The following is a 111,940-nucleotide window of genomic DNA, read 5'->3' on the forward strand; positions in this document are numbered from 1 at the left end:
CCATCGACTACCCCATGGTCATGGACACCGTGGGCTGCGATCCCAAGTGGCTCAAGGCCAACGCCGCCGCCGCCAAGGCCCTGGCCCAGTCGTATTTCGATGCGGTGGCCATGATCGAGGCCGACAAGACCAAGTCCTTCGAGATCATGGGCACGGCCGTCAAGCAAAGCGGCGAGCAGTTCGGCAAGTCGGCCTCCTACCTCAAGTGGTCCGACAAGGAAGCCAACCAGAAATTCTTCGCCAACGAGCTGGTGCCGTTCATGAAGGAATCGGCCGTGATCCTCAAGGAGGCCGGCATCATCCGCTCCATCCCCGAGAACTATGGCGTGATGTACGACGCCAGCTTCATCCAGTAAGCCCGCCAGGGGATGACCATGCAAGCCGCATCCACTTCCGCAGTCCAGCCGGCTAACAAGCCCATGACCCACGCCACACCGCACGCTCCCGCGCCCGCCGCGGCGCCAGCCCCCGTCCGCCGCCGCCGCATGGCGCCGCTGGAGCCCGTCAGCCCCACGGCCAAGTGGGTGCTGGGTGTGGCCTTCTTCGTGCTGTTCTTTCTCGTCTGGGCGGCTGTGACGCTGGGCGGCTTCGTCTCCCCGACCTTCCTGGCCAGCCCCATGACCATGGCGCGCGAGGGCGTGCTGCTGTTCACCGAGTACGGCTTCCTGCACGACATCGGCATGACGGTCTGGCGCGTGATGGGCGGCTTCATCCTGGCCTCGGTCGTGGCCGTGCCCCTGGGCATTGCCATGGGCGCCTGGAAGCCGGTCGAGGCCTTCTTCGAGCCCTTTGTCTCGTTCTGCCGCTACCTGCCGGCCTCGGCCTTCATCCCGCTGCTGATCCTGTGGGCCGGCGTGGGCGAGACGCAGAAGCTGCTGGTCATCTTCATCGGCTCGGTGTTCCAGATCACGCTGATGGTGGCCGTGACCGTGGGCGGCGCACGCAAGGACCTGGTGGAGGCCGCCTACACGCTGGGCGCCTCCAACACCGGCGTGGTGCGCCGCGTGCTGATCCCGGGCGCCGCGCCCGGCATTGCCGAGACGCTGCGCCTGGTGCTGGGCTGGGCCTGGACCTATGTGATCGTGGCCGAGCTGATCGGCTCGTCCTCGGGCATCGGCCACATGATCACCGACAGCCAGGCGCTGCTGAACACGGGCCAGATCATCTTCGGCATCATCGTGATCGGCCTCATCGGCCTGGTGTCCGATTTCATCTTCAAATCGCTGAACCGTCGCATGTTCGAGTGGAGCACCCTGTGATGAATCTGCTGTCCATTCAAGGTGTTTCGCGCACCTTCACCAGCCACAAGGGCACGAGCACGCAGGCCTTGCTGCCTGTGGATTTCGAGGTCCGCGAGAACGACTTCGTCACCATCCTCGGCCCTTCGGGCTGCGGCAAGTCCACCATGCTGCGCATTGCGGCGGGGCTGGATTTCCCGACCACGGGCCAGGTGCTGCTGGACGGCCGCGCCGTGGACGGGCCGGGCGCCGACCGCGGCATGGTGTTCCAGAGCTACACGCTGTTCCCGTGGCTGACGGTGGCCCAGAACATCCGCTTCGGCCTGCGCGAGAAGGGCGTGAGCGAGGCGCTGCAAAAGGAGCGCAGCGACTACTTCATCGCCAAGGTGGGGCTGCGCGGCTTCGAGAACCACTTTCCCAAGCAGCTGTCGGGCGGCATGCAGCAGCGCACGGCCATTGCGCGCGCGCTGGCCAACGATCCCAAGATCCTGCTCATGGACGAGCCCTTCGGCGCACTCGACAACCAGACCCGCGTGCTCATGCAGGAGCTGCTGCTGGGAATCTGGGAGGCCGAGCGCAAGACCGTGATGTTCGTCACCCACGACATCGACGAGGCCATCTTCATGGCCAACCGCGTGGCCGTGTTCAGCGCGCGGCCGGGCCGCATCAAGGCCGACATTCCCGTGAACCTGCCGCATCCGCGCCACTACACGGTCAAGACATCGCCCGAGTTCATGGAGCTGAAAGCCCGGCTGACCGAAGAGATTCGCGCAGAGTCGCTGGCTGCTGCTGCACACTGACGCTTTTCATGACCACTGCCCACACCATGTCTTCCCGCTCCACGGCTTCTCGTCTTTCCGCAACGACGGCGGAGGTGCCCATGGCCCTGTACCAGCAGGTCAAGGACCATGTGATGCGCAAGATCGCCGATGGCTCGCTGTCGGCCGGCGAGCGCGTGCCGTCCGAGCAGGAGCTGGTGCAGGAGTTCGGCGTGGCCCGCATGACGGCCAACCGCGCGCTGCGCGAGCTGGCCGAGCAGGGCGTGATCGTGCGGGTGGCGGGCGTGGGCTCGTTCGTGGCCGAGGAAAAGCCGCAGTCCACGCTGCTGCGCATCGCCAACATCGCCGAGGAAATCCGCCAGCGCGGCCATGACCACCGCTTCGAGCTGATCAGCGTGCGCCGCGAGTCGGCCTCGCCCGAGGCGGCGGCTTCGCTGCAGCTGTCCGCCGGCAGCTCGGTGTTCCACCTGCAGGGCGTGCATTTCGAGAACGACGTGCCCGTGCAGCTGGAAGACCGCCATGTGAACCCGCGCATGGCGCCGGACTTCATGGAGCAGGACTTCTCGCTGATCCAGCCTTCGGTGTACCTGGTGCGCAACGTGCCCTTCGACCAGATCGAGCATGTGGTGGACGCCATGCTGCCCACGCCCGAGCAGGCACGCTGGCTGCAGATGGAGACCGACCAGCCCTGCCTGACGCTGACGCGCCGCACCTGGTACCTGGGCACGCCCGTGACCTGGGTGCACTGCGTGCATCCGGGCATGCGCTACCGGCTGGGCAGCCGCTTTCGCACCGACGGCGGATCGCACGACGGCTGAGGCCGGAAAGGCGGGGTTCCCGCTCTTGCGCTGTTCCGCTTCGATTGATATTGTATAGACAGGCATAGACATCCATCCTGGCACATCCTTCCAGACACCGACAGGGCATCACCATGAACACCATCACGACTCCCGGCCTCACCTCCCGTCCCGGCACCGCGCTGACGCTGCAGCCCGGCCAAGTCACCCTGGCCCAGCTGCGGGCCATACAGCAGGGCGGCGTGCGCCTGTCCATGGCGGCGCCCGCCTACGAGCGCATGCGCGCCGCCCAGGCCCATGTGCAGCACATCGTGGATGAGGACCAGGTCGTCTATGGCATCAACACCGGCTTCGGCAAGCTGGCCTCCACCAAGATCGCCCATGACCGCCTGGCCGAACTGCAGCGCAACCTGGTGCTGTCGCACAGCGTGGGCACGGGCGAGCCGCTGCCCGACGCCGTGGTGCGCCTGGTGCTGGCCACCAAGGCCGTGAGCCTGGCGCGCGGCCACTCGGGCGTGCGCCCCGAGCTGGTGGACGCGCTGCTGGCCCTGGCCAACGCCGACGTGCTGCCCGTGATCCCCGCCAAGGGCTCGGTGGGCGCCTCCGGCGACCTGGCGCCGCTGTCGCACCTGGCCTGCGTGCTGATCGGCGAAGGCCAGGCCAAGATCGACGGACAGGTGGTGTCCGGCGCCGAGGCCATGCGCCACGTGGGCCTGGAGCCCTTCGTGCTCGGCCCCAAGGAAGGGCTGGCCCTGCTCAACGGCACCCAGGTGTCCACGGCCCTGGCCCTGGTGGGCCTGTTCCAGGGCGAGAGCGTGTTCGCGGCCGGCCTGGTGGCGGGCTGCCTGACGCTGGAGGCCATCAAGGGCTCGGTCAAGCCGTTCGACGCCCGCATCCACGAGGCGCGCGGCCAGCTTGGCCAGATCGCCGTGGCCGCCGCCGTGCGCGAGCTGCTGGACGGCAGCGCTATCGACACCTCCCACCCCCACTGCGGCCGCGTGCAGGACCCGTACTCCATCCGCTGCGTGCCCCAGGTCATGGGCGCCTGCCTGGACAACCTCAGCCATGCGGCCCGCGTGCTGGTGATCGAGGCCAACGCCGCCTCGGACAACCCGCTGGTCTTCGACAACGGCGACGTGATCTCGGGCGGCAACTTCCATGCCGAGCCCGTGGCCTTCGCGGCCGACATCATCGCCCTGGCCCTGGCCGAGATCGGCGCCATCTCCGAGCGCCGCATGGCCCTGCTGCTGGACACCGGCCTGTCGGGCCTGCCGGCCTTCCTGATTGCCGACAGCGGCGTGAACTCGGGCTTCATGATCGCCCAGGTCACGGCCGCCGCCCTGGCTGCCGAGAACCAGTGCCTGGCTCATCCCAGCAGCGTCACCAGCCTGCCCACCTCGGCCAACCAGGAAGACCATGTCTCCATGGCCACCTACGGCGCGCGGCGCCTGGGCGAGATGGCGCGCAACACCGCCGTCATCGTGGGCGTGGAAGCCATGGCCGCCGCCCAGGGCATGGACTTCGACCGCAGCCTGAGCAGCTCCGAACTGATCGAGGCGCAGTACGCGCTGATCCGCAGCCAGGTTCCGCACCTGGACCGTGACCGCTACCTGGCACCCGACATCGAAACCATGCGCCAGTGGGCGCTTGCCACGGACTGGCCCCAGGCCATCGTCCGCCACCTGCCCAGCCACCAGGCTGCCTGAACCCCGCAACCGCTCACCCTACGCACCCAGGAGATCGCCATGAACGCCAACGACGCCATCCTCAACGCCAACGCTGCCACGGCTGCCACCAATCCCCGCTATGACGCCAGCCGCGTCATCCGCGCCCCGCGCGGCAGCGAACTGCACTGCAAGAACTGGCTGGCCGAGGCCGCCTACCGCATGCTGCAGAACAACCTGGACCCCGACGTGGCCGAGAACCCCAAGGCCCTGGTGGTCTACGGCGGCATCGGCCGCGCGGCGCGCAACTGGGAGTGCTATGACCAGATCCTGGAGTCGCTGAAAAAGCTGGAGGCCGACGAGTCGCTGCTGATCCAGTCGGGTAAGCCCGTGGGCGTGTTCAAGACGCACGAGAACGCACCGCGCGTGCTGCTGGCCAACTCCAACCTCGTTCCCCAGTGGGCGAATTGGGAGCACTTCAACGAGCTCGACCAGAAGGGCCTGTTCATGTACGGCCAGATGACGGCCGGCAGCTGGATCTACATCGGTGCCCAGGGCATCGTGCAGGGCACGTTCGAGACCTTCGTCGAGGCCGGTCGCCAGCACTACAACAACGACCTCACGGGCAAGTGGATCCTCACGGCGGGCCTGGGCGGCATGGGCGGTGCCCAGCCGCTGGCCGGCGTGCTGGCCGGCGCCTGCGTGCTGGCCATCGAATGCCAGCAAAGCAGCATCGACTTCCGCCTGCGCACACGCTACCTGGACAAGCAGGCGCGCGACATCGACCACGCGCTGGAGCTCATCGCCCAGCACACGGCTGCGGGCGAGGCCATCTCCATCGGCCTGCTGGGCAATGCCGCCGAAATCCTGCCCGAGCTGGTGCGCCGCGCAAAGGCCGGCGGCGCCCGCCCCGACATCGTGACCGACCAAACCTCCGCCCATGACCTGATCAACGGCTACCTGCCCGTGGGCTGGACCGTGGACGAGTGGCGTGCCGCCGCGGCCGACCCGTCGCGCCATGCCCAGCTCAAGGCCGCCGCCGCCCAGGGCTGCGCCCAGCACGTGCAGGCCATGCTGGACTTCCAGGCCATGGGTATTCCCACGGTGGACTACGGCAACAACATCCGCCAGGTGGCCCTGGACCAGGGCGTGAAGAACGCCTTCGACTTCCCCGGCTTCGTGCCCGCCTACATCCGGCCGCTGTTTTGCGAGGGCAAGGGCCCGTTCCGCTGGGTGGCCCTGTCCGGCGACCCCGAGGACATCTACAAGACCGACGCCAAGATCAAGGAACTGTTCCCCGACAACAAGCACACCCACCGCTGGCTGGACATGGCGCGCGAGCGCATCAGCTTCCAGGGCCTGCCCGCGCGCATCTGCTGGCTGGGACTGGGCGAGCGCCACAAGGCGGCCCTGGCCTTCAACGAGATGGTGAAGAACGGCGAACTCAAGGCCCCCATCGTGATCGGCCGCGACCACCTGGACTGCGGCTCGGTGGCCAGCCCCAACCGCGAGACCGAATCCATGAAGGACGGCACGGACGCCGTCAGCGACTGGCCGCTGCTCAACGCCCTGCTCAACACTGCAGGCGGCGCCACCTGGGTCAGCCTGCACCACGGCGGCGGCGTGGGCATGGGCTACTCCCAGCATGCGGGCGTGGTCATCGTGGCCGATGGCACGGACGAGGCCGCCGCCCGCCTGGGCCGCGTGCTCTGGAACGATCCGGCCACCGGCGTGATGCGCCATGCGGATGCGGGCTACGACATTGCCGTGGCGGCCGCCAAGCGCCATCAGCTGAACCTGCCCATGGTCAAGTGAGCCGCTTGCAGGACACCACGGCCATGCAGCGTTTCGACCTGAACCAGATCGCCGCCAGCCCCTGGAAGAACGGGGGCGGCAGCACGCGCGAGATCGCCTGCTGGCCGCCCGGGGCCGGCATGGAGGCCTTTGGCTGGCGCATCAGCGTGGCCACCATTGACCAGCCCGGCCCGTTCTCGGCCTTTGCGGGCGTGGACCGGCAGATCATGCTGCTCGATGGCGACGGCGTGCACCTGCGCGGCGAAGGCATCGACCATGTGCTGGACGCGCGCTGGCAGCCGTTTGCCTTCTCCGGCGATGTGGCGCTGGGCTGCTCGCTGCTGGGCGGCACTTCCACCGACTTCAACGTGATGGCGCGGCGCGGCCGGTGGCGGGCGCAGGTCCAGGTGCTGGACAGCGCTGCCGACGCCGGCCGCGCCGACGCCGGCCTGTGCATGGTGCTGCAGGGCGACTGGCAGGCGGATGGCGCTGCGCTCATCCCCGGCCAGGGCCTGTGGTGGAGCGCGCAGCAGCCCGACCCGCAGCAGCTGGTGCCGCAGACCGACGACGCGCGGCTGGTGCAGGTGCTGCTGCAAGCCTGCTGACGACCCACGACATCCAAGGAATCACCTCCATGACCGAGCCCCACGCACCCGCTTCTGCATCCGCTTCCGCACTCGCTCCATCCTCCTCGGCCGACGGCTGCTGGCAGAACCTGCGCCTGGCGCCTGACATGTTCGAGGCCGGCCAGGCCGTGGGTGATGGCGAGGATGCCTGCATCGTGGTGCAGCAGGGCCGCGTGGCCTGGGTGGGGCCGCAGCAGGCCCTGCCGCCCGCATATGCGTCCCTGCCGCGCCATGACGGCCAGGGCATGCTGGCCACGCCGGGCCTGGTCGATTGCCACACCCACCTGGTCTATGGCGGCGAGCGCGCCAACGAATTCGCCATGCGCCTGGACGGCGCCAGCTACGAGGAAGTGGCACGCGCCGGCGGCGGCATCGTCTCCAGCGTGCGTGCCACGCGCGAGGCCAGCGAGGACGAGCTGTTCGCCCAGGCCCTGCCGCGCCTGCAGCAGCTGCTGGACGAGGGCGTCTGCGCCATCGAGATCAAGTCGGGCTACGGCCTGGCGCTGGAGCACGAGCGCAAGCAGCTGCGCGTGGCCCGGCGCCTGGGCCAGGCCCTGGGCGTGACCGTGCGCACCACCTTCCTGGGCGCGCATGCGCTGCCGCCCGAGTACGCAGGGCGCAGCCAGGACTACATCGACCTCGTCGCCGGCACCATGCTGCCCGCGCTGGCGGCCGAGGGCCTGGTCGATGCGGTCGATGTGTTCTGCGAGCGCATCGCCTTCTCGCTGGCCGAGACCGAGCAGGTCTTCCAGGCCGCACGCCGCCTGGGCCTGCCCGTCAAGCTGCATGCCGAGCAGCTGTCGAACATGGAGGGGGCGGCCCTCGCGGCCCGCTATGGCGCGCTGTCCTGCGACCACATCGAGCACCTGTCGGAAGCAGGTATCGCCGCCATGCGCGGCGCGGGTTCCGTGGCCGTGCTGCTGCCCGGCGCCTACTACACGCTGCGTGACACCCACATGCCGCCCATCGCGGGCCTGCGCGCCGCGGGCGTTCCCATGGCCGTCTCTACCGATCACAATCCGGGCACCTCCCCCTGCCTGAGCCTTTTGCTCATGGCCAACATGGCCTGCACCCTGTTCCGGCTCACCGTGCCCGAGGCCCTGGCGGGCATCACCCGCCATGCCGCGCGCGCCCTGGGCCTGCAGGACGAGCATGGCCTGATCGCGGCCGGCCGTCCCGCCCACTTCGTGCTCTGGCCCGTGCGCCATGCGGCCGAGCTGGCCTACTGGTTCGGCAGCAAGCCTGACTGCACCATCGTGCGCCAGGGCCGCATCGTGCGGACCCGCGGGCAGGGGAGCCACTGAAAGCCTGCTCATGCCCCATGCACTGTTTCTCGATGAATTGATTTCCACCCTGGGCGCCGAAGTGGCGCAGCGCGGCGACGATGTGCCCGCGCGCTACCACACCGACTGGAGCGGCACGCCGCCCCAGCGCCCGCTGGCCCTGGTGCGCCCGCGCAGCACCGACGAGGTCAGCGCGCTCATGCGCCTGTGCACGGCCCACCGCGTGCCTGTCGTGCCCCAGGGCGGGCTCACGGGCCTGGCCGGTGCGGCCGTGCCCGTGCCGGGTGCGGTGGCCGTCTCCATGGAGCGCATGAATGCCATCGAGGACGTGAACGCGCGCACCGCGCTGATGACCGTGCAGGCCGGCGCCACGCTGCAGGCCGTGCAGGAGGCGGCCGTGGCCGCAGGCATGGTCTTCGGCGTGGACCTGGGCGCGCGCGGCAGCTGCCAGATCGGCGGCAACGTGGCCACCAATGCGGGCGGCAACGGCGTGCTGCAGCACGGCATGATGCGCGAGCAGGTGCTGGGCCTGGAGGTGGTGCTGGCCGACGGCACGGTGCTGCCCATGCTGCGCCCCATGCTCAAGAACAACACGGGCTACGACCTCAAGCAGTTCTTCATCGGCTCGGAGGGCACGCTGGGCATCGTCACGCGCGTGCTGCTGCGCCTGCGCCCCGCGCCCCAGGCCCGCGCCACGGCCCTGGTGGCCGTGCCGGACTTCGATGCGGCGCTGTCCGTGCTCGCGCGCATGCAATCGCGCTTTGGCAACGGCGTGGCGGCCTTCGAGCTGATGTGGGACAGCTTCATCCAGGCCTCCATCCGCTGGCAGAAGCTGCAGCCGCCCTTTGGCCAGGCGCATGCGCTGCTGGCCCTGATCGATGTGGACGGCAAGGACGAGGCCACGCTGCGCGCCGACGTGGAAGAGGCCCTGGGCGAGGCCATGGAGGCCGGCGAGGTGGCCGATGCCGTCATCGCCCAGTCCGTGGCCCAGGCGCGCCAGCTGTGGAAGCTGCGCGAGGCGCCGGCCGAGCTCAACACGAACATGCATCCGCCCGTCAACTTCGACGTCAGCCTGCCCCAGGCCGACATCGGCCGCTTTGCCGATGCCTGCCGCGCCGCGTTCGACGCGCGCTGGCCCGGCCACCACACGCTGTTCTTCGGCCATGTGGGCGACGGCAACCTGCATGTCTCGGTGGACGGTGCCACCGCCAACGGCGACTGCGAAGGCGTCGAGGCCGCGCTGTACCACCTGGTCGGCGAGTTCGGCGGCAGCGTCTCGGCCGAGCACGGCATCGGCCTGCACAAGAAGCCCTATCTCGGCGCCAGCCGCACCCCGGCCGAACTGGCCGTCATGCGCGCCATCAAGCAGGCGCTGGACCCCCTGCATCTGTTCAACCCCGGCAAGGTATTCGACCTATGAACGCTCCCGCCCTCCACGCGATCCACACCCTGGCACGCCCCGAAGTGCCGCCGCTGCCGCCCTACAACGCAGGCCTGTCCTCCGAGGCCGTGCGGGCGCGCTACGGCGTCACCGAGATCGCGCGGCTGGCGAGCAACGAGAACCCCTTTGGCGCCAGCCCCGCCGTGGCCCGCGCCCTGGCCGACCTGGCCCTGCACGTGGGCACCTATCCCGATGCGCAATGCACGCCGGTGCGCGCGGCCATCGCCGCGCGCACCGGCGTGCCGGCCGAGGCCATTGCCGTGGGCAACGGCTCCGAGGACATCCTGCAGATGCTGTGCCAGGCGTTTCTCTCGCCCGGCGACCGCGTGCTCACCCAGCGCCCGGCCTTCGGCCTGCACGAGATCTACCCGCGCATGATGGGCGCCCGCGTCGAGCTGCTGGAGCTGACGCCCGCGCTGGACTTCGACGTCGATGCCTGGTGCCAGGCGCTGGCGCGCGGTCCCAAGATCGCCATGCTGGCCAATCCCTCCAATCCCGTGGGCTGCATGTTCAGCGCCCGCGATTTCGCGCGCCTGCTGGACGCCACGCCGCCGCAGACCCTGCTGGTGGTGGACGAGGCCTACTACGAGTACGCCCTGCACGCCGACGACTACCCCGACGTGCTGGCCCTGCTGCGCGGCCGCGCCATGCCCTGGATCGTGCTGCGCACCTTCTCCAAGGCCTGGGGCCTGGCGGGCCTGCGCGTGGGCTACGGCCTGGCCAGCGACGCGGCCCTGGTGCAACTGCTGGACCGCGTGCGCACGCCCTTCAACGTCAACCAGGCCGCCCAGGCGGCGGCGCTGGCGGCCTGGGGCGACGAGGACTTCATGCAGCGCGGCGTGGCCGAGACCGTGCGCCTGCGCGATGTGCTGGCGCAGCGGCTGGCCGCCCTGCCTGCACTGCCCGCACTTCGGATAGCGCCTTCGGCCGCCAACTTCCTGTTCATCGACATCGGCCGCCCCAACGGCCCCGTGAACGAGGCGCTGCTGGCCCGGGGCCTGATCGTCAAGCCCTGGAAGGAGCCGGGCTTCGAGCACTTCATCCGCGTCTCCGTGGGCACGGAGGCCGACAACGAACGCTTCGTGCGCGCGCTGGCCGAGATCCTGGAGGCCGGGCAATGAGCGGCATCGACCCGACACCCGACAGCCGCACGCTGTTCGCCGAGCATGCGCTGCTGCCCACGGGCTGGGCGCGCAATGTGCTGCTGCGCTGGGATGGCGCAGGGCGCCTGCTGGCCGTACAGGCCGACGCCCCGCCCGGCAGCGCGCCGCGCGCGCCCGGCCCCGTGCTGCCCGGCATGCCCAACCTGCACTCGCATGCCTTCCAGCGCGCCTTTGCGGGCCTGACCGAATACCGCGCCGAGGCCCAGGACAGCTTCTGGAGCTGGCGCGACCTAATGTACCGCTTTGCCGCGCGCATCACGCCCGAGTCGCTGGAGGCCATCGCCACCTGGCTGTACGTGGAGATGCTGGAGGCCGGCTACACCTCGGTCTGCGAATTCCACTACGTGCACCACGACCGGGATGGCCGGCCTTATGCCGACGACGCCACGCTGTCCCTGGCCCTGCTGCGCGCCGCGCGCAAGGCCGGCATGGGCATCACCCTGCTGCCCGTGCTCTACCAGACCAGCGGCTTCGGCGGCAAGCCGCCGCGCGCCGACCAGGCGCGCTTCATCCGCAGCACCGACAACATGCTGGCCCTGCTGCAGCGCCTGCTGCCCGAGGCGCGCGCACAAGGCGCGGCCCTGGGCCTGGCGCCCCACTCGCTGCGCGCCGTGCCGCCCGACAGCCTGCGCGTGGCCGTGGAGGGCCTGACGGCGCTGGACGCGCGCGCGCCCCTCCACATCCACATTGCCGAGCAGACCCAGGAGGTGGACGACTGCCTGGCCTGGAGCGGCCAGCGCCCCGTGCAATGGCTGCTGGAGCATGCCCCCGTGGACGCGCGCTGGTGCCTGGTCCACGCCACCCACATGACGCCCGGTGAATACGCGGGCGCCGCGCGCAGCGGCGCCGTGGCCGGCATCTGCCCCACCACCGAGGCCAACCTGGGCGATGGCATCTTCGACATGCCGCAATGGCTGGGCCATGGCGGCGCCTGGGGCGTGGGCTCGGACAGCCATGCCTGCGTCAACGCGGCCGAGGAACTGCTGATGCTCGAATACAGCCAGCGCCTGTCGCTGCGCCAGCGCAATGTGCTGGCCGGCCCCGACCCGCAGGTGGGCACCGCGCTGTGGACCGCTGCCGTGCAGGGCGGTGCCCAGGCCGCAGGCCGCCCCGTGGCCGGGCTGGCCGTGGGCCAGCAGGCCGACTTCCTGGCGCTGGATGCAGGCCATGTGGCACTGGCCGGCCTGCCGGTGCAGGCCATGGTCTCGGCCCATGTCTTCGGCAGCCACCGCAGCAGCGCGCTGCACAGCCTGTGGGTGGGCGGCGAGCGCCGCGTGCAGGCCGGACGGCATGCTCTGCACGAGGCGGCAGCCCGCGGCTTTGTCGCGGCCCGCGCGGCCACCCTGCAATCCTGAGGCCCCCGCATGCCATGGGCCCGCGAAACCCGCCAGAAACGTTCCAGAATCACGCCATGACCGATACCGCTCCCCCTCCCTTCATCTTCCACCAGGGCACGGCGCCGCTGCTGATCTCCATGCCGCATGCGGGCACCCATGTGCCGCCCGACATCGCCGCGCGCCTGACCGAGGAAGCCCGCCACGTGCCCGACACCGACTGGCACCTGCCGCGCCTGTACGAGTTCGCCAGGGCCATGGGCGCCTCCATCCTCGTGGCCACGCATTCGCGCTATGTGGTGGACCTGAACCGTCCGCCCGATGGCGCCAGCCTCTACCCGGGCCAGAGCGTCACCGGCCTGTGCCCCGTGGACACCTTCGACGACACGCCGCTGTACGCCGACCCGGCCGATGTGCCCACGGACGCCGAAATCGCCGCGCGCCGCGAGGCCATCTGGGGCCCGTACCACGCACAGCTGCGCGCCGAGCTGGACCGCCTCAAGGCCGTGCACGGCACCGTGGCGCTGTGGGACGCGCACTCCATCCGCTCGGTGCTGCCGCGTTTCTTCGAAGGCAAGCTGCCCGACCTGAACCTGGGCACCGGCAAGGGCACGAGCTGCGCGCTGGAACTGGCCGAGCATCTGCTGGCCATTGCGCAGACCGCGCCGGGCCACACCGCCATACTCAACGGCCGCTTCACGGGCGGCTACATCACGCGCCACTACGGCCAGCCCGAGGCCGGCATCCACGCCGTGCAGCTGGAGATGACGCAGTGCAGCTACATGCAGGAAGCGCTGCCCTTCGACTACCTTCCCGAGCGCGCCGAACAGATCCAGCCCACGCTGCAGCGCATGCTGCAGGCCGTGCTGGACTTCGTCACGACACGGCGCGTGTCCTGATCAGCCTTCGTCGTGGCAGTGGCCCGGGCAGGGCCCGCCCATGGCCACGGGCGGCGGGTCGCCCAGCCAGCGGCGCGGCCCGGGGCCGTTCTGTGCGCACAGGTCGCCGGGGTTGTGCAGCACGCAGTGGCGCAGCGAGAGGCAGCCGCAGCCAATGCACTGGTCCAGGCTCTCGCTGAGCCGCTGCAGCTCGCCTATGCGGTCGTCCAGCCGCTGCTTCCAGACCCGCGACATCTTCTGCCAGTCCCCGCCCGTGGGGACATGGCGGCTGGGCAGCTTGGCCAGCTGCTCGGCGATCTCCTCCAGCGTGAAGCCGATGCGCTGGGCGAACACCACGAAGGCGATGCGCCGCAGCGACGAGCGGTGGTAGCGCCGGTGGCCGCTGGCGCTGCGCACGGACTCGATCAGGTTCAGCGACTCGTAAAAGCGCAGCGCCGAGGCCTTGACCCCGCTGCGCTGCGCCACGTCGCCGATGCTGAGCAGCGGATCATCCTCGGTTTTCATGGTGGCTTTCCTTCGTGGCTTGACTTCAAGTTCACTTGAACTCGAAGAATGCGGCCATTCTGAGCGAAAGCGCAGGAACAGGGCAACCGGGGCTTGTACCGCCCCTGCAGGCGTCCTGGCCGGACTGCGAAATTCTTTGGCCGAGTGCTGCAATGACGCAGCTGCCGTTCATTCATACAGTAATGGGTCTCATTTGTATTGAATGGCATCGGCCGGAGGTTTCCATGTACATCGACAGCAGCAGCTTTCCCCTGGTCCGCATGGGCTACGAGCGCGACAAGGCCGTGCCCGTGGACCGCTTGCTGGAGGACTTCTCGGCCCTGCTGGCCCGCGGCCAGGCCTTTGTCTTCTTCAGCGACGGCGACATGTCCCAGGAGGAGCGCTCGCCCGAGGAGCGCAAGCAGGTCGTGCTGTGGATGAAGGCCCGCCGCCCCGAGCTCAAAAGCCTGGTGCGCGCCCTTGTCCACGCCGAGCCCGATGCGCACAAGCGCGCCGAGGCCGAGGCCTTCGCACAGATGTTCGGCAAGGCCTGGGGCTATCCCATGCTGCTGGTGGCCTCCCCCGAGGAGGCGCAGCAGCGTGCACGGGAGCTGCTCGGGTCCGATTGATGACCGATTGACATGAACTGAGAGAAACACCATGAATGCCGTGGATTCCGCCCTGCTCAAAGTCCTGCCCGAGAGGTGGGATCCCGACCATGTGGACCGTCCCGTGATCGTCCTGCCGATGCGCTCGGGCCCGGGTGACTGGGCAATGGACTTCCATGCCCACCGCAAGAGCCAGCTCATGGTCACCAATGCGGGCCTGATCACGCTGGAGACCGAGGCCGGCGTCTGCGTGGTGCCGCCGCGCAGCGCCGCCTGGATTCCGGGCGGCACGCTGCACCGCGTCAGCTGCAGCGGTGCGGCCAGCGGCCATATCGTCTTTGTGGAATCCGGCGCGGCGCGCCCCGCGCCCGGCCCCTGCCATGCGCTGGCCGTCTCGCCCTTTCTGCATGCCCTGCTGGAGCGCGTGCAGGGCCTGCCGCAGGACTACGAGCCCGACAGCGGCGATGGCCGGCTCATGCAGGTCCTGCTCGATGAAATCCAGAACGCGCAGCCCGAGGGCCTGCACCTGCCCCTGCCGCGCGACCGCCGCCTGCGCCGCATGACCGGCGCCCTGTGCGAGCAGCCCCAGCTGCAGGCGCGGCTGGCCGACTGGGCCCAGCGCATCGGCATGAGCGAGCGCAGCATGACGCGGCTGTTCCTGGCCGAGACCGGCCTCACCGTCAACCAGTGGCGCCGCCAGCTGCATGTGCTCACCGCGCTGCAGCAGCTGTCCCAGGGGCTGCGCATCCAGACCGTGGCCGATGCCCTGGGATACGAAAGCGCACCGGCCTTCGTGACCATGTTCCGCAAGGCCGTGGGCACCTCGCCGCGCCGCTTTCTGGCACTGCGCAGCGCGGTGCGCTGATCGCTACGAAAGCCGCAATCCCAGGCCGACCAGCACGGCCACCACCATCGCCGCCCCGAAGACATCCCAGCGCTGGATGCGCCGGTACCTGAGGATGACGACCAGGACGATGCCGATCAGCGTGATCAGCCGGGCCTGGAACACGGTGCCCAGCAGGAAGCAGATCACGATCTGCGCCCAGTAGGTGAGCAGGCCGGCCATCGGCGGCCTTTTCGATGCGGGCGGATTCGGGTCCGGTGCGGCCGGTGATGGCGATGGCGCGGGCAGGGCGCTTGCGGCGCCGGGGGCAGGGCCAGCCGCCTGCCGGGCGGCCTGCCGTTCCTCCTGGCGCTGCTCGCGCCGCTGCTGGTCGGTCTTCTCCAGCACGGGCGCTGCAGGTGCGGCCGGCTGCCACCATGGCTTGCCGCTGGCCAGCGCAGGTGCCTGCCCGCCGGCTGCCAGGCGCCGGAACGTGGCGTTTGCGGGGGGCTTGGCGCGCGCGGCGGCGCGGTCCTGCCGGCTGGCCTCGAGCAGGGCGTCGTTCGCCCGGTCCACAGGGCTGCGCGTGAGCTGCCGGGCCTGTGCCAGCAGCGGCCCGCCCTGCACGGGATCGACCTGGTGGACGAACTGCGCCATTCCCAGCAACTGCGAGGCATGGGCCGGCTGGCCTTGCCAGTGGGGCGCCTGGGCAGGCTGGACAGATTGGCCTGGCAGGCCTGTCCCGGCCTGCGTGGCGCGGTGCAGGGCGGCGCGCAGGCGCCTGCGCGTCTGGCGCGATACGCCGGGCTTGTCCGCGTTCACCACCAGCCCCGTGACCTCCTGGCGGCGGCCCTTGCGCATCACGCGCTCCTTGTCGGGGTGGGGCGTGAAGCCTTCGTCGCGCAGTATCCAGCGCACGCGGCCCAGCAGCCGCCCCACGTTGTCGCGCGCGGCCTCGCCCGAGGCCGAGAAGGTCAGGTCGTCCGCATAGCGCGTGTACACAAAGCCCAGCTGCCTGGCCAGGCCCAGCAGGCGGCGGTCCAGGCGGCGGCACAGCAGGTTGGTGAGCATGGGGCTGGTGGGTGCGCCCTGGGGCAGCACGCGCTCGCGCGCCTTGCCGCCGACGAAGAGCTTTTCGCCATCCACCTGCCAGGCCTGGGCGCGGTTTTCGCTGCACAGCAGGGCCAGGAGGGTGGCCATGGCCTCGCCATAGCCCAGATGCCGGAACACGCCCTTGATGCGGCCGAAGGCAATGCTGGGAAAGAAGTCCTTCACGTCCAGGTTGATGACCACGTCGTGGCCCGCATGCGGCGCGGCATTGCTCACGATGGAGCGGCCGGCCAGGAAGCCGTGCGCGGCATCGTGCGCGGGCACCTTGGCGAGGATGTTGTCCAGCACCCAGTACTGCGCGCGCTTGAGGCGCGGCATGGGCGCGGAGATCAGCCGCTCGCCGCCGGTCTTCTTGGGCAGGGTGAACGAGTGGTAGTGGTGGGTGCGGGCCACCTCGCGGTGAAAGCCCAGGAAGCGCAGCTCGGCCACGGTGATGCCCATGGCCTGGGCGAGCTGGGCGGCATCGGCCAGCTGCGGCAGGCCGTGCCGGGCGAGCCGCTGCGGATCGGCCTGCCGGCGCTCCGTGCCATCCCGGGCGGCATCCTGCAGGGCCGCGGAGACGCCGGGACCCAGATAGCCCACGTGCGTGGACCGCCTGGCATGCCAGGCCAGCGCCTTGTCATGGCGTTCCTGGGCCTGGCGGCGTTTGGTTTCCTCGCGCTGGGCCAGCGCCTTTTGCATGCGCTCCTTGCGCATCTGGCGCAGTGCGCGCTCGGGGTTCTGGCGCACGGCGATCTGCTGGCGCAGCTCGGCCAGCTCGCGCTGCAGCTCGCCTTCGCGCTGGATGTGGGCGGCGGCCAGCTGCGGCTGTCCCTCGCCCTTGGGCCAGAAGCCCAGGCGCTGCATTTCCTCGAGGATGACTTCCTGTTTGCTGGAGGCCTTGATGCGCTCGTAGATCTCGGCGCGCGTGGGTTGCGGCTGGCTCATGCGGCAACCCCTGCAAGGCGGGCCCGGCCGGTGCGAGGCGGGCAAGAAGGTGGAGCGACGCGCTTCTCGTCGAAGAGCCCGCAGGGCTCACGGGACGGGAGCTGTTCGCTCGACGCCACCCCGCGACGGTATGCGTGTTTCGCTTGTAGCAAGCCACTCAGGAAAACGCATACCGTCGCTGGGGTGGCACAGTGAAAACGGCGCCCGTGGTGCATGAAACGGCAGTTCACAAGGGTGGCGAAACACCACCCGGGTTGCAAGAGCCTGCGCGTCGCTCCGCGTGGCAGTGTAGAGCAATTGAGGCGGTTCACGCGATTTCTCCTTGTCCTGCTGCGGCCGCCTGCTGCGGGCCTGCCGGCTGGCGTGCGGCATCGAGCTGGGCCTGCGCCACCAGGCGCAGCGCAATCATGTGCTCGCAGGGCCCCTGGCGCAGCCGGTGCTGCTGGTAGTGGTTGCAGCTGCAGCGCGCATCGGTCAGGCGCTCGTCCGCGTTGAGTTCGAGCTGGGTGTCGAACAGGCGCTTGCCGTCGGCGCGCGGTATCTGGCCGGTGATGCGGCTGAAGCCGTCCTTGCGGTCAATGCGCGGCGGGGCAATGGCCTTGCCGCGCACCAGGGCCAGCGCCTTGTCCTCCTCGGGGTTGGCGGGCTGCAATTGCTGCGCCGTCAGCGGCTCGCGCAGCAGCTCGCGCCAGGCGTAGCGCCCGGCGTCCAGGTCGTAGACGGCACGCCCGGCCTGCATCCAGCGCGTCATGGCCGTGTGCACCTGGGCCGGGGCCAGGCCCGTGGCCTGGGCCAGTTCCTGCGCGCCGGCCTGCCAGCACGACTGCAGTTGCCGGCCCACGGCCTCGACCTGGGCGGGCGTGACCTCGGCCTGCGGCGCCATCAGGTGAAAGCGCGCGCTGGCGGCCCAGTCGTTGGCGCTCCAGCCCGACAGGCCCAGCGTGACCGTGACCTGGCCCAGCTCCACCACCCAGAAGCTGGGCATGCCGCTGCCCAGCAGGTGCACGCGCACGCGCGTGGCCTGCGGGATCAGCCGCTCCAGCGTGAGCAGGCGCCGGCGCCCCCACAGGCGGATGGTGCCGCCGCCCGTGCCCAAGGCATCGCTGACGACGTGCGAGCGCCGGGTGGCCAGGCGTTCCTCCCAGGGCTCGAACACCACGGCGGGCGGCTGCCCCGGCGTCAGCTCGAAGCGCAGCGCGCGCGGGCCATGGCGCTCGCGCCGGGCACGTAGCTGCGCGCAGATGTTGAACAGGTCCATGGGGTGCAGTTCCACCACGGTGGCGGGCAGGGCCATGGCGCTGGAGACCTGCACGAAGCCGCGCAGCCAGCTGTCGGGCAGGTCGATCTTTTCCTCGCGCAGTGCCGGATCGGCGCCCACCTGCACGGCAAAGCCCGCCGGGTCCAGCGTCAGCCGCGTGTCCCGGTAGTTGCGGATCTTCTGGAATTCTTCGTAGAGGCTGGCCGAGTAATCGATGTTGGTGGTGCCGCAGATGCGCTCGCCCGCATGCTCGAAGGCCTCGTGCCGGATGCTGACCGCGCAGTAGCTGGACTCGTCCTGGCTGAAGGCCTCGAACAGCAGCCGGTCCGGGTGCACGGTGATCACGGGGTCCAGCACATACCAGGCATCGCGGTTGGCCACGAACAGCCAGTCGAAGTACTTGCGCTGGGCCTTGTAGAAGGGGGAGAGCACCTGGTTGCGGGTCTCGCGCAGGTCCTTGAGTTCGGCGCTGATTTCCCTGGCGCGCGCCTGGGCGCCGCCGGTGTCGGCCATGAAGCCGGCCAGCAGCTGGGACTCATGCTCCTGCAGCCATTCGCGGTAGGCCGTCTTGTCGCGGCCGCGCGTACGCATGTCGCTGACCACCACGCTGTGCAGCGCGCTGAGGCCTTCGCGCACCTGCAGGAAGGCCGGGCCGTCGCGCCGGAGCAGGCCGTCGAAGCGCGTGGGAGGCCGCAGCAGGTCGGGCGCGAAGGAAAACGCCTGTTGCGTGGCCGTGTCGCTGACCTGCGTGCTGCCGTAGTACTGATAGCGAAATTCCATGTCCGTTCGACTCCGTGCTGTGAACAGGCGCTCAGGTGGAAGACGGGGCCTGGCCGCGCCGCTCCGCCGCCAGGGGCTGCATGAAGCTTTGCGCCAGATGGGGATGGCGCTGCACGATGTCGCGCAGCCCGGCCACATAGTCGGGCTGGTCGGCCTGGCTGGCGCTGACCACCTGCCGCGCGAAGATGGCCGCGACCACGGCCGCAGTCTCGGGCGCATCGACCTGGCCGCGCAGGAAATGCAGCACGCGCGTCTTGCTGGCGCGCGCGCGGTGCACCTGGCTGAGCACGGCCAGGAAGTAGGGCTGCAGCTCCTGCAGGCGCGCCGCGCGCTGCGGTGCGGGCTCGTCGGGCAGGGCCAGCAGCCATTGCGTGACGAACAGCTGCACGCCGGGGGCCGGGTGCTGGGCCAGGCGCGCGAGGTAGAGGCTGGCCTCGGGCGCGCTCATGTGCTGCTCGAGCCGCTGGCGGCCCAGGGCCTGTACCCAGGACTGGGGATGGTCCACCCAGCCGATCAGCAGCTCGGGCGTGAGCGCATTGGCCGGCAGCCGCTGGCCGAACATCTCGCGTGCGTACTGCTGGGTGTCGGCGAACAGGGCGTCGGCCAGCGGCAGCAGCTGTTCCGCCTGCTCGGGCCGGGTCTGTTCCATGGGCGTGAGGCGCGTGTCGATGCTCTGGCGGCTCAGGGCGCGCACATCGGCATCGGCATGCCGCGCCAGCGTGGACCACTGGCGCATGGTGTAGGCCTGGATGTCCAGCGCCTTCAGGCCCCAGGCGCCGTAGCGTTGCGCACCCGTGGCCTGGGCCTGCAGGGCGCGCCAGATGCCTGAGGCATCGCGGGCCGGGGCCACGGCGGCCAGCGGGCCGGTGAGCAGGCGCAGCGCCGCGTCGTGGACGCCTTCGGCCTTTTCCGCACGGAACAGCACCTCGTGCAGGCGTTCGGCGATCTGGGCGTTGCAGCGCGCGTTGTACAGAGGGGTGCCGGCCAGGCGCTCGACCAGGGGCGCGGCCGCTGCGCGCAAGGCGGCATGGGGCGATACCGCGAACCCGGCCAGCATGTCGGCCTGCTCGCACAGCAGATCGTCGGCCAGGCTGCCCATGAGCCGTATGCCGCAGGCCATGCGCGCAGGTTCCTCGGATTCCAGCAGCCCGCGCAGCGCCGCCGCAGGCAGGGTGCGCAGGCCTTGCGGATGGACCAGCAGCCAGGCGGTCGCCATCTCCACCAGTGCCGTCACCGAATGCGCCAGCAGGTGGTGCAGCGGCGGGGCCGGAACGCCGGGCGCGTGCGCGACCAGCGGTGCCTTGTCCGCGAAGAGGGCCTGCACCGCATCGCGGATGTCGGCCAGCGCAGCGCCGTCCGCATCCAGCGTGGGCAGCGCCGCCAGCAGGGCCAGGGCCACGGCGGCGCCATCGGCATAGAGCAGCAGGGCCAGTGCCTGCGTGCGCGAGCTGGCGGCGGGCGACAGCAGCAGGGCCGCCACCAGCTCGGCATCGCGCGCGGCGGCTGCGCGGTCGCGCGACAGCCAGGCGCCCAGGTAGCGGGCGGCCGGCCCCTCGCCGCATTGCGCAAGCGCCAGCAGCCAGGGGCGGCGCGCCGCATCGTCGGTCAGAGCGACCATGCGCTGCTGGGCAATCTCCAGGCCCAAGGCGGCGGCGGGCGCATAGGTTTGGTGCAGCAGCGGCGCGGCGGCCGCCGCATCCAGGCTGTCCAGAAAGGCCTTCTGGTCCTGCAGAGCGCGCGTGAGCGACCACAGCAGCAGCGTGGACTGCGAGCGGCCCACCAGCTGCAGCAGCCGCTCGGGGTGGGCGTCCCACAGGGGCGACAGCCCTTCCACGCGCTGCGCGGGCAGCTGCTGCAGGTCCAGCGGCTCGTCGGTGTACCAGCCATGGGCGCGTGCCGAGGCATGCAGCTGTGGCCAGCGCGGCAGCAGCAGCCGGGCGGCAAGCAGCCAGCGCGATTCGGGCAGGCGGCCGGAGCGCGAGGCAGCCTGGCCCGCGCAGCGGCGGTCCATGGCCTGGAGCAGGGCCGTGGCCTGCGCGGCGCCTTCGCTGTGCCCGGCCGAGACCATGCGCCGCAGCTGGCGCCAGCCGCGCAGGCGCAGGTACAGGGAGGTGTCGCGGCTGAAGACGGCACCCTCGTCGCGCGGGCCATCGAAGCGGGCATGCAGCACGGCCAGCAGGGCGTGGTCGCGCCGCCACTCGGCACGCTTGTGGATGCGCCGTATGGCAGGCCACCAGGGGCGTGTGAAAGGGATGCGCTCCATCCAGGCCAGCAGCTGCCGGTGGACGGCGCCATCGTGCGCTCCCAGCGTATCGGCCGCCAGCAGCGCCTGGGGCGTGAGGGCGTTGAACACGGCCTGCTGCGCCTGCGGGCCGTCCTCCGGCGGGGCGGTGCGTGTCTCTTGTTCCCCCTGTGCCCCTTGCTCCCCTTGTACCCACTGCTCCCACTGCTCCCACTGATCCCGGTGCTCCTGCAGCGCCGCCTGGCGCTCCTGCGGCGCGAGCAGCGCCAGCCAGGCCTGGTGCGCCAGGTCGCGCGTGGCCTCGCTGGCGCCGCGCTGCGACAGCGCCTGCATGGCCACCGCCGCGCCGCCATCGCCCAGGCGGCCCACCAGATAGGCCAGGCAGTAGTCGAGCAGGTCGTCGCCCGTGCCCAGCAGGGCCACCAGGCGCGGCACCTGCGCATGCAGCAGGCGCTGGGCGCCGCCGCCGCGCGCGGCATCCGCATATTCCGCCAGGCGCCACACCAGGCGCGCCTGCTGGCCTGCGGGCATCAGCCGCCAGGCATTGCCGTCCAGGCGCCGGCACAGGGCCGGTATGGCGGCGGCCTGCACGGGCGACTCCGGCAGCTGTGGCGGCTGCGGTGCCGGTTCCTGGGCGTGGCCAGCCAAGGGCAAGGCTTGCACGCCATCCAGCTCGGCAAAACCTTGCTGGGACTGCAGCACATCGCCGGCCGCCAGGCGCTGGCGCAGATAGGCCAGTGCGCGCTGGCGTGCAGGCTCCAGTGCCAGCGGCAACGGGGTCAGCGTGCTGTCATCGACCTGCGCGACGACGCCGGCCTTCCATTGCGTGACCTGCAAGGTCACGACATGGCGCGCCGCCGCGTCGCGCCCCTGCGGGTCCAGGGCCACCAACGTCACGGTGCTGATGCGTTCATTGCGTCCCTGCGGGCGGGACAGTACGGCTTGAGCAAGCAGGTTCATGCGGCAGGCATCCAGTGCTTTTCCATATGGGGTTGGCTGGCGGGAACAACCGGGGCCGCAAAGTGTTCGCGGCCGTCGTTTCCCGCTGGCCAACGCAGGGTCAGATGGCATCGCAGTGTAGTGCCTCGATGCCCTGCGGGCGCCGCCCGCCGCGTGCCCGCCGCAGTGCCGATGGCCGCTGCGCTTGTCCGATCCGGCCATTGATTCCCCTGGCAAACCGTCCTCAATTTTCGTGGTGTCTTTGTGGCTGGATCTTGACTTCAAGTTCACTTGAACTTGAAGAATGCAACCCATTGTGAGCAGCCGCCGGCAAGGCCTTCAGAGCCTGCGGTACAGCCCCCTTTTTCCGGCCCTGCACCGCCCCCGGCAGCAGGGCCTTGCCCATCCCCCTCAAGGAGAGTCGATCCATGCCAGTTCTTCCCCCGCCGCCGTTGCGGCGTGCCCTGTTCGGAGGCGCCCTGGCGGCGCTGGCCCTGCTTGCCGGCTGCCGCCCGCAGGCCGTGGGCGATGCCCATGCCAGCGACGGCCCGCCGCCTGCGCCCGAGGTGCTGGTGAGCGAGGTCGTGCCGGCCAGCGTGCGTGTCTGGGACGAGTTCAACGGCCGCATCGATGCCGTGGACTCCGTGCAGCTGCGCCCGCGCGTGTCGGGCTATATCGAGCGCATTGCCTTCAGCGAGGGGCAGGAGGTCAGGAAGGGCCAGTTGCTGTTCGTGATCGACCAGCGGCCCTACCGCGCGGCCCTGGTCAGCGCCGAGGCCGAGCTGGAGCGCACGCGTGCCGGCGCCGCCCTGGCGCGCACCCAGGACCAGCGTGCCCGCCAGCTGGTGGCCGAGCATGCCGTCTCGCGCGAGGAAGCCGACACGCGTGCCGGCGCCATGGCCCAGAGCGCCGCCCAGGTGCGTGCCGCCGAGGCCGCGCTGGCGGCCGCGCGGCTCAACCTGGACTTCACCGAGGTGCGCGCGCCGGTCTCCGGCCGCGCGGGCCGCGCCCTGCTCACCGTGGGCAACCTGGCCCAGGCCGACCAGAGCGTGCTGACCACCGTGGTCTCGCAGGACCCGGTGTATGTGTATTTCGATGCGGACGAGCACAGCTTCCTGCGCCACCAGCAGGCCGCCAACGCCGCCAACGGCGGCAAGGGCCGGCCCGTGCGCATGGGCCTGGCCAGCGATGAGGGCTTCCCGCACAAGGGCACGCTGGATTTCACCGACAACCAGCTCAACGCCGGCACGGGCACGGTGCGCATGCGCGCCCGCATGCCCAATCCCGACCGCCTGCTGACGCCGGGCCTGTTCGCGCGCGTGCAGTTGCAGTCAGGGCAGTCCGAGCAGGGCGGCGGCGGGCAGCAGGCGCTGCTGATCGACGACAAGGCCGTGCTCACCGACCAGGACCGCAAGTACGTGTATGTGGTGGGCGAGGGCAACAAGGCCGAGCGCCGCGACCTGGAGCTGGGCCGCATGGTCGATGGCCGGCGCGTGGTGCAAAAGGGCCTGGCGGCGGGCGACCGCCTCGTGGTCGGCGGCCTGCAGCGCATCTACTACCCCGGCATGCCGGTCAGCCCCAAGCCTGCGCCCGGCGATGGGCAGGCGGCGGTGGCCCAGGCGTCGGCCGTGGCCGCGCAGTGAACCGGGACGCACCATGGATTTCTCCAAATTCTTCATAGACCGCCCGATCTTCGCGGTCGTGCTCTCCATCATCCTGTTCGCCGTGGGCCTGGTTGCGATTCCGCAGCTGCCCGTGGGCGAGTATCCCGAGGTCGTGCCGCCCAGCGTGGTGGTGCGCGCCACCTATCCGGGCGCCAATCCCAAGGAGATCGCCGAGTCGGTGGCCGTGCCGCTGGAGGAGGCGATCAATGGCGTCGAAGGCCTGATCTACCTGAAGTCGGTCGCGGCCTCGGACGGCAGCCTGCAGGTGGTGGCGACCTTCCGCGCCGACGTGGACCCCGACACGGCAGCCGTGCGCGTGCAAAACCGCGTGAGCCAGGCGCAGAGCCGCCTTCCCGAGGAAGTGCGCCAGTACGGCGTGACCACGCAAAAGCGCTCGTCCACGCCGCTGATGTATGCGGGCCTGACCTCCAGCGACGGCAACCATGATGCGCTGTACCTGCGCAACCATGCCACGCTCAAGATCAAGGACGAGCTGGCGCGCATCCCCGGCATCGGCGAGGTGGCGCTGTACGGCGCAGGCGACTATGCGATGCGCGTCTGGCTGGACCCCAGCAAGGTGGCCGCACGACAGCTCACCGCCGCCGAGGTGATCGCCGCCATCCGCGAGCAGAACGTGCAGGTATCGGCCGGCCAGCTGGGCGCCGAGCCCAGCCCCAAGGGCTCGGACAAGCTGCTGTCCATCAATGTGCGCGGCCGCCTGAAGACGGCCGAGGAGTTCGGCTCCATCGTGCTCAAGGGTGGTGCCGACGGCCAGGTCGTGCGCCTGTCCGACGTGGCGCGCATCGAACTGGGCGCCAGCGACTACAGCATGCGCTCGCTCAGCGACACGCGGCAGATGGCGGCCGTGGGCATCTTCCTGTCGCCGGGCGCCAATGCGCTGGGCGTGGCGCGGGAGGTCTACGCCACCATGGAGCGCCTGTCCAGGGATCTGCCCGAAGGCGTGAACTTCGAGACCGTCTGGGACCCCACGGTCTTCGTGCGCGACTCCATCAAGGCGGTGCAGAGCACGCTGATCGAGGCGGTGATCCTCGTGGTGCTGGTGGTCATCGTCTTCCTGCAGACCTGGCGTGCTTCCATCATTCCGCTGCTGGCCGTGCCCGTGTCCATCGTCGGAACCTTCGCGGGGCTGTACCTGCTGGGCTACTCCATCAACACGCTGACCCTGTTCGGACTGGTGCTGGCCATCGGCATCGTGGTGGACGATGCCATCGTCGTGGTGGAGAACGTGGAGCGCTACATCGAGGAGGGCCACACGCCCCTGGAGGCGGCGCACCTGGCGATGAAGGAGGTCTCGGGCCCCATCATCGCTATCGCCCTGGTGCTGTGCGCGGTCTTCGTGCCCATGGCCTTCCTCAGCGGCGTGACGGGCCAGTTCTACAAGCAGTTCGCCGTGACGATCGCCATCTCCACGGTGATCTCGGCCATCAACTCGCTGACGCTGTCGCCTGCACTGGCGGCCAAGCTGCTGCAGCCGCGCGGCGCGCCGCGCGATCTGCTGTCGCGCGGGCTGGACCGCAGCCTGGGCTGGTTCTTCCGGCCCTTCAACCGCTTCTTCGACCGCAGCGCGCACGGCTACCAGAACTCCGTGGGGCAGTCGCTGCGCCGCCGCGGCCTGGTGTTTGCGGTCTACGCGGCGCTGCTGGCGGGCACGGCCGTGCTGTTCCAGGCCGTGCCGGGCGGCTTCATCCCGCTGCAGGACAAGCTTTACCTGTTCGGCGGCGCCAAGCTGCCCGAGGGCGCCTCGCTGGGCCGCACCTCCGAGGTGACGCGCCAGATCGTGGAGCTGGCCCACAGCGTGGAGGGCGTGGACAAAGTCGCTGCCTTCGCGGGCTTCAATGCGCTGCAGACCACGACCACGCCCAACCTGACCAGCTCCTACATCATGCTCAAGCCCTTCGGCGAGCGCACGCGCAGCGCCGAGGAGATCAATGCCGAGCTGGGCGCCAAGTTCGCGCAGATCGAGGGCGGCTTCGCCTACGCGCTGATGCCGCCGCCCATCCAGGGCCTGGGCAACGGCTCGGGCTACTCGCTGTTCCTGCAGGATCGCGCGGGCCTGGGCTACGCGGCGCTGCAGCAGGCGCTGCAGGCCTTCCAGGCCGAGATCGCCAAAACGCCGGGCATGACCTATCCGGTCAGCAGCTACCAGTCCAACATCCCGCAGCTCGAAGTCAAGGTGGACCGCACCAAAGCCAAGGCGCAGGGCGTGGCGCTGACCGACCTGTTCCAGACGCTGCAGGCCTACCTGGGCTCGGTCTACGTCAACGACTTCAACGCCTTCGGCCGCGTCTGGCGCGTGATGCTGCAGGCCGATGCCGACCACCGCCAGGCCGTGGAGGACATCGCGCGGCTGCGCACGCGCAATGCGCGCGGCGAGATGGTGCCCATAGGCTCCATGGTCACCGTGGTGCCCAGCTTCGGGCCCGACCCGGTGCTGCGCTACAACGGCTTCCCGGCGGCCGACCTGATCGGCGACTCCGACCCGCGCGTGCTGTCCTCGGGCGAGGTGCTGACCAAGCTCCAGGAGATCGCGCAGCGCACGCTGCCGCGCGGCATCGAGCTGGCCTGGACCGACCTCAGCTACCAGCAGGTGGAGCAGAGCAACGCCGCGGCCGTGGTCTTCGCCATCGCCGTGATGCTGGTCTTCCTGGTGCTGGCCGCGCTCTACGAGAGCTGGACGCTGCCGCTGGCCGTCATCCTCATCGTGCCCGTGTGCATCTGCGCGGCGCTGTTCGGCGTCTGGCTGGCCGGCGGCGACAACAACGTCTTCGTGCAGGTGGGGCTGGTGGTGCTGATGGGGCTGGCCTGCAAGAACGCCATCCTGATCGTGGAGTTCGCGCGCGAGCTGGAGCTGCGCGGCGTGGGCATCGTCGATGCCGCGCTGCAGGCCTGCCGCCTGCGGCTGCGGCCCATCGTCATGACCTCGATCGCCTTCATCGCCGGTGCCGTGCCCCTGCTCATCGGCGGCGGCGCGGGCAGCGAGGTGCGCGCGGCCACGGGGGTGACGGTGTTCTCCGGAATGCTGGGCGTGACCCTGTTCGGCCTGTTCCTCACGCCGGTGTTCTACGTCACGCTGCGCCGGCTCTCGGGCCGGGCGCTGACGGGGCATGCGCCTGCACATGCCGCGCCTGCCTCCCCACCCTCCGACAAAGCCGCACCCCTGGAGCCCCACCATGTCTGAAATCCGCAAATCCCTGAGCCGACACGCGCTGGCGCTGGCGTCTGCCGGGCTTGTGGCCGGCTGCGCGGTCGGCCCCGACTTCAAGGCGCCTGCGGCGCCGCAGGCCGGAGCACAGTTCGCGCGGGCCGAGCCTGCACCGGCCACCCCGCAGGCCGAGCCCGATGCCGCCTTCTGGCGCCAGTTCCAGGACCCGCAGCTGACGCGGCTGGTGGAGCAGGCGCTGGGCGGCAACCAGGACCTGCAGGTGGCGCTGGCACGGCTGGACGGCGCCCAGGCGCTGCTGAGCGAAAGCCGCTTCGACCAGTTCCCCACGGTCACGATGTCGGGCCAGGCCACGCAGCAAAAGCGCAGCGAGAGCGAGGCCTTCTACGGGCCGCGCAGCCAGCGCAGCTACACGGCCGGGCTGTCGGCCAGCTGGGAGATCGACGTGTTCGGCCGCGTGCGGCGCAACATCGAGGCGCGGCGTGCCGACCTGCGCGCCGACGCGGCCGATCTCGCGGCGCTGCAGGTGGCCATCGCGGCCCAGGTCGCGGGCAGCTATGCCGACCTGCGCGGCTGGCAGCAGCGCCTGGCCCTGGCCCAGGCCAATGCGGCCAACCAGCAGGACACGCTGCGCCTGGTGCAGCTGCGCCTCACACACGGCAGCGGCACCGATTTCGACCTGGCGCGCGCCCAGGCCCAGCTGGAGGCCACGCGCTCGCGCATCCCGGCACTGCAGGCGCAGATCGCCATGGCCCAGCACCGGCTGGCCGTGCTCACGGGCCAGGTGCCCGAGGCGCTGATCGCCGCGCTGGATGTGCCTGCCGCCCTGCCGCAGCTGCCGCCGGCCATCGACCCCGGCACGCCGGCCGGCCTGCTGCGCCGCCGTCCGGACGTGGCCGTGGCCGAGGCACGGCTGCATGCGGCCACGGCGCGCATCGGCGTGGCCACGGCCGACCTGTTCCCGCGCCTGTCGCTGGGCGGGCTGCTGGGCAGCACGGCGCTGCATGGCGGCGCGCTGTTCGAGGGCGGCAGCGCCACCAGCAGCGTGTTCCTGGGCGTGGACTGGTCCTTCCTCGACGTGGGCCGCGTGCGGGCGCGCATCGCGGCCAGCGAGGCCGGCGCCCAGGCCGCGCTGGCCCAGTACCAGCAGACCGTGCTGCTGGCGCTGGAGGACGCCGAGAACGCCCTGGTGCGCCTGCAGCGCACGCGCACCGAGGATGCCCACCTGGCCCAGGCCGCCGAGCAGCGCCAGCGCGCAGAACAGCTGGCGCTGCGCCGCTACCACCTGGGCAGCGTGGGCCTGTACGAAGTGCTGGATGCGCAGCGCGACCTCTACGCGGCCCAGGACGCCGCCGCCGACAGCCGCGCACGCGGCCTGCGCGCCGCCGTGGCGCTGTACCAGGCCCTGGCCGGTGGCTGGGACGGGAAGCTGCCGCCAGCCTGAGCACAAGGCGTGCGTTGCAAAAAGGGACGGCCAGGCGCCGTCCCTTTTTTTCTTGTCCGGCGCACCCGGTGAAAACCACGAGGACCAGGGGCTTGCCTCATTTTTTTCTTATCAGATAATTTTCTTATTGGAAAAAAATGGAGCGATGGATGATGGAAAGCCAGGTTCTGGATTTCGCCGTGATCGGTGCCGGCATGGCCGGCGCCTCTGTGGCCTGGCGGCTGGCCGGTGCGGGCGCCTCGGTGCTGGTGCTCGAGCGCGAGCCGCAGCCCGGATACCACGCCACGGGCCGCTCGGCCGCCATGTTCATGGAAAGCTACGGCACCGCGCAGATACGCGCGCTGACACGCGCCAGCCGCGCCTTCTACAGCGCGCCGCCCGAAGGTTTTTGCGAGCACGCGCTGCTGCAGCCGCGCAGCGTGCTCTACATAGGCACGGCCGGCCAGGAGCCCCAGCTGGACGAGGCCCTGGCCATGTACCGCCGCGACGGGCTGCGCGCCGAGCGCATCGACGCGCGCCAGGCCTGCACCCTGGTGCCCTGCCTGGACGAGAGTCAGCTGGTGGGTGCCGTGCATGACCTGGACGCCATGGACATCGACGTGGCCGAACTGCACCAGGGCTTTCTGCGCGGCATGGCGCGTGCCGGTGCGCGGCTGCGCTGCGGCGCCGAACTGTCCGGCGCCGAGCGCGAGGTGGATGGTGATGGCCAGGGCCTGTGGACCCTGGTGCTGCAGGACGGGTCGCAGGTCCGTGCCCGCGCCGTGGTCAATGCCGCAGGCGCCTGGGCCGATGCCGTGGCCCGGCTGTGCGGCGCGCAGCCGCTGGGCATCGAGCCGCGCCGCCGCTCGGCCTTCACCTTTGCCGCACCCGAGGGCGAGGACATCCACGGCTGGCCTGCCGTGATCGGCGTGGACGAGAGCTTCTACTTCAAGCCCGATGCCGGCCAGCTGCTGGGCTCGCCCGCCAATGCCGATCCCGTGCCGCCGCATGACGTGGTGGCCGAGGAACTGGACGTGGCCATGGGCATAGACCGCATCGAGACACTGACCCGCCTGCGCATACGCCGGCCGCGCCATGTCTGGGCCGGGCTGCGCAGCTTTGCGCCCGATGACGACTTCGTGATCGGCTGGGACGCGCGCCGTGAAGGATTCTTCTGGCTGGCAGGGCAGGGCGGCTACGGCATACAGACGGCCGCCGGCGCCTCGGCCGCTGCGGCCGCGCTGCTGATGCGCGAGCCGCTGCCCGCCGAGCTGCTGGCCCAGGGCGTCGATGCCCTGCGGCTGAGTCCGGAGCGCTTCGCGGCCTGAGACGCCTGCCTTTTCGCTTTTTCAGCCCCCGCAACACACAACAATCCAAGGAGACAGGCATGGGTGCATTCAAGGAAGTGAGCAGGATTGCCGGCGCCTTCGTCGGCGTCATCGTCGGGGCGGGCTTCGCCTCGGGGCAGGAGATACTGCAGTTCTTCGCGGGCTTTGGCGCCATCGGCCTGGCGGGCTGCCTGGTGGCGGCCCTGGCCTTCGTCTTCCTGTCCATGGCGTTCTCCACCATGGGCCAGCGCCTGCAGGCCGGCTCGCACAAGGAGGTGGTGCAGGCCCTGCTGGGCCGGCATGTGGGCATGGTGTTCGATGTGCTGATCACCTTCTTCCTCTTCGCCATCACGGTGGTCATGCTGGCGGGCGCAGGCTCGCTGCTGCACCAGTGGCTGGGCCTGCCCGAGGTCTGGGGCAGCGTGCTGGCCACCGTGGCCACGGTGCTCATCGTCTGCCTGGACGTGGGCCGGGTGATCGCCTTCATCGGCGCGGTCACGCCGCTGCTGGTGTTCATGACCGTGGTGGTCGCAGGCTACGTGCTGGTGACGCCCCAGGGCGAGCCGGCCGCGCTGGAGGCCGCCACCGCCGCCCAGCCCCGGGGTGCGGGGCACTGGCTGGTGGCGGCGCTGCTCTATGTCTCCTACAACGTGGTGGCGGGCATGCCCTTCCTGGTGATCATGGGCGGCCAGGCCAGCTCGCGCCGCGTGGCGCTGTGGGGCGGCGTGGCCGGCGGGCTGCTGCTGGGCCTGCTGATGCTGCTGATCGCGGCCGCCATGGTCTGGCGCATGGACACGCTGGGCGGTCTGTCCATGCCCATGCTGGCGCTGGCCACGCAGATCTCGCCCTGGCTGGGGCACCTGATGTCGCTGGTCATCTTCGGCATGATCCTCAACACCGCCGTGGGCATGCTCTATGCCTTCGTGGCCCGCATCCTGCCGGCCGGCACGCCGCGTTTTCGCTGGGGCACGGGCGTGGCGGGCGTGGTGGCACTGGGCGGCAGCTTCGCGGGTTTCATCACGCTGGTGGGCATGGTGTACCCGGTCTATGGCTACATCGGCTTCGCGCTCATGGCCTGCGCGCTGGCAGGCTGGCTGCGCATGGGCCGCAGGCCGGCGCCCCAGGCCGATCTGCGCGGCACCTGAGGGGCCGGGCCTGACCCTAGAATCGGGCGGTCGCCAGCCCCGATCGCCCGCTTCATGCCCAGCCCCCGTCCTCGCACCAGTCCCGCCCCTGGTCCCGGCCCCAGCCCTCGTTCCAGTCCGCTTCCCACGGCAGACCAGGTCCTTGCCGCCGTGCTGCCGGGCGCCCGCACGGCCGCCGCCCTGCCCGCAGGCAAGCACGAAGTGGGGGCCAAGCTGCGCAAGGCCCGCAAGGAGCGCGGCCTGACGCTGCAGCAGGTGGCCGAAAGCAGCGGCCTGGCCGTGTCCACCATCTCCAAGGCCGAGCGCGGCCAGATCGCGCTGAGCTACGAGAAGGTGCTCATGCTGGGCAATGCGCTGGACATCGACATGACACGGCTGTTCATGGTCGGGGACGCCCAGCAGGCGGCCGGCGACACGCCCACCGTGGTCAAGGACCGTTTCGAGGACGTGCAGCGCTACGAAACCGACCAGTACCTCTACAGCGTGCTGTGCGGCGCCTTCCCGGGCAAGAAGATGCAGCCCCTGGTGGCCGTGATCAATGCGCGCGAGGCCGGGGAATTCTCGGAGACCATCCGCCATGCGGGCCAGGAGTTCGTGATGGTGCTCTCGGGCCGGGTGCGCATCCTGTTCGAGAACGGCGAATCGGTGGAGCTGGGCCGCCATGAGGCCGCGTATTTCGACAGCGGCGTGGGCCATGTGTATGTGAGCCTGAGCCGCCAGCCGGCTCAAGTCGTCTCTGTCTGCAGCTGAAATGGTTAGCACCCCCTGAGCGGCTGCGCCGCTTCCCCCGTGTGCACGGCGCCCTCTCTCGCTACGCGGGAGGGGGACGACACCCTCGGTGCGGGGCGGCGCGGCCGGCATAGGCCCTTCCTCGGTGTCTCTGGCGTGGGGGTGCGCTAGTTTCATAGGTCGCGCCTTTTGTTTGGGGCGCAGGCCGTTTTTCTGGGGGAATCCTCGTGCCCGGCACGGCCGCCCCGGAATTCCTACAATCGCTGCCCATGAGCCTGCCCCAGTACACCCGCGCCAAAGAGCTTCCCGCCATCCTTGCCAAGCGCCTCGTCATTCTTGACGGCGCCATGGGCACCATGATCCAGCGCTTCAAGCTGGGAGAGGCCCAGTACCGGGGCCAGGGCTACACGGGCCCGGGCAGCGTGGGCGACCGCTTCAAGGACTTCCCGCATGACGTCAAGGGCAACAACGAGCTGCTGTCGCTCACCCGCCCCGACGTGATCCGCGACATCCATGAGAAGTACCTGGCCGCCGGCGCCGACCTGATCGAGACCAACACCTTCGGCGCGACCACGATTGCGCAGGACGACTACCACATGGCCGATCTGGCGCGCGAGATGAATCTCGAGAGCGCCCGGCTGGCCCGCGCGGCCTGCGACAAGTACAGCACGCCGGGCCATCCGCGCTACGTGGCCGGCGCCCTGGGTCCCACGCCCAAGACGGCCAGCATCAGCCCCGACGTGAACGATCCGGGCGCGCGCAACGTGAATTTCGAGCAGCTGCGCCAGGCCTACCTGGAGCAGACGCTGGCGCTGATCGAGGGCGGCGCCGACGTCATCCTGGTCGAGACCATCTTCGACACGCTCAACGCCAAGGCCGCGCTGTTCGCGGTGGACGAGGCCTTCGAGCAAAGCGGCGAATGCCTGCCCATCATGATCAGCGGCACGGTGACCGATGCCTCGGGCCGCATCCTGTCCGGGCAGACGGTGACGGCCTTCTGGCACAGCGTGCGCCATGCCAACCCGCTGTCCATCGGCCTGAACTGCGCGCTGGGCGCGGCGCTGATGCGCCCCTACGTCCAGGAACTGAACAAGGCCGCGCCCGAGACCTTCATCAGCTGCTACCCCAACGCCGGCCTGCCCAATCCCATGAGCGACACGGGCTTTGACGAAACGCCCGAAGTCACCAGCCGCCTGGTGCATGAGTTCGCGGCCGAAGGCCTGGTCAACATTGTGGGCGGCTGCTGCGGCACCACGCCGGACCACATCGGCGCCATCGCCAAGGCCGTGGGCAGCACGCCCACGCGCCGCCTGTTCTACCCGGAATCGGCCTGATCGCGCGGGCGGAGCCTCTGACATGAGTTCGCCGCTGCCGCCCGTCCCGTCCCCAGCCGCAGGGCTGCCGCAGCCCGTGGCGGCGCCTGTGCCCGGCCCGGCCGCTGGTGCGCCGGTGGCGCCGGCTTCACCCGCGTCATCCGCCTCGCCATCCGTTCCCGTCACGCCGCCGGCGGCCACGGCCGTGCGCTGGTCGCCCGAGATGCTGCAAAGCCTGCGCCTGCAGGCCTTCGAGCAATTGGTGGCCCAGCTGGCGCGCCAGGTGCAGGCCAGCCCGGGCGCGCCTGCGCCGCAGTGGCCGGCCAGCGGCGTGTCCGAGGCGCTGGGCCGGCTGCTGCAGGCCCTGCTGGCCCAGGTGGGCACCCAGCAGGGCCAGGCCCTGCAATTGCTGGCGGCCCAGCCGGGCTCGGCGGCATTGCTCCAGGCGCTGGCGGCAGGCACGACGGCGCCTGGCGGGCAGGATCCCCGGAGCGCTCCATCAGCCCAGGCCGGACCGCCCATCCCGTCTGCATCGACAACGCCTGCGGCCTCCATGCCGCCCGCCGCTGCCGCAGTGACGCTGGCCGTGGCGGCTGCCAAGGGCAAGGTGATGGATGCGCTGCTGGCCGGATCCGGGCTGGCGCCGCAGGCCGGGGCGCGCCCAGCAGGGGGCATTGCAGGCGGCGCTGCCGGGGGGGGCACACAGACCCTGCCCGCCCTGCAAAGCTGGTGGGTGCAGCAGGGCACGTTGCTGACGCCGCAGGGCGAGCGCGGCTTCACGCTGAGCCTGCAGGTGCCCCAGGCCTGGGCCCAGGCGCAGGGCGCGGCCATGGCGCTGGCGGCCGCATCGGCTTGCGCGCCGGGTGCGGCCCCTTTCACGGCGGCGGCCCTGCCTGCGGGCGCTGCGCTGCCCTTGGCGGGCGCGCAGGCCACGGAGCCGGGCCTGCGCCTGCCGCTGGATGCATCGCTGCAGTCCCTGGCCTCGGGGCCGGTGGCCGTGGTGGTGCAGCCGCGTGGCGCCGATGCGCTGCGCACCAGCGCCCTGCTGCTGCTGGAGCTGCAGCCGCTGCGCCAGCCCGGTGGCGCCATGGCATCGCCGGCCGGGCTGGCCTCGGTGGCGTCGCTGTCGCCCGCGTTCGCGCAGGAGGTGCAGCAGATGCTGCAGCAGCGCAACGATCCCTGGCTGCACATGGCGGCGGCCCAGGCTTCGGGCGCTCTGCCGCGCGAGCGCCGGGCCTTCGAGCACCAGTCGCATTTCTGTACCACCGAAGGCTGCCAGTACGAGGGCCGCGCTCCCTGTGCCCAGCCCTTTTGCAGCGAGATGAACCGGCTCTGGGACGTGTCGCGCACCGAGCGCAGCCGCTGAGACCGGCCTTGCGAAACTGACCGGGCCTGACGGTGGCGTGGTCATCGCCGGCCCCTGCTTTCATAATGCCGCCTGTTGCCCGCCACCTGCGCGGTTGACGTCTTTGGCCGGGATGTTTGACGAATGTGCAGCGATCATGCTGCGATCTGCATCCTGGCTGCCTTCAAGTCGCGGCTGGCCACCAGCCCGCCGCGCACCTTTCCAGCCACCCCCGTTGTGGCAGCCCCCGTCGCCGTTCGCGCATGCCCCCGGGCCGCGCCGGTGTTGTGCCATCTTTCATTTCAGGAACCCGTTCAGGATGCGTTGTACCTCCCGCTTGACCCTTGCCTCTCTCGCCATCGCTGCCGCCCTGCCGGTGGCCGCCCAGTCATCTGGCGCCGGCTCCAACGTCACCATCAGTGGCTATCTGGACGCGGGTGTGTTCCGGGATTTCGACAAGACCAGCAAGCTGGGAACGATTCAGCGCAGCAACCTGGCCATTGCCGGCTTCGAGGACCTGGGCGGCGGCCTGAAGGCCACCTTCCGCCTGAGCACGCGCTTCGACCTGGACACGGGCCTGACCGAGGACTATCCGAAGAAGCCCTTCTGGCATGACGAGTCCACCGTGGGCCTGCAGGGCAACTGGGGCCACCTGCGCCTGGGCCGCGCGCTCAGCGCCATGTGGAGCCAGGAATGGCAGTTCGATCCCTGGGGCAACTTCAACCGCATCGCCTCGCCGGCCTGGCACATGGCCCACTACCTGACGCCCACCGACCGCGCCAGCAACAACGGCTCGCCCGAATACGGCCGCATGTCCAACGGCGTGTTCTACGACTCGCCCAAGTTCGGCGGCTTTTCCCTGCACCTGAGCGCCTCGCCCGAACGCACCCAGGCGCCCGGCCGCCAGGGCCGTGCGCGCTCGGTATCGGTCAACTACGACCAGGGCGCGGTGGCGGCCATGGTGGCGCACGAGCGCAACGGCAGCGGCGACACCGACCTGTACATGGGCGGCAAATACCGCATCGGCACGGCAGCGGTGATGCTGGCCTATGACCGCAGCAAGTCGGGCACGCCCGGCACCGGCCCCGACAAATCGCGCATGGTGTCGCTGGGCGCCACCTACGGCATGGGCGCGACCACGCTCAAGGCCAGCTATGCGCGCCAGCGCCTGGACCGAGACACCAACAACATGCTGTCGCTGGGCGCCGAGTACGCGCTGTCCAAGCGCACCATGCTCTACACCAGCCTGGGACACCAGCGCTACGAGAACCAGAGCTCGCGCACGGCCTTCGGCGTGGGCATGGCCCATTCGTTCTGATCAATGCGCTTCCCAGCGGCCTGACTGGGCTGCGCTGGTGATCCTGGCCAGGTCTGGAGCCGGCATGGGCTGAGGGGTGGCGGGCAGGGCGGTGAGTTCCATGCCGCGCTCCAGCTTGAAGACGCTCACGGCCTGCTGCAGGCCGTAGGCCTGTTCCTGCAGGGACTGTGCTGCTGCGGCGGCTTGCTCGACCAGGGCCGCGTTCTGCTGGGTGACCTGGTCCATCTGGGAGATGGCCTGGTTGATCTGCTCCAGGCCCGCCGTCTGCTCCACGCTGGCAGCGGTGATCTCTCCCATGATGTCGGTCACGTTGCGCACGCTGCTGACGATGTTCTGCATGGTCTGGCCGGCCTGCGCCACCAGGGCCGATCCGGTGCTGACCTTGCCGTTGGAGTCCTCTATGAGGAGCTTGATCTCCTTGGCCGCATCGGCGCAGCGCCGCGCCAGTGCGCGCACCTCGGCCGCCACCACGGCAAAGCCCCGGCCCTGCTCGCCCGCGCGCGCCGCCTCGACGGCGGCGTTGAGCGCGAGGATGTTGGTCTGGAAGGCGATGGCGTCGATCACGCCGATGATGTCGGCGATCTTGCGCGAGGAGGCATGGATGGCGTCCATGGTGTCCACCACCTGGGACACCACCTCGCCGCCTTGCTGGGCGACGGTCGAGGCCGAGGCTGCCAGCTGGTTGGCCTGGCGCGCGTTGTCGGTGTTCTGGCGCACGGTGACGGTGAGCTGCTCCATGGAGGCAGCCGTCTCCTGCAAAGAGCTGGCCTGGTGCTCGGTGCGCAGCGACAGGTCGTTGTTGCCCGAGGCGATCTGGCTGGAGGCCGTGGCGATCGAGTCCGTGCCGTTGCGCACCTGCCTGACGATGTGGATGAGGCTCTGGTCCATGCGGTGCAGCGCGTGCAGCAGCTGGCCTGTTTCGTCGGTGGTGGTGGCCTGGATGCGGCGCGTCAGGTCGCCTTCGGCCACGGCCTGGGCCACGCCCACGGCCTCGATCAGCGGCCGCGCCACGATGCGCGCCAGCGCCAGCGCCAGCGCCAGTCCCAGCGCGATGCTGGCGGCCAGCAGCCCCACCACCCAGGCGCGCGCGCTGCGGTACAGATCATTGGCGTGCCTGTTGGCCTCCTGGCCGGCATCGTGGTCGATCTGCACCATGCGGTCGATCTGGTCGTACAGGCGCCGGCTCAGCTCCAGCGATTCACCCTGCGCCAGCACCAAGGCTTCGTCCTTTCGGCCGTTGCGTGCCAGGGTCATGATCATGGCGTGCTCCCTGGCATATGCGCTGCGCAGCCGGCCCAGCTCGTCGTAGGACGCCCTTTCCTGCTCGGTTTGGATGAAGCTGGCGTAGTTGTCGTAGTTCGTCTGGATCTTGCTCCACAGGTCGCTCATGATGGCGTCGAAGGCCTTGATATCCTGGTCGCTGGTGGAGATCAGGTACTGAAGCTCGTTGGCGCGGTAGCGCGCCGTGGTGGCGCGGATGGTGAGCAGCATGCGCGACGAGGGCATCCAGCGTGTGGCGATGTCGACGGACGCCTGGTTGATCTGGCTGAGCCGCATCACGGCATACAGGCCCACGAAGGTGGTCAGCGCCAGCACGGCCAGGAAGGCCAGCAGCAGCTTGGAGGAGATCTTGAGGTTGCGAAAGGCTTGCATGGCGAAGTTCTGAAGTCGTATCCCTTGAACGGCAAGGGAGCAAAAAAAGGCGTGCAGCAGGGCACACCTGGCCTGCGGTGCAGAGCAAGGTGGAAAGGGATCAACGAAGGCAATGACGAGGGCCGGCGCGTGCGCTCAGGGGGGGAACCAGCCCGAGGTCCGGCAGATGCGGCCCTTGATGCGGGGTCTCATGGCGCAGGCCTTTCCAGGGCGGCAGGACTGCGGCTGGCCATGCGCGGGCCTGATGCAGGGCAGGGGCGGTGGATGCGGAAGATGCCGAGCCGTCCGCCTACACCTTTTGGCGCCCGGACGCCAGCTGCGGCCCGGTGCTTGGCGGCGGCTGCCGCCTTCTGCGCCCAGGTGCTGCGGATGGGTGTCCTAGGGATTTCGGACAGGAAAGAATTGGCTATGTGCATCTGTGGTGGGGATTATTTCCGCACCGCCAGATGATGAGAATGCTTCCTATCTGATTTTCGATAGGACGTGTCCTAAAAGCGGTTTGCGGGCGCGCGACACGGCCGTCCGCACCGTCTTCGCACCGTCTTCGCACCGGCTTTCGCTCCGTCATTTGTGCCGTCATGTGTGCCGTCATGTGCGCCGGTGCGACGGGCCGGCCCCCAGCCTTCAGGACGTCAGGACAGCCGCGCGACAGCGTGTGCCAGGTGCCTGCCTGTGCCGGTCCTTCAGACCACGCCCTGGTCGCGCAAGGCCTGCAGCTGCTGTGCATCCAGGCCCAGGCGCTGGCGCAGCACTTCGTCCGTGTGCTGGCCCAGGGCCGGCGGCGCATGGCGCAGCGTGGTGGGCGTGTCCGACAGGCGCAGCGGGCTGGCCGTGGTCACCACGCGGTTGATGGTCTCGCCCGCAGGCGGCGTGGCGCCCGGGTAGCGTTCCTGCTCCACGCGCAGGCCGCGCGCACGCACCTGGGCATCGTCGAAGGCCTGGCCGATGTGGTTGATGGGGCCGCAGGGCACGGCCTTGTCCTCCAGCAGCGCGATCCATTCGGCCGTGGGCCGGCCGCGCGTGAGATCGGACATCAGCGGGATCAGCGCGTCGCGGTGGGTGACGCGGCCGGCATTGGTGGCAAAGCGCTCGTCGCTCGCCCAGTCCGTGCCGGCCGCCTCGCAAAAGCGCGCGAACTGGCCGTCGTTGCCGATGGCCAGCAGCATGCGGCCGTCGGCCGTGGGGAAGTCCTGGTAGGGCACGACGCTGGGATGGGTGTTGCCCTGGCGGCCCGGCACATGGCCGGTGTTCAGGAAGCCCGCGCCCTGGTTGGCCAGCACGGCCATGGCCACGTCCAGCAGGGCCATGTCGATGTGCTGGCCGCGTCCCGTGCGGTGGCGGGCCTCCAGTGCGCCCAGGATGGCCGTGGTGGCATACATGCCCGTGAACAGGTCGATCACGGCCACGCCTACGCGCAGCGGCCCGCCGCCGGGCTCGCTGTCGGCGCGGCCCGTGATGCTCATGAGGCCGCTCATGGCCTGCACCAGCAGGTCGTAGCCGGCGCGCGGCGCATAGGGCCCGGTCTGGCCGAAGCCCGTGACCGAGCAATAGATCAGGCGCGGGTTCAGCGCGCTCAGCGAGGCGTAGTCCAGGCCGTAGCGCTTGAGGCCCCCGGTCTTGAAGTTCTCCACCACCACATCGCTTTGCATGGCCAGCTCGCGGATCAGCCGCTGGCCCTCGGCCGTGGCCATGTCCACGGTGACCGATCGCTTGTTGCGGTTGCAGGCCGCGAAGTACACGGCGTTGTCCGAGGGGTTGCCTTGCGCATCGGGAAAGAAGGGCGGGCCCCAGTGGCGCGTGTCGTCGCCCTCGCCGGGTTTTTCGATCTTGATCACGTCGGCCCCCATGTCGGCCAGGTTCTGGGTGCACCAGGGGCCGGCCAGCACGCGCGAGAGGTCGAGCACGCGCAGATGGCCCAGCGCTCCTGCGGTCTGGGTGGCCGCGTTGTTGATGGGGCTGGGGGAGGGGGTTGCTGTGTGGTTCATGGGCTGAGGCGCCTATCCCGGGCAGATGGGCCATGCTACGGCGCGGCGGCCCGCCGTGGCTTCGCATTTGTGAAAGCGCGCGTTCGCGCCCGGCCGGCACTGCGGTTTGTACTGACGCGCAGGGCTCAGCCGGGGCCGCTGCGGCTTTCTACAATGCCGGATGGCCATGCATTTCGATCTTGTGGATCTGCGCCTCATGGTGCACATCGCCGACGCCAACAGCATGACGCGTGGCGCGGAACTTTCCTTCATCTCCCTGCCGGCGGCCAGCACCCGCATCAAGAACCTGGAAGAGAGCATCGGCACCAAGCTGCTGTACCGCACCAGCCAGGGCGTGACGCTGACGCCGCCGGGCCAGGCCTTCGTCACCCATGCGCGCATGGTGCTGGGCCAGATCGAGCACCTGCGCGGCGACATGCAGGAGTACGTGCGCGGCATCAAGGGGCATGTGCGGGTGTTTGCCAACACCACCTCGCTGGGCGAGTTCCTGCCGCCCGTACTGCGCCACTACCTGCGCCGCAATCCCGACGTGAACATCGACCTGCGCGAGCGCCTGTCGCACGACATCGTGCGTGCCGTGACCGAGGGGCAGACCGATATCGGCATCGTCGCCGGCCTGGTGCGCACCGAGAACCTGGAGACCCTGCCCTACCGCCGCGACCGCCTGGTACTGGTGGTGCCGCGCGGCCATGCGCTCGATGGCGAGATGCAGATGGCCTTTGCCGACACGCTGGACCTGGACCATGTGGGCCTGCACGAATCCAGCGCCATCCACGCCTTCCTGCGCCAGGCCAGCGACCAACTGCACCGGCCCATCAAGCAGCGCATCCAGGTGGGCAACTTCGAGACGGCCTGCCGCATGATCGAGTCCGGCGTGGGCGTGGGCGTGCTGCCCGAATCGGCCGCCAGCCGCCATGCGCATTCCATGGACATCGCCATCGTGCCGCTGTCCGATGCCTGGTCGGTGCGCGAGATGCAGATCTGCGTGCGCAGCCTGGAGGCCCTGCCGTCCTTCGCCCAGGAGCTGGTGGAGCTGCTGGTGGCCGACGCACAGGGCCGGCTCACGCTGGAGTAGGGGCCCACCGACGGCTGCCCGCCGACCGCCGACCGTTCAGTCGGCCTGGGCCGTGCCCCGGTCCAGCGTGGTCGGTGCCAGCCAGTATTTGAAGGTGCCGGTGGCCGTGGCCACGAGCTTTCCGTCTTCATCGAGCAACTGCGCCGCGCAGCTGCACAGGCTGCGGCTGGAGTGCACCACCCAGCCTTCGGCCAGCAGCGCGCCCTTGCCCGGGCGGTGGAAGCGGCTGCTCATCTCCACCGTCACGGCGGTCTGCGATGGCGCACCGGGCAGCTCGCCGGCGGCGCGCGACATCACGGAGTCCAGCAGCGTCATGAGCACGCCGCCGTGCGCGGCGGGCAGCTGGTTGAGCAGTTCCTCGCGCATGTGGGGCAGGCGAACATGGACCTTGCCGGGCGGTGCGGGCACCTGAGAGGCGCCGATCAGCCGCATGAAGGCATTGCGGTCGGGGGCCGGTGCACTCATGTGGCTCATGCGGCGCGCGCCTCGCGCACCATGTTGCGCGCGATGATGACCTGCTGGATCTGGGTCGTGCCTTCGTACAGGCGAAACAGCCGCACGTCGCGGTAGAAGCGCTCGATGCCGAACTCGGCCAGGTAGCCCGAGCCGCCCAGGATCTGCACGGCGCGGTCGGCCACGCGGCCCACCATCTCGGTGGCGAACATCTTGCAGCACGAGGCCTCGGTGGAGACGTTGCGGCCCTCGTCGCGGCGGCGCGCTGCGTCGATCACCATGCACTCGGCCGCATACAGCTCGGCCTGGCTGTCGGCCAGCATGGCCTGCACCAGCTGGAACTCGCAGATGGGCTGGCCGAACTGCTTGCGCTCGAGCGCATAGTTCAGCGCGTCGCGCAGGATGCGCTGCGCCACGCCCACGCTCACGGCCGCGATGTGGATGCGGCCCTTGTCCAGCACCTTCATGGCGGTCTTGAAGCCCTGGCCTTCCTTCAGGCCGATGAGGTTGGCCGCCGGCACGCGCACGTTGTCGAAGAACACGTCGCAGGTGTGCGCGCCCTTCTGGCCCATCTTCACGTCGTTCTTGCCGAAGCTGATGCCCGGCGACTTCGCATCCACGATGAAGGCCGAGACGCCGCCCGCGCCCTTGTTGGCCGGGTCGGTGCGCGCCATCAGCGTGAACATGCCCGCATGCGGCGCATTGGTGATGAAGCGCTTGTTGCCGTTGACCACATAGTGGTCCCCGTCCCTGATGGCGGTGGTGCGCAGCGAGGCCGCGTCCGATCCCGCCTCGGGCTCGGTCAGCGCGAACGAGGCCATGATCTCGCCCGTGGCCAGCTTGGGCAGCCAGGCCGCCTGCTGCTCGGGCGTGCCGTCGATGAGGATGCCCTGCGAGCCTATGCCCACGGTCGTGCCGATCACCGAGCGGAAGGCCGGCGCGGTCTGGCACAGCTCGAAGAGCACGCGCACCTCTTCCTCCATGGTCAGCTCCAGCCCGCCGAACTGCTCGGGGATGGTCATGCCGAACAGGCCCAGGTTGCGCATCTCCTGCACGATGGACTCGGGGATCTCGTCGGTCTCGGCCACTTCGTTCTCGGCGGGCACCAGGCGCTCGCGCACAAAGCGGCGCACGCTGTCCAGCAGGGCTTCGAGGGTTTCTTGGTCGCGGATCATTGCGGTGTTCTTTCTTCTCTCTACGGAATCAAAGCGCCTCGGCCGTACCCAGCACAGCCGTGGACTGGCTGGAAAGGGTGCCGCCATTGCCATGGACCACGGCCGTGCGGTGGCGTCCCAGCTGGCGCTGGCCGGCCTCGCCGCGCAGCTGGCGCACGGCCTCGATCAGCGCAAAGATGCCGTACATGCCCGGGTGCACGCAGGACAGGCCGCCGCCGTTGGTGTTGACGGCCAGCCGCCCGCCGGGCGCGATACCGCCCTTGGACACGAAGGCGCCGCCCTCGCCCTTGGCGCAAAAGCCCAGGTCCTCCAGGAACAGCAGGGTGTTGATGGTGAAGGCGTCGTAGACCTGGGCCATGTCCATGTCGGCCGCGGTGAGCCCGGCCATGGCAAAGGCCTGGGCGCCCGACTGCGCGGCAGCCGTGGTGGTCAGGTCGGGCATGCAGGAGATCTGGCGGTTCCAGATGGCCGTGGCATTGCCCAGCACGTAGACGGGGGGGCGCGGCAGGTCGCGGGCGCGCTCGCCGCGCACCAGCACGATGGCGCCCGCGCCGTCCGTCACCAGGCAGCAGTCGCGCACGCTCAAGGGGCTGGCGATGGGACGTGCCGAGAGCACGTCCTCGATGGTCAGCGGGTCGCGCATGAAGGCTTCGGGGTTGAGCTGGGCCCAGGCACGCGCGGCCACGGCCACCTCGGCCAGTTGCTCGCGCGTGGTGCCGAACTCGTGCATGTGGCGCGCGGCCGCCAGCGCATAGGCGGTCACGGGCAGCACGGGCTCGTAGGGGAACTCATAGGGCTGCGGGTCCAGGAATCGGCGCGCCGCCTGGCCTTCCTTGCGGCCGAAGGTGGCCGAGCGCTGGGCGCTGCCGTAGCACACCAGCACGGCCTTGCACTGGCCGGCCTCCAGCGCGCGGATGGCGGGCAGCAGGTGGGCGATGAAGCTGCTGCCGCCGATCATCGTGCCGTCCACATAGGTCGGGTTGATGCCCAGGTGCTCGATCACCGGCATGGTCCACATGCTGGCGTTGACGCTGCAGGTGGCCAGGCCGTCGATGTCCTGCATGGTCAGGCCCGCATCGGCCACGGCCGCATGGGCGGCGCGCACCAGCAGGGTCATGTCGTCCATGCCGGGGGCCTCGCCACAGCCATAGGTGGCGGCGCCGGCAATGGCCACGCGCCCGCGCAGCGGGCGGTTCACGGCGGCGGCGTCCAGGGTGGATTGGGGGATGCGGGTGTTCATGCTGCACCTCCACGGGAAACCTGTGGAGCCGGTTGCAGCGCGGGCTGGAACAGCACCAGGCCGCGTCCGTCCTTGCTCGCCACATGGGCGCTCACGCGCTGGCCTATGCGCACGTCGGCCGGCGCAATGCCTTCGACGCGGCCCATCATGCGCACGCCTTCGTCCAGGTCGATCAGGGCCACGTTGTAGTCGCCGCCGGCATCGCTCTTGCGTGCGACGGTGCTGGTGGAGTAGACCGTGCCCTGGCCGCTGGCGCGCACCCAGCGCAGCGGGCTGGCGCCGCAGTGCGGGCACAGCTCGCGCGGGGTGAAGACATGGCGCGTGCATTGCGGGCACTGCTGTATGCAGAAACGGCCGGCATCGAGTTCGGCCTGGTAGTGGGTCTGTGCGCTCAGGTGCATGGGCGGTGTTTCCATTCTTTGTGTTCTTGGCGCTGCGCCCGGCGGCATGCAGGGCAGCGGCTGTCCGCCAGCATGCCCGCATCGCGGGGACGCTTCAATTCGCCAATCTGGAAGGGTGGCTTCACCAGTGCCGGCGCCCGGCTGTCAACCCAGGGTTGCTGCCTAGGCGGGCCGGCGGGCACGGCTGCTATGGTGTTTATGCATTCCCGGCCTTTTCTTCATACCCGCCCTGCGCCGCCTGCCGGTGCACCGAGGGCGCGCCGCTGCTTTGGCACAGCGTGGCGCCACAGGAAGGCCGGCAATGGCGTGCCGCACCCCGGCCCGTTCTCCGCTGTCGATCCCCACCCACCCAGGAGGTTTTTGCACATGACGGATACGCTGATCAAGGTGGACCTGAACCGCCCGCCCACCGACAACGAAAGGGTCCACAACCGCTGGCACCCGGACATTCCCATGGCCTGCTGGGTCCAGCCCGGCGACGACTTCATCCTGGAGACCTACGACTGGACCGGCGGCTTCATCAAGAACAACGACAGCGCCGACGATGTGCGCGACATCGACCTGACCACGGTGCACTACCTGTCCGGACCCGTGGGCGTGAAGGGCGCCCAGCCCGGCGACCTGCTGGTGGTGGACCTGCTGGACATCGGCGCGCGCGACGACAGCCTCTGGGGCTTCAACGGCTTTTTCTCCAAGAACAATGGCGGCGGCTTCCTGACCGACCATTTCCCCTCGGCCCAGAAATCGATCTGGGACTTCAAGGGCATGTTCACCAGCTCGCGCCACATACCAGGCGTGAACTTCCCCGGCCTCATCCATCCCGGCCTCATCGGCTGCCTGCCTGACCGGCCCATGCTGGAGATGTGGAACGAGCGCGAGCGCGCCCTGATCGCCACCGACCCCGAACGCGTGCCCGGCCTGGCCAACCCGCCGTCGGCCGGCACGGCCCACATGGGCCAGATGCGCGGCGAAGCGCGCGACAAGGCCGCCGCCGAAGGCGCACGCACCGTGCCGCCGCGCGAGCATGGCGGCAACTGCGACATCAAGGACCTCTCGCGCGGCGCCAAGGTGTTCTTCCCCGTCTATGTGGACGGCGCCGGCCTGAGCGTGGGCGACCTGCACTTCAGCCAGGGCGATGGCGAGATCACCTTCTGCGGCGCCATCGAGATGGCCGGCTGGGTGCACATGAAGGTCGGACTCATCAAGGGCGGCATGGCCAAGTACGGCATCAAGAACCCCATCTTCAAGCCCAGCCCCATTACGCCGCGCTATGACGACTACCTGATCTTCGAGGGCATCTCGGTGGACGAGAGCGGCAGGCAGCACTACCTGGATGTCAACGTGGCCTACCGCCAGGCCTGCCTGAACGCCATCGAATACCTGAAGAAGTTCGGCTACAGCGGCGCCCAGGCGTATTCCATCCTGGGCACGGCGCCCGTGCAGGGCCATATCAGCGGCGTGGTGGACGTGCCCAACTCCTGCGCCACGCTGTGGCTGCCCACGGGCATCTTCGACTTCGACATCAACCCCAACGCCGCAGGGCCGGTCGTCCAGTTCGACGGCAGCGTGGACATGCCCCTGTCCCCCGACCTGCGCTGACGCCAAGGAGCCCGCCCATGCCCACCTACGACTACGACTGCGCGCAATGCGGCGGCTTCGAGGCCCTGCGGCCGCTGCGCCTGCGCGACGAGCCTGCGGCCTGCCCCGGCTGCGGCACGGCGGCTGCGCGCGTGCTGGCCGCCGCGCCCCGGCTGGCGCTGATGGCCGACGGCACGCGCCGCGCCATGGCCACCAACGAGCGCGCGCGCCACGAGCCCGCCAGCTCGCGCGACTATGACTATGCGCGGCTCAGGCACCCGGCAGGCTGCGGCTGCTGCGGATCGGGGCGGCGCAGCGCCACGGTGACGGCGCCCAACGGCGCAAAGTCCGCGCCCTCGCGGCGGCCCTGGATGATCAGCCACTAGGCTGCATCGAAGTGGACCGCTTCCCAGGGTTTCCACCGCTTGGGAGCCCTGGAAGCGCGCCTTCCACATTCGCGAAACACGGCGCAGGTCGGCTTGCCCAGAATGGGCCGCGCGGCAAGCCGCCGCCCGTTGCCCGGAGTTTCGCCATGCCCCCGTCTTCCTTCCCATCCTCTTGCCCGTCTTCCTTTTCGTTGCAGCGCCGCCGCCTGCTGTCCGCCGGCGGCGCGCTGGCTGCCAGCAGCCTGTTTCCCGCAGCCCGGGTGGCCCATGCGGCCGATGCCTGGCCCACGCGGCCCGTGCGCTTCATCGTGCCCTTTCCGCCCGGCGGTCCCGTGGACACCACGGCGCGCGCCTTCACCCAGAAGCTGGGCGAGATCTGGCAGCAGCCCAACCTGGTGGACAACCGCGCGGGCGCCGGCGGCATGGTGGGCGCGGCCCTCGCAGCCAAGGAGCCTGCCGACGGCTACACGCTGTTCGTGGGCTCCATCCACCATGCGGTGAACCCGGCGCTGCAGCCGAAGATGACCTACGACATAGAGCGTGACTTCGCGCCCGTGAGCTTTGCGGCCATGTTCCCGGTCTTTCTGGTGGCCCATCCCTCGGTGCCCGCCCGCAACGTGCGCGAGCTGATCGCGCTGGCCAAGTCCGGCAACGGCCTGAGCTTCGGCTCCTCGGGCAATGGCGGCGGCACGCACCTGGCCGGTGAGCTGTTCAACATGCATGCGGGCATCAAGCTGCAGCACATTCCCTACAAGGGCAGCGCGCCGGCCATGAACGACCTGCTGGGCGGCCAGGTGCAGCTGATGTTTGCCGATGCGCCCAGTGCGCTGCAGCACATCAAGTCGGGCCGCATCAAGGTGCTGGGCGTGGCCAGCCGCCAGCGCTCGGCCATGCTGCCCGAGGTGCCCACCATCGCCGAGTCGGGCCTGCCCGAGTACGAGGCCTATTCCTGGGCCGCGCTGTTCGCGCCGGCCCGCACGCCGCCCGCCGTGCTGGCGCGCATCAATGCCGACTTCAACACCGCGCTGCGCGATGCCGCCGTGCGCGAGCGCCTGCTGACGGCCGGCGCCGAGGCCGACCCCGGCACCCAGCAGCAGATGCGCGAGCGCCTGAGCAGCGAGCTGCGCAAATGGGCCCAGGTGGTCAAGGTGGCCGGCATCCAGGCGGACTGAGCACGGCGGCGTGCCCGTACCCGGGACAAACCCGGCTTCGCAGCGCTGCAACCCGGTCTTTCGCAATCGCGCATAGGCGGGCCGAGCCTGCCTGCTTAGGCTTGCCTCCGGTATCCAGAAAAACAACCCCGAGACAAGGAGACGGATATGCGGAAAGGCTTGATGCGAGGCGGCTTGACCAAGGCGCGCGCTGCCGGCTGCGCGCTGGGCGCCGGCCTGCTGTGGACGGCGGCGGCGCAGGCGCAGCAGATATCGGACGACGTGGTGCGCATCGGCGTGCTCAGCGACATGTCGGGCCTGTACGCGGACACGGCGGGGCGCGGCTCCGTCGAGGCCGCGAAGATGGCCGTGGCCGACTTCGGCGGCCAGGTGCTGGGCAGGAAGATCGAGGTGGTCTGGGCCGACCACCAGAACAAGGCCGACGTGGGCGCCACCCATGCGCGCACCTGGTTCGACCGCGACGGCGTGGACCTGATCGTGGACATCAACAACACGGCCGTCGCCATCGCCGTCAACAACCTGGCGCGCGAGCGCGGCAAGATGGTGATCAACACCGGCGGCGCCTCCGACATCCTCACCAACGAGCACTGCGCGCCCACGGCCATCCACTACACCTACGACAGCTATGCGCTGGCCAACGGCGCGGTGCGCGGCATCCTGGCCCAGGGCAAGAAGGAATGGTTCATCCTGGGCGTGGACTACGCCTTCGGCAAGGCCATGACGGCCAACGTGACCGACTTCCTGAAGGACGGCGGCGGCAAGCTGGTGGGCACCACCTTCCATCCGCTCAATGCCAGCGATTTCTCGTCCTTCCTGCTGCAGGCCCAGGCCTCCAAGGCCTCGGTGATCAACCTGGCCAATGCCACCAGCGACACGGTCAACGCCATCAAGGCCGCGCACGAGTTCGGCATCGCGCCCAGGCAGACCCTGGTGCCCAACCTGCTGTTCATCAACGACGTGCATGCGCTGGGCCTGCGCTACGGCCAGGGCATGGTGCTGACCACGGGCTTTTACTGGGACCGCACCGAGGCCACGCGCGCCTGGTCGCGGCGCTTCTTCGAGAAGATGAAGAAGATGCCCTCCATGATCCATGCGGGCGCCTACTCGGCCGTCACCAACTACCTCAAGGCCGTGCAGGCCACCAGGGGAGACGACGGCAACGCGGTGGCGCGCCAGCTCAAGCAGATGCCCATCGAGGACTTCTTCGCCCAGAACGGCAAGGTGCGCGAGGACGGCCGCATGGTGCACGACATGTACCTGGTGCAGATCAAGAAGCCCGAGGAATCCAGATACCCCTGGGACTACTACAAGGTGCTCTCCACCATCCCCGGTGACGAGGCCTTCCGCCCGCTGTCCAGGAGCAGCTGCAAGCTGGTGAAGACATCATGAAGACACGCGCCGCCGTACTCACGAGAACGGGCGCAGCCGCGCCCTATGCCGACAGCCGCCCGCTGGAGATCTGGGAGGTGGACCTGGCGCCGCCCGGCCCCGGCGAGGTGCTGGTCAAGGTGGCCGCCGCAGGCGTGTGCCACTCCGACCTGTCCATCATCAACGGCGACCGTCCGCGCGACACGCCCATCGTGCTCGGCCATGAGGCCGCAGGCGTGATCCAGGCGCTGGGCGAGGGCGTGACCGACCTGGAGGTGGGCGACCACGTGGTCATGCTCTTCGTGCCCGGCTGCGGCAACTGCCAGCCCTGCGCCGAGGGCCGGCCCGTGCTGTGCGAGCCCGCAGGCCAGGCCGGCGTGGCGGGCACCCTGCTGTCGGGTGCCAGGCGGCTGTCGCGCAATGGCCAGCCCATCTCGCACTTCGTCGGCGTCTCGGCCTTTGCCGAGCATGCCGTGCTCTCGCGCCGCGGCGTGCACCGCATCGACAAGTCGGTGCCGCTGGAGCTGGCCGCGCTGTTCGGCTGCGCCGTGATGACCGGCGTGGGCGCGGTGGCCAATACCGCCAGGGTGAGCCCCGGCCAGAGCGTGGCCGTGGTGGGGCTGGGCGGCGTGGGCCTGTCCTCGGTGATGGGCGCGGCGGCGGCGGGTGCGGCCCGCGTGGTGGCCGTGGATCTCAATGCCGACAAGCTGGCCATGGCGCGCGATTTCGGCGCCACCGACACCGTCAACGCCGGAGACGAGGATGCCGTCAAGCAGGTGCGGGCGCTGACGGGCGGCGGCGTGGACCATGCCTTCGAGATGGTGGGCTCGGCCAAGGCACTGGAGATGGCCTACCGCATCACGCGGCGCGGCGGCCAGACCGTGACGGCGGGCCTGCCCTCCAGCGCCCAGGCCATCAGCCTGCCGGTCTGGCACCTGGTGGCCGAGGAGCGCACGCTCAAGGGCTGCTACATGGGCAGCTGCGTGCCGCGCCGCGACATCGACCGGTACCTGGCCCTGCATGCGGCCGGCAGGCTGCCCGTGGACCGCCTGGTCACCGGCCACCTGACGCTGGACCAGATCAACGAGGGCTTCGACCGCCTGGCGCGTGGCGAGGCCATACGCCAGATCATCCGCATGGAGGCCTGATAGGAGGTCAGGCTGATCAGCGAGGACCGGGGCTGCTGCTGCGGCTGTGTCCAAGCCAAGCACGGCGGTCAGGTGCCGTCGGGCAGCAGCTGGTTTTCCCAGCCGGTCAGCCGCTCGATGGCCCGGGCGACCTGCAGGATGCGGGCCTCGTCGAAGTAGCGTCCCACCACCTGCACGGCCAGCGGCAGGCCCTGGGGTGACAGGCCCACCGGCACGCTGACGGCCGGGTGCCCGGTCACGTTGAAGGCATGGGTCTGCACCGGCCAGTGGCGGAAATGCGGCATGGGGTCGAAGCGCGGCGCCGTATCCAGGGTGATGGCGGTCAGCAGCACGTCGCAGCGGTCCAGCGCAGCGTCCACGCGGGCCGCCAGCATACGGCGCACGCGCAGGGCGTTCAGGTAGTCCTCCGAGGACACGGTGGCGCCCAGCAGCAGCCGCGCCGCCGTGAGCTCGCCATAGTCCAGCGGGCGCGAGCGCAGGTCCTGCGCATGGATGGTGAACATCTCGGCACTGAGGATGACGCGGCCGGCCGCCAGGAACTGCTGGCTGTGGGGCAGGCTCACGTGGATGGGACGGGCGCCGGCCTCGGCCAGCAGCGCGGCCGTGCGGTCGAAGGCCGACAGGAACGTGGGCGACGCCTGGGGCGACGACTGGAAGTGGTCCTGCGGCACGCCGATGGTCAGGCCCTTCACGCCCTGCTCCAGCCCCGTGCAGTAGTCGTCCACGGGTTCGGTGGAGCTGGCCGGGTCCAGCGGGTCGTGACCGGCCAGCACCTGCAGCGCGATGGCCGCATCCTCCACGCTGCGCGACAGCGGGCCGCAGTGGTCCAGCGTCCAGGCCAGGGGGAACACGCCGTGCTTGGAGACGCGGCCGTAGGTAGGTTTCAGCCCCACGGCGCCGCACCAGGCGGCCGGTATGAGGATGGAGCCGCCCGTGCAGGTGCCCAGGGCCAGCCGCGTGAAGCCTGCCGCAATGGCGGCGCCCGAGCCCGACGACGATCCGCCCGGGATATGGGCCAGGTCCCAGGGGTTGCGGGCTGCGGGAAACGGCAGGTCGGGGCTGGGCGCGCCGATGGCGAACTCATGCGTGGCCAGCTTGCCCAGGATGACGGCGCCCGCATCGCGCAGGCGCCGCACCGGCGTGGAATCGTCTTCGGGCACATAGTCCAGGCTCAGCCAGGACTGGCAGGTGGTCGGCAGGCCGGCCACGTCGTAGACGTCCTTGATGGCCACGGCAATGCCGTGGAGCAGCGGCAGATCGGCGCTTTCTCCGCGCGCCATGTCTGCGTTGCGCGCAGCCTCCATGGCACCGCTGGCATCGAGATTGGTGAAGGCATGGATGTCGATGTCCATGGCGCGGATGCGTCCCAGCGCCGCCCGGGTCAGCATCTCCGAAGTGGTCTTGCCGGCGCGCAGCGCGCTGGCCATCTGTCGTATCGAAAGTTCAGGACTGCCGCTCATGCTTGCTCTGACGGGAGATGGTGGTGTGGATCTGCGAGGGTCCCGCCTCATGCGCCAGTTCGTTGACGAGGTCGCGGTGCTCCATCAGCAACTGGTGCTCCGCCAGGATGGGTCCCAGCCGCTCGAAGGGGATGTCGATGCCGTGCTTTTTCAGCGCATTGAGCAATTCGTGCAGCGCATTGACATCGGGCCCTGCCAGTTTCTGCGGCGAAGGGGGTATTTCAGATTTTCGCGATGCCGGCATCACTGACCACCTTTCTCCATTTTCTGGCGTCGTCGGATACGAATGCCTTGGTGCTGTCCACGGATTTCCAAAGGGGAATGCTGCCAAGCTCCATGAATTTCTTCTGCACCTTTTCGTCGGTCAGGATATTTTTCATCTGTGCATTGATGGCGTTCACTATCGCGGCCGGCGTGCCCTTGGGTGCCATGAGCACATTCCATGAGGTCTCGTTGAAATTGCCGAGCCGGGCCGGGCTTTGCTCGCTGAGCGTCTGCCAGTCGGGCATGAGGGGCGAGCGCTCGCGCGTGGCCACGCCCACGCGATTGACCTTGCCCTGGTGCACATACTGCTTGGCCGTGATCAGCAGGTCGAAGGCGATATCGACCTGGCCGCTCACCAGGTCGCTCATCATGGGCGCGGCGCCCTGGTAGGGGATGTGCAGCATGCGTATGTCGGCGGCCAGGCTCAGGGCCTCGGCCGCCATGTGGCCCGCGCTGCCGTAGCCCGGCGTGGCGTAGGTCAGCTTGCCGGGGCTGCGCCGCGCCAGCTCGATCAGGTCCTGCACCGACGCCAGCTTCAGGCCCGGGCGTGTGATGAGCACCAGAGGACCGTCGTTGATGGTGGAGATGGCTTCGAGGTCGTTGACCACGTCATAGCCGGCCTGCGTGTACAGCGCGCCCGAGATGGTCTGGGCCGTGGAGCAGATCAGCAGCGTATATCCATCGGGACGGGCCTTGGAGACCTGGCGCGCACCGATGTTGCCCGAGGCGCCAGGGCGGTTTTCCACCACCACGTTGACGCGCAGGCGTTGTGCAAGCTCCTTGGCGATGATGCGCCCCACGATATCGGTGCCACCGCCTGCCGGGAAAGGTACAACCAGCGTGATCTGCCGGTCTGGCCAGGCCGCATGAACCAAGCTGGCAGCGATCAGGAAAATACCTCCGAAAATCAGATTGAGGATTTTTTTCATTCGCTTGATTCAAATGGTTGCGGAAATGGGGCTTGTCTTTTTGCAGACGTGAGCAGGCACATGGGATGTGCACCACTGCGGCTGCCTGCAGCCCGGGCCTGGCAAGCGTTCAGTTAATGAATCTTTTTAAACTATCGAGATATTAAGTTCCATAGTTTTACATCATGAAAGAAGGGGTGCAAGGCCTGCGCCACGCTTGGCGTAGGGGTGTTGCATCGATGCCGCAGATAAGGGTTTCCGACGGCGATGGCCTTGGCGCGCGTCGGGATTCAGGGCAGGGAGGGTGAAAGGTTGCACCGGCAGTGGCACCGGCGCAACGATTCAGCGGGCGTGGTGGCTCAAACGCGCAGCGCCTGTTCCTGCAGCAGGCGCTTGAGCACCTTGCCGTTGGGGCTGGTGGGCAGCTCGGACAGGGGCACGATGCGGGCGGGCAGCTTGTAGGGCGCCAGCCGTTCGCGCAGGTGGGCACGCGCGGCAGCGTTGTCCAGCGTGGCGCCGGGCTGCAGCTCGACGAAGGCGATGACCTCCTCGTTGCCATCGTTTTCGGGGCGGCCGACCACGGCGCTGCGCTGCACGCCGGGCAGCTCGTTGAGCGCCAGTTCCACCTCGGCCGGATACACGTTGAAGCCCGAGCGGATGATCATTTCCTTGAGCCGCCCCACCACGAAGAGCGCGCCGTCGGCATGCAGCTCGCCCAGGTCGCCGCTGGCGTACCAGCCGCCCTCGCGCATCACGGCGGCCGTGGCCTGGTCATCGCGGAAGTAGCCGTGCATCAGGCCGCGCCCGCGTATCCACAGCTCGCCGCGCTCGCCCACCGGCAGGGGCCGGCCCGTGGCCGGGTCCACGGCGCGCACCTCGGCGCCTTCCACCACGTAGCCGGCGCTGGTGTCGGGCCGCTGCTCGCCCTGTCGCGTGAGGTGGACCGACCCTGCGTATTCCGACAGGCCGTAGCCATGGTGCAGCGCCTGGCCGAAGGCGGCCTCCACGCGTTTCTTGAGCGTCAGGTCCAGCGGGCCTGCGCCTGTGTAGACATAGCGCAGCGCCGGCGCCTGAGGGTGTGCAATGCCCTGCTCCTGCAGATGGGCCAGCAGGCGCGCGTACAGCGCAGGCGGCCCCTGCAACTGCGAGATGCCGTGGCGCGCCAGCGCATCCAGCAGGTCGGCCGGGTCGAACTGCGGGCGCATCACCATCTGCGCGCCCGCATGCAGCGAGGCCAGCAGCACCGTGCCCAGCCCGAAGATGTGGGTCATGGGCACGAAGGCGTAGCTGCGGTCCTGCGGACCCAGCCCGCGCGATGCGGCCGAGACGCGCGCGAACAGCGTCAGCGCCTCATGCCCCACCATCACGCCCTTGGGCGTGCCCGTGGTGCCCGAGGTGAAGATCAGCGCCGCCACCTCGTCCTGCAGCGCACCGGATTCGGCCACGGCCTCAGCGCGCACGGGGCTGTGCTGCATGCCGGCCAGGGCCGAGTCGCCTGCGCCAAAGCGCCGCGCGTGGCCGCTGGCGCTGTCCGATGCGGCCGAGGTGAAATACACCACGCGGGCATCGGCCTTGGCCGCAAAGGCATCGATCTCGCCGGGCGCCATGCGTGCGTTCACACCGCAGGACCAGGCGCCCACGCGGCTGCAGGCCAGGATCAGCGCCGCATGCTCGGGGCAGTTCTCGGCCACGACCAGCACGCGGTCGCCGGGCCGCACCTGCAGCGCGCGCAGCTCGGTCTCGGCCGTGTCCGCCAGCGCGCCCAGATCGGCAAAGCTCAGACTGCTGCCGTCGGGCAGGTGGATGAAGGGACGCTGCGGCGCTTCGGCCAGCCAGCGGTCCAGCAGATGGTGTATTCGTTGATTCATGCTCCGCGTATCCCTCAGTCCACCACAATGCCTTGCGTGACGGTGGCCCACATCGCGCGCTCCTTGGCACCGCGCTCGGCCAGTTTCTGGGGTGCGCCGGTCCACTCTTCGTAGCCCAGTTCCTTGAGGCGCTTGCGCAGCTCCGGCTGGGCCAGGGCGGCGTTGATGGACTTGTTCAGGCGGGCCACGAGTTCGGGCGACATGCCCTTGGGCCCATAGACGCCATACCAGCCGCCCACGTCGAAGCCCTTGAGGCCTTCGATGCCGGACTCGGCAAAGGTGGGCACATCGGGCAGGGACGCATTGCGCTGCGGCGAGGTGACGGCGATGGCCCGCACCTTGCCGCCCTGGATGTAGCTGCTGGCGGTGCTGATGATGTCCAGCATCATGCTCAGCTGGCCGCCGATCACGTCGGTCATGGCCGGTGCGTTGCCCTTGTAGGGGATGTGGTTCATCTCGATGCCGCTGCGCCGCGCGAACAGCAGCGCGCCCAGGTGGTTGGAGCCGCCCACGCCGGCCGAGCCGTAGTTGAGCTTTTGCGGATGGGCCTTGGCATAGGCCACGAGCTCGGCCGTGGTCCTGTAGGGCTCGTTGTTGTTGACCACCAGCACGTTGTAGTAACTGAGCACGGGCGCCACGGGCGTGAGGTCACGGGCCGGGTCGAAGGACATCTTGCTCATCACGTTGGGGCTGATGGTGATGGTAGGGCTGGCCGCGAACCACAGCGTGAGGCCGTCGGGCCTGGCGCGCACGACCTCGCTGCCGGCCATGGTGGCGTTGGCGCCGGGCTTGTTCTCCACCACCACCGAGGCACCCAGCTCCTTGGTCAGCGCCACGCTGAGCAGGCGGGCGCCCTGGTCCACGGGGCCGCCGGCCGAGTAGCCCACGATGAGGCGCACGGGCTGCGCGTCCTGCGCGGCGGCGGGGAGGGCGCTCAGGGTGGCCAGGGCGGTCACCAGGGACGCCAGAAGCGGGGCATGGGCCAGGGTGGCCAGGGCCTTGCGGCGGTGTTGGGCGGGCATGTGCATGTCTCCTGCAAAAGATGAATGAAGCGCTGCCGTGGCCTGCACGGCGGCGCGCCCGGTCTGCGCCGGACATGCAGGCAATGGTGCGCAGGCAGGCGCGTCTTGGGAATCTGCTTTTGCCAAAGCCAGGGTTTGCCGGCTGTTAGGGCAATCCTAGGAAGAGCGGTGCGTGCAGCCCCCTCCGCCGCCTTCTTCACCACCCTCTTCAGCCCCCGCCTGCCAGCTGGGTGCGGCGGTGACGATGGCCTCGCGCAGGAACTGCTGGAAGGCGCGCGCGGCCATGGTGGGCTGGCGGTCGGGCATGCGCACCAGGTACATGGCATTGCCCAGGCCGGAGAACACCACCTGGTCCAGCACGGCCACCAGCGTGCCGCCGGCCAGCGCGGCCGAGGTCACGTAGTCCGGGAGCAGGGCCAGGCCCAGGCCGTCCAGCACGGCGTCGTACAGCAGGCGGTAGTCGCCCGATTGCAGCGAGGGCAGCACATCGAGGGCAGCGGCCACGCCATCGTCGCCGCTGCCGGCCAGCCAGGCCAGCCTGCCGCCCATGGCCAGCGGCAGGATGAGGCGGGCCTGCAGCAGGTCGGCAGGCGCGCGCAGGGGCCGGCCCAGCGACTGCTCCAGCGCCTGCAGGCAGGCGGGCGTGGCCACGAAGTTCCAGCGCACATCGCACAGCCGCGTGGCCACCAGATCGTCCAGCGGCGCGGAGGTGATCTGCACCGCCAGATCGACCTTGGAGGCCACGAGGTCGGCCATCTGGTCGTTGATCAGCAGGCGCAGGCGGATGTCGGGATGCTCGCGGCAAAAGCCCAGGATCAGGGGCTTGAGATAGAAATGCCCGAAGCCGGTGGGCACGCGCACGCCCACCTCGCCGCTCACGGTGGAGCGCAACTGGTGGATGGCATCGCGGGCGCGCTGCAGCTCCTCCATCATGGCCAGGCAGCGCCGGTACAGCAGCTGGCCGGCCTGGGTGAGCTCCACATTGCGCGTGGTGCGGCGCAGCAGCTGCGCGCCCATCTCGGTCTCCAGCGCACGCAGCCGACGCGAGACGTTGGAGCGCGTCATGCCGCCGCGCTCGGCCGCCCGCGTGAGGCTCTTGGCCTCGGCGATGTCGATGAAGACGCGGCACAGGTTCAGGTCCATCTCGGCATTCTTTGCAGGGCCGGGGCCGGCCATTGTTGATCGGGAGTCACCAGGCATGGCCTGCTGGCGAGGATTGTGGCGCCAGCCCTGCCTCCCTAGCATGGAGGAAACCATGGCGAAAGGCCGCTGACCGTGAACCAAGAAGCTTTGCAAACCGCGCCGCCGGCGCCCCTGGCGCACTACCGTGTGCTCGATCTGAGCCAGGGCGTGGCCGGCCCCTACTGCACCCACCTGCTGTCGCGCCAGGGCGCCGAGGTGATCAAGGTCGATCCGCCCGAAGGCGACTGGGCGCGCCACGTGGGCATCTCGCGCAACGGGCACAGCAGCCTGTCGGCCACCTACAACGCGGGCAAGCGCAGCATTGCCGTCGATGCGCGCCAGGCCCAGGGGCGCGCGCTGCTGCTGCGGCTGGCGCGCGAGGCCGACATCGTGGTGCAGAACTTCCGCCCCCAGGTCGTGCAGCGCATGGGCGTGGACTACGACAGCCTGCGCGCGGCCGGCCTGGACCCGGTGTACGTCTCCATCAGCGGCTACGGACCCACGGGGCCGTATGCCGACCGGCCCGCCACCGACTCCGTCATGCAGGCGGACACGGGGCTGATGACCAGCAACCGCGACGTGCAGGGCCAGCCCCAGCGCGTGGGCCTGCTGCTGGCCGACATCGCGGCCGGTGTCTACGCCGCACAGGCCTGCACGGCGGCCCTGCTGGGCAAGGCGCGCAGCGGGCGCGGGCGCCATGTGGAGCTGAACCTGTTCGAGGTCTGCTGCGCCCTGCAATCCACGGTGCTGGCCGAAGACACGCTGCGCGGCGGCCAGCCTGCCGAAGGGGTTAGCGCTCCCAACGGCGTGTTCGCCACGGCCGATGGCTTCATCACCGTGCTGGCCCTGAACAACGACCAGTTCGAACGGCTGTGCCGCGCGCTGGACCTGCCGCACTGGCTGCAGGACGCGCGCTTTGCCTCCAATGCGGGCCGCATGGCCCACCGCCATGTGCTGCATGCCGGGCTGCAGGCCTTGCTGGCGCAGCAGCCGCGCGCCCACTGGGAGCAGCGCCTGGCGGCGCAGGGCGCCCTGCATGCGGGCGTGCGCACGCTGGCCGATGTGGTGGCGCATCCCCAGGCCGTGCACCGCGCATCGTTCGCCACGCTGGCGCAGCCCGGGTTCGGGCAGCTGCTGTATGCGGCATCACCCTGGCCGGCAGACGCAGCAGCCTGCGGTGCATCCCTTGGCGCCGCGCCGCGCACGGGCGAGCACACGCGCCAGATCCTGGCCGAGGCCGGCTGCACGCCGCAGGAGATGGAGCAATGGATGGCCAGCGGCGTGGTGCACCAGTGCGCGCAGGAGGTCATGGCATGAGCGCTTCCACATCCACGTTCACACCTACCTTCCCGGACACCTCCCCGGACACCTCCCCGGACACCTCCCCGGACACCTCCATGCAGGCCCTGGTCTGCCATCAATTCGGCGCGCCGCACGAGGTGGTCAGCCTGCAGTCCATGGAACGGCCCGGCCAGCCCCTGGGCGCGCACCAGGCGCGGATTGCCGTGGCCTACGCCAACGTCAGCCACGCCACGGGCCTGCTGATCGAGGGCCGCTACCAGCGGCGCCCGCCGCTGCCCTTCGTGCCCGGCACCGAAGGCGTGGGGCGCGTGCTGGAATGCGGCAGCGCGGTGCAGCACCTGCAGCCCGGCGATGCCGTGGCCTTCATTGCCGACTGGGGCGCCTTTGCGCAGGAAACGGTGGTGCATGCGTCCACCGTCTACCGCCTGCCCGCGGGCATGCCCTGGCTGCAGGCCCTGCCCATTCCCCTGTCCTACGGCACGGCCTACACGGCCCTGCACTGGCGCGCGCGCCTGCAGGAAGGCGACGTGGTGCTGGTGCTGGGCGCCGGTTCGGGCGTGGGCGCCGCGGCGGTGGAAGTGGCCCGGCAGACGCTCGGCGTGCAGGTCATCGCCTGCGCCAGCACGGAGGCCAAGCGCGCCGATGCGCTGCGCCGTGGGGCCCACCAGGCAGTCACCCCGCAGGACCTGGCCACCCAGGTCAAGCAGGCCACGCAGGGCCGGGGCGCATCCGTCGTCTTCGACCCCGTGGGCGGCGATCTGCTGCTGCAGGCGCTGCGCGCCGCTGCGCAGAACGCGCAACTGCTGAGCGTGGGCTTCGCCAGCGGCGCCATTCCCGCCGTGCCCATGAACCTGGCCCTGGTCAAGAACCTCACGCTGCACGGCTTCTTCTACGGCCGCTACATCGGCTGGACGCCGGCCGATGAACGCCAGGCCTTCGCGGCGCAGCTGCAGCCCGTCATTGCCACGCTGCTCGACTGGGCGGCCCGGGGATGCATCCATCCCCAGGTCAGCCAGGTCTTCGCCATGCATGAACTGCCGGAGGCGCTGCACGCGCTGCACGGCCGCAACGTGACCGGCAAGCTCGCACTCGCCATTCAAGGAGACAAGGTATGACAACGCAACGCACAGGCCCCGCGCTTTCCCGCCGCACCCTGCTGGGCGCCGCTGCGGCGCTGGCCGCATGGAGAACGGCAGGCGCGCAGCCATCCGCCGGGGCCCAGGGCTATCCCAAGGCGCCCATCCGCGTCGTCGTGCCCTATCCACCGGGCGGGCCTACCGATGTGGTCGGGCGCGTGGTCACCACGCGGCTGGGCGAGGCGCTGGGCCAGCCGCTGGTCGTGGACAACAAGGCCGGCGCCAGCGGCATGGTCGGCGCGGCCCTGGTGGCCAAGGCGCCGGCCGACGGCTACACGCTGCTGGTCAACGCCTCCATCCACGTCATCAACCCCTACGTCTATGCCAGCGCGCCCTATGACGCCTTCCGCGATTTCGAGCCGGTCACGCAGCTGGTCGATGTCCCGCTGGTGCTGGTCGTGGGCAGCCAGCTTCCGGTGCGCAATGTGCAGGAGCTGATCGCCTGGGCCAAGGCCCATCCCGGGCAGGTGAACTTCGGCTCGGCCGGCAATGCGTCGTCACAGCACCTGTCGGGCGAGCTGTTCCGCTTGAAGACCGGCGCGCAGATGCAGCATGTGCCCTACAAGGGCAGCTCGCCGGCCCTGACCGACCTGATGGGCGGGCAGATCCAGCTCATGTTCGACTCCATGCCCTCGGCCATGCCCTTCATCGCCTCGGGCCGGCTGCGCGCGCTGGCCGTCACCTCGGCCAGTCGCTCGCCCTCCCTGCCCGATGTGCCCACCATGGAAGAGGCCGGCATGCCCGGCTTTCGCACCAGCACCTGGTACGGACTGTGGGCGCCGAAGAACACGCCCCAGGACGTGGTGCAGAAACTGTGGACCGAGTCCCGCCGCGTGCTTGCCGAACCCCAGATCGCCGCGCAATACCGCCGCCTGGGCGCCGAGCCCGTGGGCTCCACGCCCGCCGAGTTCGCGCGCTACATCCAGGCCGAGGCCCGCAAGTGGGAAGAGATCGTGAAGGCGTCGGGGGCGCGGGCGGATTGAGGAGGCCGCCGTCAGGCACCAGCCTTGATTCGGCTGGCTGCCTGCCTTCCCAGATCCGCGATAAAGAGGTCAAAGTCTTCATCCGGCACGTCAATGTAGTGACCCGAGGCGACATCCGCCCACCCCCGCATAGCCGCTTGCCGTAGCGTTTCCAGCTTGGTCGCTTGGGTCTGAGCTTCAACGATTCGATGTTGTTGCTGGCTCAGATTCACTGGACGTGTCGACATGACGGGTTCCTCACACCCGCTCGAACACCGCCGCAATCCCCTGGCCGCCGCCTATGCACATGGTCTCCAGCCCATAGCGGCCCTTGCGGCGCTCCAGCTCGTGCAGCAGGGTGGCCAGGATGCGCACGCCGGTGGCGCCTATGGGGTGGCCCAGGGAGATGCCGGAGCCGTTGACGTTGAGCTTGTGGTCTATGGCGCCCTGGTCGTTCCACTCCCAGCCCTTGAGCACGGACAGCACCTGGCAGGCAAAGGCTTCGTTGAGTTCGACCAGGTCCATCTGGTCCAGCGTGAGGTTCAGGCGCGCCAGCAGTTTCTTGACGGCGGGCACGGGGCCTATGCCCATGTGCGAGGGCTCGCAGCCTGCGGCGGCCCAGCCCACCAGGGTGGCCATGGGGGTGAGGCCCAGTTCGGCCAGCCGGTCCTCGGCCACGATCAGGCAGGCGGCGCTGGCGTCATTCTGCTGGCTGGCGTTGCCGGCCGTGACCGTTCCATTGGGCATGAGCACGCGCAGCTTGCCCATGCTGTCGGTGGTGGCGTCGGCGCGAAAGCCTTCGTCGCGCGTGAACAGCACGGGGTCGCCCTTGCGCTGGGGCACCTTGACGGGGACGATCTCGTCGGCGAAGCGGCCCGCCTCCCAGGCGGCGGCGGCGCGCTGGTGGCTGCGCACGGCATAGGCGTCGGCTGCCTCGCGGCTGATGCCGTAGTCGCGCGCCAGGTTCTCGGCGGTCTCGATCATTCCCGAGATCTTTCCGAAGCGCTCCACGGGCTGGGAGCGCTCGCGGCCGCGGTCCAGCCGGTCGTAGAAGCGCACATTGCCCGAGCGCGCGCCCCAGCGCATGTCGGTGCTGTAGTACTCGATGTTGCTCATGCTCTCCACGCCGCCTGCGATCACCACGTCGGCGGCGCCGCTTTGCACCATCATGGCCGCCGTGGCCACGGCCTGCAGGCCGCCGCCGCAGCGCCGGTCCAGCTGCATGCCCGGCACCGTCACCGGCAGGCCGGCCTGCAGCGCTGCCCAGCGGCCCACGCAGGGCGTCTCGCTGCTGGCGTAGGACTGGGCGAAGACCACGTCGTCGATGCGTGCGGGGTCGATGCCGCTTTTCTCGACCACGGCGCGCACCGTGGTGGCGGCCAGCTCCTCGACCGATACCGGCCGCAGGCTGCCGCCGAAGGTGCCCACGGGCGTGCGAAGGGGGGTGACGATGGCGGCTCTGCGCATGGTGTTGTCTCCTTGGGAATCAGTGGATCAGTGGATCAGGAAAAGGCTGCGCCGCATTGGCGCAGCAGGGTATGTGCCTGTTGTTCCAGGTCGGCGCGGTGCTCCGGCGCCGCGATGTCGATCAGCCGTTTCACGCGGCGCGACAGCGTCTGGCCGCGCAGGTCGGCCACGCCGTGTTCGGTGACGATGAGCCCGGCGTCGCTGCGCGGCGTGCTGACGGGGCCGGACAGCCGCGCAACGATGCGCGTGGCCCCCCTGGCCGTGGCGGGCAGGGCGATGATGGGCAGGCCCCCGCGGCTGCGTGCCGCGCCGCGCAGAAAGTCCACGGCGCCCCCCACGGCGCCCACGTAGACGCCGCCCGCCACCTCGGAGTTGATCTGGCCCGTGAGGTCCACCTCCACCGCCGAATTGATGGCAGCCAGCCGGTGGCTGGCGGCCAGCACCTCGGGGTCGTGCGTGTAGCGCGTCTCGCGCAGTTGCAGGGCGGGGTTGCGGTGGGCCCAGCGCCTGAGCGATTCGCCGCCCATGAGGATGCCGCCGATGCCCACGCCGCGGTCCTGGCTCTTGCGCGCGTGGGTCAGCACGCCGGCTTCGGCCAGGGCTGCAATGCCGTCGCCCACGGCGCCGCTGTGCAGGCCCAGGTCGCGGTGGCCGTGCAGGGCGGCGAGCACGGCCTCGGGCAGGTTGCCCACGCCCACCTGCAGCGTGGCGCCGTCTTCGATGAGGGCGGCCACATGGCCGGCAATGGCCTGCTCGGCAGAGCCGGGCGCGCTGCGCGCCTGGTCCAGCGGAGGGTGTTCGGCATCGACCAGCAGGGCGAAGTCGCCGGCCTGCAGGTGCAGGCTGCCGTGCGTCCACGGAATGGCGGGGTTGACCTCGCCGATCAGCACGCGCGCCTTGCGTATGGCGGCCGGCAGGTACTCATGGACCAGGCCCAGGCTGTAGCGGCCTTGTGCATCGGGTGGCGAGACCTGGAGCAGCACCACGTCGGCAGGCAGCAGGCCCTCGTCGATCAGGCCGGGCAGGTGGGAGTAGTGGCTGGGCAGGATGTCCAGCACGCCCGCCTGGGCCAGCGCGCGGTGGGGGCCGCCGGCCGCGTAGCCGAAGAAGTCGATGGCGTCGGCATGCGCCGGCTGCAGCGTGTCCGATGCGCCCATGCCCACGAAGACGCGCAGCCGGCCCTGGCCACCGTGCCGGGCCAGTGCATGGCGCTGCGCGACCACGGCGCGCGTGAGCGTCAGCGGCTCGGCCGTGGCCTGGCCCCACCACAGGGTGTCGCCGGGGCGGATCAGGGCCTGCAGCCTTTCTTGCAGGGCGTCCGGCGACAGCACGCTCATGGCGCGCGGTCCCAGTCGAAGCGCGTGGGCTGCTTGTCCTTGAAGCGCTGCACCGCCTCCTGGTGGTAGTCGGAGCCGCGGCACATCGTCTGGGCATAGGCTTCCAGCTCGGCCATGGCGCGTGCGTCCAGCTCGAAGGCCTGGTTCATGGCCGTCTTGGCCATGCCGATGGCGGCCGTGGATGCCTCGCCGAAGCGCCGCGCCAGCGCCACGGCGGCGGCCTGCAGGGCCTCGCCGTCTTCCACGATCTCGTAGACCATGCCCAGCGACCTGGCTTCCTCGGCCTGCACGGTGCGCGCGGTGAAGACCAGCTCCTTGGCCTTTTGCAGGCCCACGATGCGCGGCAGCATGTGCATGGCGCCCAGGTCGGGCACCAGGCCGATGCGGCCGAACACGGCGCAGAACTTCGCGCGCCGCGTGCACAGCACGAAGTCGGCGGCCAGCGCCAGGCTCAGGCCCGCGCCGAAGGCCGGGCCGTCCACGGCGGCGATCACGGGTTTTTCGAGGTTGACCAGCTCGGGAAACCACTGGTGCAGGCTGCGCATGCGCTGGCGCCAGGGCAGGCCGGCCTGGCTGGCATCCATCATCTGGCTGATGTCGCCGCCCGAGCAGAATGCGCCGCCCGCGCCCGTGAGGATGACGGTGTGCACCTGCGCGTCATCGCGCATCTGCGCCACGGCGGCGGCCAGGGCCGGGCGCATGGCCTGGTTGAGCGCGTTGCGGGCCTCGGGCCGGTTCAGCGTGATCGTGCCTATGCCGTCCTGGACGGAGGTCAATACGGGGGAGGTGTTCATGGGAACTCCAGGGCAGGGGGAAGGAGCGGCCTCTTGCGAGGCCGCCGTGCATCAGGCGAGTTCGGCGTAGCCGTGGCTGAGCACGATCTTGTCGCGTTCCAGCACGCGGGCGCGCAGTTGCAGCTGGCAGGGCTGGTCGGGCGTGCGCCAGATCTCGGTGACCAGGGTTTCGCCGGGATAGACGGGCGAGGTGAAGCGCACATCCAGCGCCTTCAGGCGCGCGGGATTGCGGTCGCCGCATTGGCGCAGCACGGCATGGGCCACCAGGCCGTAGCTGGCCAGGCCATGCAGGATGGGCCGCTCGAAGCCGGCCTTGCGCGCCACGGCCGGGTCGGCATGCAGCGGGTTGTAGTCGCCCATCAGGCGGTACAGCAGCGCGGCCTCGGGGCGTATGGCCTGGGTGTCGGTGAAGTCGGGCGCGCGGTCCTCCGGCGTGGGGCGCAGCGGCGCCAGGGGCGCGTCGCTGGGCTGGCCGCCGTCCAGCAGGCTGTAGCCGCCATCGCCGCGCAGAAAGCTGACCTGCTGCACGGTGGCCAGCAGCTCGCCGCCGGCGGTCTCCAGGCGCCGCTCGGTGACCATGATGGCGCCCTTGCCCTCACCCTTGTCCGTCAGGTGCGTGATGCGGTTGTGGCCCACCACGTCGGCGCTGGCCGGCAGCGGGCGGTGCAGCCGCATGCGCTGCTCGCCATGCAGCAGCTTCACCCAGTCGATGCCCGTATCGGCCTCGCGCGCCCAGAAGCCCGGGTAGCCCAGCACCACGGCCTGCGAGGGCAGGGCGCGCAGCCCGCCCGGCGCCCCTTCGTAGAAAAAGGGCAGGGCCGCATCCGACAGCGGATCGCTGCCCAGGCCCAGGCTCAATGCATAGAGCATGGTGTCGCGTTCGCCATAGTGCTGGCGCACGGGCTCGAAGGGGCGCTGTTTCAGGTGCTGATAGCTGATGGCCATCACGGTTCCTCTCAGTGTTTGATGGCGCTGGCGCGCTTCAACCCTCGCAACTGGCGCGGCCCGACTCAGGGACACCGAGGAAGGGCCGCCCCGCACCGAGGGTGTCGTCCCCCTCCCTCGCGAAGCGAGTAGAGAGGGGGAAGGCGCGTAGCGCCTCAGGGGGTGTCGTTCAAACAGGGTCCCAGCTGAAGACATCTGCCGAGCGGTCCAGCGGCACGAACGACGCCTTGAGCGCAGGCATGCCGTGCTCGGCAATGAACTGGGGCGACCAGCCTTCGCTGCGGTGCACCGAGCGCAGCGGGCGCGGCTGGCTCATGACGAAGATCTCGTTGTTGCGCACGGCGAAGACCTGGGCGTTCACGTCGCGGGCCGCGTCGGACAGCAGGTAGACGGCCAGCGGGGCGATCTTGTTGGGCGTCATCTGCTGGATCTTGGCCACGCGCGCCTGCTGCTCGGGCGTGTCGGTGGGGATGGAGCCGATCATGCGGCTCCAGGCGAACGGCGCGATGCAGTTGGAGCGCACGTTGAACTTCTGCATGTCCAGTGCGATGGACTTGGACAGGGCCGTCAGCCCCAGCTTGGCCGCGCTGTAGTTGGCCTGGCCCAGGTTGCCGATCAGGCCCGAGGTCGAGGTCATGTGCACGAAGGCGCCGCTTTCCTGCTCCTTGAAATGGTTGGCGGCCGCGCGGCTCATGTAGTAGCTGCCGTACAGGTGGACCTTGATGACGGCATCCCACTCGTCCAGGCTCATCTTGTGGAAGAACCGGTCGCGCAGGATGCCGGCGTTGTTGACCACGCCGTCGATGCGGCCGAAGCTGTCCACGGCGCACTGCACGATGCGGCCCGCGCTGGCGGCCTCGGCCACGCTGTCGGTGTTGGCCACGGCCTGGCCGCCTGCGGCCTTGATCTCATCGACCACCTTCTGCGCCGGGCCGGCGTCCGTGCCCTCGCCCGTGGTGGAGGTGCCGATGTCGTTGACCACCACCTTGGCGCCCTCGGCCGCCATGGCCAGCGCCATGTCGCGCCCGATGCCGCCGCCGGCACCCGTCACCACCACTACCTTGTCCTGCATCATTTTCTGCGCCATGGCCTGTCGTCCCCGTTCAGTGTTCGTTGGAAAGAAGTCGGAACCAAGGATGCCGGCAAACGCCGCACCGCGCCATTCGCCAATCACAAGGGCGGACTTCGCGGGAATGAAAGCAGGGGCGGGCAGGCCGCGCCGGCCCAGCCTTCAGCGCGGCCAAAGGCTTGCTTAAGAAAACGCGGATTGCGGGCCGCCGCGCTTGCACCGACCATGGCGGCCATGACAGACAAGCAAGCTACCGACACCCTCGACGCCGCCGCGCTGGCGCACCTTCAGTCCTGGCAGGGCCGCAGCGAAACCCTGGCAGACAGCATCACGGCCGCGCCCGTGGCCGCGCTGTCGGCCACGCTGGACCGGGAAGACCCTGAGCCCGCCGACGGCACGGCGCTGCCGCCGCTGTGGCACTGGATGTACTTCCTGCCCCATGCACGCCAAAGCGAGCTCGGCCCCGACGGCCACCCGCGCCGTGGCGGCTTTCTGCCGCCCGTGCCGCTGCCGCGCCGCATGTGGGCCGGCGGGCGCCTGCGCTGGGAGGCAGGCAACGCGCTGCAGGTGGGCCAGAAGGTGCAGCGCCGCTCCACCATCGGCTCGGTCAGCCACAAGAGCGGCCGCTCGGGCGAGCTGCTGTTCGTGCTGGTCGAGCATGCCTACAGCAACGACCAGGGCCTGGCGCTGACCGAGGAGCACGACATCGTCTACCGCGCCGCTGCCCAGCCCGGCGATCCCGCGCCCACGCCCCAGAAGCCGCCGCTGGACGGCCAGCAAACCTGGTCGCGCACCATCGTTCCCGACGACGTGCTGCTGTTCCGCTACTCGGCCCTGACCTTCAACGGCCACCGCATCCACTACGACCGCCGCTATGTGACGGGTGTCGAAGGCTATCCGGGCCTGATCGTGCACGGCCCGCTGATCGCCACGCTGCTGCTGGACCTGCTGCGCCGCGAGCTGCCCCAGGCGCGCGTGCTGTCCTTCGAGTTCAAGGCCGTGCGCCCCACCTTCGACCTGCATGCCTTCAGCGTGCACGGCAAGCCTTCTGCGGACGGCAAGACCATTGAACTCTGGGCCCAGGACCACGAAGGCTGGCTGACCATGACCGGAAAAGCCACCCTGGCCTGAGACCCCTGAACACCGAGCCTTGAGACCACCATGATCGAACAAACGCTTTCCAACAATTTCCCCGAAATCCGCGACGCCATCCGTGCGCTGTGCGCCGAGTTCCCTGACGAGTATTTCCGCAAGATCGACGAGCAGCGCGCCTATCCCGAGACCTTCGTGGACGCGCTGACCAAGGCCGGCTGGCTGGCCGCGCTGATCCCGCAGGAGTACGGCGGCTCGGGCCTGGGCCTGACCGAGGCCAGCGTGATCATGGAAGAGATCAACCGCTGCGGCGGCAACTCGGGCGCCTGCCATGGCCAGATGTACAACATGGGCACGCTGCTGCGCCACGGCTCGCAGGCGCAAAAGGAGAAATACCTGCCGCGCATCGCCTCGGGCGAATGGCGCCTGCAGTCCATGGGCGTGACCGAGCCCACCACGGGCACGGACACCACCAAGATCAAGACCAGCGCCGTCAAGAAGGATGGCCGCTACGTGGTCAACGGCCAGAAGGTCTGGATCAGCCGCGTGCAGCACAGCGACTGGATGATCCTGCTGGCGCGTACCACGCCGCTGGCCGAGGTGAAGAAAAAGAGCGAGGGCATGTCCATCTTCATGGTGGACCTGGCCGAGGCCCAGAAGAGCGGCCTGACCGTGCGCCCCATCCCCAACATGGTCAACCACGAGACCAACGAGCTGTTCTTCGAGAACCTGGAAATCCCCGAGGAGAACCTGATCGGCGAGGAAGGCAAGGGCTTCAAGTACATCCTGGACGGTCTCAATGCCGAGCGCACGCTGATTGCGGCCGAATGCATAGGCGACGGCTACTGGTTCCTGGACCGCGTGACCAACTATGTGCGCGACCGCAACGTGTTCGGCCGCCCCATCGGCCAGAACCAGGGCGTGCAGTTCCCGATTGCCGATGCCTTCATCGAGGTCGAGGCCGCCAACCTCATGCGCTGGAAGGCCTGCGAGATGTTCGACGCCAACCAGGCCATGGGCGCCCAGGCCAACATGGCCAAGTACCTGGCGGCCAAGGCCAGCTGGGAGGCGGCCAACGCCTGCATCCAGTTCCACGGCGGCTTCGGCTTTGCCTGCGAATACGACGTGGAGCGCAAGTTCCGCGAGACGCGCCTGTACCAGGTGGCGCCGATCTCGACCAATCTCATTTACTCCTACGTGGCCGAGCACATCCTCGGTCTCCCGCGTTCTTTCTGAAATGAAGTACCCCCTGAGTCGCTACGCGCCTTCCCCCAAAGGGGGACGACACCCTCGGGGCGGGGCGGCCCTTCCTCGGTGTCCCTGGCCTTGGGCCGTGCCAGTTGCACAGGCGGCGCCAAAGTGCAATGGATTTCCAATATGAAAAAGCAAAGTCTTCGGCCGCTTGACGGCACCACCGTCGTCTCGCTGGAACATGCGGTGGCCGCACCGTTTTGCACGCGCCAGCTGGCCGACCTGGGCGCGCGCGTGATCAAGGTCGAGCGGCCGGGCAGCGGCGACTTTGCGCGCGGCTATGACCAGCGCGTGCAGGGCCAGTCCTCGCACTTCACCTGGATCAACCGCAGCAAGCAGAGCCTGGCGCTGGACCTCAAGCAGGACGAGGCCATGCAGGCGCTGCTGCAGCTGCTGGAGGGTGCCGACGTGCTGGTGCAGAACCTGGCGCCCGGCGCGGCCGCGCGCATGGGCCTGTCCTATGCGGCGCTGCGCGAGCGCTTTCCGCGCCTCATCGTCTGCGACATCAGCGGCTACGGCGCAGACGGCCCCTACCGCGACAAGAAGGCCTACGACCTGCTGATCCAGAGCGAGGCGGGCTTTCTCTCGGTCACGGGCACGCCCGAGGTGCCGTCCAAGGCCGGTATCTCGGTGGCCGACATCGCGGCCGGCATGTATGCGTACACCAATATCCTGTCGGCCCTGCTGCTGCGCGGGCGCACGGGCGAGGGCAGCCACATCGATGTGTCCATGCTGGAGGCGCTGGGCGAGTGGATGGGTTACCCCATGTACTACGCCTTCGACGGCGCGCCGCCGCCGCCGCGCACCGGCGCCTCGCACGCCAGCATCTATCCCTACGGGCCTTTCGAGGCCGGCAAGGACGTGGGTGACGGGGGCACGGTGATGCTGGGCCTGCAAAACGAACGCGAGTGGAAGCTCTTTTGCGAACAGGTGCTGCTGCAGCCCGCGCTGGCCACGGATGCGCGCTTTGACAGCAATGCGCGCCGCAACGCCAACCGCGAGGAGCTGCGCGCGCTGATCCTGGGCGTGTTCAACGCGCTCGATGCCGCACAGGTGGTGCAGCGGCTGGATGCGGCCGGCATCGCCAATGCGCGCGTCAACGACATGGCCGGCCTGTGGGCCCATCCCCAGCTGGCCGCACGCCAGCGCTGGTGCAGCGTGGACACGCCGGCCGGTCCGGTGCAGGCCCTGCTGCCGCCCGGCGCCAACAGCGCCTTCGACTACCGCATGGAGGCCGTGCCCGCCGTGGGCGAGCACAGCGCCGCCATCCTGGCCGAGCTGGGCTGGAGCGCAGAGCGCATCCAGGCTTTGTGCCCGCAGTCTGGAAAACCCACTCCCTGAAACCTGGGCGCATGCGCAGAATGCGCCGGAGACCCCCTCATGAAACATGATCCGCAAGTGAGCATCCATCCGCTGGCCCAGTTCGCCGCCACGCTGCGCTGGGACGACGTTCCCGCCGCCGTTCAGCAGCGCGCCGAAGACCTCTGGGTGGACTGGTTCGGCTCCGTGCTCGCAGGCCAGGGCGCGCGCCCCGTGCAGAGCATCACGCGCTTCGCGCTGTCCCAGGGACCGGCGCAGGGGCCTAGCGAGATCCTGGGCAGTGCCGACACCACCTCGCCCATGATGGCGGCCCTGGCCAATGCCGCGGCCTCGCATGTGGCCGAGCAGGACGATGTGCACAACGGCTCGGTCTTCCACCCCGCCGCCGTTGTCTTCCCGCCCGCGCTGGCGGTGGCGCAGAGCATCGGCGCCAGCGGCGCCGAGCTCATGGCCGCCTGCGTGGCCGGCTACGAAGTCGGCATCCGCGTGGGTGAGTTCCTGGGCCGCAGCCACTACCGCATCTTCCACACCACGGCCACGGCCGGCACCCTGGCCGCCGCGGCCGCCGTGGGCCGGCTGCTGGGCCTCACGCCCGCGCAGATGCAGCATGCCTTCGGCTCGGCCGGCACGCAGTCGGCAGGGCTGTGGGAGTTCCTGCGCACGGGCGCCGACAGCAAGCAGCTGCACACGGCGCATGCGGCCGCTGCGGGCCTGATGTCGGCCTATCTGGCCCGGGACGGATTCACCGGTGCGCAGGACATCTTCACCGGGCCGCAGGGCCTGGCGGCAGGCATGTCCACGGACGCCGATCCCACGCGCCTCACGGACGGCCTGGGCACGCGCTGGGCCACGGCCGAGACCTCGTTCAAATGGCATGCCTCCTGCCGCCACACGCACCCGGCCGCCGACGCGCTGCTGCAGGTCATGCAGGACCACGGCCTGGCCCCCGCCGACCTGGCGCAGGTTACCTGCCACGTGCACCAGGGCGCCATCGACGTGCTGGGCCCCGTGGTCGATCCGGCCAGCGTGCACCAGAGCAAGTTCTCCATGGGCACGGTGCTGGCGCTGGCCGCACGCCACGGCCATGCGGGCCTGGACGAGTTCGACAACGAATACCTGGCAGCCACCACGGTGGCCCTGCGCGAGAAGGTGGGCATGGTGCTGGACCCCGAGGTCGATGCCGCCTACCCGCAGCGCTGGATCGGCAAGGTCACCGTGCTCACCACCGATGGCCGCACGCTGCATGGCCGTGTCGAGGAGCCCAAGGGCGATCCGGGCAACACGCTGTCGCGCGAGGAGATCACGGCCAAGGCGCTGCGACTGATCGCCTATGGCGGTGCCCTGCAGGACGACCCCGCCCAGGCCGCCGTAGCGCGGCTGTGGCAGGTCGCGCACTGGCCGCGCGTGCAGCGCCTGCTTGACTGAGTTCTTGACTGAGTTTTCGCGCCGGCCCCGGCCGGCGAATCCATGGGAAAGGCGCCACCACAGAGCGCCTCCCGCTTCCACCCAAGTGCACAGGAGACAAACCATGCAACGCACCACTTCTTTCCGCCGCCGCCTCGTTTACGCAGCGGCCGCCGCCTGCGCCCTTGCCGCCGGCGGGACGACCACCGGCGCCCTGGCCGCGGCCTGGCCCGACAAGCCCGTCGTCCTCGTCGTGCCCTACAGCGCTGGCGGCCCCACCGATGTGGTGGCGCGCCTGCTGGCCGTGCCCATGGGCCAGGTGCTGGGCCAGAGCGTGCTGGTCGAGAACACCGTGGGAGCGGGCGGCACCATTGCGCCCAACCGCGTGGCCAAGGCCAAGGCCGACGGCTACACCATCCTCATCCACCACATGGGCATGGCCACGGCGCCTGCGCTGTACAAGAAGCTGCCCTATGACCCGCTCAAGGACTTCGAGTACATCGGCCAGGTGCTGGACGTGCCCATGACCCTGCTGTCGCGCAAGGACTTCCCGGCCAACAACTTTGCCGAGCTGCTGGACTACGTGAAGAAGAACCAGGAGAAGGTCTCGCTGGCCAATGCCGGCATCGGCGCCGTCTCCCAGCTGTGCGGCATGCTGTTCATGCACCAGGCGGGCGTCAAGCTCACCACCGTGCCCTACAAGGGCGCAGGCCCGGCCATGAACGACCTCATGGGCGGCCAGGTGGACCTGCTGTGCGACCAGACCACGCAGACCGTGCCTGTGATCAAGGACGGCCAGCGCGCCAAGGTCTTCGGCGTGACCACGCCCAAGCGCCTGTCCTCGCTGCCCGACATCCCCACGCTGGACGAGCAGGGCCTCAAGGGCTTCGACGTCAAGGTCTGGCACGGCATGTACGCGCCCAAGGGCACGCCCAAGGAGGTGGTCATGGCCATCAACAAGGCGCTGAACGTGGCCATCAAGGACGAGAACGTCAAAAAGCGCATCGCCGAACTCAGCTCCGACCTGGTCACGCCCGACAAGGCGACGCCGGAAGGCCTGCGCACCCACCTGCAGGCCGAGGTGGCGCGCTGGGACAAGGTCATCAAGGCCGCAGGCGTCTCGGCCGAATAAACCGCTCTCCCAAGGACATCCGCATGCACGATCTGGCGCGACAGGCCACTTCCTTTCTCTTCGTCCCCGCCACGCGGCCCGAGCGCCTGGGCAAGGCCCTGGACAGCGGCGCCGACATGGTCATCGCCGACTGGGAGGATGCCGTGGCCCCGGCCGACAAGGACGGCGCCCGCCAGGCGCTGGCCCAGGCCGTGGGTGCGCTGGAAGGCCCGGCCCGTGCCCGCCTGCTGGTGCGCATCAACGCCGAAGGCACGCCCTGGCATGCGGATGACCTGCGCGCGCTGGCGCAGCTGGTGGAGCAGGGCGTGGCCGGCGCCATGGTCTCCAAGGCCGAGCGCGCCCAGACCCTGCATGCGGTGGCCCAGGCTGCGGGCGCACGGGCGGCCGTGCTGCCCCTCATCGAAAGCGTGGCCGGCCTGGACGCGGCCGACGCCCTGGCTGCCGCGCCCCAGGTGGTGCGCCTGGCCTTCGGCCACCTGGACTTCCAGGTCGATGCGGGCATGGCCTGCGAGCAGGGCGAGGAAGAGCTGCTGCCCATGCGCATGGCCCTGGTCCTGGCCTCGCGCCGCGCCGGCATCGGCGCGGCCGTGGACGGCGTGACGGTGGACACGCGCAACCCCGAGCGGCTGGCCCAGGACGCGGCACGCGCGCGGCGCATGGGCTTTGGCGGCAAGCTGTGCATCCACCCGGCCCAGGTCCAGCCCCTGCACGCCGTCTTCGACCCCGATGCAGCGGCCGTGGCCCACGCGCAGCGCCTGCGCCAGGCCCTGGCCGAGGCCGGAGGCGGCGTCTGCGTGCTGGACGGCCGCATGGTCGATGCGCCCGTGCTCAAGCAGGCCGAACAGGTGCTGCTGCGCCATGCCTGGGCGCAACAGAGATCTGCAGCACGATCTTGATGAAAATGAGACTGAAAGGCCGTTTTGCACTCAGAGTTTTCTGATTCTGGTGCAAGCAGTCCAATGATTTCCCTGATGGTGAATCCATCTGCCTCGAATACGCTTGGCCAACTCGATTGATTTCGAGACGTCGGTTTCTTGATCCGGTATCTCCACCCATGGAGGCACCCAGGCAAAGGAGCGTGTGATGGCAGTGATCTCGGGGACGACATCGAACAGCGGATTCAACGGCCAATTGAATGACCGACTTGAAGACCGAATGGATGACCGACTGGATAACCGATTGAATCGGCGCCAGGCGCTGGCCCTGGCGGCCGGCGCCGTGGCGGCAGGGCCCGCCAGCGTGCTGGCGCAGGCCGGCTTTGCCACGCGGCCCGTGCGCATCGTCGTGCCCTTTGCGGCGGGCGGCGCCACCGACGTGATTGCGCGCATCCTGGGCGAGCGCATGGCCCAGCAGCTGGGCCAGACCGTGGTGGTGGACAACAAGCCCGGCGCGGCCGGACTGATCGGCGGCGAGATGGTGGTCCGCTCCGCGCCCGACGGGCTCACCCTGTTGCTGGGCACCACCTCCACCATGCTCACCAACAAATACCTCTACAAGAAGACCGCCTACGACCCGTTGACCGACCTCACGCCCCTGTCGCGCGTGTGCATGGCGCCCATCGCCCTGGTGGTCACGGCCGACGTGCCCGCCTCCAACCTGCGCGAATTCATGGCCTGGGCCCAGGCCAACGCGGGCAAGCTCTCGTATGGCTCCTACGGCATAGGCTCGCACGGCCACCTGGCCTGCGCCGTGCTCAGCGACATGGCCGGTGCCGGCATGGCGCATGCCGCCTACCGGGGCGAGGCGCTGATGGTGCAGGACATGCTGGGCGGGCGCATCCCCATCGGCATGGGCAGCCTGCTCACGCTCAAGCCCCACATCGATGCAGGCAAGCTGCGCGCCCTGGCCGTCACCGGCACGCGCCGCGTGCCCCTGCTGCCCGAGGTGCCCACCTTTGCCGAGGCCGGCTACCGCCACGAGGCCATGGAACTGTCCGGCTGGCTGGCCATCGCCGGCCCCAGGGGCCTGCCGGCCGACCTCACGCGGCAATGGGGCGAGATCTCCAACCGCGCAGTGGCCAGCCGCGAAGGCACGGCCCGCATCATCGCGGCCGGTTTCGTCCCTGTCGATGACGACAGCCCTCAGCGCTTCGGCAAGGCCTGGGCGCAGGAGGCTCCGGTCTGGGGGCGGCTGCTGCAGTCGGCGGGGGTGCAACCCGGTTGATGGCGCACAGCGGCCCTGGTTGCCCAAGGCTGCACTCATGCCCTGTGCTGTAATCGCCCCTCCTCAGGCGCCCCCGGTGGTGCAATGCCATGGCGGGACAGCCCGTGGTTTCTCAAACATTCAAGAGAGGGTATTACCGTGAGTGCATTGGTCATCAAGGCCTGGAAAGCCAGCGAGCAACCCATAGACGACAAGGGCAACCACATTGCCATCACAGGCCGCGAAGGCGGCCTGGTCGCCTGGATCCTGTCCAAGGTCAACATCGATCCCACCACCACCATCCGCGTGGGCAGCGAGCGCCTGGAGTTCAGCAGCGCCTCGCTGTCGGGCACCCAGTCGCGCCTGATCCCGCTGCAGGGCATCTGCTCCACCTACTACGGCTATCACAAGCCCTGGAAGACGGCGCTGGGCATCGGTGCCCTGTCCCTGTTCATGGGCGGGTCGATGATGGCCCAGAGCTTCTTTGCAGGCCTGGTGGTCATGCTGATCGGCTGGGGCATCGCCGCCGTCATCTACTTCCTGAACCGCACCCTGACGCTGGGCTTCATCGAGAACAGCGGCGCAGTCAACGGCATCCAGTTCAAGCGCTCGGTGATCGAGAACATCGACATCACCCAGGAGCAGGCCAGGCAGGTCTGCGAACTGATGCAAAAGCTGATCGAGGCCAAGGAAAAGCGGCTCTGACCGCTTGAGTGAAAAGGAAAGCGCGGCATGCGCTTTCCTTGTGCGCGCCGTGATCTGGGGGCAAGGCACGGCGGGCTATCGGGCAGCCCCTGCGCCAGTGCTGCGCCTGTCAGGCCGATGGTCAGCACCAAGCGCCGGATTTTCGGCCTCATGCGAGAGGGTTTCATTGAGGCCCAGCTTGGCAGGGAAACTGTTTGGCGAGAATGTCGGTGATGACGTGGGCAGCCCGAGTTGCGCGCTGTCTGGCATCCATGCTTCGCAAACTGCTGTGCAGCACCTCTGCCAGAGTGATGGTCTTGAGGTGCCGGTAGTCACACCAGGCCCGGCCTTCCGTTGCGTCGAGAACGCCGAGCAGGTACATCTCTGCATACCTTCTTTCCAGCACTTCCTTGCTCATGTAAGCCGAAAAGAATGCCTGCGCCGTCAGGTTGTTGTTCTCGATGATCAACCGCTGAGAGTCTGCCGTCGGGCGTGTCAACCGGGTGTCGGCGTGCGCACAGACCGATGTGCCGAGACCCCATGCCAAACAAAGCACGGAAATTGGCCGCAAGACCATGGCACGGATGCAGGTCATGGCCAAAACGCTCTGGTCAGGGACTGACACCTTGCGCCTCAGGCCTGAGCCCCGCCACGCGCCATCAGCTTGAAGGTGCCGGTGGCCAGGGCCACCAGGGTGCCGTCCTCGGAGCGCACTTCGCCGCGCGCGAAGCTGATGGAGCGGCCGCGCCGCTCGCAGTGGGCGGTGGCGATGAGATCGCCGCTGCCGGCCGAGACGTAGTGCAGCGTGAGATCGATGGTGGCCACGCCGAAGGCCGTGGGGTCATGCGAGCGGCAGGCTGAGGCCAGGGCGCAGTCCAGCAGCGAGGCGATGGCGCCGCCGTGCACGTCGCCGCGGCTGTTGGCCTGGTCCGGTTGAAAGCCCATGCGGATCTGGGCGCGGTCATCGCCGATGCGTTCACCGCTGAGCTTCATGGCGCGGGCCATGGGCATGGGCAGGCCGAAGAGGATGCCGGGCGCCTCGCCTTCGAAGGGGTTGGCCGGGTGTTCTTTGATGGGTGTGTTCATGCGGGCAATCATCGCATCGGCATGACTCAATCCACCCGTGCACCTGTCGATTTGACGACAGTGGCCCAGCGCGTGATTTCCTTGTCGATATGCGCCTGCAGCGCCTCGGGCGTGGAGCCCACGGGCTCGTAGCCGCCGGCGGCCAGCTGGGCCTGCAGCGCGGGCTGGCGCAGGGCGGAGGCGATCTCGCGGCTCAGGCGCTGGGTGGCTTCGGCGGGCGTGCCGGCCGGCGCGATGACGGCGTACCAGCCGGTCACGTCGAAGCCTGCGATGCCCTGCTCCTGGATGGTGGCCACCTCGGGCGCCAGCGCCGAGCGCTGCGGGCTGGTGACGGCCAGCGCGTGCATGCGCCCGCTGCGGATGTGGGGCATGGAGGTGGAGATGCTGTCGAAGGTCAGGTCGATGTCGCCGGCCAGCATGGCGTTGACCACGCCCGCGCTGCCCTTGTAGGGCACATGGGTCATGCGCACGCCTGCCATGGAACCGAAGTACTCGGCCGCAAGATGCCCCGTGTTGCCGTTGCCCGCCGAGCCGAAGGTGAGCTTGCCGGGGTTGGCCTTGGCGGCCTGGATGAGTTCCTGGATGTTCCTGGCCGGCAGCTTGCTGCTGGCCGCAACCACCATGGGCAGGTTGGCCACCAAAGACACGGGCGCGAAGTCGCGGCGGGTGTCGTAGGGCAGCTTGGGATAGAGGCTGTCGTTGATGGCATGGGCGGCCAGCACCATGAGCACGGTGTAGCCATCGGGCCTGGCGCGCGCCACGTATTGCGAGGCCAGCGTGCCGCCTGCGCCGGGCTTGTACTCCAGCACCACGGGCTGGCCCAGCTGCTGCTGCAGTTGCACGGCCAGCGGGCGGCCCAGCAGGTCGGCACTGCCGCCGGGTGGATAGGGAATGACCAGCTGTATGGGCTTGGCAGGCCAGGCCTCGGCGGCATGGGCGAGAGGGGCGGCCGGGGCCAGCAGGGCGCAGGTCGCCAGGGCCAGGCAGGACAGCAGGCGGCGGCGCGGGAGTGGGTGCATGGGCATGGGGGGACTCCGTTTCATGAAGAGGACAGGGCGCCGGCCTGGTACTGCTCGCGCAGCGCGCGCTTGAGCACTTTGCCGATCTCGCTGCGCGGCAGGCTGGCGGCCAGCCGCAGCTCGGCCACGCGCTGGGTCTTGCCCACGCGGGCGTTGAGCCATTCGCGCAGCTCGGCGGCCGAGGGCGTGGCATCGGGGCGCGCCACGGCGTAGGCCACGGGGGTCTCGCCCCAAGCATCGGAGGGCACGCCGATCACCGCGCATTCGGCCACCTGCGGGTGCTGCAGCAGCACGGACTCGATGTCGCTCGGGTAGACGTTGAAGCCGCCCGTGATGATCATGTCCTTCTTGCGGTCGCCCAGCACGATGAAGCCGTCCTCGTCCAGACGGCCCACGTCGCCGCTGCGGATGAAGCGCAGGCCCTGGGCATCGAACCATTCGGCCTCCTGCGTCTTGTCGGGCAGGCGGTGGTAGCCGCTCATCATCCCGGCCGAGCGGCCCACGATCTCGCCCTGCTCGCCGGGCGGAAGTTCGCGGCCCTGCTCATCGATGAAGCGGATGTCGGCGCCCGGTCCCGGCCTGCCCACGGTGTGAAGCTTGTCTGGGAAGTCATGGCAGTGCAGCTCGCAGCGCACGCCGCCTTCGGTCATGCCGTAGTACTCGATGAGCCGTCCGGGCCAGCGGCGCAGCACCTCGGCCTTGAGCGCGGGATGGAAGGGTGCGCTGGTGCAGAACTTGTGCCGCAGGCGGCTCAGGTCGGCGCCGTCGAACCCCGGGCACTGCATCAGCCGCTGGTACTGCACGGGCACGAGCATGGTGTGGGTGGCACGGTGGCGCTCGGCCAGTTCCAGGTAGTGCGCCGCGTCGAACTTGCGCATCAGCACCAGGGTGCCGCCCAGCCCCAGGGTGGGCAGGGCCGCGACCAGGGTGGTGTTGGAGTACAGCGGCGTGGCGCACAGCGAGACGGCATCGGGCCCGTAGCCGTTGTGGATGGCGCGCTGCACGTGGGCCCAGCGCATGGCCCAGGACTGGACGATGCCCTTGGGCACGCCCGTGGTGCCCGAGGAGTAGATGACGTTGAAGGGCCAGTCGGGCTGGGGGTGGATGGGCGTGGGTGCGGTGCCATGGTCCGCTTCGTCCGCAGCCAGCCATTGCGACCACGGCATGCCGGCTTCGACAGCGCCGTCCAGGGCCACGCATTGCAGATCCTGTCCGGCCTGCAGCGGCCATTGCGCGGCGGTGTCCGCGTCGCGCAGCACCAGCCGGGCGCCGCAGTTGTCCAGCATGGCGCTCAGGTGGCCGGCCGTGGCCGACGGGGCCAGCGGCGCCACGGCCACGCCCGCGCGCAACGCGCCCAGGAAGGCCAGCACGTACTCGGGCGAGCTGCCCGCGCAGATGGCCACCACGTCGCCGGGGCCCAGGCCCTGGCGTTGCAGGCGCAGGGCCACGCGGTCCATGCCCAGGCGCAGCGCGGCGTAGTCGAGGCTGCGGCCGTCCATGGCCAGGGCGGTGTGGCGGGGGCGCTGGCTGGCCTGCAGCGCGACGAGTTCGGGCAGCGAGCCAAAGGGCTGGCGCAGCAGGGAGGCGATGTCTTCTTGCATGGGAGGGGCGAGTGGGGAGAACTATTCCAGCGACAGGCCTGCGGCCTTGACGATCTGGGCCCAGCTCTTGCGTTCCTGGGCGATGAAGGCGTCGTACTCGGCCGGAGTCTCGCCACCGGGCACACCGCCCAGGTCGGCAAAGCGCTGGCGCACCTCGGCCGTCTGCATGGCGCGCCGGGCCGACTGCTGGATGCGCTCGACCACGGCATCGGGCGTGCCGGCAGGGGCCAGCAGCCCGAACCAGGCCGTGACCTGCATGGGCACGCCGGCCTCGGTCATGGTGGGCACCTCGGGCAACTGGGCCGAGCGCGTGGCGCTGGTGATGGCCAGCGCGCGGAACTTGCCGCTCCTGATGTGCGGCATGGAGCTGGGCAGGTTGTCGATCATGTAGTCCACCTGCTGGCCCAGCAGCGCCGTGACCGCAGGCGCGGCCCCGGGAAAGGGCACGAGCGTGACCTCGATGCCGGCCTTCTGGCGGAACATCTCCGAGGACATGTGCGGCGACTGGCCCACGCCCGAGGTGGACACGTTCAGGCGCCGGGTCCTGGCCAGCTCCACCAGCTCGCGAACGCTGCGCACGGGCGAATCGGCATGGACCACGAGGATGTTGGGCACGGAGATCACATTGGTGATGCCGCGCAGATCGCTTTCCTTGTAGCTGAGCTGCTTGTACAGGCTGAAATTGATGGCCACCGGGCCGATGTTGCCCATGAGCAGCGTGTAGCCATCGGGCCTGGCGCGCGCCACCTGGGCCGTGCCGATGCTGCCGCCGCCCCCGCCCTTGTTCTCCACCACCACCGAGGTGCCCAGGTCCTTGCCCATCTTCTCGGCCAGCACGCGCGCGGCAATGTCCGTGGTGCCGCCAGCGGCGGCCGGCACCACGATGGTGATGGGGCGTTCAGGCCAGGCCGCCGCCAGCGCGGCGGCAGGAGCCAGGAAGAAAAAAGGCAAAGAGGCCAGCAGGGCCAGCAGGCTGCGGCGGACGGTCATGGGCAGTCTCCAGTTCACTGCCCGCAACGATAGAAAACCCTGGGCCACAGGGCACCAGGGTTTGACTGGAGATCCGCTTCGCCATTCGGAAACCCGCGCTTAGGCCCACTGGAACGCGTGCTAACCCCTTGCCGAAAAGGCGGCCACAAGAAAAAAGGCGCCGAAGCGCCTTTCATTGACCGTGTGGTGCACAGCGCCAAAAACTGGCGCGGCCCAAGTCAGGGACACCGAGCAAGGGCCGCCCTGCCGCGAGGGTGTCGTCCCCCTCCCTTGCGAAGCAAGCAGAGAGGGGGAAGGCGCGTCAGCGCCTCAGGGGGTGATCAGGGATACAGTCCCCGCATTTCGCGCGCATGCAGGATGCGCTGGCAGGCCACGATGAAGGTGGCGGTGCGCAGCGTCACGCCGTGCTGCTGGGCCACCTGCCAGATGGCCGCGAAGGCGTCCTGCATGATGCGCACCAGGCGGGCGTTGATCTCGTCCTCGCTCCAGAAGAAGCTGGAGAAGTCCTGCACCCATTCGAAGTAGCTCACCGTCACGCCGCCGGCATTGGCCAGCACGTCGGGCAGCACCAGCACGCCCTTTTCGGTCAGGATGTCGTCGGCCTCGGTGGTGGTGGGGCCATTGGCGCCCTCGATCACCATCTTGGCCTTGATCTTGCCGGCGTTGTCCTTGGTGATCTGGCCTTCCAGTGCGGCGGGGATCAGGATGTCGCAGTCCACGCCCCAGAAATCGGCAGCGTCCATGGCCTCGGCGCCGTCAAAGCCGCCCACGCCGCCCTTGGCGGCCACGTGGGCCAGCAGGGCCGTCACATCCAGGCCGTTGGCGTTGCGGATGGTGCCGGTGTGGTCCTGCACGGCCACGACCTTGGCGCCCGCGTCGGCGAACAGCTTGCCGGCCGTGCCGCCCACGTTGCCGAAGCCCTGCACGGCAATGCGCGCGCCCTGGACCGACAGGCCGGTCAGCTTGGCCGCTTCCACGCCCACGGTGAACACGCCGCGGCCGGTGGCCTCGACGCGGCCCAGCGAGCCGCCCAGGTCCACGGGCTTGCCCGTGACCACGCCGGTGGCGGTGGCGCCGGTGTTCATGGAGTAGGTGTCCATCATCCAGGACATGATCTGGCCGTTCGTGTTGACGTCAGGCGCTGGAATGTCCTTGGAGGGGCCGATCAGCAGGCCGATCTCGCTGGTGTAGCGGCGCGTCAGGCGCTCCAGCTCACCGCGCGACAGCGTCTTGGGATCGACACGGATGCCGCCCTTGGCGCCGCCGTAGGGCACGTTGACGGCCGCGTTCTTGACCGACATCCAGGCCGACAGGGCCATGACTTCGGACAGGGTCACGTCCTGGTGGAAGCGCACGCCGCCCTTGCCGGGGCCGCGGCTCAGGTTGTGCTGCACGCGGTAGCCTTCGTAGTGGGCGATGGTGCCGTTGTCCAGCTCGATCGGCACATCGACGATCAGGATGCGCTTGGGGCGCTTGAGGGTTTCGACCCAGCGGGCGAGATGGCCCAGGTAGGGGGTGACGCGATCGACCTGCTGCAGGTAATTGCCCCAGGGGCCGAGGTGATCGGCCTGCAGGTAGGAAGGGATGGCGTGGTTGGTAACGCCGGCCGAAGCGGGTTGCTGCATGGTGGTTCCACACAAGAGTTGTCTGAGGGTTTTGAGCTTATTCCCGGGGCTATGCGCTGTCCAACGCCTTATGCGCGAGAGCCTTATGCATTTAATGCATAACCATGGGATCGCCTTGTCCAGCGGACAATCGGGGCCGCTTGCGACCCTCCGATGCACTCCAAGAAAGCCGCTCCATGACGAACACGCCCCGCACTCCCACATCCTTGGCCCATGCGCTGCTCCAGGCGCGCCACAGCGGCGAATTGCTGGATGCCGACGACTGGGCCGACGTGGTGCGCGCGTCCGCAGATGCGCAGGCCGTGCAGGCCGCCATGGCGCCCGCCCTGGGCTGGCGCGTGGCCGGCAGCCAGCAGGGACCGGGCCGCGTTCCGGGCTACTGGAAGTCTGGCGCGCCGCGCCGCGATGCCCCGCTGACCCATGCGCCGCTGCCCGAAGAAGGCGTCTGGGCCAGCCCTTCGGTGGCCGGTGGCGCGCCGCTGCACCTGCGCGGCATCGAAGCCGAGATCGCCCTGCGCCTGGGCCGCGAGGTGACGGCCGAGATGGCTGCCGCGCTGCAGCCCGGCGATGGGCTGGAGCTGATCGACGGCATCACCGCCGCCATCGAGGTGGTGGATACGCGCTGGCGCCAGCACCTGAAGGCGCCGCCGCTGCTGCTGGCCGCCGACGGCCTGTGCCATGGCGCCCTGGTGCTGGGGCCGTGGCAGGACGCTTCGCGGCTGCTGCCGCGCGAGTCGCCGCGGGACTGGTCTGCCCAGGTCTGCCGGTTGCGCGTGGGTGCGGCGCCGCTGCAGGCGTTCACCGGAACGCATCCGCTGGGCGATCCGCTGTGGCTGCTGGCCGGCTGGTTGCAGGAGCTGGTGCGCCGCTATGGCAACGTGCCCGCAGGCACGGTGGTGACCACGGGCACATGGAATGGCCTGGCCTTTGCCCAGGCCGGCGACCTGGTGGTGGCCGAGCTGGACGGCATCGCCGAGGCCCGCCTGCAGCTGTGAGGCTTCAGGCAGGCCATCGAGTGATCAGGTGATCTTGTAGTCCTTGAGGGCCGGATCGCCGGGCGGAAAGCGCAGTTCCAGGTTGCGCAGCACCTCGCGCAGCAAGGTGGCGATCATGAGGTTGCGGTGCGTCTTGGAGTCGGCCGGCACGATGGTCCAGGGCGCCCAGGGCGTATGCGTGGCGCCCAGCAGCTGGCCGTAGGCCTGCTGGTAGTCCTTCCACTGCGTGCGCACCTTCATGTCGTTCTCGTCGAACTTCCAGTGCTTGGCCGGGTCGTCCAGGCGCTCCTGCAGGCGCATGCGCTGTTCGTCGGCGCTGATGTGCAGCAGGAACTTGACGACCACGGTGCCCGTCTCGCTGAGCATGCGCTCGAAGTCGTTGATGTGGGCAAAGCGCTGGCGCTGCTGCTCGGGTGTGATCCAGCCGTTGACCACGGGCACCAGCACGTCCTCGTAATGGCTGCGGTTGAAGACCGTGATTTCGCCAGCGGCAGGCACCTGCAGGTGGATGCGCCACAGGTAGTCATGGGCGCGCTCGGCCTCGGTGGGGGCCTTCCAGCCCACGGCGTGCACGCCCAGCGCACTCATGCGGCCGAAGACGCCACGGATGGTGCCGTCCTTGCCCGCCGTGTCCGTGCCCTGCAGCACGACCAGCAGCTTGTAGCGGCGGTCGGCGTACAGCAGGTTCTGCAGCGCATCCAGCTCCTCGGCCAGGGCCTCGACGGCGGCCTTGTCCTCGGTCTTGCCGTTGCCGTTGGAAAAGGGCTTGGCGCCCGGGTCGAAGTCGGCCAGGGCAATGGGTTTGTCCTTGTCGGACCTGGCGGAGCGCGGCTGCCATTGTTCCCAGAGCTTTTGCACGGCCGCATCGCGGCTGGAGAAAGGGTTGGAGGCGTCCATGGATAGAGCGGTGGGTGAGGTGGAATGTCAGGGCCGGGCGCGAATGGATTGCACCTGCAGTTGCGGCTGCGCCATCGAAGGCGCGGCGCCAGCGGCGGGCCTGGGGCCGGGCTGGCCCCGGACTTCCACGTTCTGCCGCTGCCACTGCGTGATCTGCTCGGCGCTCAGGCCCTGGAGCTGCCAGGTCTCGCCGGAGGTGGTCTGCAGCACGGGCTGCTCATGGGGCGCATTGCCGCGCAGCACCAGACGGCCTTGCAGGGTCAGGGGCTGGCTTGGTTCAGCCGCCGCACCCGAGGCCGGCGCAGCCGCGCTGGCGGCGGGCGAAGCCGGGGCCGAGCAGGCGCTCAGCAGGGCCAGGCCGCTGGCCAGCAGCAGCGGCAGACTGCGGCGCAGGCCGCGGGCGGAAGCAGTCGGGTGTGCGTGGTTCATGGCGTTCAGCGTACGACGGCTGTCAGCGTGCTGCCTGCCGGAACACGCAGCTGTTCCTGGTAGGTGCCTTGCGCGTCAGGCTGACGCAGGAAGGGGAAATGGCCGCGCGCATTGAGGTTCACCGGTGCCGTGGTGGGCAGGACCCGGGAAGACGCCAGGCTGCTGCCGTTGATCGCGGCCAGGGTGAAGCCCTGGTCCGTGCGTGCGGGCCAGCCGTAGCCGCTGGGCACATCGCCGGGCAGCAGTGCGATGTTGGCGCCCCAGCGCTGGATGGCGACCGGCAGCGTGGGGCCGCCCGCTTGCTGTATGGCATTGCCCAGGACCTGCAGCGAATCGGTGGACGTGGTGTTGCTCAGCAGCTGCTTGTAGAAGCCCACGCCGTACTGGCGCACCAGATAGGCGCCCAGGCTGCCGTTGACGTCGTAGCCGAAGCAGGGCGCGGCGGTGTCGGCGCTCCAGGCGGCGGGGTCGCAGTTGAAGCCCGAGCGGGACAGCCAGGAAGGGACGCGTCCATTGGCGATGGAGTTGAAGCCGGGCGTGACGCGCTGGGCCACGATGTCTTCGCCCATCATGGCGCTCATTTCCTCCAGGAAGGTGTCGAACGCGTAGTCGGTTCCCGGCTTGGACAGCTGGACGCTGCGGCGGTAGAAGTTCGTCATGTGGACGAACTCATGGGACAGCGTGCTGATCTGGTTGGTCATGCCTTCGGCAGGATCCAGGTACAGCGTTTCCGTATCCATGTAGAACGACAGCGATTGATTGCTGTACTTGAGGTCGGGGTTCGCCGGGTCCTGCTTGAAGTTGTTCAGAGACCAGAAATAGCCCAGCAGCCCGTACGGAGTGCGGTCCGGAACGAAATTCACGAACACGATGTCCAGGGGCTGTTCGGGGTCGATGAGGTCGCTGTAGGAGTGAGCGCCCCAGGGTTCGCCCGACAGCCCCGTGATCAGGGGATAGACCGCGTCGGAGCCGCTGGTGAATCGCTGGAGCAGCGTGTCGAGCATGGCATCGCTGACCTTGGCAGCGTCGTACTCGCTGTCTTCCAGCCAGACGTTGATGGTGCGGGTGCCGGTGGGCGTGGGCACGCTGGCCTGGCGTCTGAGCGTGGCCTGGCGGGCTTCGATGCGGGAGTCGCCGGGTTGGACGAACCAGCTGCGCTGGCTGCCCACGGGCAGGATCGCCGCTGCCTGCGGCTTGATGGATTGCCGCGCCTGCATGTCCGCTGCCGTCAGGCGGGGCTTGAAGTTGCGGATGCGCTCGGGAATCCGGTTGACCGTTGCGGGTGCGGCGCTGAGGCTTTTCTGGGCCGTGGCGGTGGTCGCCGCAGGCGGAGTCAGCGTCAGGGCGGGCATGGGCACGCTGGCGTCGCCGTTGTTGGTGTAGATCAGCGTGACCTGCTTGCTGCCCAGGTTGGTCAGACCCACAGGGATCTGCTGCTCGGCCTGCGTGGTGTTGGTGTAGCTCCAGACGCCCACGCCCTGGCCCGAATAGGTGGTGGCATTGGCCGCGCCGCAGGCCGTGCCCGAGCAGGCGGCGGTCAACTGCGAAGACGGGCCGGACGGGCCGCCGCCTCCACCTCCGCCGCAACCGGCCAGAACGGCGCCCAGGGCCAGTGCGATGGCGGTCTTGCTGTGATGATGATCAAAGAACATGTTTTCCCTTCCTCTTGTGTGACCTGCTGCTGGAGATGTGGATTTTTGGTCCGATATGGCGAGAGATGCTACCCGATGCGATCCGCATCGCTGTCCGGCTCCAGCCGCACCGGCACCTGCAACTGCTCCACGAACCGCCGCGCCGCCAGCCCCAGCGGGCGCTCCTTGGACCACACCCAATCGACGAACAGCTGGGTGCCGTTGCTGATGTTGCACAGCGGGATGCGCAGCAGCGCGCCCGTTTGCAGCAGGGGCTCGGCGACGCTGAAGGGCAGCCACCCCCAGCCCAGGCCGGCCGAGACCAGAGACAGGGCCGCCAGATGGCTGTCCGTGCGCCACAGCTGGTGCGAGAACACGAAGCGCGGATCGGTGTGGGCCAGGTCGCGGCTGGCCAGCAGGATCTGGCGTGCGCCGGCCAGCTGGCCCACGTCCAGGCGCTGCTGCCCGTCCACGCCCAGTTGCCGGGCCAGCGGATGCCTGGCCGCCATCACGGCGACCATGGTTTCCTGGCCCATCTCCTGGAAATCCTCGCGCCCGTCGATGGCCGGGCGCTCGAAGACCAGGGCCAGATGTGCGCGGCCCGAGTGCAGTTCCTTGAGCGCATCGACCTGGGCGGCCACCAGCACTTCCACCTCCAGACCCGGGAATTCCTCGACCAGCGGCTGCAGCGGCGCGGCCCAGGCCGTGGACAGCAGTTCGGGCGCGATTACCAGGGTCAGCCGCTCCTCCAGTCCCTGGTGCAGGGCCAGCGCCTGGTGGTTGAGCTGCTGCAGCTGGGCGGCCAGCAGCCGGGCCTGGGGTTCGAGTGCGCGTGCCGCCGCCGTGGGCCGGGGCTCGCGGCCGCTGCGGTCGAACAGCTGCAGGTCCAGCTCGGCCTCCAGCTGGGCGATGGCCATGCTCACGGCCGAGGGCACGCGGCCCAGCTGGCGCGCGGCGGCGGAAAACGAGCCGTGGTCCAGCACGGCAATGAACAGCGGCACCTGGTCGGCTGGAAAGGACATGGTGGGGACCTGTCAGATTTATTGAAAGAATCTGACTTTAACGTTCAATTGTCGGCATATAGACTGCGCCCCCTATGACCTTGCAGACACACAAAAAGGGCCTCCAGGGGCCCAAGCGCAAAGTGGTCTTCGTGACCCTGTATGAATTGATCGCCATCCTCGCCTCCAGCCTGCTGTTCATGGCCATCGGCCAGAGCGCCGGGCATTCGGGCGGCATGGCGATTGCCGCCTCCACGCTGGCCATCGTCTGGAACCTGACCTTCAACCACCTGTTCGAGCAGTGGGAGTCGCGCCAGAGCGTCAAGGGCCGCTCGGTGCTGCGCCGCGTGGTGCACGCCCTGGGCTTCGAGGGCGGGCTGGCCATGGTGCTGATCCCGCTGATGGCCTGGTGGTTCGGCGTCACGCTGTGGGAGGCCACGGTGATGGAGGCCGGCCTGCTGGTCTTCTTCCTGGTCTACACCTATGTCTTCAACTGGTGCTTCGACCATGTGTTCGGCCTGCCGGCCTCGGCCTCGGCATCCGCTGCGGTGGCACCCCGCGCTCAGGGCGAGCCGGCTTGCAGCAGCTGACCGGCCACGGCGGCGGCGGCCGTGCGGGTCTCCACGCCGAGTTTCTCGAAGATGTGCTCCAGGTGCTTGTTGACCGTGCGCGGGCTCATGCCCAGGATGTCGGCGATGTCGCGGTTGGTCTTGCCCTTGCTCAGCCATGACAGCACCTCGGTCTCGCGCGGGGTGAGCGCCACCTGCTGCAGCCGGCGCGCGGCGGGCGCCTGCGGCGCCTCGTGGCTGAGCAGCACCATCGACTCCCCCAGGCCGCTGGCGCCCATGTGGCGCGCCAGCAACTGGCGGCCATCGGCCAGGGCCAGCGCCAGATCCTGGTGACCGGCCTGGTCCGGCTGGTGGGCACCGGCCAGCCAGTCCCCGGCCGCCTCCATGGGGAAGGGCTGGTCCGCAAAGGCCTCCTCCAGCCAGCGCGCTGCCTGGGGAGAGCGCCAGGCCACGCGGCCCTGGCCATCGAGCACCACCACGCCCAGCCCCGCCACGTCCACGGCTTCCTGCGCCTGGCGCGTGGCGCGGGCATTGCGCACATGGGTGGCCAGGCGCACCAGCACCTCGGGGATGCGCAGCGGCTTGACCACGTAGTCCACGCCGCCGCTGGCAAAGCCGCGGATGATCTGGTCCGTGTCCGACAGGCCGGTCATGAAGACCACGGGCACGTGGGCCCAGGCCGGCGTGTCCTTGAGCCGGCGGCACAGCGTGAAGCCGTCCATGCCGGGCATGACGGCGTCCAGCAGCACGCCATCGGGCACGGTCAGGGCAAAGCGCTGCAGCGCCTCGTCGGCATCGCGCGCGGCGAGCACCACGTAGCCTTCGGCGGCCAGGGCATCGCACAGCATGCGAAGGCTGTCCAGCGCGTCGTCCACCACGAGGATCACATGGGCGCCGTTGCCATGGCTGCTGCGGCTGGTGGCGGTGGTGGTGGCGGTCATTTCCTGCCCTCCTGGATGTTCATTCATCTGTCTCCTCCTGTTCCTGTTCGTCTTCTTCCCGGGGCTGCGGCAGCAGGCGCGCCAGCGCATCGAAGTCGAAGCGGTTCGCGCAGGCCTGCAGCGCATCGAGCAGCGCGGCATGCGCGGGCGCCTGCTGGCGCGCCTGGCGCAGGCGCTCGCGCAGGGCCGTGGCCTGGCCCGAGCGCGCCAGCCGGGCCAGGTCTTCGCGCAGGTCGGGCGGGAAGGGGGCGGCTGCCGGCGCCTGCGCTGCCTTTGCCTCTGCCTGCTCCGCGCGCGGCGCCGGCAGCAGCAACGGGCGGTTGTCATGCACCCATTCGATCCGCAGCACGCGCTCGAGCACCTGCAGCAGCTCGGACTCGATCACCGGCTTGGCGACAAAGCCCTGGCAATGCGCATCGGCCAGGCGCGGCGGGTCGTTGTCGAACAGGTTGGCCGAGACGAAGACCACGGGAAGCTGCTGCGCATCCCGGCGCGCGCGCAGCAGGGCGGCGGTCTGCCAGCCGTCCAGGTCGTCCATGCTGATGTCCAGCAGCACCAGGTCAGGCAGGCTTTGCTCCACGATCTCCAGGCACTCGCGGCCGCTGGCGGCCTCGCGGATCTCGAAGCCCAGCGGCAGCAGCAGGCCGGCCAGCAGCTGGCGCTGCAGCGGCTGGTCGTCCACCACCAGCAGGGTGCGCCGGGGCGGCAGATAGCCGATGACGGTGTGCAGCGTGGCGGCTGCGCCGGGGGGCACCCAGGACGCGTCGGGCGCCATCTCGGGCAGGTACAGGCGCACGGTGAAGCAGCTGCCCTCGCCGGGCGTGCTGCTCAGGGTGAGCTGCCCGCCCATCAGCTCGGTCAGCAGGTGGGTGATGGTCAGCCCCAGGCCCGTGCCCGCCTCGCTGACGCGCCGGCCCGCGCTGCCGCGCTCGAAGGGCACGAAGATACGCTCCATGTCCTGCGGTTCGATCCCGATGCCGGTATCGATGACCTCGATGCGCGAGACATGGGGCCGGAAATCCATGCGCAGCCGCACCTCGCCGTGCTGGGTGAAGCGCACGGCGTTGGACAGCAGGTTGATCAGGATCTGGCGCAGCCGCTTGGCGTCGGCCCGCACCCAGCGCGGCATGGTGCCCAGCGTCTCGACCGAGAACTGCAGCCCCCTGGCCTGGGCCTGGGGCCGCATCATGGCCTCGATGCCGTCGATCAGCGCGGGCAGGGGCAGGGGGGCGAGGTCCAGGCGCAGGCGGCCGGCCTCGATGCTGGCCAGCTCCAGCGATTCGTCGATCAGCGCGCGCAGGTGCTGGCCGCTGTGCTGCATGGTGGACAGGGTCTCGCGCACCCAGCCATCGACCTGCGGGCTCTTGAGCAGGATCTGCGTATAGCCCAGCAGGCTGTTGAGCGGCGAGCGCAGCTCGTGCGTCATGCCCGCCACATAGCGGGTCTTGGCCTGGCTGGCCTGCTCGGCATGGTCCTTGGCGGCCTGCAGCTCGGCATCGGTGCGCTTGTGGGCGGCGATCTCCTGCAGCAGCAGCTGGTTCTGGCGCTCGGACTCGTCCTGGGCCATGCGCCGGCTGTCCGTGCTCAGCACCACCCACCAGGCGGCCACGGCGCACAGCAGGGCCAGCAGCGCGAAGACCTTGAGGAAGGGGATGCGCAGCGCGCCGCCATCGACGCTGCCTGCCTGCAGGCTTTCCTGCATGTAGACCACGCCCACCATGAAGGCCGTCACCGCGCACAGCGACAGCATCACTACCAGGTACTGGCCCGCGCGGAAGTTCACCTTGGTGGCCCAGCGCGGCGGCAGCATGGCCGAGGCCAGCGCGCGCAGCTGCTCGCCCGCGCGCGAGCCGGTCTTGCAGCGGTCATGGCAGCGCGACTCCAGCGAGCAGCACAGCGAGCAGATGGGCGCGCCGTAGGCCGGGCAGCGCGCCATGTCCTCGGACTCGAACTGGTTCTGGCAGACGGCGCAGCGCACCGTCTCGCCGGGCTTCCACAGATTGCCTGCGGGCCGCGCCAGGTAGTAGCGCCCGCCCGTCAGCCAGGCCAGCAGCGGCGACAGCAGCATGGACAGCGCCAGCGCGATGAAGGGCGAGAACGCGGCCGCCGTCTCGCCCAGCAGGCCCGCATAGGCGCAGCAGGCCACGGCGGCGGCCAGCAGCATGGCGACGGGTCCCACGGGATTGAAGTCGTACAGATGGGCGCGGCGGAATTCGATGCCCGGCGGGCTCAGCCCCAGCGGCTTGTTGATGACCAGGTCGGCCACCAGCGCGCCCACCCAGGCGATGGCCACGTTGCTGTAGATGGTCAGTACCTTCTCCAGCGCGCCGAACACGCCCAGCGTCATCAGCAAGGTGGCGATGACCACGTTGAACACCATCCAGACCACGCGCCCCGGATGGCTGCGCGTGATGCGCGCGAAGAAGTTGGACCAGGCAAGCGACCCCGCGTAGGCATTGGTCACGTTGATCTTGACCTGCGAGATGACCACGAAGACCACGGTCACCGCCACGGCCAGCCCCGGCAGGCCCAGGGCCTGCAGCACCTGCTGGAAGCCTGCCAGGAACATCTGCGTGGGCTCGGCCGCGCGCGAGGCGTCCACCCCCTGCAGCTGCATGGCCGCGAAGGCGAGAAAGGCGCCGCCCGCCATCTTGAGCATGCCCATCACGGCCCAGCCCGGGCCGGCCACCAGCACCGCGCCCCACCAGCGCAGCCGGTTGGCCTGGGTGCGCGGCGGCAGAAAGCGCAGGAAGTCCACCTGCTCGCCGATCTGCACCACCAGCGCGAAGATCACGGCTGCCGCCGCGCCGAACATCAGCGGATCGAACTGGCTGCTGCCCGAGCGCAGGCCGGTGAGGCTGGCGAAGTCGCGGTACAGCTGCGGCTGGGCCAGCGCCATCCACACGAAGGGCAGCACCAGCAGGAACAGCCACAGCGGCTGCGTCCAGGCCTGCAGGCGCGAGATCAGCGTGATGCCGCGCATGGCCAGCGGCAGCACCACCAGGGCCGACAGCGCATAGCACCACTGCAGCGGCCAGTCCACCACCAGCTGCAGGGCCAGCGCCATGATGGCCGCCTCCAGCGCGAAGAAGATGAAGGTGAAGACGGCGTAGATCAGCGAGGTGATGGTCGAGCCCAGGTAGCCGAAGCCCGCGCCGCGCGTCAGCAGGTCCATGTCCAGCCCGTAGCGTGCGGCGCAGACGGCGATGGGCAGCCCCGTCAGGAAGATCACCAGCCCCACGGTGACGATGGCCCACATGGCGTTGGCGAAGCCGTAGTTCAGCGCAATGGCGCCGCCGATGGCCTCCAGCGCCAGGAAGGACAGCGAGCCGAAGGCCGTGTTGGCCACACGGAACTCGCTCCAGCGCCGGAAGCTGCGCGGCGTGTAGCGCAGCGCGTAGTCCTCCATGGTCTCGTCGGCCACCCAGGCGTTGTACTCGCGCCGGAACCGGAAGATGGTCTGCGGCGCGGCTGCGGTGCCGGTGGGGCTGTCGGGCGGGGGGGCGGAGTGCATTCCCAGGTCTAGCAAGAAACGTGCGGGGCCAATGCTGGCGCGGCTTGCAAGAGGGGTAGCCGGGGTGCGTACGCAGGTGGCTACGTCAATTGACGTATGGGCGGCGGCAAGGGTTCTTCCTAATCTTGGACCCAGCGCGGAAACAAGCCGTAACCGCAACGCCAGTTTTCAGCCACTTGCAGATCACCCAACCGATCCTTACAGGAGAGTCACCATGAGCCACCCCTCCGACCCCCGCACACCTGGTTCCCCCGGCACGGAAATGGGCCGCCGCCGCGTCCTGCAGGCGCTTGGCGCCGCCTCGGTGGCCGGGTTGCCGGCCTGGTCCTTCGCCCAGCCCACGGCCCAGGTCAACACCACCAAGCTGGCCGTGACCGACACCGAGGTCGTCGTGGGCCAGCTGCACTCGGCCACGGGCACCATGGCGATCTCCGAGACCGGCTCCATCCAGGCCGAGCAACTGGCCATCGACCAGATCAACGCCATGGGCGGCATCCTGGGCCGCAAGATCCGCGTGATCAAGGAAGACGGTGCCTCCGACTGGCCCACCTTCGCCGAGAAGTCCAAGAAACTGCTCATCAACGACCGCTGCGCCGCCGTCTTCGGATGCTGGACCAGCGCCTCGCGCAAGGCCGTGCTGCCCGTGTTCGAGAAGGAAAACGGCCTGCTGTACTACCCCACCTTCTACGAAGGCCTGGAGCAGTCCAAGAACGTGATCTACACGGGCCAGGAAGCCACGCAGCAGATCCTGTACAGCCTGGACTGGGCCAAGGCCGAGAAAAAGGCCAAGACCTTCTTCCTGATCGGCTCGGACTACATCTGGCCGCGCACCTCGATGAAGATCGCGCGCAAGCACATCGAGAACTTCCAGAAGGGCAAGGTCGTCGGCGAGGAGTACTACCCGCTGGGCAGCACCAACTTCGGCTCGCTGGTCAACAAGATCAAGCTGCAAAAGCCGGACTGCATCTTCGTGGCCGTGGTGGGCGGCTCCAACGTGGCCTTCTACAAGGCGCTCAAGGCCGCAGGCATCACGGGTGACAAGCAATTGCTGGTCACGCTGTCGGTGACCGAGGACGAGATGACCGGCGTGGGCGGCGAGAACTTCACGGGCTTCTACTCCTCGATGAAGTACTTCCAGACGCTGGACAACGAGAACAACAAGAAGTTCGTGGCCGCCTTCAAGGCCAAGTACGGCCCCAACGCCGTCATCGGCGACGTCACCCAGGCCGGCTACCTGGGCCCCTGGCTGTGGAAGGCCGCCGTGGAAAAGGCCAAGAGCTTCGACGTGGACAAGGTGGTGGCCGCATCGCCGGGGCTGGAACTCAAGACCGCGCCCGAAGGCTACGTGAAGGTGGACGCCAACCACCACCTGTGGAGCAAGTCGCGCATTGCCGTGGGGCAGCCGGACGGCACGTTCAAGGTGGTCTCGGAGTCGCCTGAACTCATCAAACCCGATCCCTTCCCCAAGGGTTACCAGTAAGCCCTGATCCGTTCAGGCAGGTGATGCGCGGCGGCCTGCGGCCTGGTGGGCGGGCTGCCGCGTGAATCGTTTCCCCCTCTCCCGATTGGCTTGCGCGCAGGAGCAGCACCATGAGTTTTTCCGACATGATGAACATCGGCCTGATGCAGGGCTTCGCGGGGCTGAGCCTGTTCGCCGTGCTGCTGCTGATGGGCCTGGGCCTGGCCATCATCTTTGGCCAGATGGGCGTGATCAACATGGCGCATGGCGAGTTCATGACCATTGGCGCCTACACCATCTACCTGGGCTCCACGCTCACGGCGCAGCACGCGCCCGAGTTCATGCCCTACTACTTCCCGCTGGCCATCGTGGCCGCCTTCCTGTTCGCCTTCGTGGCCGGCTGGCTGGTGGAATGGGGGCTGATCCGCCACCTCTACAAGCGGCCGCTGGACACGCTGCTGGCCACCTGGGGCGTGAGCCTGGCGCTGCAGCAGTGCTTTCGCACCTTCATCGGCCCCAAGGAAGTCAGCCCCACCCTGCCTGACTGGCTGATGGGCTCGTGGGCGCCGGCCGAGGGGCTGGACATTCCCATCAACGGCCTGTTCGTGCTGGCGCTGACCATGGCCGTCACAGCCGGCGTGCTGATCGCGCTGCACAAGAGCCGCTGGGGCCTGCGCGTGCGCGCCACGGTCAGCAACCGCGTGATGGCCAACGCCATCGGCATCGACACCAAGAAGACCGACCGCCTGACCTTTGCCATCGGCTGCGGCATCGCGGGCGTGGCGGGCGCGGCCTTCACCACCATCGGCTCCACCGGCCCCACCTCGGGCTCGCTGTACATCGTGGACGCCTTCCTGGTGGTCACCTTCGGCGGCGCGGCCAGCCTGCTGGGCACCGTGGTCTCGGCCTTCGGCATTGCGCAGACGCAGTCCATCACCGAGTTCTTCCTCGCGGGCTCCATGGCCAAGGTGATCACGCTGTCGCTGATCGTCTTCATCCTGATGCTGCGTCCCCAGGGCCTGTTCGCCTCCAAGGTGCGGCGCTGATCCCGGCGCCGGCCCTGTCCACGAATTCCCCCGCGTTCCCCCGATTTCCCCTGAGTTCACCGGAGTCATTCCATGCAAGCCCTCAAAGCCTGGATACAGCGCTACCAGCTCGCCAGCCTGGTGCTGCTCACCGTCCTGCTGGCGGTGGTGCTGCCCCTGGCGCTGGACATCTTCCGCCTCAACCTGGTCGGCAAGTACCTGACCTATGCCTTCGTCGCCATCGGCCTGGTCATGGTCTGGGGCTATGGCGGCGTGCTCAGCCTGGGCCAGGGCGTGTTCTTCGGCCTGGGCGGCTACGCCATGGCCATGTTCCTGAAGCTGGAGGCGTCCGACCCCATCAGCACCAAGATCCAGTCCACGCCCGGCATCCCCGACTTCATGGACTGGAACCAGCTGACCGAGCTGCCCTCGTTCTGGCTGCCCTTCAAGAGCCTGCCGTTCTCGCTGGCCGCCGTCATCGCCGTGCCCACGCTGCTGGCCTGGCTCATCAGCTTCGCCATGTTCAAGCGCCGCGTGGGCGGGGTGTACTTCGCCATCATCACGCAGGCCGTGGCGCTGATCGTCACCGTGCTCATCATCGGCCAGCAGGGCTACACGGGCGGCGTCAACGGCATGACCGACCTCAAGACCCTGTGGGGCTGGGACACGCGCACGGACAGCGCCAAGTACATCCTCTACTACGTCTGCGTGGCCCTGCTGATCGGCGCCATCGTGCTGTGCCGCTGGATTCAGACGGGCAAGGTGGGCACCCTGCTGCTGGCCATGCGCGACAAGGAAGACCGCGTGCGCTTTTCCGGCTACGACGTGGCCAATTTCAAGGTCTTCGTGTTCTGCCTGGCCGCTGCGCTGTCGGGCGTGGGCGGCGCGCTGTTCACGCTGCAGGTGGGCTTCATGTCGCCCAGCTTCGTGGGCATCGTGCCCTCCATCGAGATGGTCATCTACGCCGCCGTGGGCGGGCGCATGAGCCTGGTGGGCGCCGTGTACGGCACGCTGCTGGTCAACGCGGGCAAGACCTATTTCTCGGAGAGCTTCCCGGACCTGTGGCTGTTCCTCATGGCGGGCCTGTTCATCGGCGTGACCATGGCCTTCCCGATGGGGCTGGCCGGCCTGTGGGAAAGCCGCATCGTTCCCTGGTGGAACAGCCGCCGCAAGGGCGCGGCACCGGCCGCAGCGCCTGCCGCAGCGCAGGTAGGCCAGGCAGCACCTGCCCCGGCCGCCACCAAGCCCACGTCCGCCCTGTCCGAAGGCATGGGCCGCCAGGGCGCCTGAACCACAGCGGGAGCACACCATGAGCAATACCGACTTCACGCTGGCCGTGGAAGACCTGACGGTCTCCTTCGACGGCTTCAAGGCCATCGACGCGCTGAACCTGTACATCGACAGGAACGAGCTGCGCGTCATCATCGGCCCCAACGGCGCGGGCAAGACCACGCTGCTGGACCTGATCTGCGGCAAGACCCGCGCCACGGCCGGCAGCATCAAGTTCAAGAACGAGGAACTCACGCGCATGGCCGAGCACAAGCGCGTGCGCCTGGGGATCGGGCGCAAGTTCCAGACGCCGTCCATCTACGAGAACCTGTCGGTCTTCCAGAACCTGGAGGTCTCCTACCCCGAAGGCCGCTCGGTCTTCGGCGCGCTGGCCTTCAAGTGCACGGAGGCGGTGCGCGATCGCGTGCAGGCCGTGGCCGCCGACATCGGCCTGGACGAGCGCCTGGACACCGAGGCCGGCCTGCTCAGCCACGGCCAGAAGCAGTGGCTGGAGATCGGCATGCTGCTCATGCAGGAGCCCGAGCTGCTGATGCTGGACGAGCCCATCGCCGGCATGAGCGCCCGCGAGCGCGAACTGACGGCCGAGCTGCTGCAGCGCATCTGCAAGAACCGCTCCGTCATCGTCATCGAGCACGACATGGAGTTCGTGGCGCGCATCGCGCACAAGGTCACCGTCATGCACCAGGGAAAGATCCTCGCCGAGGGTCCCATGGACAAGGTGCAGGCCGACCCCAAGGTCATCGACGTCTACCTCGGCCACTGAGGCACGCACAAGGAATTCACATGCTGCAAGTCAAGGATCTGTACGTGGCCTATGGCCAGAGCGAGGCGCTGCACGGCATCAGCTTCGAGGGCCGCGAGAACGAAACCGTGGCCATCATGGGCCGCAACGGCATGGGCAAGACCACGCTGTTCAAAAGCCTGATGGGCGTCATGCCCGCCAAGAGCGGCCAGATCACCGTGGCCGGCCAGGACGTCACGAAGGACGAGAGCTTCCGGCGCGTGGCCAAGGGCATTGCCTACGTGCCCCAGGGCCGCATGATCTTCCCCACGCTGACCGTGGAGGAGAACATACAGACGGGCCTGGAGAACGCGAAGTCGCGCCAGGTGCCCGACGACATCTACGCCCTGTTCCCCGTGCTCTGGGACATGCGCCGGCGCAAGGGCGGCAACCTCTCGGGCGGGCAGCAGCAGCAGCTGGCCATTGCGCGCGCCCTGGTCACCGACCCCAAGGTGCTGCTGCTGGACGAGCCCACCGAGGGCATACAGCCTTCCATCATCAAGGACATCGCCAAGGCGCTCAACGAGATCCGCAAGCTGCGCCGCATCACCATCGTGGTCAGCGAGCAGGTGCTTTCCTTCGCCATGGATGTGGCCGACCGGCTGTTCGTCATCGAGGGCGGGCGCCTGGTCCATGAGACGGCCAGAGCAGATACCGACGAGCAGCGCATCAAGTCCTACCTCTCCGTCTGATCCGTTTTTTCCCACTGCCATCGCAAGGAGCACACCATGGCCGAAACCCTGATCAAGGTCGATCTCAACCAGTCCCCCTACGACAACCCGCAGGTGCACAACCGCTGGCATCCCGACATCCCCATGGCGGTCTGGGTGGAGCCGGGCGCGGAGTTCAAGCTGGAGACCTATGACTGGACCGGCGGCGCCATCAAGAACGACGACAGCGCCGAAGACGTGCGCGACGTGGACCTGTCCACCGTCCACTTCCTGTCCGGCCCCGTGGGCGTCAAGGGCGCCGAGCCCGGCGACCTGCTGGTGGTGGACCTGCTGGACATCGGCGCGCGCGACGACAGCCTCTGGGGCTTCAACGGCTTTTTCTCCAAGCAAAACGGCGGCGGCTTCCTGGACGAGCATTTCCCGCTGGCCCAGAAGTCCATCTGGGACTTCCACGGCATGTTCACCAAGAGCCGCCACATCCCCGGCGTCAACTTCGCAGGCCTCATCCACCCGGGACTGATCGGCTGCCTGCCCGACCCCAAGATGCTGGCCAGCTGGAATGAGCGCGAGACCGGCCTCATCGCCACCGACCCCGACCGCATCCCCGGCCTGGCCAACCCGCCCAACGCCACCACCGCCCACATGGGCCAGATGCAGGGCGAGGCGCGCGACAAGGCCGCCGCCGAAGGCGCGCGCACCGTGCCGCCGCGCGAGCATGGCGGCAACTGCGACATCAAGGACCTCTCGCGCGGCTCGCGCGTGTTCTTCCCCGTCTACGTGGACGGCGCGGGCCTGAGCGTGGGCGACCTGCACTTCAGCCAGGGCGATGGCGAAATCACCTTCTGCGGCGCCATCGAGATGGCCGGATGGGTGCACATGAAGGTTTCGCTGATCAAGGGCGGCATGGCCAAGTACGGCATCAAGAACCCCATCTTCAAGCCCAGCCCCATGACGCCCAACTACAAGGACTACCTGATCTTCGAAGGCATCTCGGTGGACGAAAAGGGCAAGCAGCACTACCTGGACGTGACCGTGGCCTACCGCCAGGCCTGCCTGAACGCCATCGAGTACCTGAAGAAATTCGGCTACAGCGGTGCCCAGGCCTACTCGCTGCTGGGCACGGCGCCCGTGCAGGGCCACATCAGCGGCGTGGTGGACGTGCCCAATGCCTGCGCCACGCTGTGGCTGCCCACGGAGATCTTCGACTTCGACATCAATCCCACGGCCGAGGGACCACAGAAGATCATCACGGGCGGGGTGGACCTGCCCATCGCCCAGGACAAGTAAGCCCGGCATACGACACCCGCCATCCACCATCCGCCAGAGGCCGCCCATGCCCACCTATGACTACCACTGCGCCGCATGCGGCGGCTTCGACGCGCTGCGCAGCCTCTCGCAGCGCAACGAGCCCGCGCCCTGCCCCATCTGCGAGGCGGCCTCGCCCCGCGTCTTCGTCAGCGCGCCGCGCCTGGCCTGCACCAGCCCCGAGCAGCGCCGCGCCCACGACACCAACGAGCGCGCCCGGCACGAGCCCAGGCGCTCACGCGATGTGGCCGAGGGCAGCTACGCGCGCATGCGCCACCCTTCGGGCTGCGGCTGCTGCAGCGGCGCCAGCAAGCGCGGCTCCACGGTCACGGCGCCCAACGGCGCCAAGACCTTCCCGACCAAGCGGCCCTGGATGATCAGCCACTGACCGCGGCCCCTGCGCCGCACCGATGCAAAAAAGGCCCGCGACGCGGGCCTTTGTCCTGCCTGGCCGTACCGCTCAGTGCACGGCGCCGATGAAGCCGGCCAGCTCCGGCGTCTGCGGGCTGGCGAACAGCTGCTTGGCCGGGCCGCTTTCGTGGATCAGGCCCTGGTGCATGAACACCAGCTGGTCGCCCACGTCGCGGGCAAAGCGCATCTCGTGCGTGACCATGATCAGCGTCATGCCCTCGGCGGCGAGCTGCTTGACCACGGCCAGCACCTCGTTGACCAGCTCCGGGTCCAGGGCCGAGGTGATCTCGTCGCACAGCAGCACCTTGGGCTGCATGGCCAGCGCGCGTGCGATGGCCACGCGCTGCTGCTGGCCGCCGCTGAGCTGGTCGGGGTAGCTGTCGTACTTGTCGCCCAGGCCGACCTTGGCCAGCATCTGGCGCGCCAGCGCCGCCGCCTCGGGCTTTTTCACGCCCTTGACCACGGTGGGCGACAGGGCCACGTTCTCGCCCGCCGTCAGGTGGGGGAACAGGTTGAACTGCTGGAACACCATGCCCACGTTCAGGCGCAGCGCGCGCAGCTGGGCGGGCGAGGGCGCGCTGCCCTCCGAGCCCTTGAGCACGGCGTCGTCCACCACGATCTGGCCGGACTGGATGGCCTCCAGCCCGTTGATGGAGCGCAGCAGCGTGCTCTTGCCCGAGCCGCTGCGGCCGATGATGGCGACCACCTGGCCGCTGTCCACGCTCAGGTCCACGCCCTTGAGCACATGGTTGTTGCCGTAATGCTTGTGAACGGCGCGCACATCAACGAGCGGCATAGAGTTTCTTCTCCAGATGGGATGCGTAGAGGGACAGGGGCCAGCACAGCAGGAAGTAGCCTGCGGCGACCAGGCCGTAGATGAGGAAGGGCTGGAAGGTGGCGTTGGCCAGCATGGAGCCGAGCTTGGTCAGCTCGCTGAAGCCGATGATCGAGGCCACGGCCGTGCCCTTGATGATCTGCACCGAGAAGCCGACCGTGGGCGCTATCGACAGGCGCAGCGCCTGCGGCAGCACCACATGGCGCATCTGCTGCAGGTAGCCCATGGCCAGGCTGGACGAGGCTTCCCACTGGCCGCGGGGGATAGCCTCCACGCAGCCGCGCCAGACCTCGGCCAGGTAGGCGCTGGTGTACAGCGTCAGGCCGATGGCGGCCGCCGTCCAGGGCGAGATGTCCAGGCCGGCCATGGACGAGCCGAAGAACACGATGAACATCTGCATCAGCAGCGGCGTGTTCTGGAAGGCCTGGATATAGGCCTTGGCCAGGCGGCGCAGGTTCAGGCTGCGGCCCACGCGGGCGAACAGCACCAGCAATCCGGTGGCGCCGCCCAGCACGAAGGCCAGCAGCGACAGCGCCAGCGTGGCCAGCAGGCCCTCGGCCAGCTTGGCCAGGATGGGCAGCAGGGGAATGTCGGCAATCATGCGGCGTCTCCGGCAGTGGTTGCAGGTGCAGCAGGTGCAGCGGGCCTGGCTGCACGCGGCGTGCGGCGGCCCACCACGAAGCGCTGGCCTATCCAGGCCAGCAACTGGCGCAGTGCCAGGGCCAGCACGAAGTACGCCGCCGTCACCACCAGGTAGGTCTCGAACGCGCGGAAGTTGCGCGACTGGATGAAGTTGGCCGCAAACGTCAGGTCCTGGGCGGCGATCTGCGAGACCACCGAGGTGCCCAGCATCACGATCACGATCTGGCTGCTCAGCGAGGGCCAGACCCGCTGCAGCGCAGGGCGCAGCACCACATGGCGGAAGACCGCCCAGCGGCCCATGCCCAGCGCGCCAGCGGCTTCCAGCTGGCCGCGCGGCGTCTCCTGGATGCCGGCGCGCACGATCTCGGTGATGTAGGCGCCCAGGTTGATCACCGTGGTCAGCAGGCAGGCCTGCCATTCGTTGATCTGCACACCCAGCGAAGGCAGGCCGAAGAACACGAACATCAGCTGCACCAGGAAGGGCGTGTTGCGTATGCCCTCCACGTACACCTTGAACAGCCAGTGCAGCGGCGCAATGCGCCAGGCGCGGCTGACGCCGCCGGCCACGCCGATGGCGCCGCCCAGCACGGCGCCCGCCGCCGTCAGCGCCAGCGTGAAGCCCGCGCCCTGTGCCAGCAGGCCGCTGTAGTCGAACACGGCGCCGAAGTCGAATTGATAGGCCATGGAAGGATTTCCGGGAGCAGGGGCGCAGCGGTTACAGGGTGGCGGGCAGCGGCATCTTCATCCAGCGCTGGGACAGGCTGGTCAGGCGGCCGTCGGCCTTGAGCTTGGTGATGATGGCGTCCACCTTCTGCAGCAGCGCCGGCTCGCCCTTGGCCACGCCGATGTAGCAGGGCGTGTCCTCGACCGCGAACTTCACGTCCAGCTGGCGCAGCCTGGTGCGCTCGTTGACGGCGTTGGCCACGATGTTGCCCAGCGTCACCAGCTGCACCTGGCCCGTCAGGTAGCTTTGCGCGGTGGCGTTGTTGTCCTCGTAGCGCTTGATGGTGGCCGAGGCCGGCGCCACCTGCGTGAGGGCCAGGTCCTCGGTGGAGCCGCGCGTCACGCCCACGGTCTTGCCGGCCAGGTCGGCAGGGGCCTTGATGCTCATGTCCTTGGGGCCGTAGACGCTCTTGGGGAAGGGCGCATAGGCCTGGGTGAAGTCGATCACCTTGGCGCGCTCGGCGTTCTTGCCCAGGCTGGAGATGACGATGTCGGCCTTGCCCGTGGTCAGGAAGGGGATGCGGTTGGTGCTGGTCACGGGCACCAGCTCCACCTTCACGCCCAGCTCCTGGGCCACCAGGGCCGCCATGTCGATGTCATAGCCCTGCAGCTTCAGGTCGGTGCCCAGCGAGCCGAAGGGCGGGAAGTCCTGCGGAATCGCCACGCGCAGCACGCCGGCCTTCTGGATGTTGGCCAGCATGTCGGCATGAGCGGCGCCGCCCAGGCCGGCAGCGGCCAGGGTGGCGGCCGCCAGGGCGGTGCGGATGAATGCGCGGCGGGGTGTCAGGGGGGAAGTCATGCGAAAGCTCCTTCGGAAGGTGGGATGAGGCGAAAGGAAAGCGGGTCAGGGTCGGGCGCAGATGTATCGGGCGCAGATGTATCGGGCGCTGTTGCGTCGGGCGCCGCCGCGTCGTCCGGTGTGTCGAGATCGATGCCGCTGCGCCTGGCAGCCGACAGCAGGTGGGCGCGCATGGCGCCCGCAGCGCCCGGCGCATCGCCTGCGCAGACGGCCTGCACGATGGCGTCGTGCTCGCGCACCGGCTGGTCGTCGGCGCCGCTCCAGGCAAAGGGCAGGCGCAGGCTGTGGCTGATGGCCAGCTCCAGCTGGCGCGCCATGGCCACCAGGCCCGGGTTGCCCGACAGCTGGGCCAGCAGCAGGTGGAACTGCAGATCGGCGTCGGCGGCGGCCAGCAGGTCGCTGCGGTCCAGGGCGTGGGCCAGCTGGGACTGGGTCCATTGCAGCTGGCGCAGGCCGCTGTCGTCGGCGCGCACGGCCGCCAGCGCGGCCCAGCCGGGCTCCAGCACCAGGCGCAGCTCGATCAGCTGGCGCGGCGACAGCGTGCCCAGCGCCGGGGTGGCATAGGCGCGGTGCATGCGTGCACGGCCGCTGTGCGGGCCGTTGATGCGCACGCCCTTGCCCGGCTGGATCTCGACCAGGCCCAGGGCCTCCAGCATGGACAGCGCCTCGCGCAGCGAAGCGCGGCTGATGCCCAGCTGCCGGGCCAGCTCGCGCTGCGGCGGCAGCTGGCTGCCGCCGGGGTAGTGGCCGCTCAGGATGTGCTGCTGCAGCGTCTGGGCCATCGAGATCGGAATGCTTTGCATGGGCTGGCGCGGGTGGAGGGTTTTGGCCTGACTGGTCAGACCACGTACCCAGCAGATAGCGAATTGCGTGCCAGATGCAAAAAAAGGAGCGTTGTCCTCAGGCGCTGCAAAGAATCCGGGGCGATGGGGCATAGACAATCCGTCCCGAAGGCGCCGCCAGCGGCCCGCGCTGCCGCGCTTTGGTGCAGTGCCGCATGGCTTTGTGCAGGCCTGCCCCGAATGCGGGCGTAAAACCCGCACTGCAGGCCGCCGCCAGCCGCCGTAGAATCCCGGGCTTTGGCCCGAGGAGCGTTGCAGCGCGGCACCCGCCCATCCGTACACCGGATCGCGTGCCGCGTCAGGCTTGGGCCAGGTGCAGGTTCCCGGCCGGACCGCGCCCACGGTGCCAACGACGCTCACCTGTTGCCATGCCGTTTTTGCAGGTGAGCTTGATGTCGTCCTCTTTCACTCCCCCTCCCATGAAGCTGTCCGGCCTGGAGCCGGTGACCATCGGCGAGGGCACGCTGTTCGTCAACGTGGGCGAGCGCACCAACGTCACGGGTTCCAAGGCCTTTGCGCGCATGATCCTCAACGAGCAGTACGAGGAAGCGCTGTCCGTGGCGCGCCAGCAGGTGGAAAACGGCGCCCAGGTCATCGACGTGAACATGGACGAGGCCATGCTGGACAGCAAGGCCGCCATGGTGCGCTTCCTGAACCTCATCGCCTCCGAGCCCGACATCGCCAAGGTGCCGGTCATGGTGGACAGCTCCAAGTGGGAGGTCATCGAGGCCGGCCTGCGCTGCCTGCAGGGCAAGGGCATCGTCAACTCCATCTCCATGAAGGAAGGCCTGGATGAATTCAAGCGCCAGGCCCGGCTGATCAAGCGCTACGGCGCGGCCGCCGTGGTCATGGCCTTCGACGAGAAGGGCCAGGCCGACACCTACCAGCGCAAGATCGAGATCTGCGAGCGCGCCTACCGCATCCTGGTGGACGAGGTGGGCTTCCCGCCCGAGGACATCGTCTTCGACCCCAACATCTTCGCCGTGGCCACCGGCATCGAGGAACACGACAACTACGCCGTGGACTTCATCGAGGCCGTGCGCTGGATCAAGCAGAACCTGCCCGGCGCCAAGGTCTCGGGCGGCGTCTCCAACGTGAGCTTCAGCTTCCGCGGCAACGATCCCGTGCGCGAGGCCATCCACACCGTGTTCCTCTACCACGCCATCTCGGCGGGCATGGACATGGGCATCGTCAACGCCGGCATGGTCGGCGTCTATGACGACCTGGAGCCCGAGCTGCGCGAGCGCGTGGAAGACGTGGTGCTCAACCGCCGCCCTGACGCTGCGGAACGCCTGCTGGAGATTGCCGACGCCGCCAAGGGCGCCGCCAAGGACGACAGCAAGAAGCTCGAATGGCGCGGCACGCCCGAGAACCCGAAGACCGTGGGCGAGCGCCTGTCGCACGCCCTGGTGCACGGCATCACCGACTTCATCGTCGTCGACACCGAAGAGGCCTACCAGCAGATCGTGGTGCAGGGCGGCGGCCGCCCGCTGCACGTGATCGAAGGCCCGCTCATGGACGGCATGAACATCGTGGGCGACCTGTTCGGCGCCGGCAAGATGTTCCTGCCCCAGGTGGTCAAGTCGGCGCGCGTGATGAAGCAGGCCGTGGCCCACCTCGTGCCCTACATCGAAGAGGAAAAGCGCCAGCAGGAAGCGGCGGGCCTGGACGTGTCCAGCAAGGGCAAGATCGTCATCGCCACCGTCAAGGGCGACGTGCACGACATCGGCAAGAACATCGTCACCGTGGTCCTGCAGTGCAACAACTTCGAGGTCATCAACATGGGCGTGATGGTGCCCTGCCACGAGATCCTGGCCAAGGCCAAGGCCGAGGGCGCGGACATCATCGGCCTGTCGGGCCTGATCACGCCCAGCCTCGAAGAGATGCAATACGTCGCCGGCGAGATGCACAAGGACGACTACTTCCGCATCAAGAAGATTCCGCTGCTGATTGGCGGCGCCACCTGCTCGCGCGTGCACACCGCCGTCAAGATCGCGCCCAAGTACGAAGGCCCCGTGGTCTACGTGCCCGATGCCTCGCGCAGCGTCAGCGTGGCCCAGAGCCTGCTGGGCGAGAACAAGGGCAACTACCTGGCCGAGATCCAGGCCGACTACGACAAGGTCCGCACCCAGCACGCCAACAAGAAGAAGACGCCGCTGTGGCCGCTGGACAAGGCCCGCGCCAACGCCACGCCCGTGGACTTTTCCCAGGCCCCCGTGGCGCCGCGCGCCCTGGGCCGGCGCGTGTTCCGCAACTTCGACCTGGCCGAGATCGCCGAATACATCGACTGGGGCCCGTTCTTCCAGACCTGGGACCTGGCCGGCCCCTATCCGGCCATCCTCGACGACGAGATCGTGGGCGTGCAGGCCCGCCAGGTGCTGGCCGACGGCCAGGCCATGCTCAGGAAGATCATCGAAGGCCGCTGGCTGCAGGCCAACGGCGCCATCGGCCTGTTCCCTGCCAACCGCGTGGGCGATGACATCGAGTTCTACGCCGACGAGTCCCGCAGCCAGGTGCTGATGACCTGGTACGGCATGCGCCAGCAGACCGAAAAGCAGATGGTGGAAGGCCCGGATGGCCAGCCCGTGATGCGCCCCAGCCGCTGCCTGTCCGACTTCGTGGCCACCAAGGAATCGGGCATCCAGGACTACGCGGGCCTGTTCGCCGTCACGGCCGGCATCGGCGCCGAGAAGAAGGACAAGGAGTTCCAGGACGCGCTGGACGACTACTCCGGCATCATGTTCAAGGCCCTGGCCGACCGCCTGGCCGAGGCCTTCGCCGAATGCCTGCACCAGCGCGTGCGCAAGGACCTGTGGGGCTATGCGCCCGACGAGGACCTCAGCAACGAAGCGCTGATCAAGGAACAGTACAAGGGCGTGCGCCCCGCGCCCGGCTACCCGGCCTGCCCCGACCACAGCGCCAAGACCGACCTGTTCGCCGTGCTCAAGGCCGACGAGATCGGCATGACGCTGACCGAAAGCCTGGCCATGAACCCGGCCTCCAGCGTCAGCGGCTTCTACATCGGCCACCCCGACTCCGTCTACTTCAACGTCGGCGAGATCGGCGAGGACCAACTGGCCGACATGGCCGCGCGCCGGGGCATGGACATCGAGGAACTGCGCCGGTTGCTGGCGCCGAATCTGGGGTGAGAACGTTTGTCCGCGCGGACTGGTGCCGCGCGTTGCAAGTAAAAAGCCAGGGCATGCCCTGGCTTTTTTATGGACGCTGCCGCAGCGGCATTCAGCGCTCGATCAGAGCCCGATTTCCTTGTTGTACGCCTTGCGCGCCGTCACGGCCGTGTCCGTGAAGTCGGTGAACACGCCGTCGATGCCCAGGCGGTAGTAGGCCAGGTATTCCTGCACGGGGTCGCCCTTGTACAGGCCGGCCAGGCGGCCCGGCTCGTTGCGGAAGGTGAAGCTGTGCACGATCAGGCCGGCCTTGTGGGCGTCGCGGATCAGGCCCGTGTCCTTGACGGTGTTCACGTCCTTGAGGCCGGCGCCGTCCTTGTAGGGCACGACGGAGTGGCCCAGGACCTGGGGCTTCCAGGGGCCGATGCCGTCGGCATAGGTCTTGATCTCGGCCAGGCCTGCGGGCGTGAGCATGGTGGCGAAGGTGCGCGCGTCGCCGGCCAGGGTCCAGCTGTAGGGGCGGCCGCTGATGAAGGTCCACTCATCGTTGGTGATGTAGACCATGGAGCCGTCGCGCAGATTGAAGTCGTTGCCGTCGATCAGCTGCACGCCCTTGGCCTTCATGCCGGCCTGGCGCAGGTACTTGAGGCTGGCCGGGTCGAAGCTCTGGATGTAGATGGGCGAATCCTTGGCGTTGAGCTTGTTCTGGTCCAGCAGCTTGATCACCGCGTCTTCAAACGGGCGCGAGCCGGGCGCGCCGCAGCCGTTGGCGATCGCCTGCTGGTTGTTCCAGTACGGGTTCTTGGTCTCGGCGTAGACGGGGATGGTGCGGCCCAGGGCCTTGCCCTTGGCGGCGGCGATGTCCAGCACGTCCTGGGCGCTGATCAGGGGCAGCTTGCCGTTCCACTCGGTGGGGCGCTCGCTGCGGTTGTCCAGGATGGTGCCGGTCAGCCAGCTGCGCAGCTCCTGCATCGTGAAGTCGCTGATGGACCAGTCGTTGCGGTGGTCCTCGCCATCGACCACCAGGGCCTTGAGCACGGACTTGGGATCGTTGGCATCGAGCTGGTCGCTCAGGTATTGCGAGGGGCCGTTGGCAGGCACGGCGGGGTACTTCACGTTGACCAGCACGCCGGCCGCAGTGCGCTGGCGGCGCGCCACTTCGGCATTGGTCTTGGCCACGTCGGCCACGTTGGTGCTGTCGCTGAGCCAGGCGTTGTGGCGGGCGACCAGCTGGCAGTCCTTCGTCAGGTGCATGTCGAGTTCGAGCATGTCCGCGCCCGCGTCGGCGGCGGCCTCGTAGGCCATGCGCGTCTGCTCCGGGAACTTGCCCGAGAAGCCGCGGTGGGCGATCACCTGGGGCTGCTTTCCGTCGAGCGTGAGGTAGAACGAGCCGCCGTCGCCGCCGCAGGCCGTGAGGACTGCAGCCGCGCACAGGGACGCGAGCAGGGGAGTGCGGGAAAAGGACATAGGACGTTGGGTCATATCCGAAGCAGTGGTGGGTTGATGAACGGCGCGCAATGCGCCAGCTCAGCAGCGTATGCAGTCAGCCGTGTCGGCACCATGACAGTGCGCCCCGTAGGGCCCGGATTGGCGTTTTAGCGACGGTCGGTGGAAATTTGCCGACCCACCGACACAGGGTTATCCCCCGAACAGGGGCGCCAGCGTGGCACGCAGGCGGTCGCCGGCGTCGGGCGCCTCGCTCGGGCGGATCTCCAGCGAACGCTCCACCGTGCCGATGTGCTCCAGCAGCAGGGCCTTGGCGCCCTCGGTATCGCCGCGCTCCAGCGCCTCGACGATGCGTTCGTGCTCGGCGCAGGACTGGCTGGCGCTGTGCGTGGACTGGAACAAGGTGGCCGCCAGCGTGGTGCGGGCCGTGAGGTCGCGCAGGGTGAGCGCCAGCAGGCGGTGGCCCATCTGCTCGGCCAGGCAGACGTGGAAGTCGGCCAGCAGGAAGGCGCGCGTGGCGGCGTCGGCGCCCGCAATGGCCTCCTGCTCCTGGGCGATGTGGCGGCGCAGCTGGCCGATCACGCTTTGCAGGGGGCGCCCGGCCTCGCCCAGGATGCCGGTCTCGATGATGCGGCGCGCCGCGAAGGCGTCCTGCGCCTCCTCGGCCGAGGGCTGGACCACGTACCAGCCGCGCCGGGGCTGCACCTGCACGAAGCCGCGCGCCTGCAGCTGCATCAGCGCCTCGCGCACCATGGTGCGGCTGACCTCGAAGTTGTCGGCCAGCTCCTGCTCCCCCAGCCGTTCACCGGGCGCCAGTTTCTGGGCCAGGATGGCTTCGACGACGCGCTCGGCGATGTGCTGGGGGCTTACAGGTGTCATTGCGTTGCAGGGTGGGCAGGGGTCACGGTTGCGGGGACGGCGGCGGCGCCGGAGGGCTCGGCGTCGGGCCCCTGATTGTCGGCCAGGCCGTTGAGCACGGCATGGGCGCGCTCGCGGTCGATGTCACCTTCCCAGGCCGCGATGGCCACGGTGGCCACGCAGTTGCCGATCAGGTTGCCCAGCGCGCGGGCAATGCCCATGAACCAGTCCACCGACAGCACCAGCACCAGGCCGATGGCGGGGATGGCCGGAATCGCATGCAGCGTGGCCGCCAGCACCACGATGGCCGAGCCCGGCACGCCGTGGGCGCCCTTGGAGGTCACCAGCGCAATCGCCAGGATGGTCAGCAGGTCGGCCATGCCGATGGGCGTGTTCGTGGCCTGGGCGATGAACACGGCCGCCAGCGTGATGTAGATGGAGAAGGCGTCCAGGTTGAACGAGTAGCCCGTGGGAATCACCAGGCCCACGGTGGAGTCGCGCACGCCCAGGTTGCGCAGCTTGGCCATGATCTGGGGCAGCACGCTGTCCGAGGAGGTGGTGGCGAAGACCACCATCAGCTCCTCGCGCAGGTAGCGCAGCAGCTTGATCAGGCTGAAGCCCGAAAAGCGCATCACCAGGCCCAGCACCACGAAGACGAAGAAGATCACGGCCACGTAGAACAGCAGCACCAGCATGCCCAGCTGCTTGAGCGAGCCTATGCCGTACTGGCCCACGGTGAAGGCGATGGCGCCCAGCACGCCCAGCGGCGCCAGCTTGATGAGGATGCCCATGATCTTGAACAGCACGTTCGACAGCGTGTCGATCAGCGCATGCACGGGCGCGCCGCGCTCGCCCAGCATGGTCAGTGCGCAGCCGAACAGCACGGCGAACAGCAGCACCTGCAGCACGTCGCCCGTGGCAAAGGCCTGCACCACGGTGGTGGGGATGAGCTTCATCAGGAAGTCCACCGTGCCGCCGCTGGTCAGCTTGTCGGCGTTGCTGGCATAGGCGCTCATGGCCGAGGCGTCGAGCTTGCTCGGGTCCACGTTCATGCCCGCGCCGGGCTGGAACACGAAGGCCAGCACCAGGCCCAGCACCAGGGCGATGGTGGTCAGCACCTCGAAGTAGATCAGCGACTTGACGCCGACCCGGCCCACGCGCTTGAGGTCGCCCGCGCCCGCGATGCCGTGCACCACCACGCAGAACACCAGCACGGGAATGATCATCTTGATGAGCTTGATGAAGCCATCGCCCAGGGGCTTGAGTTTCACGGCCCATTCAGGGGCCAATATTCCGGCGAGCACACCCAGGATGAGTGCGATCACCACCTGTCCGAACAGTGATCTGGCAAAGCGGCGCATAGTCGTCTTTCGCAAGTTGTGGAATCTTGTATGCAAGTGGCTCTGCAACTTGCATGCAAGAATGTAGACAAGCGAAACGCGTGCCAGCAGAGGGTATTCCCTGCGGATTTGCGGCACTCCAGAGAAGTTCAGCCCTGACTTTTTCTGCATGAAATCGGCAGATGCGGGCGGGCCTCCCCGCCGTGGTGCAGGGCGGGGGCCGGCATGCCCGCGCATGGTGCGCGCGGCGTGCGGCAAGGCTGTGCAGGCCCCGTGCCGGGGCATGCGCGAGGGCGGCGCAGGGCGCGCCGCCCGGGGGGGATCAGCGCAGGTTGCGCTCCATCGCGCGGTCCTTGATGAAGAAGGCCGCCAGCAGGCCCAGCGTCACGCCGAACATCACATAGAAGGCCGGCGCCATGGGCGAGCCCGTGGAGCGGATCAGCCAGGTCACGATGAACTGCGCGAAGCCGCCGAAGATCATCACCGCCACGTTGTAGGCCATGGACATGCCGGCCGAACGCACCTGGGGCGGGAACAGCTCGGCCATCACCGTGCTGAACACGCCGAAGAACACGGCCACGAACACGCAGACCACCAACTGGGTGATCAGCAGCTTCTGCACCGTGGGGCCGTCGGTCAGCCAGGCATACAGCGGGTAGAGCACCACCAGGTAGCCGATCAGCGAGCCGATGGTCAGCATGCGGCGGCCCACGCGGTCCGACAGGGCGCCGAAGAACGGCATGATCACCACCATCAGCGCGGCGCCGGCCATCTGCACCATGAAGGCATCGCGCATGGGCAGCTTCAGCGTCACCGTGGCATAGGTCACCAGATAGGTGAAGGTGATGTAGATGGACACCGTGGCCGTGACCACCAGGCCCATGCCCACCAGCGTCTCGCGCGCATGCGTGCGCAGCATCTCCATGATGCCGATCTGGCGCGCCTTGCCGCTGGCCTGCGCGGCCTGCATTTCCTTGAAGACCTCGGGCTCCTCCACATGGCGGCGGATGTACAGCGCCACGGGAACGATCAGCAGGCCCACGGCGAAGGGCACGCGCCAGGCCCAGGCCATCAGTTCCTCCTCGGTGAAGATCTCGGTGATCAGCGTGCCCGTGGCCGCGCCGATCAGCAGGGCCAGCATCTGGCCGGCCATCTGCCAGGAACCATAGAAGCCGCGCTTGCCGGGCGGTGCCAGCTCGATCAGCAGTGCCGTGGACGTGCCGAACTCGCCGCCGGCCGCAAAGCCCTGCAGCAGCCGTGCCAGCACGATGAACAGCGGCGCCAGGATGCCCACCGCCGCATACGTGGGCGCCAGCGTGATCAGCGCGATGGCCACGGCCATCAGGCCGGTCACCATCACCATGGCCGCCTTGCGGCCCTTGCGGTCCCCGTACAGGCCCAGCAGGATGCCGCCCACGGGCCGCATGAAAAAGCCCACGCCGAACACGGCCGTGGTCATCAGGATGCGGTTGATGTTGTCGTCCGGATTGTCGGGATTGCTGGGGAAGAACAGCTTGGCGACGATGGGTGTCATGAAGGCGAACACCAGGAAGTCATACCACTCCAGCGCGTTGCCGATGACGGCAGCCACGATGTTGCGGGTCGAGACGGTTTGCTTGGTCAAAGCAGGGTCCATTTCCGAAAAGGGATTGAAAAGACGGCAGTCACGCCCGGGGCATGGGGCGGCGTGCCTGCCCGGGCCGCAACCCGGGCGTACACTGCTTCGCCATATGCAATGCCTATGCCATGGCCTGCGTCGTCCACGAAGGGCGGCGCAGGCCATGGCGCAGATGGAACCACATGACTACCTGGAAAAACACCCGCGACTGGCTGGAAACACTGGTCGCATTCGACACCACCAGCCGCAACTCCAACCTGGCGCTGATCGAGTGTGTACGCGATGAGTTGGCCACGCTGGGCGTGAGTGCCCGATTGTTCCACTCTCCGGACGGCGCCAAGGCCAATCTCTTCGCCACTTTGCCGGCCAGCAATGGCGAAACGCAGGGTGGCATCGTGCTGTCCGGCCATACCGACGTGGTGCCGGTCGATGGCCAGCAGTGGAGCACCAACCCCTTTGCGCTCACCGAAAAGGGCGGGCGCCTCTATGGTCGCGGCAGCTGCGACATGAAGGGCTTCATCGCCGCCTCGCTGGCGCTGGTGCCTGAATTCCTGGCCACGCAGCGCGCCAGGCCCGTGCACCTGGCCTTCTCGTACGACGAGGAAATCGGCTGCGCGGGCGCGCCCGTGATGATCAACCAGCTCAAGGCCGAGGGCGCGCGCTTCGACGGCTGCGTGGTCGGCGAGCCCACCAGCATGCAGGTCGTGGTGGCGCACAAGGGCATCAACCTCTACCGCTGCCGCGTGCACGGCAAGGCCGCGCATTCGTCGCTCACGCCGCGCGGCAGCAATGCCATCGAATACGCGGCGCGGCTGATCTGTCGCATCCGGGACATCGCCGACCACTTCAAGGCGCACGGCCCCTACGACGAATTCTTCGACGTGCCCTTCACCACCATGACCACCAACCAGATCCAGGGCGGCATCGCGGTCAACACCATCCCCGAGCTGTGCGAATTCGCCTATGAATTCCGCAACCTGCCCGGCATGTCGGTGGACGGCATCCAGGCCCAGGTCGAGTCCTATGTGCGCGACGAACTGCTGCCGCGCATGCGCGCCGAGTTCGCCGACGCGCGCATCGAGATCGAGACCGGCGCCAGCGCGCCCGCGCTGGAAGCCTCGGAAGAAGCCGCCATCACCCAGCTGGTGCGCGCGCTGACCGCCGACCAGGAAAAGCGCAAGGTGGCCTACGGCACCGAGGCCGGCCTGTTCCACAACGCCGGCATTCCCACCGTGGTCTGCGGCCCCGGCTCCATCGAGCAGGCGCACAAGCCCGACGAGTTCGTCGAGCTGGCCCAGCTCGACGCCTGCGAGCGCTTCCTCAGCAAAATGGGCACGAGTCTGTGATCACCCCCTGAGTCGCTTCGCGCCTTCCCCCTCTCTTCGGAGGGGGACGACACCCTTGCTGCGGGGCGGCCCTTGCTCGGTGTCCCTCGCCTTGGGGGCGCGGGAGTTTCGAGGTCAAGCTCAAGAAATCTCGTCTTGCCCCGCTCAGCGCACCGGAATGGCGATGGGCCGCAGCGGCGCGGCGTCGCCGCCGCGGATCTTGAGCGGGCCGCCGATGAAGGCGAACTCGTAGACCTTGTCGCGCGACAGGTCGTCCAGCGCCACCAGCTCCATGATGGGCACGCCCTTTTGCGCCAGCAGGTAGCTGTGCAGCGGTACGTAGTCGTCGTCCACCTCGGACGGGAACGTCTCCAGGCTCAGGTTGTCGGCGCCCACGATCATGGCGCCGCCTTCCTCCACCAGGAAGCGCGCGGCATCCAGGCCCAGGCCCGGCGGCTTGGCCATGTAGGCCTGGGGCTGGCCGTACAGCTTCATGCGGCCCGTGCGCACCAGCACGATGTCGCCCTCCTGCAGCGTCACCTTCTGGCGTGCCAGCGCATCCTTGAGGTCCTGGCGCGTGATGCGGTACTGGTCGGGCAGCATCTCCAGGCCCTTGGCGGCCGCCACGTCGATCAGCACGCCGCGCGCCACCAGCGGCGGGAATTTCTCTATGCCCGTGCGCTGCCAGCCCCGGTCGCCCAGGTGCTGGTCTGCGCTGAAGCCGTTCCAGATCCTGCCGCGGATGCCGAAGTGGTTGAGCGCATCGATGTGCGTGCCCGTGTGGCTGTACATGGAAAACGCCGTGCCCGTGTAGCTGCGCGTGGCGTTCATGTCCTTGCCCACGTTCATCGGGTCGTCCACCACGGTGCCGCGCGGCGTGTGCGTCATCCAGAACTGGTAGTGCGGATCGCCCGCGTCCTGCCAGCTGGGCATGCCCACGTAGTACTCGGTGGCCAGGTCATAGACCTGCCCGCCCGTGATGCGCTGCAGGATGGCCGCGCGCGAGGCCGGCGTGATCAGGTTCAGGCGGCCGATCTCGTCGGCCGGCCCCCAGGGGCTGGTGCCCACGTCCTGGCGTGCGCCGGCCGGGGGCTCGTGGCCGCCATGGGCCTGGGCCGCGGTGCCCGCGAAGGCG

At 69.1% G+C, this 111,940-nt stretch carries 96 protein-coding genes and 1 riboswitch (2 of these 97 only partly in view); of the genes, 51 read left to right on the top strand and 45 right to left on the bottom strand.

Annotated elements, in window-relative coordinates; genetic code table 11:
* The 12 genes from AAN986_RS00740 to hutG all read left to right on the top strand — a co-directional run.
* Nucleotides 1–356: the 3' end of an ABC transporter substrate-binding protein gene (locus AAN986_RS00740; protein WP_013800043.1), read on the top strand. The gene continues 619 nt to the left of window position 1, outside the view; 356 of the gene's 975 nt are visible here — the last part of the coding sequence; its start codon lies beyond the left edge, outside the window; the stop codon is at nt 354–356.
* 63 nt (nt 357–419) lie between these two features.
* The gene (locus AAN986_RS00745; protein WP_047217588.1) at nt 420–1,259 is read left to right on the top strand and encodes an ABC transporter permease; all 840 of its coding nucleotides are present in this window, start codon (nt 420–422) and stop codon (nt 1,257–1,259) included.
* The gene (locus AAN986_RS00750; protein WP_012202086.1) at nt 1,259–2,038 is read left to right on the top strand and encodes an ABC transporter ATP-binding protein; all 780 of its coding nucleotides are present in this window, start codon (nt 1,259–1,261) and stop codon (nt 2,036–2,038) included. Before AAN986_RS00745 ends, AAN986_RS00750 begins: the two co-directional genes overlap by 1 nt.
* 80 nt (nt 2,039–2,118) lie before the next feature.
* Entirely contained in the window at nt 2,119–2,835 is a 717-nt protein-coding gene (gene hutC, locus AAN986_RS00755; RefSeq protein WP_016447379.1) for a histidine utilization repressor, read from the top strand.
* A 113-nt stretch (nt 2,836–2,948) separates the two neighbouring features.
* Entirely contained in the window at nt 2,949–4,520 is a 1,572-nt protein-coding gene (gene hutH / locus AAN986_RS00760; RefSeq protein ID WP_046240484.1) for a histidine ammonia-lyase, read from the top strand.
* Between the two features lie 39 nt (nt 4,521–4,559).
* Complete coding sequence (gene hutU, locus AAN986_RS00765; protein WP_016447381.1) at nt 4,560–6,293, top strand: urocanate hydratase; 1,734 nt, start codon at nt 4,560–4,562, stop codon at nt 6,291–6,293.
* A 23-nt stretch (nt 6,294–6,316) separates the two neighbouring features.
* The gene (locus AAN986_RS00770; RefSeq protein ID WP_016452222.1) at nt 6,317–6,877 is read left to right on the top strand and encodes a HutD family protein; all 561 of its coding nucleotides are present in this window, start codon (nt 6,317–6,319) and stop codon (nt 6,875–6,877) included.
* A gap of 29 nt (nt 6,878–6,906) precedes the next feature.
* Nucleotides 6,907–8,202 carry an imidazolonepropionase gene (gene hutI, locus AAN986_RS00775; protein ID WP_047217589.1) on the top strand — a complete coding sequence of 432 codons (1,296 nt, stop codon included), beginning with the start codon at nt 6,907–6,909 and terminating at the stop codon, nt 8,200–8,202.
* A gap of 10 nt (nt 8,203–8,212) precedes the next feature.
* Nucleotides 8,213–9,601: an FAD-binding oxidoreductase gene (locus AAN986_RS00780; RefSeq protein ID WP_017407628.1), complete on the top strand. Its 1,389-nt coding sequence runs from the start codon at nt 8,213–8,215 to the stop codon at nt 9,599–9,601.
* Entirely contained in the window at nt 9,598–10,743 is a 1,146-nt protein-coding gene (locus AAN986_RS00785; protein WP_349335548.1) for a histidinol-phosphate transaminase, read from the top strand. The genes AAN986_RS00780 and AAN986_RS00785 overlap by 4 nt, the downstream gene beginning before the upstream one ends.
* On the top strand, nt 10,740–12,140 hold the full coding sequence (locus tag AAN986_RS00790) for a formimidoylglutamate deiminase (protein WP_047217591.1): 1,401 nt from the start codon (nt 10,740–10,742) through the stop codon (nt 12,138–12,140). The genes AAN986_RS00785 and AAN986_RS00790 overlap by 4 nt, the downstream gene beginning before the upstream one ends.
* Before the next feature lie 56 nt (nt 12,141–12,196).
* Nucleotides 12,197–13,018 (top strand): N-formylglutamate deformylase, encoded by an 822-nt coding sequence (hutG, locus tag AAN986_RS00795; RefSeq protein ID WP_241150329.1) that lies wholly within the window; start codon nt 12,197–12,199, stop codon nt 13,016–13,018.
* On the opposite strand, the gene soxR is transcribed toward hutG, so the two are convergent.
* Entirely contained in the window at nt 13,019–13,522 is a 504-nt protein-coding gene (soxR, locus tag AAN986_RS00800; RefSeq protein WP_012202096.1) for a redox-sensitive transcriptional activator SoxR, read from the bottom strand. It lies immediately after the preceding gene.
* Between the two features lie 224 nt (nt 13,523–13,746).
* Between soxR and AAN986_RS00805 the strand changes: the two genes are divergently transcribed.
* On the top strand, nt 13,747–14,130 hold the full coding sequence (locus AAN986_RS00805) for a hypothetical protein (protein ID WP_016447388.1): 384 nt from the start codon (nt 13,747–13,749) through the stop codon (nt 14,128–14,130).
* A gap of 31 nt (nt 14,131–14,161) precedes the next feature.
* On the top strand, nt 14,162–14,974 hold the full coding sequence (locus AAN986_RS00810) for a helix-turn-helix transcriptional regulator (protein ID WP_016447389.1): 813 nt from the start codon (nt 14,162–14,164) through the stop codon (nt 14,972–14,974).
* A 3-nt stretch (nt 14,975–14,977) separates the two neighbouring features.
* Here the strand turns inward: AAN986_RS00810 and AAN986_RS00815 are convergent, their stop codons facing one another.
* The 4 genes from AAN986_RS00815 to AAN986_RS00830 all read right to left on the bottom strand — a co-directional run bounded on the left by AAN986_RS00815 (nt 14,978) and on the right by AAN986_RS00830 (nt 22,618).
* The gene (locus AAN986_RS00815) at nt 14,978–16,969 is read right to left on the bottom strand and encodes a reverse transcriptase family protein (protein WP_047217593.1); all 1,992 of its coding nucleotides are present in this window, start codon (nt 16,967–16,969) and stop codon (nt 14,978–14,980) included.
* Nucleotides 16,970–17,276: 307 nt separating this feature from the next.
* Nucleotides 17,277–19,007 carry an SWIM zinc finger family protein gene (locus tag AAN986_RS00820; protein WP_047217594.1) on the bottom strand — a complete coding sequence of 577 codons (1,731 nt, stop codon included), beginning with the start codon at nt 19,005–19,007 and terminating at the stop codon, nt 17,277–17,279.
* Between the two features lie 31 nt (nt 19,008–19,038).
* On the bottom strand, nt 19,039–22,209 hold the full coding sequence (locus AAN986_RS00825; protein WP_047217595.1) for a hypothetical protein: 3,171 nt from the start codon (nt 22,207–22,209) through the stop codon (nt 19,039–19,041).
* A gap of 223 nt (nt 22,210–22,432) precedes the next feature.
* Nucleotides 22,433–22,618, bottom strand: a complete 186-nt coding sequence (locus AAN986_RS00830) for a hypothetical protein (RefSeq protein WP_156179775.1) — start codon at nt 22,616–22,618, stop codon at nt 22,433–22,435.
* Here AAN986_RS00830 and AAN986_RS00835 point away from each other — a divergent pair.
* The 9 genes from AAN986_RS00835 to AAN986_RS00875 all read left to right on the top strand — a co-directional run bounded on the left by AAN986_RS00835 (nt 22,617) and on the right by AAN986_RS00875 (nt 35,634).
* Entirely contained in the window at nt 22,617–23,831 is a 1,215-nt protein-coding gene (locus tag AAN986_RS00835; protein ID WP_047217596.1) for an efflux RND transporter periplasmic adaptor subunit, read from the top strand. The two genes, AAN986_RS00830 and AAN986_RS00835, sit on opposite strands and share 2 nt — an antisense overlap.
* Nucleotides 23,832–23,844: 13 nt before the next feature.
* A complete protein-coding gene (locus tag AAN986_RS00840; protein WP_047217597.1) occupies nt 23,845–27,051 on the top strand; it encodes a multidrug efflux RND transporter permease subunit in 3,207 nt (1,068 codons plus the stop codon).
* Complete coding sequence (locus AAN986_RS00845) at nt 27,044–28,477, top strand: efflux transporter outer membrane subunit (RefSeq protein ID WP_047217598.1); 1,434 nt, start codon at nt 27,044–27,046, stop codon at nt 28,475–28,477. The genes AAN986_RS00840 and AAN986_RS00845 overlap by 8 nt, the downstream gene beginning before the upstream one ends.
* Nucleotides 28,478–28,629: 152 nt before the next feature.
* The gene (locus tag AAN986_RS00850; RefSeq protein ID WP_277422828.1) at nt 28,630–29,784 is read left to right on the top strand and encodes an FAD-dependent oxidoreductase; all 1,155 of its coding nucleotides are present in this window, start codon (nt 28,630–28,632) and stop codon (nt 29,782–29,784) included.
* Nucleotides 29,785–29,843: 59 nt separating this feature from the next.
* The gene (locus tag AAN986_RS00855) at nt 29,844–30,929 is read left to right on the top strand and encodes a hypothetical protein (RefSeq protein ID WP_016452210.1); all 1,086 of its coding nucleotides are present in this window, start codon (nt 29,844–29,846) and stop codon (nt 30,927–30,929) included.
* A gap of 54 nt (nt 30,930–30,983) precedes the next feature.
* Nucleotides 30,984–31,679, top strand: a complete 696-nt coding sequence (locus tag AAN986_RS00860) for an XRE family transcriptional regulator (protein WP_016447398.1) — start codon at nt 30,984–30,986, stop codon at nt 31,677–31,679.
* Nucleotides 31,680–31,927: 248 nt separating this feature from the next.
* Complete coding sequence (locus tag AAN986_RS00865) at nt 31,928–32,992, top strand: homocysteine S-methyltransferase family protein (protein ID WP_017406622.1); 1,065 nt, start codon at nt 31,928–31,930, stop codon at nt 32,990–32,992.
* A gap of 22 nt (nt 32,993–33,014) precedes the next feature.
* Entirely contained in the window at nt 33,015–34,337 is a 1,323-nt protein-coding gene (locus AAN986_RS00870; protein ID WP_349335549.1) for a Fe-S oxidoreductase, read from the top strand.
* Between the two features lie 298 nt (nt 34,338–34,635).
* Nucleotides 34,636–35,634: a porin gene (locus tag AAN986_RS00875; protein ID WP_026062702.1), complete on the top strand. Its 999-nt coding sequence runs from the start codon at nt 34,636–34,638 to the stop codon at nt 35,632–35,634.
* Here AAN986_RS00875 and AAN986_RS00880 read toward each other — a convergent pair whose 3' ends face one another.
* Together AAN986_RS00880 and AAN986_RS00885 are read right to left on the bottom strand one after the other, a co-directional pair.
* Nucleotides 35,635–37,287 (bottom strand): methyl-accepting chemotaxis protein, encoded by a 1,653-nt coding sequence (locus AAN986_RS00880; RefSeq protein WP_034365601.1) that lies wholly within the window; start codon nt 37,285–37,287, stop codon nt 35,635–35,637.
* 683 nt (nt 37,288–37,970) lie between these two features.
* On the bottom strand, nt 37,971–39,272 hold the full coding sequence (locus AAN986_RS00885) for a CaiB/BaiF CoA-transferase family protein (RefSeq protein ID WP_047219878.1): 1,302 nt from the start codon (nt 39,270–39,272) through the stop codon (nt 37,971–37,973).
* Nucleotides 39,273–39,432: 160 nt separating this feature from the next.
* Between AAN986_RS00885 and AAN986_RS00890 the strand changes: the two genes are divergently transcribed.
* On the top strand, nt 39,433–40,347 hold the full coding sequence (locus AAN986_RS00890) for a LysR family transcriptional regulator (protein ID WP_012202113.1): 915 nt from the start codon (nt 39,433–39,435) through the stop codon (nt 40,345–40,347).
* 36 nt (nt 40,348–40,383) lie between these two features.
* Here AAN986_RS00890 and AAN986_RS00895 read toward each other — a convergent pair whose 3' ends face one another.
* From AAN986_RS00895 to AAN986_RS00910, 4 genes are read right to left on the bottom strand one after another with little or no spacing between them, the layout of a single operon-like run.
* Entirely contained in the window at nt 40,384–40,812 is a 429-nt protein-coding gene (locus tag AAN986_RS00895) for a PaaI family thioesterase (RefSeq protein ID WP_047219879.1), read from the bottom strand.
* 5 nt (nt 40,813–40,817) lie between these two features.
* Nucleotides 40,818–41,975 carry an acyl-CoA dehydrogenase family protein gene (locus tag AAN986_RS00900; RefSeq protein ID WP_013800068.1) on the bottom strand — a complete coding sequence of 386 codons (1,158 nt, stop codon included), beginning with the start codon at nt 41,973–41,975 and terminating at the stop codon, nt 40,818–40,820.
* A gap of 28 nt (nt 41,976–42,003) precedes the next feature.
* Nucleotides 42,004–43,215, bottom strand: coding sequence for a thiolase (locus AAN986_RS00905; protein WP_013800069.1), 1,212 nt, complete (start codon nt 43,213–43,215; stop codon nt 42,004–42,006).
* Nucleotides 43,212–43,616 (bottom strand): OB-fold domain-containing protein, encoded by a 405-nt coding sequence (locus tag AAN986_RS00910; RefSeq protein WP_047219880.1) that lies wholly within the window; start codon nt 43,614–43,616, stop codon nt 43,212–43,214. Before AAN986_RS00910 ends, AAN986_RS00905 begins: the two co-directional genes overlap by 4 nt.
* Before the next feature lie 366 nt (nt 43,617–43,982).
* Between AAN986_RS00910 and fmdA (AAN986_RS00915) the strand changes: the two genes are divergently transcribed.
* The 5 genes from fmdA (AAN986_RS00915) to AAN986_RS00935 all read left to right on the top strand — a co-directional run bounded on the left by fmdA (AAN986_RS00915) (nt 43,983) and on the right by AAN986_RS00935 (nt 49,268).
* A complete protein-coding gene (gene fmdA / locus AAN986_RS00915) occupies nt 43,983–45,215 on the top strand; it encodes a formamidase (protein WP_047219881.1) in 1,233 nt (410 codons plus the stop codon).
* A gap of 17 nt (nt 45,216–45,232) precedes the next feature.
* The gene (locus AAN986_RS00920) at nt 45,233–45,580 is read left to right on the top strand and encodes a zinc ribbon domain-containing protein (protein WP_016452200.1); all 348 of its coding nucleotides are present in this window, start codon (nt 45,233–45,235) and stop codon (nt 45,578–45,580) included.
* 146 nt (nt 45,581–45,726) lie between these two features.
* Nucleotides 45,727–46,752, top strand: a complete 1,026-nt coding sequence (locus AAN986_RS00925) for a tripartite tricarboxylate transporter substrate binding protein (protein WP_047218532.1) — start codon at nt 45,727–45,729, stop codon at nt 46,750–46,752.
* Nucleotides 46,753–46,914: 162 nt separating this feature from the next.
* Nucleotides 46,915–48,141 (top strand): ABC transporter substrate-binding protein, encoded by a 1,227-nt coding sequence (locus tag AAN986_RS00930; protein WP_241150379.1) that lies wholly within the window; start codon nt 46,915–46,917, stop codon nt 48,139–48,141.
* Nucleotides 48,138–49,268, top strand: coding sequence for a zinc-dependent alcohol dehydrogenase family protein (locus AAN986_RS00935; protein WP_016450258.1), 1,131 nt, complete (start codon nt 48,138–48,140; stop codon nt 49,266–49,268). The genes AAN986_RS00930 and AAN986_RS00935 overlap by 4 nt, the downstream gene beginning before the upstream one ends.
* A gap of 68 nt (nt 49,269–49,336) precedes the next feature.
* Here the strand turns inward: AAN986_RS00935 and AAN986_RS00940 are convergent, their stop codons facing one another.
* From AAN986_RS00940 to AAN986_RS00965, 6 genes are all read right to left on the bottom strand, one after another.
* The gene (locus AAN986_RS00940) at nt 49,337–50,728 is read right to left on the bottom strand and encodes an amidase (protein WP_046987214.1); all 1,392 of its coding nucleotides are present in this window, start codon (nt 50,726–50,728) and stop codon (nt 49,337–49,339) included.
* Nucleotides 50,712–50,972, bottom strand: a complete 261-nt coding sequence (locus AAN986_RS00945; protein WP_047218534.1) for a hypothetical protein — start codon at nt 50,970–50,972, stop codon at nt 50,712–50,714. The genes AAN986_RS00940 and AAN986_RS00945 overlap by 17 nt, the downstream gene beginning before the upstream one ends.
* Entirely contained in the window at nt 50,950–51,921 is a 972-nt protein-coding gene (locus tag AAN986_RS00950; RefSeq protein ID WP_016450255.1) for a tripartite tricarboxylate transporter substrate binding protein, read from the bottom strand. Before AAN986_RS00950 ends, AAN986_RS00945 begins: the two co-directional genes overlap by 23 nt.
* Before the next feature lie 338 nt (nt 51,922–52,259).
* Nucleotides 52,260–53,768, bottom strand: a complete 1,509-nt coding sequence (locus AAN986_RS00955; RefSeq protein WP_047218535.1) for a class I adenylate-forming enzyme family protein — start codon at nt 53,766–53,768, stop codon at nt 52,260–52,262.
* Nucleotides 53,769–53,782: 14 nt separating this feature from the next.
* A complete protein-coding gene (locus AAN986_RS00960; protein WP_047218579.1) occupies nt 53,783–54,790 on the bottom strand; it encodes a tripartite tricarboxylate transporter substrate binding protein in 1,008 nt (335 codons plus the stop codon).
* Between the two features lie 156 nt (nt 54,791–54,946).
* Nucleotides 54,947–55,933 (bottom strand): LysR family transcriptional regulator, encoded by a 987-nt coding sequence (locus AAN986_RS00965; protein WP_047218580.1) that lies wholly within the window; start codon nt 55,931–55,933, stop codon nt 54,947–54,949.
* 132 nt (nt 55,934–56,065) lie between these two features.
* Between AAN986_RS00965 and AAN986_RS00970 the strand changes: the two genes are divergently transcribed.
* The 3 genes from AAN986_RS00970 (at nt 56,066) to AAN986_RS00980 (ending at nt 59,393) form a co-directional block, all read left to right on the top strand.
* Nucleotides 56,066–57,289, top strand: a complete 1,224-nt coding sequence (locus AAN986_RS00970; RefSeq protein ID WP_206424534.1) for a CoA transferase — start codon at nt 56,066–56,068, stop codon at nt 57,287–57,289.
* A gap of 80 nt (nt 57,290–57,369) precedes the next feature.
* Nucleotides 57,370–58,389 (top strand): NADPH:quinone oxidoreductase family protein, encoded by a 1,020-nt coding sequence (locus AAN986_RS00975; protein ID WP_047218537.1) that lies wholly within the window; start codon nt 57,370–57,372, stop codon nt 58,387–58,389.
* Nucleotides 58,386–59,393, top strand: coding sequence for a tripartite tricarboxylate transporter substrate binding protein (locus AAN986_RS00980; protein WP_034397674.1), 1,008 nt, complete (start codon nt 58,386–58,388; stop codon nt 59,391–59,393). Before AAN986_RS00975 ends, AAN986_RS00980 begins: the two co-directional genes overlap by 4 nt.
* Nucleotides 59,394–59,404: 11 nt before the next feature.
* On the opposite strand, the gene AAN986_RS00985 is transcribed toward AAN986_RS00980, so the two are convergent.
* From AAN986_RS00985 to AAN986_RS01010, 6 genes are all read right to left on the bottom strand, one after another.
* Nucleotides 59,405–59,620 (bottom strand): hypothetical protein, encoded by a 216-nt coding sequence (locus tag AAN986_RS00985; protein WP_047474923.1) that lies wholly within the window; start codon nt 59,618–59,620, stop codon nt 59,405–59,407.
* A gap of 10 nt (nt 59,621–59,630) precedes the next feature.
* A complete protein-coding gene (locus AAN986_RS00990) occupies nt 59,631–60,839 on the bottom strand; it encodes an acetyl-CoA C-acetyltransferase (RefSeq protein ID WP_013800084.1) in 1,209 nt (402 codons plus the stop codon).
* 35 nt (nt 60,840–60,874) lie between these two features.
* Nucleotides 60,875–62,176 (bottom strand): acetyl-CoA hydrolase/transferase C-terminal domain-containing protein, encoded by a 1,302-nt coding sequence (locus AAN986_RS00995; RefSeq protein ID WP_047218538.1) that lies wholly within the window; start codon nt 62,174–62,176, stop codon nt 60,875–60,877.
* Entirely contained in the window at nt 62,173–62,970 is a 798-nt protein-coding gene (locus AAN986_RS01000) for an enoyl-CoA hydratase/isomerase family protein (protein ID WP_012202133.1), read from the bottom strand. The genes AAN986_RS00995 and AAN986_RS01000 overlap by 4 nt, the downstream gene beginning before the upstream one ends.
* Nucleotides 62,971–63,021: 51 nt before the next feature.
* Nucleotides 63,022–63,915: a MaoC family dehydratase gene (locus AAN986_RS01005; RefSeq protein ID WP_047218539.1), complete on the bottom strand. Its 894-nt coding sequence runs from the start codon at nt 63,913–63,915 to the stop codon at nt 63,022–63,024.
* A 169-nt stretch (nt 63,916–64,084) separates the two neighbouring features.
* Complete coding sequence (locus tag AAN986_RS01010) at nt 64,085–65,002, bottom strand: SDR family NAD(P)-dependent oxidoreductase (RefSeq protein ID WP_016452187.1); 918 nt, start codon at nt 65,000–65,002, stop codon at nt 64,085–64,087.
* 207 nt (nt 65,003–65,209) lie between these two features.
* On the opposite strand from AAN986_RS01010, the gene AAN986_RS01015 reads away from it, so the two are divergent.
* From AAN986_RS01015 to AAN986_RS01050, 8 genes are all read left to right on the top strand, one after another.
* Nucleotides 65,210–66,115 carry a MaoC family dehydratase N-terminal domain-containing protein gene (locus AAN986_RS01015; RefSeq protein ID WP_016450243.1) on the top strand — a complete coding sequence of 302 codons (906 nt, stop codon included), beginning with the start codon at nt 65,210–65,212 and terminating at the stop codon, nt 66,113–66,115.
* 30 nt (nt 66,116–66,145) lie between these two features.
* Nucleotides 66,146–67,312 carry an acyl-CoA dehydrogenase family protein gene (locus tag AAN986_RS01020; RefSeq protein ID WP_016450242.1) on the top strand — a complete coding sequence of 389 codons (1,167 nt, stop codon included), beginning with the start codon at nt 66,146–66,148 and terminating at the stop codon, nt 67,310–67,312.
* Nucleotides 67,313–67,453: 141 nt separating this feature from the next.
* The gene (locus tag AAN986_RS01025) at nt 67,454–68,668 is read left to right on the top strand and encodes a CaiB/BaiF CoA-transferase family protein (protein WP_047218540.1); all 1,215 of its coding nucleotides are present in this window, start codon (nt 67,454–67,456) and stop codon (nt 68,666–68,668) included.
* A gap of 39 nt (nt 68,669–68,707) precedes the next feature.
* Nucleotides 68,708–70,072: an MmgE/PrpD family protein gene (locus AAN986_RS01030; protein WP_047218541.1), complete on the top strand. Its 1,365-nt coding sequence runs from the start codon at nt 68,708–68,710 to the stop codon at nt 70,070–70,072.
* 103 nt (nt 70,073–70,175) lie between these two features.
* Nucleotides 70,176–71,183: a tripartite tricarboxylate transporter substrate binding protein BugD gene (locus tag AAN986_RS01035; RefSeq protein ID WP_017406883.1), complete on the top strand. Its 1,008-nt coding sequence runs from the start codon at nt 70,176–70,178 to the stop codon at nt 71,181–71,183.
* A gap of 23 nt (nt 71,184–71,206) precedes the next feature.
* Nucleotides 71,207–72,079, top strand: coding sequence for a CoA ester lyase (locus AAN986_RS01040; RefSeq protein WP_012202141.1), 873 nt, complete (start codon nt 71,207–71,209; stop codon nt 72,077–72,079).
* Between the two features lie 187 nt (nt 72,080–72,266).
* Entirely contained in the window at nt 72,267–73,346 is a 1,080-nt protein-coding gene (locus tag AAN986_RS01045; protein WP_026062768.1) for a tripartite tricarboxylate transporter substrate binding protein, read from the top strand.
* A 138-nt stretch (nt 73,347–73,484) separates the two neighbouring features.
* Complete coding sequence (locus AAN986_RS01050; protein ID WP_012202143.1) at nt 73,485–74,030, top strand: hypothetical protein; 546 nt, start codon at nt 73,485–73,487, stop codon at nt 74,028–74,030.
* A 163-nt stretch (nt 74,031–74,193) separates the two neighbouring features.
* On the opposite strand, the gene AAN986_RS01055 is transcribed toward AAN986_RS01050, so the two are convergent.
* From AAN986_RS01055 to AAN986_RS01080, 6 genes are all read right to left on the bottom strand, one after another.
* A complete protein-coding gene (locus AAN986_RS01055) occupies nt 74,194–74,604 on the bottom strand; it encodes a Rap1a/Tai family immunity protein (RefSeq protein ID WP_156179847.1) in 411 nt (136 codons plus the stop codon).
* A 38-nt stretch (nt 74,605–74,642) separates the two neighbouring features.
* Nucleotides 74,643–75,095 carry a PaaI family thioesterase gene (locus AAN986_RS01060; RefSeq protein WP_047218582.1) on the bottom strand — a complete coding sequence of 151 codons (453 nt, stop codon included), beginning with the start codon at nt 75,093–75,095 and terminating at the stop codon, nt 74,643–74,645.
* Nucleotides 75,096–75,121: 26 nt separating this feature from the next.
* Entirely contained in the window at nt 75,122–76,120 is a 999-nt protein-coding gene (locus AAN986_RS01065; protein ID WP_047218542.1) for a tripartite tricarboxylate transporter substrate binding protein, read from the bottom strand.
* Between the two features lie 14 nt (nt 76,121–76,134).
* Complete coding sequence (locus AAN986_RS01070) at nt 76,135–77,715, bottom strand: class I adenylate-forming enzyme family protein (protein WP_047218543.1); 1,581 nt, start codon at nt 77,713–77,715, stop codon at nt 76,135–76,137.
* Nucleotides 77,716–77,736: 21 nt separating this feature from the next.
* Nucleotides 77,737–78,705, bottom strand: a complete 969-nt coding sequence (locus AAN986_RS01075) for a tripartite tricarboxylate transporter substrate binding protein (RefSeq protein WP_047218544.1) — start codon at nt 78,703–78,705, stop codon at nt 77,737–77,739.
* Nucleotides 78,706–79,025: 320 nt separating this feature from the next.
* The gene (locus tag AAN986_RS01080) at nt 79,026–80,330 is read right to left on the bottom strand and encodes a Glu/Leu/Phe/Val dehydrogenase (protein ID WP_016450234.1); all 1,305 of its coding nucleotides are present in this window, start codon (nt 80,328–80,330) and stop codon (nt 79,026–79,028) included.
* A 176-nt stretch (nt 80,331–80,506) separates the two neighbouring features.
* Here AAN986_RS01080 and AAN986_RS01085 point away from each other — a divergent pair, with 176 nt between their 5' ends.
* Entirely contained in the window at nt 80,507–81,325 is an 819-nt protein-coding gene (locus AAN986_RS01085) for a fumarylacetoacetate hydrolase family protein (protein WP_047218545.1), read from the top strand.
* A 24-nt stretch (nt 81,326–81,349) separates the two neighbouring features.
* Here the strand turns inward: AAN986_RS01085 and AAN986_RS01090 are convergent, their stop codons facing one another.
* The 4 genes from AAN986_RS01090 to AAN986_RS01105 form a co-directional block, all read right to left on the bottom strand.
* A complete protein-coding gene (locus tag AAN986_RS01090; RefSeq protein ID WP_047218546.1) occupies nt 81,350–82,222 on the bottom strand; it encodes a phosphate--nucleotide phosphotransferase in 873 nt (290 codons plus the stop codon).
* A 27-nt stretch (nt 82,223–82,249) separates the two neighbouring features.
* Nucleotides 82,250–82,651 carry a hypothetical protein gene (locus AAN986_RS01095; protein WP_016452176.1) on the bottom strand — a complete coding sequence of 134 codons (402 nt, stop codon included), beginning with the start codon at nt 82,649–82,651 and terminating at the stop codon, nt 82,250–82,252.
* Nucleotides 82,652–82,656: 5 nt separating this feature from the next.
* The gene (locus AAN986_RS01100) at nt 82,657–84,303 is read right to left on the bottom strand and encodes a hemagglutinin (RefSeq protein WP_047218547.1); all 1,647 of its coding nucleotides are present in this window, start codon (nt 84,301–84,303) and stop codon (nt 82,657–82,659) included.
* A 68-nt stretch (nt 84,304–84,371) separates the two neighbouring features.
* Nucleotides 84,372–85,304, bottom strand: a complete 933-nt coding sequence (locus AAN986_RS01105; protein WP_047218548.1) for a LysR family transcriptional regulator — start codon at nt 85,302–85,304, stop codon at nt 84,372–84,374.
* A 74-nt stretch (nt 85,305–85,378) separates the two neighbouring features.
* On the opposite strand from AAN986_RS01105, the gene AAN986_RS01110 reads away from it, so the two are divergent.
* The gene (locus AAN986_RS01110) at nt 85,379–85,873 is read left to right on the top strand and encodes a PACE efflux transporter (protein WP_016452173.1); all 495 of its coding nucleotides are present in this window, start codon (nt 85,379–85,381) and stop codon (nt 85,871–85,873) included.
* Here the strand turns inward: AAN986_RS01110 and AAN986_RS01115 are convergent.
* Both AAN986_RS01115 and AAN986_RS01120 read right to left on the bottom strand, forming a co-directional pair.
* A complete protein-coding gene (locus tag AAN986_RS01115; RefSeq protein ID WP_047218549.1) occupies nt 85,846–86,793 on the bottom strand; it encodes a response regulator in 948 nt (315 codons plus the stop codon). The genes AAN986_RS01110 and AAN986_RS01115 overlap by 28 nt on opposite strands.
* 19 nt (nt 86,794–86,812) lie before the next feature.
* The gene (locus AAN986_RS01120) at nt 86,813–90,307 is read right to left on the bottom strand and encodes an ATP-binding protein (RefSeq protein WP_047218550.1); all 3,495 of its coding nucleotides are present in this window, start codon (nt 90,305–90,307) and stop codon (nt 86,813–86,815) included.
* 214 nt (nt 90,308–90,521) lie between these two features.
* Between AAN986_RS01120 and urtA the strand changes: the two genes are divergently transcribed.
* The 7 genes from urtA (at nt 90,522) to AAN986_RS01155 (ending at nt 97,226) form a co-directional block, all read left to right on the top strand.
* Nucleotides 90,522–91,787: an urea ABC transporter substrate-binding protein gene (gene urtA / locus AAN986_RS01125; RefSeq protein WP_012202159.1), complete on the top strand. Its 1,266-nt coding sequence runs from the start codon at nt 90,522–90,524 to the stop codon at nt 91,785–91,787.
* A 110-nt stretch (nt 91,788–91,897) separates the two neighbouring features.
* Nucleotides 91,898–92,812 carry an urea ABC transporter permease subunit UrtB gene (gene urtB, locus AAN986_RS01130; protein ID WP_016450224.1) on the top strand — a complete coding sequence of 305 codons (915 nt, stop codon included), beginning with the start codon at nt 91,898–91,900 and terminating at the stop codon, nt 92,810–92,812.
* Nucleotides 92,813–92,884: 72 nt separating this feature from the next.
* Nucleotides 92,885–94,081 (top strand): urea ABC transporter permease subunit UrtC, encoded by a 1,197-nt coding sequence (gene urtC, locus AAN986_RS01135; protein ID WP_047218551.1) that lies wholly within the window; start codon nt 92,885–92,887, stop codon nt 94,079–94,081.
* Between the two features lie 19 nt (nt 94,082–94,100).
* Entirely contained in the window at nt 94,101–94,844 is a 744-nt protein-coding gene (urtD, locus tag AAN986_RS01140) for an urea ABC transporter ATP-binding protein UrtD (protein WP_016450222.1), read from the top strand.
* 20 nt (nt 94,845–94,864) lie between these two features.
* The gene (gene urtE, locus AAN986_RS01145; protein WP_016450221.1) at nt 94,865–95,554 is read left to right on the top strand and encodes an urea ABC transporter ATP-binding subunit UrtE; all 690 of its coding nucleotides are present in this window, start codon (nt 94,865–94,867) and stop codon (nt 95,552–95,554) included.
* Between the two features lie 36 nt (nt 95,555–95,590).
* Nucleotides 95,591–96,820, top strand: coding sequence for a formamidase (gene fmdA, locus AAN986_RS01150; RefSeq protein ID WP_012202164.1), 1,230 nt, complete (start codon nt 95,591–95,593; stop codon nt 96,818–96,820).
* Nucleotides 96,821–96,866: 46 nt separating this feature from the next.
* Nucleotides 96,867–97,226, top strand: a complete 360-nt coding sequence (locus AAN986_RS01155) for a zinc ribbon domain-containing protein (RefSeq protein ID WP_016452169.1) — start codon at nt 96,867–96,869, stop codon at nt 97,224–97,226.
* A gap of 72 nt (nt 97,227–97,298) precedes the next feature.
* Here AAN986_RS01155 and AAN986_RS01160 read toward each other — a convergent pair whose 3' ends face one another.
* Genes AAN986_RS01160 through AAN986_RS01180 form a run of 5 tightly spaced genes read right to left on the bottom strand, consistent with a single transcriptional unit; the run spans nt 97,299 to nt 101,051 of the window.
* Nucleotides 97,299–98,045: an amino acid ABC transporter ATP-binding protein gene (locus tag AAN986_RS01160; RefSeq protein WP_016448706.1), complete on the bottom strand. Its 747-nt coding sequence runs from the start codon at nt 98,043–98,045 to the stop codon at nt 97,299–97,301.
* Nucleotides 98,032–98,685: an amino acid ABC transporter permease gene (locus AAN986_RS01165; protein WP_016448705.1), complete on the bottom strand. Its 654-nt coding sequence runs from the start codon at nt 98,683–98,685 to the stop codon at nt 98,032–98,034. Before AAN986_RS01165 ends, AAN986_RS01160 begins: the two co-directional genes overlap by 14 nt.
* The gene (locus AAN986_RS01170; RefSeq protein WP_016448704.1) at nt 98,682–99,410 is read right to left on the bottom strand and encodes an amino acid ABC transporter permease; all 729 of its coding nucleotides are present in this window, start codon (nt 99,408–99,410) and stop codon (nt 98,682–98,684) included. The genes AAN986_RS01165 and AAN986_RS01170 overlap by 4 nt, the downstream gene beginning before the upstream one ends.
* A 31-nt stretch (nt 99,411–99,441) precedes the next feature.
* A complete protein-coding gene (locus AAN986_RS01175) occupies nt 99,442–100,248 on the bottom strand; it encodes a transporter substrate-binding domain-containing protein (RefSeq protein WP_016452167.1) in 807 nt (268 codons plus the stop codon).
* Entirely contained in the window at nt 100,245–101,051 is an 807-nt protein-coding gene (locus AAN986_RS01180; RefSeq protein ID WP_047218552.1) for a FadR/GntR family transcriptional regulator, read from the bottom strand. Before AAN986_RS01180 ends, AAN986_RS01175 begins: the two co-directional genes overlap by 4 nt.
* Before the next feature lie 277 nt (nt 101,052–101,328).
* Nucleotides 101,329–101,455, top strand: a riboswitch (S-adenosyl-L-homocysteine riboswitch).
* A gap of 27 nt (nt 101,456–101,482) precedes the next feature.
* Here AAN986_RS01180 and metH point away from each other — a divergent pair.
* On the top strand, nt 101,483–104,239 hold the full coding sequence (gene metH / locus AAN986_RS01185; RefSeq protein WP_206424535.1) for a methionine synthase: 2,757 nt from the start codon (nt 101,483–101,485) through the stop codon (nt 104,237–104,239).
* Between the two features lie 102 nt (nt 104,240–104,341).
* Here metH and AAN986_RS01190 read toward each other — a convergent pair whose 3' ends face one another.
* The 4 genes from AAN986_RS01190 to AAN986_RS01205 all read right to left on the bottom strand — a co-directional run bounded on the left by AAN986_RS01190 (nt 104,342) and on the right by AAN986_RS01205 (nt 109,498).
* Entirely contained in the window at nt 104,342–105,685 is a 1,344-nt protein-coding gene (locus tag AAN986_RS01190) for a glycerophosphodiester phosphodiesterase family protein (RefSeq protein ID WP_047218553.1), read from the bottom strand.
* A 171-nt stretch (nt 105,686–105,856) separates the two neighbouring features.
* Nucleotides 105,857–106,543: a GntR family transcriptional regulator gene (locus tag AAN986_RS01195; RefSeq protein WP_016448699.1), complete on the bottom strand. Its 687-nt coding sequence runs from the start codon at nt 106,541–106,543 to the stop codon at nt 105,857–105,859.
* On the bottom strand, nt 106,540–107,883 hold the full coding sequence (locus tag AAN986_RS01200; RefSeq protein ID WP_016448698.1) for a C4-dicarboxylate transporter DctA: 1,344 nt from the start codon (nt 107,881–107,883) through the stop codon (nt 106,540–106,542). Before AAN986_RS01200 ends, AAN986_RS01195 begins: the two co-directional genes overlap by 4 nt.
* 301 nt (nt 107,884–108,184) lie before the next feature.
* Complete coding sequence (locus AAN986_RS01205) at nt 108,185–109,498, bottom strand: MFS transporter (RefSeq protein ID WP_016448697.1); 1,314 nt, start codon at nt 109,496–109,498, stop codon at nt 108,185–108,187.
* A 164-nt stretch (nt 109,499–109,662) separates the two neighbouring features.
* Between AAN986_RS01205 and argE the strand changes: the two genes are divergently transcribed.
* Nucleotides 109,663–110,826, top strand: coding sequence for an acetylornithine deacetylase (argE, locus tag AAN986_RS01210; RefSeq protein ID WP_046984422.1), 1,164 nt, complete (start codon nt 109,663–109,665; stop codon nt 110,824–110,826).
* Between the two features lie 144 nt (nt 110,827–110,970).
* On the opposite strand, the gene AAN986_RS01215 is transcribed toward argE, so the two are convergent.
* Nucleotides 110,971–111,940: the 3' portion of a cyclase family protein gene (locus tag AAN986_RS01215; protein ID WP_016448695.1), read on the bottom strand. It continues 62 nt past the right edge of the window; only the last 970 of its 1,032 coding nucleotides appear in the window; its start codon lies beyond the right edge, outside the window; its stop codon occupies nt 110,971–110,973.

The organism is Delftia sp. DS1230 (genome assembly GCF_040112715.1).
Taxonomy (GTDB): Bacteria; Pseudomonadota; Gammaproteobacteria; order Burkholderiales; family Burkholderiaceae_C; genus Comamonas; species Comamonas tsuruhatensis.

What these genes read in the sequence shown, in the direction of transcription:
- AAN986_RS00745 (WP_047217588.1), top strand. Translation starts at nt 420, where the DNA reads ATGACCCACGCCACACCGCACGCTCCCGCGCCCGCCGCGGCGCCAGCC.
- AAN986_RS00750 (WP_012202086.1), top strand. Translation starts at nt 1,259, where the DNA reads ATGAATCTGCTGTCCATTCAAGGTGTTTCGCGCACCTTCACCAGCCAC.
- hutC (WP_016447379.1), top strand. Translation starts at nt 2,119, where the DNA reads ATGGCCCTGTACCAGCAGGTCAAGGACCATGTGATGCGCAAGATCGCC.
- hutH (WP_046240484.1), top strand. Translation starts at nt 2,949, where the DNA reads ATGAACACCATCACGACTCCCGGCCTCACCTCCCGTCCCGGCACCGCG.
- hutU (WP_016447381.1), top strand. Translation starts at nt 4,560, where the DNA reads ATGAACGCCAACGACGCCATCCTCAACGCCAACGCTGCCACGGCTGCC.
- AAN986_RS00770 (WP_016452222.1), top strand. Translation starts at nt 6,317, where the DNA reads ATGCAGCGTTTCGACCTGAACCAGATCGCCGCCAGCCCCTGGAAGAAC.
- hutI (WP_047217589.1), top strand. Translation starts at nt 6,907, where the DNA reads ATGACCGAGCCCCACGCACCCGCTTCTGCATCCGCTTCCGCACTCGCT.
- AAN986_RS00780 (WP_017407628.1), top strand. Translation starts at nt 8,213, where the DNA reads ATGCCCCATGCACTGTTTCTCGATGAATTGATTTCCACCCTGGGCGCC.
- AAN986_RS00785 (WP_349335548.1), top strand. Translation starts at nt 9,598, where the DNA reads ATGAACGCTCCCGCCCTCCACGCGATCCACACCCTGGCACGCCCCGAA.
- AAN986_RS00790 (WP_047217591.1), top strand. Translation starts at nt 10,740, where the DNA reads ATGAGCGGCATCGACCCGACACCCGACAGCCGCACGCTGTTCGCCGAG.
- hutG (WP_241150329.1), top strand. Translation starts at nt 12,197, where the DNA reads ATGACCGATACCGCTCCCCCTCCCTTCATCTTCCACCAGGGCACGGCG.
- soxR (WP_012202096.1), bottom strand. Translation starts at nt 13,522, where the DNA reads ATGAAAACCGAGGATGATCCGCTGCTCAGCATCGGCGACGTGGCGCAG.
- AAN986_RS00805 (WP_016447388.1), top strand. Translation starts at nt 13,747, where the DNA reads ATGTACATCGACAGCAGCAGCTTTCCCCTGGTCCGCATGGGCTACGAG.
- AAN986_RS00810 (WP_016447389.1), top strand. Translation starts at nt 14,162, where the DNA reads ATGAATGCCGTGGATTCCGCCCTGCTCAAAGTCCTGCCCGAGAGGTGG.
- AAN986_RS00815 (WP_047217593.1), bottom strand. Translation starts at nt 16,969, where the DNA reads ATGAGCCAGCCGCAACCCACGCGCGCCGAGATCTACGAGCGCATCAAG.
- AAN986_RS00820 (WP_047217594.1), bottom strand. Translation starts at nt 19,007, where the DNA reads ATGGAATTTCGCTATCAGTACTACGGCAGCACGCAGGTCAGCGACACG.
- AAN986_RS00825 (WP_047217595.1), bottom strand. Translation starts at nt 22,209, where the DNA reads ATGAACCTGCTTGCTCAAGCCGTACTGTCCCGCCCGCAGGGACGCAAT.
- AAN986_RS00835 (WP_047217596.1), top strand. Translation starts at nt 22,617, where the DNA reads ATGCCAGTTCTTCCCCCGCCGCCGTTGCGGCGTGCCCTGTTCGGAGGC.
- AAN986_RS00830 (WP_156179775.1), bottom strand. Translation starts at nt 22,618, where the DNA reads ATGGATCGACTCTCCTTGAGGGGGATGGGCAAGGCCCTGCTGCCGGGG.
- AAN986_RS00840 (WP_047217597.1), top strand. Translation starts at nt 23,845, where the DNA reads ATGGATTTCTCCAAATTCTTCATAGACCGCCCGATCTTCGCGGTCGTG.
- AAN986_RS00845 (WP_047217598.1), top strand. Translation starts at nt 27,044, where the DNA reads ATGTCTGAAATCCGCAAATCCCTGAGCCGACACGCGCTGGCGCTGGCG.
- AAN986_RS00850 (WP_277422828.1), top strand. Translation starts at nt 28,630, where the DNA reads ATGGAAAGCCAGGTTCTGGATTTCGCCGTGATCGGTGCCGGCATGGCC.
- AAN986_RS00855 (WP_016452210.1), top strand. Translation starts at nt 29,844, where the DNA reads ATGGGTGCATTCAAGGAAGTGAGCAGGATTGCCGGCGCCTTCGTCGGC.
- AAN986_RS00860 (WP_016447398.1), top strand. Translation starts at nt 30,984, where the DNA reads ATGCCCAGCCCCCGTCCTCGCACCAGTCCCGCCCCTGGTCCCGGCCCC.
- AAN986_RS00865 (WP_017406622.1), top strand. Translation starts at nt 31,928, where the DNA reads ATGAGCCTGCCCCAGTACACCCGCGCCAAAGAGCTTCCCGCCATCCTT.
- AAN986_RS00870 (WP_349335549.1), top strand. Translation starts at nt 33,015, where the DNA reads ATGAGTTCGCCGCTGCCGCCCGTCCCGTCCCCAGCCGCAGGGCTGCCG.
- AAN986_RS00875 (WP_026062702.1), top strand. Translation starts at nt 34,636, where the DNA reads ATGCGTTGTACCTCCCGCTTGACCCTTGCCTCTCTCGCCATCGCTGCC.
- AAN986_RS00880 (WP_034365601.1), bottom strand. Translation starts at nt 37,287, where the DNA reads ATGCAAGCCTTTCGCAACCTCAAGATCTCCTCCAAGCTGCTGCTGGCC.
- AAN986_RS00885 (WP_047219878.1), bottom strand. Translation starts at nt 39,272, where the DNA reads ATGAACCACACAGCAACCCCCTCCCCCAGCCCCATCAACAACGCGGCC.
- AAN986_RS00890 (WP_012202113.1), top strand. Translation starts at nt 39,433, where the DNA reads ATGGCCATGCATTTCGATCTTGTGGATCTGCGCCTCATGGTGCACATC.
- AAN986_RS00895 (WP_047219879.1), bottom strand. Translation starts at nt 40,812, where the DNA reads ATGAGTGCACCGGCCCCCGACCGCAATGCCTTCATGCGGCTGATCGGC.
- AAN986_RS00900 (WP_013800068.1), bottom strand. Translation starts at nt 41,975, where the DNA reads ATGATCCGCGACCAAGAAACCCTCGAAGCCCTGCTGGACAGCGTGCGC.
- AAN986_RS00905 (WP_013800069.1), bottom strand. Translation starts at nt 43,215, where the DNA reads ATGAACACCCGCATCCCCCAATCCACCCTGGACGCCGCCGCCGTGAAC.
- AAN986_RS00910 (WP_047219880.1), bottom strand. Translation starts at nt 43,616, where the DNA reads ATGCACCTGAGCGCACAGACCCACTACCAGGCCGAACTCGATGCCGGC.
- fmdA (WP_047219881.1), top strand. Translation starts at nt 43,983, where the DNA reads ATGACGGATACGCTGATCAAGGTGGACCTGAACCGCCCGCCCACCGAC.
- AAN986_RS00920 (WP_016452200.1), top strand. Translation starts at nt 45,233, where the DNA reads ATGCCCACCTACGACTACGACTGCGCGCAATGCGGCGGCTTCGAGGCC.
- AAN986_RS00925 (WP_047218532.1), top strand. Translation starts at nt 45,727, where the DNA reads ATGCCCCCGTCTTCCTTCCCATCCTCTTGCCCGTCTTCCTTTTCGTTG.
- AAN986_RS00930 (WP_241150379.1), top strand. Translation starts at nt 46,915, where the DNA reads ATGCGAGGCGGCTTGACCAAGGCGCGCGCTGCCGGCTGCGCGCTGGGC.
- AAN986_RS00935 (WP_016450258.1), top strand. Translation starts at nt 48,138, where the DNA reads ATGAAGACACGCGCCGCCGTACTCACGAGAACGGGCGCAGCCGCGCCC.
- AAN986_RS00940 (WP_046987214.1), bottom strand. Translation starts at nt 50,728, where the DNA reads ATGAGCGGCAGTCCTGAACTTTCGATACGACAGATGGCCAGCGCGCTG.
- AAN986_RS00945 (WP_047218534.1), bottom strand. Translation starts at nt 50,972, where the DNA reads ATGCCGGCATCGCGAAAATCTGAAATACCCCCTTCGCCGCAGAAACTG.
- AAN986_RS00950 (WP_016450255.1), bottom strand. Translation starts at nt 51,921, where the DNA reads ATGAAAAAAATCCTCAATCTGATTTTCGGAGGTATTTTCCTGATCGCT.
- AAN986_RS00955 (WP_047218535.1), bottom strand. Translation starts at nt 53,768, where the DNA reads ATGAATCAACGAATACACCATCTGCTGGACCGCTGGCTGGCCGAAGCG.
- AAN986_RS00960 (WP_047218579.1), bottom strand. Translation starts at nt 54,790, where the DNA reads ATGCCCGCCCAACACCGCCGCAAGGCCCTGGCCACCCTGGCCCATGCC.
- AAN986_RS00965 (WP_047218580.1), bottom strand. Translation starts at nt 55,933, where the DNA reads ATGGACCTGAACCTGTGCCGCGTCTTCATCGACATCGCCGAGGCCAAG.
- AAN986_RS00975 (WP_047218537.1), top strand. Translation starts at nt 57,370, where the DNA reads ATGCAGGCCCTGGTCTGCCATCAATTCGGCGCGCCGCACGAGGTGGTC.
- AAN986_RS00980 (WP_034397674.1), top strand. Translation starts at nt 58,386, where the DNA reads ATGACAACGCAACGCACAGGCCCCGCGCTTTCCCGCCGCACCCTGCTG.
- AAN986_RS00985 (WP_047474923.1), bottom strand. Translation starts at nt 59,620, where the DNA reads ATGTCGACACGTCCAGTGAATCTGAGCCAGCAACAACATCGAATCGTT.
- AAN986_RS00990 (WP_013800084.1), bottom strand. Translation starts at nt 60,839, where the DNA reads ATGCGCAGAGCCGCCATCGTCACCCCCCTTCGCACGCCCGTGGGCACC.
- AAN986_RS00995 (WP_047218538.1), bottom strand. Translation starts at nt 62,176, where the DNA reads ATGAGCGTGCTGTCGCCGGACGCCCTGCAAGAAAGGCTGCAGGCCCTG.
- AAN986_RS01000 (WP_012202133.1), bottom strand. Translation starts at nt 62,970, where the DNA reads ATGAACACCTCCCCCGTATTGACCTCCGTCCAGGACGGCATAGGCACG.
- AAN986_RS01005 (WP_047218539.1), bottom strand. Translation starts at nt 63,915, where the DNA reads ATGGCCATCAGCTATCAGCACCTGAAACAGCGCCCCTTCGAGCCCGTG.
- AAN986_RS01010 (WP_016452187.1), bottom strand. Translation starts at nt 65,002, where the DNA reads ATGGCGCAGAAAATGATGCAGGACAAGGTAGTGGTGGTGACGGGTGCC.
- AAN986_RS01015 (WP_016450243.1), top strand. Translation starts at nt 65,210, where the DNA reads ATGGCGGCCATGACAGACAAGCAAGCTACCGACACCCTCGACGCCGCC.
- AAN986_RS01020 (WP_016450242.1), top strand. Translation starts at nt 66,146, where the DNA reads ATGATCGAACAAACGCTTTCCAACAATTTCCCCGAAATCCGCGACGCC.
- AAN986_RS01025 (WP_047218540.1), top strand. Translation starts at nt 67,454, where the DNA reads ATGAAAAAGCAAAGTCTTCGGCCGCTTGACGGCACCACCGTCGTCTCG.
- AAN986_RS01030 (WP_047218541.1), top strand. Translation starts at nt 68,708, where the DNA reads ATGAAACATGATCCGCAAGTGAGCATCCATCCGCTGGCCCAGTTCGCC.
- AAN986_RS01035 (WP_017406883.1), top strand. Translation starts at nt 70,176, where the DNA reads ATGCAACGCACCACTTCTTTCCGCCGCCGCCTCGTTTACGCAGCGGCC.
- AAN986_RS01040 (WP_012202141.1), top strand. Translation starts at nt 71,207, where the DNA reads ATGCACGATCTGGCGCGACAGGCCACTTCCTTTCTCTTCGTCCCCGCC.
- AAN986_RS01045 (WP_026062768.1), top strand. Translation starts at nt 72,267, where the DNA reads ATGGCAGTGATCTCGGGGACGACATCGAACAGCGGATTCAACGGCCAA.
- AAN986_RS01055 (WP_156179847.1), bottom strand. Translation starts at nt 74,604, where the DNA reads ATGACCTGCATCCGTGCCATGGTCTTGCGGCCAATTTCCGTGCTTTGT.
- AAN986_RS01060 (WP_047218582.1), bottom strand. Translation starts at nt 75,095, where the DNA reads ATGAACACACCCATCAAAGAACACCCGGCCAACCCCTTCGAAGGCGAG.
- AAN986_RS01065 (WP_047218542.1), bottom strand. Translation starts at nt 76,120, where the DNA reads ATGCCCATGCACCCACTCCCGCGCCGCCGCCTGCTGTCCTGCCTGGCC.
- AAN986_RS01070 (WP_047218543.1), bottom strand. Translation starts at nt 77,715, where the DNA reads ATGCAAGAAGACATCGCCTCCCTGCTGCGCCAGCCCTTTGGCTCGCTG.
- AAN986_RS01075 (WP_047218544.1), bottom strand. Translation starts at nt 78,705, where the DNA reads ATGACCGTCCGCCGCAGCCTGCTGGCCCTGCTGGCCTCTTTGCCTTTT.
- AAN986_RS01080 (WP_016450234.1), bottom strand. Translation starts at nt 80,330, where the DNA reads ATGCAGCAACCCGCTTCGGCCGGCGTTACCAACCACGCCATCCCTTCC.
- AAN986_RS01085 (WP_047218545.1), top strand. Translation starts at nt 80,507, where the DNA reads ATGACGAACACGCCCCGCACTCCCACATCCTTGGCCCATGCGCTGCTC.
- AAN986_RS01090 (WP_047218546.1), bottom strand. Translation starts at nt 82,222, where the DNA reads ATGGACGCCTCCAACCCTTTCTCCAGCCGCGATGCGGCCGTGCAAAAG.
- AAN986_RS01095 (WP_016452176.1), bottom strand. Translation starts at nt 82,651, where the DNA reads ATGAACCACGCACACCCGACTGCTTCCGCCCGCGGCCTGCGCCGCAGT.
- AAN986_RS01100 (WP_047218547.1), bottom strand. Translation starts at nt 84,303, where the DNA reads ATGTTCTTTGATCATCATCACAGCAAGACCGCCATCGCACTGGCCCTG.
- AAN986_RS01105 (WP_047218548.1), bottom strand. Translation starts at nt 85,304, where the DNA reads ATGTCCTTTCCAGCCGACCAGGTGCCGCTGTTCATTGCCGTGCTGGAC.
- AAN986_RS01110 (WP_016452173.1), top strand. Translation starts at nt 85,379, where the DNA reads ATGACCTTGCAGACACACAAAAAGGGCCTCCAGGGGCCCAAGCGCAAA.
- AAN986_RS01115 (WP_047218549.1), bottom strand. Translation starts at nt 86,793, where the DNA reads ATGACCGCCACCACCACCGCCACCAGCCGCAGCAGCCATGGCAACGGC.
- AAN986_RS01120 (WP_047218550.1), bottom strand. Translation starts at nt 90,307, where the DNA reads ATGCACTCCGCCCCCCCGCCCGACAGCCCCACCGGCACCGCAGCCGCG.
- urtA (WP_012202159.1), top strand. Translation starts at nt 90,522, where the DNA reads ATGAGCCACCCCTCCGACCCCCGCACACCTGGTTCCCCCGGCACGGAA.
- urtB (WP_016450224.1), top strand. Translation starts at nt 91,898, where the DNA reads ATGAGTTTTTCCGACATGATGAACATCGGCCTGATGCAGGGCTTCGCG.
- urtC (WP_047218551.1), top strand. Translation starts at nt 92,885, where the DNA reads ATGCAAGCCCTCAAAGCCTGGATACAGCGCTACCAGCTCGCCAGCCTG.
- urtD (WP_016450222.1), top strand. Translation starts at nt 94,101, where the DNA reads ATGAGCAATACCGACTTCACGCTGGCCGTGGAAGACCTGACGGTCTCC.
- urtE (WP_016450221.1), top strand. Translation starts at nt 94,865, where the DNA reads ATGCTGCAAGTCAAGGATCTGTACGTGGCCTATGGCCAGAGCGAGGCG.
- fmdA (WP_012202164.1), top strand. Translation starts at nt 95,591, where the DNA reads ATGGCCGAAACCCTGATCAAGGTCGATCTCAACCAGTCCCCCTACGAC.
- AAN986_RS01155 (WP_016452169.1), top strand. Translation starts at nt 96,867, where the DNA reads ATGCCCACCTATGACTACCACTGCGCCGCATGCGGCGGCTTCGACGCG.
- AAN986_RS01160 (WP_016448706.1), bottom strand. Translation starts at nt 98,045, where the DNA reads ATGCCGCTCGTTGATGTGCGCGCCGTTCACAAGCATTACGGCAACAAC.
- AAN986_RS01165 (WP_016448705.1), bottom strand. Translation starts at nt 98,685, where the DNA reads ATGATTGCCGACATTCCCCTGCTGCCCATCCTGGCCAAGCTGGCCGAG.
- AAN986_RS01170 (WP_016448704.1), bottom strand. Translation starts at nt 99,410, where the DNA reads ATGGCCTATCAATTCGACTTCGGCGCCGTGTTCGACTACAGCGGCCTG.
- AAN986_RS01175 (WP_016452167.1), bottom strand. Translation starts at nt 100,248, where the DNA reads ATGACTTCCCCCCTGACACCCCGCCGCGCATTCATCCGCACCGCCCTG.
- AAN986_RS01180 (WP_047218552.1), bottom strand. Translation starts at nt 101,051, where the DNA reads ATGCAAAGCATTCCGATCTCGATGGCCCAGACGCTGCAGCAGCACATC.
- metH (WP_206424535.1), top strand. Translation starts at nt 101,483, where the DNA reads ATGTCGTCCTCTTTCACTCCCCCTCCCATGAAGCTGTCCGGCCTGGAG.
- AAN986_RS01190 (WP_047218553.1), bottom strand. Translation starts at nt 105,685, where the DNA reads ATGTCCTTTTCCCGCACTCCCCTGCTCGCGTCCCTGTGCGCGGCTGCA.
- AAN986_RS01195 (WP_016448699.1), bottom strand. Translation starts at nt 106,543, where the DNA reads ATGACACCTGTAAGCCCCCAGCACATCGCCGAGCGCGTCGTCGAAGCC.
- AAN986_RS01200 (WP_016448698.1), bottom strand. Translation starts at nt 107,883, where the DNA reads ATGCGCCGCTTTGCCAGATCACTGTTCGGACAGGTGGTGATCGCACTC.
- AAN986_RS01205 (WP_016448697.1), bottom strand. Translation starts at nt 109,498, where the DNA reads ATGGACCCTGCTTTGACCAAGCAAACCGTCTCGACCCGCAACATCGTG.
- argE (WP_046984422.1), top strand. Translation starts at nt 109,663, where the DNA reads ATGACTACCTGGAAAAACACCCGCGACTGGCTGGAAACACTGGTCGCA.